The sequence below is a fragment of the Paenibacillus tepidiphilus genome (assembly GCF_008635795.1).
In the GTDB taxonomy this organism is placed as follows: Bacteria; Bacillota; Bacilli; order Paenibacillales; family Paenibacillaceae; genus Paenibacillus_AQ; species Paenibacillus_AQ tepidiphilus.
The window spans coordinates 1-115,343 of the sequence record NZ_VWRQ01000005.1; the positions used below are offsets into that span (position 1 = coordinate 1).

Sequence of the window (115,343 nt, forward strand, 5' to 3'; positions counted from 1 at the left end):
GTATAAATTAAGAAATCTACGGACGGGAAGCGACCGGAAGTCTAAATGTTTTCTTGCGTTACGGCTAATCCCAACACAAAAATCTTTAGTTCAATTTATATAGATGAAGCTGAAGCCAGTCAGAAGCAAGTAAACCTACGAAAGAATGGTGTGTAACTTGAAGATCGGATTTTTTGATTCAGGGATCGGCGGACTGACCGTACTCCACCAAGCCCTGAAATGGCTGCCGGCTGAAGATTATCTGTTCTACGCCGACAGCGCGCATGTTCCCTATGGCGAGAAACCCAAAGATGAAGTTAGACAATATATTGAAGAGGCCGTCCGTTTCATATTTGCGCAAGGCGCGGAAGCGCTGGTCATTGCCTGCAATACCGCCACCAGTATAGCCGTGCAGGAGCTCCGCCGTCAGTATCTCTTCCCGATTCTCGGTATCGAGCCCGCTGTAAAGCCTGCTGTCCTGCAGGTCGAAGGCACCCCGAAAAAGGTGCTGGTCCTGGCCACGCAGCTGACACTGCAGGAAGACAAATACCATAATCTCGTCAAGCGTCTGGATTCCCGTGATATTGTCGACAGCCTCGCCCTCCCCGGACTGGTCCGTCTGGCCGAAGCCTTCGATTTCAGCGAGGAGCGCGTACAATCCTGCCTTCAGGAACAATTCGCCGGGCTGGATCTGTGCAAATATGGTACGGTGGTCCTGGGCTGTACCCATTTTCCTTATTTCATTCCTGCACTCCGGAAGCTCTTCCCCCGCGAGACGCAGTTCATTTCCGGCAATGCCGGTACGGCCCGCAACCTGCAGCATATTCTTGAGCAGCGCTTCCCCCTTGGCCGGGGCAGCGGTAATATCGAGTACTATACTTCCGGCACACGAGTTGAGGATGCAGCCCTGCTGTCGCAATATACCGGACTGCTCCAGATGCTGGATTCGATCCAATAGCACAAGCATCAAACCGTAACTGAACTTTAATCTGTAACTGAACTTCAATCCGTAACACAAACTTCATTGCAGAATAACAGCAGAGGCAGCTCAAGATGCTACATCTTAAGCTGCCTCTGCTGTTTCAGGTGTGCTTGTTCAGCCATTCCTGGACATGCGTCAGAAATCTCCGGGTGGCCGGCGAAGCATAGCGCAGGGAATTCACCGCTATGCCCAGGGAACGGAAGCTGCGCTCTTCCAGCTCCAGCACGGCGACGCTGTGACTTTGCCGGGTAATCACAAGCTCCGGCAGGATGCTGATGCCAAGCCCGTTCTCCACCATGGCAATAATCGCTGAATCATCACCGGCGGAGAACCGGATATTCGGCTTGATGCCCGCCTTGTCCAGCACGCGGCGGGCATCATAGTCCGAACCGGCTTTCTGAATGATAAAGTCCTCGTAGGCAATCTGGGCCAGCGGCATATAAGGCGCTCCGCTGAGCGGATGGTCCCTGGCGACAACCGCCAGCATCCGGTCCTGCTTCAGCGGAATCACCTCGAAGCTGTCGCGTGTCGGCAGCGAGATGAACCCGCAGTCCACGACGCCGGCCTCTATCCACTGCTCAATTTCCAGATAGGTTCCTTCCATCAGCTTGAACTCGATATAGGGATATTCCGCCCGGAACTCCTTGATCATCCCCGGCAGCCAGTGCACCGAGACGCTGGTAAACGTGCCTATCGTAATAGTTCCTGTCTCCAGGCCGTGAATTTCCGCAACCTGCTGCTTAAGCTGCTCGTTCCAGTTCAGAATTTCCCGGATCGGCTGCAGCACCTGCTCCCCGTTGACAGTCAGCCTGACGCCGGACCGGCCCCGGATCAGCAGGGCAAATCCGAATTCCGACTCCAGCGCACTCAGGGTATGGCTGATCCCGGACTGGGTGAAGCCCAGCACCTCGGCGGCCTTGGTCAGGCTGCCCAGCTCCACGACCTTAAGAAACACCTCATATTTGTTGATGCTCAAGCCTGCCCAGCTCCTTCTTTTGCATGAGCTTAGCTCATGGTTCCTATGCTAAACATTCAGTTAACTTATGGAAACACGCATATTATACTATACTAAGCTGACAAGAAGAAGGATGATGACGACATGAAGCCGCGTAAGGCTGAATTTATGCTCCTGATCGTGACATTGTTCTGGGGCTCCTCCTATATCTTTATGAAGATGGGCCTCGGCACCCTTGGAGAATTTAATCTGATCGCCCTGCGTTTCGGACTGGCATTTGTTCTTGCCTCCCTGCTGTTTCACAGACGGCTGCGCCGCATCGACGCCCGGACACTGAAGGTGGGTGCGCTGCTGGGATTTCTGCTGCTTGGTGTATTCACCTTCATTACCTTTGGTCTCAAGACCACCACAACCTCAAATGCCGGCTTTCTCGTGGCATTGACCGTGGTGTTCGTACCCTTGCTGGACCGAATAATCTTTAAAAAAACAATCGCCGCCCCGCAAATCTTCGGCACCGTTCTGGCCATTACCGGGATCGCCCTGCTGACGCTGAACGCTTCTCTGCAGCTTGCGCCGGGCGATTTGCTGTGCATCCTGTCGGCGGTCTTCTATGCCCTGCAGATTCTGGTTACCGGCCGGGCGGTCAAGACCTGCGATTCGCTGAATCTTGGCATCCTGCAGCTCGGCTTTGCGGCAGGCTTTGCACTTGTGCTTTCCTTGATCTTCGAGAGCCCTTCCTTGCCCTCCTCGACGCCTGCATGGATCGCCATTCTTGCCCTTGGCATCCTGTGCAGCGGCTGCGGGTTCATTCTCCAGCCCATCGCCCAGAAGTACACAACGCCGACGCGCACCGGGCTGATCTTCGCACTGGAGCCTGTATTCGCCGCCTTCTTCGGCTTCTGGTTCGCCGGGGAAGAGTTATCCCTGCAGGGCTACACAGGTGCTGCACTCGTACTGCTGGGCATCGTGGCCTCCGAACTGCTCGGCAAGACGCCGCTTGCCGGTGGACACGTTAGAACACTTAAGAAACGCCGGGCTGATCTGTAGGACAGCACCGAAACCAACTTCATCAGATACCTGCCGATTACGCTGCTGGAATGGATCTGTACGGCCCGTAGCAAACGCAAAAAGAAGACGATTCTCCTGATCACAGGTCATATCGTCTTCTTAATGGTTCTTTCCGAGATTCTGTTCGTGCTGCAAGACCGTTTCCAGCTGGCCCTGGTGATCCAGGCGGTCTTTGGACCGCTGGAGCGGGTGCTGCTGTTCCGCTGACGGCAGACTATACTTACCGGGATGAAGACGCCCCGGCCGCACTAACCGGAGCCGCCTGCAGCTCCAGCCCCGTGACAGACCCGGACGAATCCAGCTTCAGCAGCAGCGTGGCCTCACCATTCGCGAAGCTGAGCACGCTGTTAATCACTGTCCCGCCTTCATTCCGTGTGCTGCTCACCGCCTTGACCCCGAAGTAATTGCCGGCCTGACCGGCAACCTTCTCCCAGCTCTGCTGGATCTGCGTAAGCGAAGGGCCCGCTCCGGGTCCCGCACTGATATAGCGTTTGCCAAGGTCCTGAACATTCCCTGCCGCGAGCAGGCCCGTAACGGCCGCCGCCAGGACATCCGGTGAATAGATTGCCGCCTGCTCGGCCTGCGGATCATAGCTTGTAATCAGGCCAAGCGCCTCGAAGAACGGCAGCGGCACATACAGGCGCCCTTGTCTGAATTCGGCGGAGCCCTTGAACGATGCCTTGTCCTTGCCGTTTAACACGATTTCCTGGGTGCCCACCTTGAATTCGTGCTTCTCCTGCACCCGGCTCAGCTGGACTGAGCCAGTGGCCGCCGTGTAAGCAGCTTTGTATTTCAGCGCCTCCGCCAGCTCCCGCAGGGGCAGCATGACCGTGCCGCCGGCCTTGTAGACATCGGAAGCAGCCAGCGTCACTGCTTGTCCGTTCACAATCACGCTTGTTGCCTTGGCCGCAGATGCCTGCGGAATAATGCCCATCCCCGCTCCTGCTGCAAATATCAGTATACTGAGGATCATGGCCGAGATTGTCTTCTTCAAGTCAATTCCACCTCTCCTGTATTTACCTTATTATGCACGCAAGCCTTAACGTATAGTCGCTTGTCCACTATCAACTATATTCGTTCTTCCATACGGGATAAACCTGTTCTTGTAAAAATACCGGACGCTCATCGTAAAATTCTATTCGACATCGAAATTGAAATAAGTACTTGGGTAAGGCTCAGCCCTCAGCGTAAAATGCCACCATTCCTTGCTGTAGTATTTGAAGCCCCGTTTCTCCATCGCATCCTTGAGCACCTTCCGGTTGGCATGCTGCTTCGCGCTGACCAGCGGCGTATTGTAATACGAAATCTCACCGAAGAAATCAAATGGACTCCCCATGTCGATGACGGCTCCCGTCTTCTTGTCGGCCAGCGTCAAATCCACCGTGCTGCCTCTGGAGTGCCCGGATTTCTTGGCGATGAACCCCAGCTTGAACAAATTGCGTTTATCCAGCTTCGGATAATACTGGGACTTCATCTTCACATCGGCGGTATCCTGCGACCAGCGCAGAAAATGATTTACCGCCTTTTGCGGACGGTAAGCATCATAAATGTGCAGAATGTACCCTTTTTGCGCCAAATCATCACTGACCTTCTTCAAGGCGGCTGCCGCCTGTCTGGAGAAAATTGCCAGCGGCGCTTTATACCCGTCAATTCTTGCCCCGACAAAATTATTGGACGTATAATAGCGGATCTCAAACTGTGCAGAAGGAATGACCTCATCCAAATAAACAAAGCCCTGCGGCAGATTGTTCTTCTTTACCGCTTTTGCCTCCTGGGCGGCTGCATTCGGCTGTTTCCCCGCACCTGCAGCGGCAAGAGCCGCCTGGCCGCCGGTAAAGAACAGCAACGATCCGAGCCCTAGGACTAGTAGAGACAACGCGGCGGCAATCACCCTGATGCCAACCTGCCTTTTATCCAGCAATCCGTTATCCTCCTCTCTGCAAGGTTGCCTTTTGCCACCAGTATACGTTTTCAGAGGACAACCGTCCAGTATTTACCGGTACTCTAGGCTCTGGAGCCGGGGGCGAGCCGGCTTGCGGCAGGAATGATATCCTTGCGGCGGTAAATCCCCATCATCAGCCCCAGCGCCGCATACTCAAACAGCACATGTCCGCCATAGCTCAGGAAAGGAAACGGCAGGCTGGCGATAATCATTTTGCCGCTTAAGACCGATAGCCCGTAGATCATCTGTGCAGCAAGCACCATGGAAAGCGCCAGAATGAGTGCCTGGCCGTATGGATCTCTGACCGCACGGTGGACAGAGCGGAGAATGGCACATAACAAGAGAACCGCACCGATGAGCGCCAGACCGCCTGTCCAACCAAAAATATGGACCATATAGGCCGGCAGCATGTCGGCGTAAGGATAAACAAGCTTGTCGGCCGCCGTGCCGAAGCCGTGGCCCCACCAGCCTGCGGATTGTATGGTTTCATGCAGCATTTTATACACAAACCCGCTGGAGTCTGGATTGATATTATAGTCTACTGCCCCAAGTATCCTTGCCCGCATCTGATCGTGGCTCCATACGTAAGGAATTCCGGCGGCAGCGGTCAGTGCCACTGCTCCTGCCGTACGCAGCCATTTCCCGGACATCCAGGCGTACAGCAGCAGTACACTGGCCAGATAAACCGCCAGCTCCGGCAGACCGCCGGCCAGCACATAGAATGGCAGCGGGATGAATATAATCCCGGCTTCCTTCAGCATATTGCGCCCGTTCCCCAATCTTCCCCCCGCCTTTTCCTCCATGAATATTCCGGCAACGGCAATAGCGAACACATACGTGCTAAGGGCAACGACGTCAACGGAGAACGAGAAAGGCAGCATGACCCAGCGGGAACGCTCTCCATTGACCATAAGTCCATAACGGCCGACAAACGCAATCCCAAACAGCGCCGCACCATACAGCCACCAGGACCCCTTCAGAAACCTGCGGTAATCAAAATAATAGCCGGCCAGCATCAGTCCCGCTCCGAGCAGAGTAAAGATGGATTGACGCTGCAGCGGCAAGAACGCATTCCCGGACGGAAATCCGCCCGCCTGCAGCGAGCCCATCCCCAGCAGGCTGATGGCGGCCAGCAGCAGCACCGCACCCAGCAGCCGCCACGGCATACGCGGCCGGTGCGCCTTGTTCAGCTCCTTGCCGACGGCACCGGGATCACCCATTTGAGCAATAGCCCGCGTCTCTGCTTCTGCCCGTGCATATCCGGCTTGCAGGTCTTCTTCAATTCTGTCCTCCATATGTGCGGCAAGCTCACTGCGGATTTCAGCATGCAGCTCCCGCGCTGCGATATGACTGCACACCTGATCTAAATAGTGGTCTACCGCCCCGCAACCGTTACCGTTACCGTTACCGTTACCGAAGGATACAGCAGCAGTCTGATCCCTGAGTTTATCCTTATTTTTAGTGACGTTTTTACGTATTATTACGTTTATGCGTCTTTTCATTCTTATCCCTCCCCCAATACCGAATCGACTGCGCCTTTAAACAGCTGCCACTCCTCTTTCTTCTCACGCAGCTTCAGCTTCCCCTCATCCAGGATGCGGTAATATTTACGGTTGCGGCCGTCGACCTCCTGCCAATAGGCTTCCACCCAGCGCTCATTCTCCATCGCGTGCAGAATAGGGTACAACGTGCCTTCCTTAAGCGTAAATACACCGCCTGAACGCAGCTCCAGCTGTTTGATCAGCTCATAACCGTACAGCGGCTTGTCCTGCAGCAAGGTCAGAATCAACGTACCCGTACTGCCTTTCAGCATTTCTTTGCTGACCTTCATTTCCACACCCCCAGTTCGCTTATGTATACCTCGTTAATCTATGTATAATATACTACAGCACTATTTCATTTGCAAAAAGAGTTTAAACAACGATGAACGATACGGGCAATGCCATCTATGTGGTCGGCGGAGATTCGGTCTGAACCGTTCAGAGACGTTCAGAACCAAGAACAAACCCATCCGATTAAGGATGGGTTTGCAGGGTGAGTCTATTTTGAACCTATAGTACTCCTGAAGAGAATTAGTGCATCGGCATCTGCGATTTATGATTGACGATAACGCGCTTCAGGAAGAAGGATACCGCCAGCCCGATCAGAGCCATAATCATTCCGAAGATAAAAGCGTTCTGCACGCCGTGCGTAAACGCGGCAATCGCATTGGCCGGATCGGCCGGATTGGCCGCCGTCTCCATATAGCTCTTGGAGCCGGAGTTCATGATGCTGACCGCCAGTGCGGTACCGATCGCACCCGCCACCTGCTGCAGCGTGTTCATGATTGCTGTGCCATCCGGGTAGAATTGCATCGGAAGCTGATTGATGCCGTTGGTCTGAGCAGGCATCATTATCATCGAGACGCCGATCATCAGGGTGCTGTGCAGCACGATGACGAAGACCACCGTAGAAGTTGCCGTAATGCCCGAGAAGAACCACAGGGTCGCGCCAACAACGATCAGGCCTGGAATAACCAGCCATTTCGGACCGTATTTATCGAACAGCCGGCCCATAATCGGAGACATCAGACCGTTGATAATGCCGCCGGGCAGAAGCAGCAGCCCCGCTTTGAAGGCGGAGTAGCCCTGGCCCTCCTGCAGATAGAGCGGCAGGATCAGCATCGAGGAGAGAATAACCATCATACAGATGAAGATCATAATTACGCCTACGGTGAACATCGGGTAACGGAACGCCCGCAGATTGATCATCGGCTGCGGCATATTCATCTGGCGGATGGCGAACAGGACCAGCGCCACAACGCCGACAGCGATGGCAATGATGACCTTCTCGCTGCCCCAGCCTCCCCCTTCACCGGCGCTGCTGAAGCCGAACACAATGCCGCCGAAGCCCAGGCTGGACAAGATAATGGACAGAATATCAATCTTCGGCTTGGTCACCTTGTTTACATTCTGCATGAACAGAATTCCGCAGATCAATGCAGCCACCAGGAACGGCAGCGACAGCCAGAAGATCCAGTGCCAGCTCAGGTTCTCGATCAGGAGACCCGCGATGGTCGGACCGACCGCAGGGGCAACCATAATTACCAGCCCGATCAGGCCCATTGCTGCGCCTCTGCGTTCAGCAGGAATGATAACGAGAATCGTATTGAACATCAGCGGCAGCAGCAGTGCAGTACCAATGGCCTGTACGACACGTGCCGTCAGCAGAAATTCAAAGCTTGGGGACATCGCCGCAAGTGCCGTTCCAACAATGGAGAAGGATACGGCAGCGATAAAGAGCTGTCTGGTCGAGAACCATTGCAGCAGCAGACCGGAAATCGGCACCAGAATGCCAAGGGTCAGCAGATAGGCTGTCGTCAGCCACTGGGCCGTCGAAGTTGTAATCTCCAGTATGGTCATAAGGTCGGAAAGTGCCACATTCAGCGCCGTTTCACTGAACATTCCGATGAAGCCTGCCAGCAGCAAGGATATCAGAATCGGCAGTGCTTTCAGCTTTCTTGGTTCGTTAGGTTGTGTATGTTCCTTGCCTTGCATTGTAGCTTCCACTCTCATATCCTCCTGAAATTAAATAATGTCTCTCTCTAATATGTTCTTTCTTAAGAACTGTCTCTCTGTAATGCTGTCATTCTTTAGCTGATCCTCTAGCCCAGTATGGCTGAGATACATTCCGCAGCCGCCAGCAGCGGCTGTTCACTGCGCTGTGTCAGCGCTTGAATCAGCGCACCTTCAAACAGCGAGATCGCTGCGGATGCCTTGGCTGCAGCTTTAAGCGGCTCCAGTCCCTCCGCCGTCAAGCGCTGCACAATGACTTCCTGCCAACCGGTAAACACCGACTGCGATGCCTCGCGCAGCTCTTCGCTGATACAGGAGGTCTCCACCGCCAGCCAGAAGCTGAAGGGCACCACGCCTTCAAAAGAGGACTCCACCGCTTCCCGCGCCATGCCCAGTATAAACTCCTGAACCCCGGCCGCGGCGCTGTCCGCCTTTTCCACCTCAGTCTTCAGCTTTTCGGCGACCACCTCACTGGTGCGCTTGATGCAGGTTACCGCCAGTTCCTCCTTCCCGTGCGGAAAATAGTAATAAAGAGACCCTTTGGGCGAATCGCTGTCTTTAATGATCTGATTCAATCCCGTAGCATGATAGCCCTGTGTAAAAAATAACCGGGATGCACTGTCCACGATCGCCTCGCGTGCATTGTGCTTGTTCGACACACCCGACACTTCCTTTACTTTTATAACAATCGGTCTACATAATAAAACCACAAATTTCGGATTTATGTCAATCCTAATATAGTAAAATTTAAATTAAACAATGTAAACTTCAAGGCCGTCAAGGAAAATGGATTGTGCCAAAAGACGCGATCAGATATAATTATATTATTCCAATCCGAAAGGTAATATAAATATGAGCGAAGCCGTACTGGCCAGAGCGATTCCCCGGCCATTGGTGAAAGCCAATCAATCGTTTATTGTGCTCTCTGTGCTGCTTACCTGGATTACAGGCTGGTATCTTATTCTGGCTCTGCCGCTTGCCGCCGGACTCTCCGGTCTCTTGCTTGGCTACAATCCCGTCATCAAGCTGGGCGCCTCATTTCTGCGCAAAGAACGCTCTGCTTATGTGCTCGAAGACTGGGAGCAGCAGCAGTTCAATCAGAGCATCGCTGTCTTCTGCCTGGCCGCGGGCCTCATCAGCTTTCTGGCAGGCTGGACTACCGCCGCTTATATCTTCACCGCATTAGTCGCCATCGCCGCCACGGTCGCGATCTTCGGATTCTGCATCGGCTGCTTTATCCATTACCAGTGGAAGATGTACACTCACCGGCGCAAAACCGCCTCCAGAACCCCCCATTAGGCCCGTCTTAGCTAAGACGGGTTTTTCTGTGGATTCGCATACGTTGTCTTGGGACCTTGCACAGTCAATTAACTTACGCTAACGCACCCCATAGAGGCTCATAGAGGAAATCCCCTCTACTAGTAGCTTGAGCAATTCAAATTCCAGGGTATAAGTGCTTTAATTCGCCTTTAATTCCCCTCTAGCTTGCTCGGTTATAAAGTGCCATTGCACCGACTTTTAAGCCTGGTTTCGTTTCACTTCCCACGCAGTCACTTCTTGCTGGAGCCGTTCTATGCAGCCAAATTGGCGATGCAAACACTAACGTTCAGGTGAAAATAGTTGGCGATTTTCCACTAACCCTGAACAAGAGCAACATGAGAACTTCAAGGTACTGTCCTGCTGTTCGTTAGGTGAGCTTGGTTTGTGGATTATGGTCGATTTTTCGCCTACGTTTGCCCTGTCTACCTTCACTGCAGCCCATTGTGGTCAGTTTTTCGACTACAATGGGTCTGTTTTCCGCAACGGCAAGACATTGTGGTCGATATTTCGCCTACGTTTGCCCTATTTACCTTCACAGAAGCCCATTATGGTCGGTTTTTCGACTACAGTAGGATTGATTAGCCGGATGGTGCTGTTTGTCGGCCTGTTCACGGGAGAGTGATGCAGGTACGGACGTCGCCTGCCTTACTCGCAAATAGCTGGTGCATATGGATTGTGATTGAAGCAAGCTTCAGGTTATTCTTTCTCTAAAAACGAAAGGCCATCCCCTGAGGATGGCCTTCTGCTGCTTCTTCCTCCGGCACACACTGCTTTAACCCTCCGCCACATCCCAGCGGTGGCTGAAGCGTTCGAGCCGGGGATGAAGCTGTTCCGGAGCTTCCGAGAGAATCAGCCGGAGCTTCACAATCCAGCCTTCGAACGAAGAGTATGACGCGAACAGATTCGCCATTTCCGGCGTCAGATACAGGAAATACGGCGCAGGATAGACCTCGCTGATATGGCGCAGCGCGGAGTCGAGCGGCGTGTATTTCTTGCGTTTGCCCTCCAGGCTCTCCACGGTTATCATCGAATTCCCCTGCTCTCTCCGCCAGTCGTGCAGACGGTCTTCCCTTTTGTAATACGCCTGCACCGGCTCCTTCGTCATCCGCCGGACCGTCTCCTCATGCAAAGGATAGAGCACCAGCTTGACGAATCTGCGCTCCACTGCGGTTCTCGCCGCCGCCTCCAGCTCCTGTTCCGAGATGTCCTCAAAAGAATCATAGAACACGAGTGTTCCCTTACGCTCCTGCTTGGGCGGCTCGTAGCCATATGGCAAATGCTGTATGTCTCGTTTCATCTGGACCCTCCTGCCGGTTCATAAAGTGCTTATAGCATAGCATGCTTCTCCGTAGCACGTAAAATTCCCGCCTGCTCAGGAACTTAAAATGTGCAAATGCACCGCATCATCTGCCCTTTCAGGCGAATGACACCGGTCATATACATAATTGTGTCTTTTGTAACAATTATGCTTATTGACGGAGGGAAGATTATGTATAAACCCATTCATAGATCCACCTGTGCTCCCTGCAGCCCCAAACTTAAGCTCTCCAAACAAATCCGTAAGCTGGAGCGCATTACAGAGCAGCAAAGCCAATCCCAAGCACAGCTGCAGGCACAATTGCAATCCCAGGCCCAGGAGCAATTGCAAGCGCAGGAACAGCTTCAGAGTCAAGCACAAACCCAGTTCCAGTCTCAAGCGCAATTACAGTCCCAGCTGCAGTCGCAAGCCCAGTCCCAGCTGCAGAATCAGCTTCAGCTGCAAGCCCAGCTGCAGGCTCTGGCACAGCTACAATTACAGGCACAGGCCCAGCTCCAGGATCAGCTGCAGAAGCAATCGGAAAGTATAACCAACATAGGCAATCCTGTCATTACAATCAATAACAGATTAAGTGATCCTGCAATTACCAAGCCCTCCGCCTTCAAAGCGGAAATTGCCACCGGCGGACAACGGGTTGACGGAGGATTTCCAAAGGTATTGTTTGATTCCGTAGAGTTTGATCTTGACAGCGAATTTGATCCGGCCACCTCAACCTTCATAGCCAAAACCGGCGGCGTCTACGTATTTAATGTCAGCATTTATTATATCGCCGTTAACAATGAAGCCTTTACACTGGGTGTTGCTATTTTCATTAACGGTGAGGCCGTCACCAGCAATGATACGGATAACGAAAACTTTGAACGCGTTCCTCCCGTAATCACTGAAGGGCTGATTGTTAAGAACACAGCCATAGTCAAGCTCAATGCGGGGGATCAGGTTGTTGCTGTAATCAATGCCAACAAGCCGGGCATCATTCTCGGCTTTAATCCAAACACCTCTTTTTCAGCAGCCAGATTCCCGTCGCCTGCATAATTTGAACTTCTATCTATTAAGGGAGGGATCATAGATGTACAGATATGTCCGCAGACCCGCTGCCTTGTCCGCCAAAAAAGGCAAGCTTGCTCTTACAATCAAACATCTGACCGAGCTTACACAGCAGCAGGCGCAGTCACAGGCACAGCTTCAGGAACAGGCTCAGTCTCAAGCCCAGGTCCAGCTGCAGAACCAGGCCCAGCTGCAAAATCAAGCCCAGGCACAGCTGCAATCTCAAATGCAGGTTCAATCACAGGTGCAAGCCCAGTCACAGGCCCAGCTCCAGCAACAAGCACAGCTCCAGGCACAGCTTCAAGCACAGCTCCAGGCACAGCTCCAGCGCCAGGCTCAGCTGCAAGAGCAATTGCAGGAGCAGACGGAAGCGCTGTCCAATATCGGCAACCCCAGTGTCACGGTGAACAATATCCTGGTTGACCCGGCCACCACAAGACCTTCCGCCTTCAAAGCGGGGATCTCGCTCTCCCAGGTTACCCTGCCTGCCGGAGCCTCTCCGCCGGTTCCGTTTGATACGGCCGAATTTGACCTTGATGGAGAGTTTGATCCGTTAACCTCTACATTCACTGCGAAAACAGCGGGTATCTATCTGTTCAATGTAAGTATTTATTATATTGCCAATGACAATATCCCCTTCAAACTCGGTGTGGGATTATTCATAAATAACGAACCTGTTGCCAGCGAGGATGCGGATAATGAGAGTTACCTGCGTGTGCCTCCGGTGAACACCTTGGGATTGATCGTGAAGAACACAGTCGTAGTGGAGCTTAACGCCGGTGACCAAGTGGTTGCCAGGATTAATACTAATGAAGCAGGAAGAATAGTCGGATTTAATAATAACACCTCATTCGCAGCAGCCAGATTTCCATCGCCAGCCTAACCATCCTAACGATAGATAAACACGGAGGGGATTTCAATGAGCAGACCAGTTCGCCATGCCAAATGTAAAACCTCGAACAACAGCAAAGTGTTGTTCAAGGTGAAAAAGCTCACTAATATAGCTCAACAGCAGGCGCAAACGCAGGCGGCACTGCAAGCACAGCTGCACTCGCAAGCAGCTGCCCTGCAGCAATTCCAGGCTGCTATTCAGAATCAGGCGCAGTCCCAGCAACAGACCGGGGCGCAATTGCTGGCTCAGCTGCAGAGCCAGACGCAAAGCCAGAAACAAAGCGAAGCCGAATTTCAGGTGCAGCTTCAGGCACAAGCACAGAGGCAGGCGCAAGCACAGGCTCAGCTCCAGGAACAGATTCAGACTCAAAAGCAGGCCATCAGTGACATCGGCAATGCCACCGTTTCGTTCAATAACAGTGCTACTGAACCGGCTGCCAGCAGGCCTTCTGCGTTCAAAGCAGGCATGTCCTTGTTCGAACTGCCTGTATCTCCCGGAGATTTTTTAAAGATACCCTTCAATCTCGTTCGCTTTGATCTGGACGGTGAGTTCGATCCTGCAGCTTCCACATTCATCGCAAAGTCCGCAGGAGTGTATTTGTTTAATATAAGTATTTACTTTATTGCCAATAACAATGACGCTTTCAGAGGAGGGGTGTCCATCTTTATCAACGGGGAGCCCACCACCAGTACGGATTCGGATACTGAGAATTATGTACAGGTTCCTCCGGTGGCCACAGCAGGGACCATAGTAAAGAACACAGTCATTGTGAAGCTTAATGCTGGTGACGAAGTCATCACTACGTTTAATAGCAACAAAGCAGGTGTGGTTGTCGGAACCAACCCTAACACCACTTTTGCAGCGACACGGTTTCCCTCTCCTGCCTAATAATGATTTGAACCGAGCAACCGGAGAATACTCTCACCGAAAATAATGATTATTCGCATAATAAGCGGCACCGAGTGTTCCCGCTCGGCCGCCGAGCTCAGCCTGGACGATCCGGCAGTGTCCGCCGGAGAGCCTCAGTGCATGTCCGCTTACCGTCTCGCGGACACTGCGCAGGAGCCGCTCTCCGGCGTCCGCCATCCCGCCGCCGATAATAATCAGCTGCGGATTGAGCAGATTAATCACATTGGCGAGGCCGAAGCCCAGCAGGGTCCCGGTCTCCTCCATCACTTCTATTGCCAAGGCGTCGCCTGCATCATAAGCCTCGGAGATCAGCTTCGCTGTAATGGCCTGATCATCTCCTTGTGTCCATTCCCGGATGATACTGCCCCTGCCTTCAGCAAGCTTCTCCTTGAAGGTAACCGTCATGCCTACGGCTGATACATACCGTCCCAGACAGCCCGAGCTGCCGCAGCGGCATGGCCGGCCGCTGCGGTACATATTCATATGTCCGATTTCACCCGCGCTGAAGGTCGTACCATACAGCACCTTACCGTTATGTATAATGCCAGAGCCCAGCCCGGTGCCAAGCGTCAGCAGGACCAGGTTGTCCGCGCCCCGTCCGGCGCCAAACTGCCACTCCCCATACATATTGACTCTTACATCATTGTCTATGTAGGCCGGAAACAGGTAGTGGCGCTTCATTTCGTTGACAACATGCACCTCTTCCCAGCCGGGAAAATTGGGCGAGAAATGCGACAGCCCCTGCTGCGGATCAAGCAGCCCGGGAATGCCGAGTCCCATACAGCGGATTTCGTGCAGACTGATACCGCTCTCTTCCAGCAGGAGTTCCACTGCCTGCCGGATACGGCCAAGAACATGCTCCGGCCCCTCCGAAGCCTCAGTCGGGATCGAGAGCTCCGCAGCCGGAGCATACTCCTCCGAATACAAGCCCGCTTTAATGTTGGTTCCGCCTAAATCAATGCCAATTGTATACAATGGAATCCCTCCTCCACCTGATTATGCATGGATTTCGGGGATATGGGAAGAACATAAACCAATATAAGTACACTAATGTCAGCACAGCAAACAGGCAGGCACCGGCCCGCCTGTTTCTCTGTATAAGTTCAGTTATAGATCTGCTACGATCCGGCACCCTTGTACCGTTTCACACCATGATTCCAGGCCAGAAGGCCAATTGCCAGAAAGACGGCGCCTACGGCCGGCGTCAGCAGCGCCATACTCCGCATCTCCTCGCGCTCCAGGAAGAGCGCCGCCGGATACACACCGACAAAGGCAAACGGGATAACCCAGGTCAGCAGGACCTGAATCGCCCGGTTATAGATGGTCACCGGATACCGGCCATAGCTCTGGATGTTATACATCAGCGGCAGAATCCCGGTTGGTGCGTCGGAATAGAAGGACAACGAGGTCAATGCCGTATAGATTCCGGTATAAATCGCCACAGCGCTTATGCTCAGCAGCAGCATCGCCGGAAGGGTCCACCACTCCAGGCTTAGCCCCAGGTTAGCTCCGCTGATCGCCATGATGACAATCCCGATTGCAGAGCCGGCCAGCGCCGGCGGGTCCACATTTTCCAGGAAAATCTGAAACAGATTATGCGCCGGCCGGGTCAGCACACGGTCCATCTCGCCCTTAACGATGTAGCGTTCGCTGAACCCCCACAGGTTAATGAAGCAGCCAAATATTCCGTAAGGGACCATGAAGAAGCCATACACGAAGATGACCTCGTTCTGGCTCCAGCCTCCCAGGCTGTCCGTATGCATAAAGATCACGAGAATAAAGATAAAGTTGACCGCCTGAAACAGCAGGTCGGAGATCATTTCCACCCAGAAATCCGCGCGGTAGGTCAGGCGGGTCTTCATATAATTTTTCAGGTATTCCGCCAGCAGTCCGAGATAATACATGCCCATCAACCCCCTTGTACGAACAGCCGCTTTCGGGCTGCGCGGTTTAGAGCAATAATCGGGACAAGCAGCAGCAGGAACCAGAAGACCTGAATCCCCAGCACATTCCAGATGCCGGTCCCTTGTACTCTGCCTGTAAATACGGAGCCGGGCAGATAGGTAATTGCCTGAAAGGGCAATACCTCCAGCACACGCGCCAGCCAGCCCGGGAACAGACTGATCGGGACGATCAGACCGGAGAACAGATCCACGATGACCCGCTTCATCCGCATTACCCCTTCATTATTCTCGACGAAGAAGGCGGACAGGCCGGTTAGCACATTAATTTGCGAATTGATCAGGAAGCTGAAGAACAGCATCGTCAGGAAGCCGGCCCAGGCTGACAGCTCCGTCGGGAGCTGAACCGGGAAGAGCAGCATGGCAATCGCCATTCCGGGGATCATCAGCATCAGAAAGCGGAAGAGGCCCTCGCCGAGACCCTGCATCATTTTGACCAGCACATAATTATAAGGACGAATGAACTGGATCGCGATGTTGCCGTCCCGGATGTCGCTTGAAATCTCGCGGTCCAGATTATTGAAGTAGAAGGCTCTCGCCATCCATGATACGGCTACGTAGGTCGTCATCTGCGCCCCCGTAAAGCCGCCGAGCGATTCGTCGCCCCCGTAAATGGCCTTCCATGTGAAATAATTGACCCCGATGTTCAGGGTATAGATCAGAATACCGGAATAGTAATTGACGCGGTAAGCGAGCATGGTCAGAAACCGGATACGGATAAAATCAAAATAAGCGCCCAGCAGCAGCCCGCGCTTCCCCTGCTTCGGGCCTCCCGCCGGCCGGCCCCCGGCTTGGGCCATCAGTGAATCAGACATGAATGGCCTCTTTCTCAGCCTGCAGCAGCCCGGCCGGCTTCTCCGCCGAACCCGACTGATAAATGCTGCGGACGATATCATCGGTGTTGGTCTCAATGATCTTGATATCGGTAATGTCCGCTTTGCCGACCACCTTGGCGAGCAGGTCGGACACATTCAGCTCACGGGGAATCCAGACCTTCGCGTTCAGTTCATTCTCGGCTGTCCAGTTCACCGGCATGTCAGCAGACCACTGCTGCAGCTGCGGCAATTTCGTCGGGGTACCGAACTGGAACTGAACCTCAACTCCCGTTCCCCAGCGCTGCTTCAGCTCCTCCAGACCGCCGTCATAGATGATCCGTCCGTCATCCAGCATGATCACCCGCGAACACAGTGCTTCAATATCCTGAAGGTCATGGGTGGTCAGCAGGATGGTCGTTCCATGCTCACGGTTCATATCGCGCAGAAACTCGCGGATTTCCGATTTCACCACAATGTCGAGCCCGATGGTAGGCTCGTCCAGGAACAGAATGGCCGGATTATGCAGCAGCGCCGCCACCAGCTCACAACGCATCCGCTGGCCCAGGCTAAGCTTGCGCACCGGCCGGTTCAGCAGATCCTGCAGCGCAAGGCGCTCTACCAGCTCATCCAGCCGCCGTTTGAAATCCTGCTCCGGAACGCGGTAGACCTTCCGCAGCAGCTGGAACGATTCAATGACCCCGATATCCCACCATAGCTGGCTGCGCTGGCCGAACACGACGCCGATCTCCTGTACGAACCGTTCCCGCTCGGCGTGCGGTACATAGCCGCCGACATTAACGATCCCCGAAGTAGGAACCAGGATACCGGTCAGCATCTTGATGGTCGTCGATTTGCCCGCGCCGTTCTCCCCGATATAACCGCAGATTTCGCCTTCCGGAATGGTGAACGAGATATCCTTTACTGCTGTGACTTCGGAATATTGCCGTTTAAACAAATCAGCGAAGGCCCCTTTGAGACCCTCGCGGTTCTTTTGGACTTTGAACGTCTTGCGCAAGTCCCGCACTTCTATCGCATTCATAACATACCTCGCTAGACTTGGAATTTGGGCTCAGTTCTCCATTATAATGCACCGTGCCCCAAAGGACTACCCATTTTCTTTGAAGGCCCTTCCGGCGCAGCAAATACCCCCGCTAGGCTCTCAGGGCGGCAACAGCCGAATAAGCTCCCTGGTTGCTTGGCGGGGGTCAGAAGACCCGTCCTTATTTATATCGCAAAAAACTCCGTACCTTTGACAGCCTCCAAATGTCCCGAACGGGCAACCTTGGTCCGCAGATACTTCTCATTAAACACCGACACATCTCCCCAGAGCGGGACCCGTGCGCCCGTGTTCATGCCAGCTGCCTTCAGCGCTTCCAGCTTCTTCGGATTGTTGGTAATCAGGGTCACCGGCTTCCCGCGCAGACTCTGCAATACCGCAATGGCGTCCGTATAGTCGCGCGAATCATCGGCAAAGCCCAGCTCCAGGTTCGCTTCCACTGTATCGTAGCCCTCTTCCTGGAGCAGATAAGCCATCGCCTTACTGAACAATCCGATGCCTCTGCCTTCGTGATTGGCCAGATAGAATAGTGCGCCCGAGCCATTCTGTACCATCATCCGCATGGACTGGCGCAGCTGGAATCCGCAATCGCAGCGCTTGCTGCCGAAGATATCTCCGGTATGGCAGATGCTGTGCATCCGCACAAGCGCGTTGTTGGCTTGCTCAAAGTCACCATATACCAGCACACTGGATTGTTGTCCGTCGGCGAGCTTCATGGAGGACAGCCGCGAGATCAGCAGCTCCGTCGCTTCGGGCGAATCGCCCTGCATCAGCTCGGCATCCTCCGTCTTCAGCCAGCTGTACCATTTAAACGTAACGGTCTCCCCGTCCAAATTCACCGGCAATGTAATCGGCCCCACCAGAATGGCTGCGGAGTTATCCGTTGTAATCCGCTTAATCTTATGCTGCAATATAGAAACAATATCTGGTCTGATCATAAGTGCACCGTCCTATCCTTTGTGTATCTAAAATTTAATCATCTCAACGTTAAGTAACTATTTGTAAGTTAGTTTATCATTGTAATATAACTTCGTCAAGTTATAATATATAGTTAAATATTTATAATTACTTATTGTAAGTTTATGATATAATGAATGCAGGGGTGATGTTATCGATGAACACTTTTGAAATGTGTCCGCGCTTTGAGAGAGCGGTTGACGTTCTGAGCAAACGGTGGGTTGCATTAATTGTTTTTGTACTGATGCAGGGTCCGCGCCGGTTCGGCGAAATCGAGGGCTGCCTGTCCAATCTGAGCGGCAAGGTGTTGTCTGACCGTCTGAAGGAAATGGAGCAGGAAGGCATCATTCAGCGTACGGTTTATCCGGAGACACCTGTGCGTATAGAGTATTCACTGACCGACAAAGGCAACGCTCTTGCCCCGATTCTTGGCGAGATTCAGGGCTGGTCGTCGGAGTGGATTGAGCTTGAGACAAGCCAGTGACTGAGATTAACAGTTGTGCGCAAAAGCGCCTCATTTGTCCCTAAGCAGGGAGGTAAATGGGGCGCTTTATTTCTGATAAATTCCATATGCAAGGTCTGAATATCCATATTTGTGACAAATATCCGTCTATTTCCGAAAAATTTTCGGCAAATCGGTTGTATCGTTCAGGAAAATATAGTAATTTTAAAGAGTCAAACTACTAAAATATGAAAGGTGGACGATCATTATGGAAAAAATGTGTATGGAAATGATGATGAACATGTGCATGGAAGACATGATGGCCAAGATGAACTGTATGAAGATGTGTATGGAGAAGATGGCCGAAATGAATATGATGGACATGGATATGGACATGATGATGAAGAAAATGCAGGACTGCGACGAAATGATGACAATGTGTATGACCATGATGCGTGAAGGAATGCAAATGTCTAAGTAATTAGGTATTCGTTAATGTGAATCCGCTAAATTCACCTTAACCTGAATTGTATACCCGCAAGTCATGGCAGAGCAGACAACTGCATGCCATTTTTTATATCATCCTATAGCTCTGGTTCATTCTAACGGATCTTGATATAACGCTCCTGAATTTGCTTGGCCAGTGTAATGCGCTCCAGCTTCAGCTCCCAAATCCGCTCTTTCCACTGTCCGCTCCCGGCAGCATCCTCTTCTTCCCGCAGCCTCCCGAACAGCTCCAGCAATGCCCGGTTCACCTGATCGAAACGAACCCACAGACTGTTCACATCTTCCCTATGCTGCTCTTCCGACACGGTACGATAAGCTTTGAGCTTCTCAATAATGTCAGCCTGCCATTCCGTATCGTTGATGGCTTTGGCATAGTTCAGCAGATCCAGATAATCATCGACCGACATGCTCACCGACTCCTTAATCCTTATATACCAAGTATTATACTAGGTTTTATTTATTTTGCAAGGGATCGCCGATTTTTTTTGCGATTAAATTATTAGGGCAGCAAAAAAGGGCAGGGCTTTCATCCCCCACCCTTATCCTTCTGCCTGACCGGTAGCCATTCAGTAGTGTATAAGTCCCTCTATTCTTCCGCCGCGCCTTCTGCGTTTGACAACAAACGGCACATGCGGAGAACTACATCCTGGATCGCCACAGGCTTGCTTAGAAAATCATTGGCCCCCGCCGCCAGACATTTCTCCCGTTCTTCCTTCATGGTCTTGGCCGATATAGCAATGATCGGAAGCTCGGGCAGCAGCAGCTCCTCGCGGATAATGGACAGCGTATCATACCCGTCCAGGTTCGGCATCATAATGTCCAGCAGAACAATATCAACATCAGGCTGCTCCCGCACGATCTGCAGGCATTCGAACCCGGTCTGTGCAGTCAGAATATTCATCCGGTAAGGCTCAAGTCCTTGCTGGATGGCAAAAATATTCCGTGGATCATCGTCTACAATTAATACCGTTCGCCCCTGCAGACACGCAGCTTCTTTCTGCAGCGATGACGTTTCTGCCTGCAGCCTCTGACCCGGCGATTCGGTCTCCTCATCTGCAGCTGAGGCAGTCTGTGCTTGCAAAGCCATCAATCCGGCTCCCGCTTCGCTCTCCTCCGTCCTGCAAGGGAGATAGAGGGTAAATGTGCTTCCAATGCCTTCACGGCTCTCCAGGGAGATATGTCCGCCCAGGAGCCTGGCAAGCTGCAGTGAAATCGACAAGCCCAGTCCGGTGCCGCCGAATTTGCGCGCAGTGGAGCCATCGGCCTGACGGAAAGCTTCAAAGATAAGCTTGCGGTTGCCCGCCGAAATGCCGATGCCCGTATCCTTCACGGCAAAGCTCAGCACCGGCCCGCTGCTTCTGTAATCCTCATCCACATAAGAAGGAAGATATCCGACTTCTACATGCACCGCGCCTTTTTCCGTAAATTTAAAAGCGTTGGACAGCAGGTTACGAAGAATCTGATGCAGGCGCAGTTCGTCGGTAAAGAAGAGATCCGGCACCTCTTCACCGATATGGATCTCAAATTCCAGCTGCCGCTGCTCCGCGGTCTTGCCAAAATATCCTTGCAGCAGGGTAGGCAGCTCTGTGAGATTGACCGCATCCATTTCCACCAGCATTTTGCCTGCTTCAACTTTGGACAGGTCCAGGATATCGTTGATCATCGCCAGCAGATCACTGCCTGCAGTATGTATTACTGATGCGTATTCCTGTTCCTCCTCGCCCAGGTTACCGTTGCGGTTCTCGGTCAGCAGTTGCGACAGAATTAGCATGCTGTTAAGCGGAGTGCGCAGTTCATGCGACATGTTGGCCAGGAATTCAGTCTTGTAACGGGAGCTTCGCTCCAGCTCTACATTGTATTTCTCCAGTTCTTTGGTGACTCTTTCAGCCGACGCCCGGCGTTCATCCAGCTCACTGTTCAGCTCCAGCAGCTCCTTGGTATGCCCCTGAAGCTCTTCGGCTTGCACCTGCAGCTCTTCGGATTGTACCTGCAGCTCCTCATTCATCACTTGTGAGTCTCCATACAGCTTCTGGATCTCCAGGCGGTTCAGCGTGGAATGCAGGGCGATAGCCATAAGTCCCAGCAGTTCCGTGAACAGCTCCATCTGGTATGTATTCCAGCGGGTGATGGATGCCGCCTCGATGACGGCTAATGTCCTGTTCTCAAATATGATGGGTGCAACCACCGCCGAACGTGGCGCGGTCCGCCCTAGTCCGGAATTGATGCTGATATAGTCCGCCGGCAAATCCTCCAGCCGGTGTATACTTTTATCCAGTACACATTGTCCGATGACCCCTTCACCCGGCTTAAAGCTCGCCAGCCCCAGCTGCATCTCCTTCTGTTCGCTTCCGGCATAAGAGTAATTGCGGTTAAAGCGTCCTGACTGGTCCACAACATAGAATGCCGCATACTGTATTTCGAGCATGGCGGCCAGCTTGTTCACAAAGGTGCGGCACAGGGCTGAAAGGTCCTGCGTTTCCTGAAGCACCATGGACATATGGGCAAGCTGCTGGCTCTGCCATTGCTCCCGCTGCACCGAATCCAGCAGTCCATTCGTCGACTCGGCGAGCTCGGCGATCTCATCCGCCGTCCGCACGGTTATCCGCTCGGCCATATTGCCGCCACCGGCGATGGCGTTAATGGCATCGATGACATTGCGCAAAGGCTTAACAATACTTCCGGCAATAATATATGTAATAATTGCTGCAAGCACAGCTACTAAAGACCACAGGATATACATTGTAATGAGAAGTCTGTCGTTACTGGCTTGGATATTGGCAATACGTTCAGCGGTCAGGTTGCGTTCGATTTCGCGGAAGCTTTCCGATTGGGCACGCACCAGATCCAGCAGGGGCTTCCCCGGATCACTATGGAAGTATGCGGCAACCGCCGCATCCTCCCCGTTGCGCTTCAAATCGATAACCGGCTGCCCCGCCTCGTTGATCCATGCTTCAATGCTGTCTTTAATATGGCCGAGATTCTGCACCTGTTCCGGATTATCCGTAATCAGCTCGCGGAGTCTGCTGTAATTGAGTTGCCATTCAACCAGTCCGGTATTAAATGGTTCCAGATAATCGGTCAGGCCTGTTAAAGCGTATCCCCTCTGCCCCGTCTCCATGTCCAGCACATTCTTCTCAAGCACATAGGACAGCTCATGGACCTGTATGTCATGAGAACTTAAGAACTTTGTCTCCTGCTCGAGATCGGTGATGCGGCCGGAGACGACGATCAGAAACAGACCGAGCATCAGCAGGATCATTACATAGCCAAGGGCAATTTTGCCCCGGATTTTGAGTCCCCAGGCTTTTGCGTTAGGCAAGGTTCAAACCTCCAATTGGATTACTGGTTCTCCGGTTACAGATAACTCTCCGTATGCTGAAGCTTATCCTTCAACTGGCGCACATTGCTTTCCAGCCGGCTGATCACTTCTTCCAGTTCTTTGGGGTCGATACCTTGTTGTACGGTTACCGGCGCTTGTACTACCGCTTTGGTCTCGGACTTCAGATCGCGCAGCTCCAGCTGCTGCTCCTGCCATTTATCCATCAGATCGGCTATGGTCGCATAGAAGCGTTCGTAATCCTTAATGACCGTATCCAAAAATGTATCAACCTCCTCCGCGTCATAGCCGCGAAGCTTCACATTAAATTCCTTCTCGTGAATCGTAAGCGCGTCCAAGTTGATGCCGAGCTGGGTGAACAGTTTTCTCTGCTTGTCCAGCCGCCGTTTCATATGTTCATCCATCAAACTAACCTCCATATTGTGCTGTATCTCCAATAGTCATTATTATAGCAGGGTGAAAGCAACCTGAAAATATCACAAAAGTTGCAGTCTCCGGGACCAAGGTCCGCTGATTTCCCGGCGTTTGAATAGGGTAAGGTTAAATTACGCAGCTATTTACTCCGTTTAGACAGAAAGGACGATGACCTCATGAACCATTTAACCGATGAACAGGTGGCAACACTTCAGAAATCCCTGGAAGAGCGCAAAGCTGAGCTTGAGTCTCATTTCACGCAAAACAACGCAGAAGACAGCCTTCTGGGCGACTCGCTCAGAGTCTCTACAGGTGAGCTGTCCTCTGCCGATAATCATCCCGCCGACGTCGGCACCGAGACCTTCGAGCGCAGCCGGGATCTGGCGATCAATGCTTCGCTGAACGATGAACTGGAAGAAATTGAAGCCGCACTGCAGCGGATAGAAGATGGCACGTACGGCATTTGTGTGATCAGCAAGGAGGAAATTCCTTACGAAAGGCTGGAAGCCATTCCGCAAACACCCTATGCCGTAAATCATGTGCCTGACCGCAATGCTGCAGGCAGCGACCGTCCGGTCGAAGAGCAGGTCATGACCCGGCCGCCATCCGGGGCAGGTGAAGGCCGCCAGGAGAACAGCGGACGCTTCGACGATGCCGGCGCCTGGGAAGCTGCCGAAGATCACGGCACAGCCAGCTCTCCGGTAACGCCTCCGGGACAGGATGCTGAAGAACAGGATGCCTGAGCTTAATAGTTATCCTTAACCGCTTTGTTTAGAATACCCAAACAGCGGTCGAGGTCGGTCTTTACCTGTTTTTTGTACAGCTTGGCCTTCTCCTCCCCCTCCGCCGTGAAATGATAGAGCACGATTTCCTGGAAATCCACCTTGGGATCGCTGCCCTTCAGCTGCTTGGTACGGTATAGAATCCCCTGCTGAACCAGTTCATGCAGCGCACGGTATATTTCGCTCTGGGGAGGAGAATAGCCATAGGCCTTGAAATCCCTCCGCAGGTCCTCCAGCATTTGATACCCATAACCTTTATGTTTCTCCACCATCGTAATCAAATACACTTTAATAAATGCTCGTTGCGCAATCATAAACGCCATCAGTATACCTCCCTCAGGCCGGCGGCCGGCCGCAGCTCAATATCATATAAACTCATCTCTAGTTAATATAAACACTATTTTCCAACTTTCACAACCTTCTTGCTTCACTAGCCATCTACTACTGCAACATTCTAATTTCATAAAAAATACTGCTGCTATCGAAATTCTACTTCTACTACCTTCTACTTTTCTTCTACCATCTGCTTCAGCAACTATCTTGCTTCTGTAAACCCGCTCCAACTTCCATCTGCCTCCTCCATATTAATCCATATATTCCGAATGAACGGTTCTCCTATGCTTAATCCGTGGTTTATGTGGATAGATACATGATTGAGTTAGGTGATCAGGAATGTGAATAGGTATGTGGTGAGGTTTTGGCTTTGTATGTATTATTGTGAATTTTTCATATGTTGAAAGTAGGTGCATAAGAACGTGGGATTAGGAATGATTGCATGTGATGATTGATAGATGAAGGTGAGTAACGATTTGATGGTTCACTGAATGTTCAGCGGGTTGAATGGTGGGTGGCCAGTAAGTGGGATGTTTTTGGTGAAGTGATGGATTTGAGGCGGAAGATACAGGATTAATTGGTTTGTAAAGCACGGTTAGAATGTTCAATACAAAGAAATAAATAAAGAATTTGATTTAGATTTGACAGCCTTGTTAGACTGATTTGTTTTAGACTGATTTGTTTGAAGCAGTGTTTTAGGGCGCAGACTTTTTTGATCTGGTCGCCATAACTATAGATTATTGTGAAAAATTTCAGCGGACTATTATGAGTTTCTATTATGAATTTTTCATATGATGATATTAGGGAATATTAATGCTTGAGTTGATATTTGAGAATCAATGCTTAAACAGTAGTAAAATCCCATCACTAACAAAGAGGCCTTGCCCAAACAGTCGCAGCATTTCAGTGGATACTCCGAATGAGGCGTTCCTGATCAATACCTATAGTTAGCAAATTATTAGCACTTCTTGCCGGTATTACACCAGCCAGTCTTGTCTGCGAAGAAGATAGTACCGAAGGTAGGCGAAGTGAAGATCGATGGTATCAAAGTAGGTGATGCGTATGTAGACGATGTGAAGATCGATGGTATCAAAGTAGGGATGCGTATGTAGACGATGTGAAGATCGATGGTATCAAAGTAGGGATGCGTATGTAGATGGTGTTAAAGTAATTGGCGCTAAAGGTCGGCGATGTGAAGATCGATGGTGTCAAAGTAGGTGATGCGAATGTAGATGGTGTTAGTGTAGATGATGTAGATGGTACACAAGGTAAACGATGAAAGGTTAGTATGGCTGTGATGATCGGACATAGACTGCTCCGCAGACACGTGGTATGGATATAGATAGAACAAGCCGTAGCAGATAGTGGTATCGACGTCGGTGGTATTTAGCTTCATTTAGCCATCATTAGGCTGCATTCCCGGTGCTAGTTGGATTTCCGCCACTTATTTCTTGCGTTTCGGGTCATTTTCCAACTCTAGTTGGATTTCCGCCATCTAATTTGACCATAATACGCCCTAATCATGGATTTCAGTCCAATTAAGTGGCGATTATCGAACTAGATCATCACAAACCGCAAAAATGAGCAATTTAAGTGGCTAAAATCAAACTAGTACTTTGACCAAGCCAAATCTAAAGATGGTATGCCTGACATCCCCCGACCATACTCGCTAGTTAGACGGTGCACAGCTGCAATTTGATGCGGTCAAGGTTTTAGCGCGGAGCGAACAGCTCCAGTAGGAAACTATCCATAATACTACGGGTTTGCAGAACACAAGAAGCAGTGCCCCGATTCTGCCAGGACACTGCTTCGATTCACAAAATTATTATGGGATGATATACCGGTCATTACAGCCGGTTACGATTGTAGAATTCCGGATCAACCGTTGGATCTACGGTTCCACGGCTGTCGATTGTGCCCGGAGCCACAGGCTGTTCAGAGGTTACAGTACCGCGGTCCACAGGTGTGGTCCCAGGGTAGAGCGTGTTATAACGGTCGCTGTTCAGGGAACCGGAGGAGCGGAAGACATCATGGATCGTCTGCCCTCTTCTGTTCTCTTCTACCAGGACCAGAATGTCGCCTCTGTCGACAAAAGTCTCGTATTCTCTGGCCTCATCTTCAGGAATACCGAGTCCGATCAGGCCGCCGACAAGTCCGCCAGCTCCGGCACCGATAGCCGCACCGGTCAGCGTAGCAACGATCGGCCCTGCAGCCAATATCGGTCCAATGCCCGGTATGGCCAGCGCACCGATGCCGGCCAGAAGCCCGGCCACCCCGCCTACTACACCGCCGGTAGCCGCACCAGTCGCTACGCCTTCCGGTGCAAGCGTCCCGGTATCCTCGGATATATTCTTTAAATCATCGCGGTCTCGTGTGATAACTGAAATGTCGTCGGTAGGAACGCCTCTGCTTTGCAGTTCTTCAATTGCTCTGGTCGCTTCTTGTTCCGTCGCAAAAACACCTACAATTTTGTTAGTCACTTGAAGCCCTCCTTCGTAATTGTGTTCGCTACTTATTACCCGATAACAGGCAGATCAAACAGCCGAATACAAGAATGGAGCAGCTTCAGGCAGCCTGCCTTCCAGCCTGCCAGCGGCGGATTCAAGCAATACAAGCGCCAAAGAAATAACAAGTTCGGCACAGGAGCTTTAGTTGCGCGGACGCACCCGGCTTGTCGGAATAGCCTCCAGCGGGTTATCCGGCCAATAATGCTTTGGATAGCGGCCCTTCAGATCCTTTTTGACTTCAAAGTACGTGCTGCGCCAAAAGCTGGCCAGATCGGAGGTTACCTGAACCGGACGTCTGGCCGGAGATAACAGATGCAGCAGTACGGGCACCTTCCCACCGCCGATCCGCGGCGTGTCGAGCGCACCGAACATCTCCTGCAGCCTGACGGCAAGCACCGGTGCCTGTGGGTCGTTATAATCCAGCGCTACCCGTGATCCGCTGGGAACGGCAATATGTGTCGGGGCCTCCTTCTCCAGCACCTGGCGAGCCGGCCAGTCGAGCATGCCTTCCAGCGCTTTGGCGAGCGGCACCCGCTGCAGATCCCGCAGGTTGCGTATGCCCTGCAAATACGGACGCAGCCAATCACCAAGCCCGGCTGTCAACGCTTCGTCAGACATATCGGGCCAATCCGTGCGCAGCCGGCCGATAAAAGCCATCCGCTGCCGCAGCTGGACCGCGCCTTTGTCCCAAGGCAGCAGCTCTAGGCCCTCGGTGGCTATTACAGACAGCAGCACCTCCTCAATCTCCTCCGCTGTCGGCCGTTCATGAGCCGTCTCCTTAAGCACCAAGGCGCCGAACCTTGTCCGCCTGCGCGCCTGTACACTACCTGCGTCCTTGTCCCAGTACACTTCTCTTTCTTCGCTCAGCGCATCCTTATGCTGCAGCAGCAAATCCTCTTCTGGCAGCTCCGCCGCCAGAAGTATCCGCCCCTGGCCGGCGGCGTCATCCACGCCGGCCGCCACAATATAGGGCGAGCGCGCCAGCGGCTGCCCTTCCCGCAAGGCCGCCCCCCGGCCGCCGGAGAGCAGAAACGCGCCATCGCCGCGTTTCTGCCCCACCCGGTCGGGGTAGGCGAAGGACAGCAGCAGCCCGGCGGCGCTGCTGTCCACCGGCGCACCGGGCGCAAGCCCCAGCTGCGCCTGGAGGGCCCGGCTCTCGCGCTCCACCGCGCGCAAGAGCCCGGGGTCCGCTCCGCCCGTGTCGGCGGCGGAGCGCTCGTACCGGAGCAGCACCTCCACGCGCCGCGTGAGGTCGCTGTCCTGGGCAGCGGGACCCTTGAAGAGGTCCCGCTCCTGCAGCAGCGCCGCCAGCCGGCAGGCAAGCGGCGCTGCGCCAAGCTCTGCCGCGCGCAGCAGCATGTGCGCGGCGCGCGGATGCGCGCCCAGCGCGGCCATGCGGCGGCCGTGCGGCGTGATCGCGCCGCCGGCGTCCAGCGCGCCGAGCTGGCGCAGCAGCGCCGTGGCCTGCGCATATGGTGCGGCCGGCGGCGGGTCAAGCCAGAGCAGCGCGCCCGGCTCGCGCACGCCCCATAGCGCCAGCTCCAGTGCCAGCTGCGCCAGGTCGGTCTCCAGCATCTCCGGCACAGTGTTGTCCGGAAGGCGGGCATGCTCCGCCTCGCTCCACAGCCGGTAGCAGACGCCCGGTGCGGTACGGCCCGCCCGGCCGCGCCGCTGGTCGGCCGAAGCCTTCGATACCGGCACGGTTGCCAGGCGCGGCATGCCGGTGCGCGGGGAGAAGACCTGCGTCCGGCGCAGCCCGGTGTCGATTACAGTACGCACACCCTCAATGGTCAAGCTGGTCTCGGCAATCGAGGTTGCCAGCACCACCTTTCGTTCGCCCGGCACGGCCGGGGCCACAGCGGCATCCTGCAGCTGCTGCGGAAGCTGCCCGTAGAGCGGGCGCAGTACCGTTCCCGGCGGCAGAGAGGCCCGGGACAGCTCGCTTTCGGTTCGGCGGATCTCCCGCTCGCCGGGCAGGAACACCAGCACATCTCCGCTTTGTTCCGCCAGCGCCCGGCGGACCCCCGCCGCTGCGGTCTGCTCCAGGATGGCGTCGCTGCGGGAAGGCACATACAGCGTCTCCACGGGATAGGTTCGTCCCGGGCAGTTCACCACCGGCGCTCCGCCGAGCAGGCCTGCGACGCGTTCCCCATCCAGCGTCGCCGACATGATCAGAATGCGCAGGTCCTCGCGCAGCACCGCCTGTGCTTCCAGCGCCAGGGCCAGCCCGAGATCGGCATGCAGACTGCGTTCATGGAATTCGTCGAAGATGACCAGACCGACATCACCAAGCGACGGGTCGCTTTGCAGCATGCGGGTGAGTACTCCCTCTGTCACCACGACAATCCGGGTATGCTTGCCGACCCGGGTATCCTGCCGCATCCGGTAACCGACGGTCTGGCCGACGCTTTCCCCCATCGCAGCAGCCATATAGGAAGCTGCCGACCTGGCGGCCAGCCGCCGCGGCTCCAGCATCAGAATCGTCTTGCCGGCCAGCCACGGCTCATCCAGCAGCGCCGGGGGCGTTCCGGTCGTCTTGCCGGCGCCGGGTTCGGCAATCAGCACCGCCGCAGGGGCGGAATGAAATATCTGTTTCAATTCAGGTAATACCTGCGTAATTGGAAGCTGCATGTTCAATAACTCTCCATTATCTATTCGGCATAATTACGGTCAACGCTTGTCCGCTTTCATTATCATGGGCGAAAAAGGCCGCAATTTCAAGCCATTCAGCCAAATTGGTCACCCTCCTGACCGGACCCAAATACAACAAGCGCTCAGGGCCAGACACCGGACTTATCTCCGATGGTCGTGCGGCACGAAGTAGCCTTGGATACATGTCCTATTGCTTCGTTGAGTTCATTTTTATGAATGCTGATTTTCTTGTTTTCACTCCTGGCTCGAAAATAGGAAATGGCTCTGCCGGATTCTCTTCTGTGTTTGCACCAAATTGATACATGAACTCTACGGGGCGCCCAAGTATTATGTACTCGTTAAATCAAAAAGGAGTTCCTCCCCTTAGGGACAAGAACTCCTCTATACACTATTTGTCATCGCTGAGCAACCGCTTGTGAATCTGCTCACCGTATTCTGCGTAAACCCCGCTGCTCTCCAGACCGCGCTCACCCAGCAGCTGCTGCAGCCTGAGCCGCTTGAGCGACAGCTTCGACTCCAGCTCCGTGCGTTCTGCGTCATTCCCGCTTCCGCTTGTGCGGCAAGCCGCCAGCAATTCCTCAAGCGTCGCGCATTCCTTGCGCAGCAGCAATTCCTCCGGTAGCAGGCCGGCATTCTTCAAAATCTTGAAGGACATCCGCAGCTCTTCAGGTACTCCAGAGAGATCATCGAGTTCCAGCGGACGGCCGGCTCCCGCCAGATCGTCAAAATCACCGCCGCGCATTGCCTCTTGAATCCGCTGTTCAGCCAGCCACGACATAATCGCCATTTCATCGCCCCCACGCAAGGTTAGTCGCTGTTCCGCTACATTGTATCACAGCCTGCGCCCTGATACATCCTTCATATGGAAGCTGGACGAAAGCTTCTGGACGGAAGCTTCGAATTCTCCTTAGCATTGCTGCCTAAGACCGTCTGTTTGTTTCTGAACCAGTCATATATCCAGTGTATCTAAGACTCGTTCCGAACCCCTCATATTTCCTGAACACCTACGTGTCGGGTCCGAACCTCTCATATTCCATGAATATACCTTCGAGCCGTTCCGAACCCCTCATATCCCATGCAGTTACCTTAGAGCCGCTTCCGAACCCTTCTATATTCCCATATAAGTCTTCAATTTGCTGTTCTCCAAGCCCCGCTTACCGCTGCTTATGATATCCGTTGTCCCCGTATGGAGCCAGCTTCTCCAGCCACTTCTCCTCCAATTCGGCCAGCGGCTTACGGTATTTCAACGTTTCGGACGCTTCGGCTACGAAATCCTCCTCCGGCTTGATTTGCTCCAGTATTTCAAAAACAACATTCCCGGAGCCGTACTCCTTCCAGTCCGCCTGCAATGCCTTATTGTCATGCAGTCCGGCATCCAGCATAAATTTATGCTTATTCCATGCCCCATCCAGATTCATGCTGCTGCCGACCAGCGATTTGCCGTTGATGCTGTTATAAATTCTGTACACCCCCATCGGGCGGTGAGTATGCGCATAGTTGTATCCCAGTTCCTTACGTTTATTCTTATCCATAGTATCCATTCTCCTGTCCGTATTCATGTTCTTGGGCGGATCTTCAGTCTGTGTCCGCACCCAGTATCTGCTCCCGTCTTCCTCGCGGGCCAGCAATCCATAGTCAATCAAATAACGCCGCAGCAGCACATAATCATCGAAGGCCTCCTCCAGAATGGCGTTGACTTCTTTCTCCGTATAATCCCGGCCTGGCATAAAGCGCTGAATTAACTGGCGCAGAATTGCGGCTCTGCGCTTATGCTTGCGGGGGAATTCCGCGAGAGGTCCGTCCGGTCCCTCTTTAAAATAGCTGCCGATAATCTCCGCATATTCTTCTTCCGTTAAAATAATCTGCTTGTCCTGCACCGCTCCGCTTCGCGGTGTGCTGAGGAGCGGTGCGGAGACCCGGGGCTTCTCCTCCGCCAGCTCCATAATAGCCAGAAAGAGCTTCGCTTGCTTCACCTTCTCCCGCAGTGTGAAGCGGTGGTTGCGTACTGTCGATGTGCTGCCGATTCCCAGCGCTTCAGCCGCTTCGTTGTCGCTTTGGCCTTGTGCGAACGACTGAATCAGTCCTTTCTGCAGATCTGTCAGCCCGGTCTGCTTCTTATCCAGGCCAAGCAGCCAGTGGAACATCGTTCCGTGTGCTTCCGCCACATGCATACCTGCGAACTTCTCCGCTTCATAAAACTGCTCACCCCGTTTATAAATAACGCCCTTCTCAAATTCCTCGCCGCACACCAGGCAGGTATAGAATAGGGAAGGCTCTCGCGTTTGGGCGACGTAACCGAGCTTCAGCTCTTTCATAGAAGCATCCCAGAAAGCATCGGTTATACCGCCGGAACCATTATTGGCAGGCAACCCCATCACCTCTCATTATTAATATAGACATATTATCATTATGTTTATTTTTTTACAATCAAAATAACAAAACGTTTATTTTTACAATCTAACCACTACCGTTGTAGCGCTGCCCCGCTATCAGATGACGCACCGCATCTTTAGCTCTGTACACAGCAAACAACCCCGGCGCCGTTAAGGTGCCGGGGTTCGAAGCCTTGTTAATGCAAATTAAGACAAGAGCGATTCAGCCCCGTCGATGACAATCTGCGCTCCTGTAATATGACTGGACTCATCCGAAGCCAGGAAAGCGACCAGATCGGCCACATTCTCAGGCTTACCCGGCCCGTCGGCCAGCGGCTGAGCCCCCTGCGGGAACTCAATCGGGATTACGATTTCTTCCATTTCCTCGCTGAATTCCGTGCTTTCGTCGATGTTGGTGGAAATCGCACCCGGACAGATTACATTGACGCGGATTTTGAATTTCGCCAGCTCCAGTGCCGCCATCTTGGCAAAAGCCACCTGTCCGGCCTTGGTCGTACTGTAAGGCGACCAGCCAAAGCTGGTGAACCGGTAATTGCCGTTGATGGAGCTTGTAATGATAATGCTGCCTTTCCCCTTTGCTTTCAAATGAGGAATGGTATATTTCAAGGTCAGGAAGGTTCCGGTCAGATTGACGTTAAGTGTCCGTTCCCAGTCACTCACGCTCAGTTCCTCAATTGGCCCCACAACCCCATTAATTCCGGCATTGGCAAAGACCACATCTACGCCGCCAAAATGCTCTACCGTCCGTTTCACTGCTTCTTCCATCCGCGCCGCATCCGAAGTATCTACATCAATAGCCAGGGCGCAGTTCTCTCTCAGCTTATTTAATTGCCGGGCCAGCACGGCGGTGCGTTCATTCACCAGGTCGAACAGGGCGACATTGGCCCCTTCACGGGCCATCTGAATGGCGGCCGCTCTGCCGATTCCCGAGCCTGCACCCGTAATAATTGCGGTTTTTCCGATAAATCGCTGTTTTTTCGCTGTATTCGGACTCATAGGTACACGCTCCTTCCACAAACTCCATAATAATGGCTCTGTTTCAAGATTACCCATTTCCCGGCCCGTTATAATCAAGCCGAGCAGAATTTGTGATCAGGCGCGGGCACTGGTATGCAGAAACCGCTAGTGGAATGCCACTCGGTCAAGTGCTTTTTGCCGGAACAAGACTTTACATGCTTAATGGAACTGTGGCTCTTGTACAGTATCAGGCGGACATTGCTTTCAAGAATGAGTTTCACCACTCAATTATCCAGCCGTCTCACATCGACCTTTACACTGAGCGTTCCCGCAACACCGCGGTACACTCCTTTAACCGGTACAATGTCCTTGTAATCCCGGCCGTGGCCCAGCTTGACATAACGCCAGTTAACCTCCATATTGTTGGTCGGATCGAAGCCCAGCCAGCCCGTACCGGGGATATGCGTTTCCACCCAGGCATGGGAAGCCTGTTCGAAATCGGCATTGCCGCCCTGCAGGTCACCGACAAAATGGTACCCGCTCACGTAACGTGACGGCAGGCCGACGCTGCGGCAGACCGCAATCATCAGATGGGCGTAGTCCTGGCAGACGCCGCGTTTGAGCTTCAGCGCTTTTTTGACCGTAGTATTGACGCTGGTGGCTTCAGGATCATAGGTGAACTGCTCATAGATCGTCGAAGAGAGCCTTCGGGTCCAATCATACATATCCTCCGCCTCATCAAAAGGATGCTGTGAAGCAAACTCCACCAGCTCCGGTGTTACCTCCGTATACCGTGTCGGCAGAATGAATTCGATGTAGCGGTTCTGGAACTTTTCGTCGCTGAGCACCTTCAACTGCTCCTCCAGCGGAAGCCGCGGCAAGTCTGCGCCCTGGGCTTTATCCAGAGTAACCACCGTGGCCTTCGTCTGGATAACCATCTCCGTATGCGGCTTATTGACCGTATAGGCATGGACGCGGTTGCCGAAGAAATCCTCGTAGGTGAGCAAATGGGCCGGCGGATTGATCTCCACTTCATGATGATAGCAGGACTGCCGGTAGTTGGTGCGCGGCGTCAGCCGGATCTCATTGACACTGTCCGTCACCGGTTCGGGATACGTATACGTGGTGGTGTGATGGATTTGAATTTTCATATGCGGACTCCTTCACGGCGAAAAAAGGCGCCCTCCATCGTTTTGCCCAGACGCTGGCAGGAGAGCATCAGGGTATTCAGCAGCTCATCCACGACTTCTCCGGACATCTCTTCCTTCTCCATATAATCCAGCTCAGCTTTAAGCTTGCCGGCCTGACGGATGACCTTCTCATGCCCCGAGCCTTTCTCGGAGGTGTCCAGCTCAAGCTTGGCCAGATGCTCTTCCAGCTTGTGGAACGAGAAGCGGATCGAACGCGGGAACGAGCTGCTCGTAATCAGGAATTCCAGTATGCACTCCGGCGACATCGCATCCGCATAGTACCGGCGGAAGGACTGGTAGCCGCTGACCGATTTCAGCACCGCCTGCAGCTGTGTATAGACCAAGTTGATTTCCTTGTCTTTGCAATATACAATAACGGCCTGCAGAATCCGCACCGTGTTCTCCGCCCGTTCCAGAAAGCGGCCGCTCTCAATGAAATGCCACTCATTCCCCCGCAGCATGACCGACTGCTCCGCGCCGAGGAACATCGCCGTCCGCTCCTTGATTTGCCGGTAGAACTGATGCGGCCCGTTCATGATATCCGCCACCGACTGTTCCCCCAGCCACAGATTGAAGCTGTTCACAATATCCCACAGTTCACTGGGCAGGTGCTGCCGCAGGGTCCGCAGGTTATTCCGCGCCTGATGCACGCAGGAGAACAGGGAATTGGCATTGCCGAGATCCAGAGTAATAAAGGATAAGACATCCTGCTCCGCAAAGCTCTCAAACTGCTGTAAATATTCGTTTCTGACGCCAAGGGCATCAATCAGACGGGACCATTTATGACCCTCCGCCTGAAAATCCTCTTCCTGCTGGATATGATAATGCACATCAATCAGCCGCGCATGATTCTCTGCCCGTTCAATATACCGTCCTATCCAAAATAGAGCCTCCGCATTGCGATTCAGCATCGTCGCCACCCCTTCGCTTCAGTCTTGTGATGCCGCTTCAATTTGCCGCTTCCGAAGTCTAGCCTGCTCCTGCGTTTACGCCATGACCCAGGTATCCTTGACGCCTCCTCCCTGCGAGGAATTCACTACCAGCGACCCTTCCTTCATCGCTACACGGGTTAATCCCCCGGGAATGACATGCGGCTTGCGGTCGGCACCCATCAGTACGAATGCACGCAGATCGATATGGCGCGGTGCCATTGATCCTTCCGACAATACCGGAGCCCGGGACAGCATCATGATCGGCTGGGCAATATACCGCTCGGGGTCGGCCAGTATTTTGAGCCGGAATTCGTCCAGCTCTTCTCGGGTCGCTTCACTGCCGATCAGCATGCCGTATCCGCCGGACAGGGAGGTCTCCTTGACGACCATCTCTTCCAGGTGATCCAGCACATACTGCCGCTCCTGCGGCCGGCCGAGCAGATAGGTCGGCACATTGTTCAGAATCGGCTCCTCATTGAGATAGTAGCGGATCATGTCCGGAACATACACATACATGGCCTTATCATCGGCTACTCCGGTGCCCGGTGCGTTCGCAATCGCAATGTTTCCGGCACGGTAAGCATTCATCAGCCCTGCCACGCCGAGCAGTGAGTTCGGCTGGAACGCCAGCGGGTCGATATAATCGTCATCCAGTCTCCGGTACAGGACATCGACCCGGCGCAGACGGTTCATTTCCTTTAAATAGATTTTGTGGTCTTGCGCAACAAGGTCGCGCCCCTCCACCAGATAAATGCCCATTTGCTGTGCCAGAAACGCATGCTCATAATAAGCGGAGTTGTACTCACCGGGCGTAAGCAGTGCGATAACCGGGTCCTTCGTCCGGGAAGGCGACAGACTGCGCAGGACAGACAAGAACCGGTTCAGGCTGTGATCCACATCCCGGATCGAACTGGCAAAGGCCAATTCAGGAAACAGCTGGTTCATCAGCGACCGGCCCTTGAACAGATACGAGAAGCCCGAAGGAGTCCGCAGGTTGTCTTCCAGCACATAGTAACTGCCGTCGCGGTGGCGGATCAGGTCGATGCCCGAGGTGTTAATGTACGCGCCTCCGGGTATCCGCAGTCCCGCCATTTCCGGCCGGAAGTAGCAGTTGGAGAGGATCATGCGCCGCGGCACAATCCCGTCTTTGACGATGTACTGTTCATGATAGATATCGTGAATGAACAGATTGAGGGCGGTAATCCGCTGCGTTATGCCGGCTTCGAGCATCTCCCATTCACTCTTCGGTATGATCCGCGGAATCATGTCAAAAGGGATCGTGCGCTCCATCGGATGATCCTGGGCCGGATTGTACAGCGTAAACGTAATCCCTTCCTCCATCATTCTGCGCTGCATCAGCCTGTGCTTGCCCTGCAGCTCTTCGGGGCTCATCCCGGAAAACATGCGGTTCACATGTTTGTAGTGCGGCCGGACACTCCGTTCATCGGCATACATTTCATCATAATAATGCTGCAGCGGATACGGAGATAAACCGGGCAAAGGATCAAGTTTGGACATGAGCCCGACTCCTTTCGGATCAAAGTGTGTTAGTTTTTCTGACTTTTATGAAAATATCATTGCAAATTTACCGCAAATTCACGGATTAACTAGTTTCATAATACGTAAATGCCGATATCTATGTCAATATATATAACAGCAAAATGGAGTTTATGAACCATCCCACATACCTGGAATCGCTTCCTTTCTACGAAAGGTATATTCGGGGGATAATCTGATTTACACATCAATTGTATGCGCGCGGGCTGACAAGCAGTACAGTTGTTATTGTGAATATTTCATATGATGATAGGCTGCCAATAAGAAGGTATGAAAAAAAGCCCGCAGCGCATCACTTCCTGATCACTGCGGGCTTGTCCGGCCGGGCCCTATCTTTAAGCCGTAGGCCTTAACTTATGATGTTTCTTGCTGGTTGTACAAAGATAGAATAGGCCACTTCCTATTCCTCTTCTTGCTCACTGCTCTCCTCGTCACTGATCATCCCGTCGAACAAGGCATGGACGAACTGCTCGGAATCGAACGGCTGCAGGTCTTCCATCTTCTCGCCGAGGCCCACCAGCTTCACCGGCAGGTTCATCTCCTGACGGATTGCCACGACGATGCCGCCCTTGGCCGTACCGTCCAGCTTGGTCAGCACGAGACCGGTAACGCCGCTCTTCTCGCCGAACAGCTTGGCCTGGGTCAGCGCGTTCTGGCCTGTCGTCGCATCCAATACCATCAGCACCTCATGCGGAGCGCTCGGAATCTCGCGCTGAATGACGCGGAAGATCTTGTTCAGCTCTTCCATCAGATTGGTCTTGTTCTGCAGGCGTCCTGCGGTATCGCAGATCAGCACATCGACGCCCCGCTGCTTGGCAGCCTGTACCGCATCGAACATCACTGCCGCCGGATCGGAGCCGGCCTGCTGCTTGATTACGTCGACACCTGCGCGTTGGCCCCAGACCTCCAGCTGCTCGATGGCTCCGGCCCGGAACGTATCGCCGGCGGCAAGCAGCACCTTCTTGCCCTGCTGCTTGTAGCGGTGCGCCAGCTTGCCGATCGTCGTCGTCTTGCCGACTCCGTTAACACCTACGAAGAGAATGACCGTAATGCCATCCGGATTCTCTTTCAGTGTATTATCATCGTCGCCGCGCAGCAGCTCCATCAGCTTGCGGGAGAGGATCGGCTGCAGCTCGGCAGCATCCTCAATCCGTTTCTGCTTCACCTCGGCACGCAGGTCCTCAACCAGCGTCATGACCGTATTCACGCCCACATCGGCACCGATCAGAATTTCTTCCAGCTCTTCATAGAACTCTTCGTCGATCTTCTTGCGGCGGATAATCAGGTCGGAGACCTTCTCCACGAATCCTTTGCGTGTCTTCTCCAGCCCTTCACGGAATTGCTTCGTTACACTTTCCGTCTTGCCGGAGATGCTTTCCTTCAATTTCTTAAAAAAGCTCATCGGGCTCCTCCTAAAATGTAATGACATCCCCTTGCGGAAATGCTTCGCTTAAATGGTGTTCCCTCATTATATTAGGATCAGGCAATTTCCGCTTCCTCGTCTTCGAGCCTCACGGAGACCAGCTTGGATACGCCGCCTTCCTCCATAGTTACCCCATACAGCACATCCGCTTCCTCCATCGTGCCCTTGCGGTGCGTGACGACGATAAACTGCGTCTGCTCGGAGAACTCGCGCAGGTATTGGGCAAAGCGGACCACATTGGCTTCATCCAGCGCAGCTTCCACTTCATCCAGTACGCAGAACGGTACAGGCTTGACCTGCAGAATGGCAAACAGCAGCGCCATCGCCGTCAAGGCGCGTTCGCCGCCGGAGAGCAGCTGCAGGTTCTGCAGCTTCTTCCCGGGCGGCTGGGCAACGATGTCGATCCCCGTATCGAGCATATGCTCCGGGTCCAGCAGCATCAGATCGGCGCGGCCGCCGCCGAACAGCTTGGTGAATACCGTGCCGAACTCCCTGCGGATCGCGTCGAAGGTCTGCTTGAATCGCTTCGACATTTCTTCTTCCATCTCGCGGATGACCTGATAGAGTGTGGTCTTCGCTTCTACCAGATCGTCCTTCTGGCTGCTCAGGAAGGTGTAACGCTCATGGACGCGCTGATATTCCTCAATCGCGCCCAGATTCACCTCGCCCAGCGCCGAGATGCTGCGCTTCAGCCGCTGCACTTCGAGCTGCGCCGCAGGAACATCCTCCGGCACCGGATAACGCTGCTTGGCCAGCTCATAGCTGAGCTCATAGTCGTCGCTCAGCTTGCGCAGAATATTGTCCAGCTCGACGTCCAGCCGCCCGACGGCGACCTCGGTCGAACGGAGCTTGTCCTCCACTGCGCGCAGTGCCTGACGCTGATCCTTGGTCTCGCCTTCCGCCAGCTCCAGCTTGCGGGTCAGTGCCGCGCGGTCCGCGCGGGCCAGATCAAGTGCGGCTGCGGTTTCGTCCTTCTTCAGCCGGTAGCTGTTCAGGCCTTCCTTCTGCTTCACGGCTTCACGCACATTTTCGGCGAGATCCTGCTCGATGGTCATCAGCAGGCTGCGGCTCTGGCGCAGCTCCTTCTCCTGCGACCCGGCATCCTGCCGCATGCGCCGCAGCTGCTCTTCCAGGGAGAAGATCTCCTGGTCCAGCTTGCCCTCGGCCACCTTCATCCCGGTCAGCTTACCCTGCAGCTCCTCCTTGGCCGATTCGCTGGCCTTACGGTCGGATTCGGCCTGCCGGATGGCCTCGTGGGCCGCCTTCTCTTCGCCTTCCAGCCGTGCCAGCTCGGCCACCGCCTGGATGCGGCTTTCTTCCAGCGCGCGCAGCTCGCTCTCGAAGCTGCTGTGCTCTGCTCCCGCGCCGTCCACCTGCTCCTGGACATGGCGCAGCTCCTGCTCCAGCTGCTTCAGGTCGCCAGAGACGCGCTGCTCTTCGAGCCGCTTCTCGTCGCCGTCATGTCGCAGCTGCTCCAGCTTCTCCGCCGCGCTGCTTTGCTCTTCGCGCAGCCGGCCGATGCCCTGCTTCAGCTTGGCAATCTGCTGCTCCGTCTCCGTAATTTCTCCCGCCAGCTGGTCGAGCTGGCGTTTGCGGCTGAGCAGGCTGTTGTTCTTTTTGTGCTGGCTACCGCCGGTCATGGAGCCGCCGGCGTTGACAATATCGCCCTCCAGCGTCACCACGCGGTAGCGGTATTGGCATTTGGCGGCAATCCGGTTGGCCTGCTCCAGGTTCTCGGCAATAATCAGGTTGCCGAGCAGGCTGCCGACGATGCTGGAATACCGCTCGTCATAGCCGACCAGCTCGGAGCCGATGCCGACGAATCCTTCAGCGCCCTCCACCATACTGCGGTCGCCCCCGCTGATCTGCCGCGGCCGGATAACATCCAGCGGCAGGAAGGTGGCACGCCCCAGCTGGCGCTGCTTCAGGAACGCAATCGCCTGTCTGGACACAGCCTCATTCTCCATGACTACATGCTGAAGCGAAGCGCCAAGCGCAGTTTCCACTGCCAGCTCCAGCTTCTCCGGTACGGCAATCAGCTCGGCGACGGCACCATGCACACCGCTGAGCTGCCCTTTGCGGGATGCCTTCAGCACCTCTTTGACGCCCAGCATGAATCCGTCGAAATCATCCTGCATTTCCTTCATCGTATCATGCCGCGATACCTGTGCCTCGCGCTTCTGCTCCCATTTGCGCAGACCTGTCTGCGTCTCCTCCAGCAACTTCTGGCGCTTGCTGGTCTGTTCGCTCTCCGAGATATACGCATTGCGCAGCGTACCGATCTCCTGGCCAAGCGCGGCAATTCGATCCTTCAGCCCCTTCTGGGCAGAGGTCAGCTCGGCCAGCCGGGCGGTCCACTTTCCGCTCTCTTCCTTGCTGCGGCTCATGCGCCGCTCCAGGTTCTCCTTCTGCTGGTCAGCGTAGCGGATCTCATTGCGCGCCTGGGCCATCAGGTTCATCAGCTCCAGGAGACCGCTCTTCAGCGACTCTTCCTTGCTCTGGCTGATCCCGCCGCTGACGCCTTCCAGCCGCTCTTCTTCGGCGGCAAGCTCACCGCGAAGCTTCTCCAGCGACTGGCGGGACAGCTCCAGCTTATGCTCCAGCTCCGCCAGCTCCCGCTGCCGTCCCTCGGAGCGTTCACCCACTGATCCCAGGGTAGCCAGCAACTGCTCGCGGTTGTTCTCCAGATTGCGTTTGCGTTCCTTCAGGACTTCTCCGAAGCCTTCGCTCTTCTCCGTAGCTTCACTGTAGCGCAGCAGCTGCTCCTGCAGCTTCTCCACCTGCTCCTCCAGTGTCCGCAGCTCTGCCCGGCCGCTCTCCAGCTTGGCGTCATGGGCAGATACAACCGTCGACAGCTCAAGCTGTTCCACCTTCAAGGTCTCCAGCCGGGCATTGCCTTCCTGCCAGGCCGTATGTATCCCTTCAATCTGGTGCACATACACGGATATTTCCAGCTGCTTCAGCTGCTCCCGCAGCTCCTTATAGCGAATCGCCTTTTCGGACTGATCCTTAAGCGGACCGACCTGGTCTTCCAGCTCACTGATCAGATCATGAATCCGCAGCAGGTTCTGCTCCGTTTCATCCAGCTTGCGGCCAGCGTCCTTTTTGCGCGATTTATATTTCACAATGCCTGAAGCCTCTTCAAAAATCCCGCGCCGGTCCTCGGACCGCGTACTCAAAATCTCTTCAATCCGGCCTTGTCCGATAATGGAATAGGCTTCGCGGCCGATGCCGGTATCCATGAACAGCTCGGTAATATCCTTCAGCCGGCAGGCCTGTTTATTAATCAGATACTCGCTGTCCCCGCTGCGGTGGACCCGGCGTGTAACCGTCACCTCACTGAAATCAAGCGGCAGTGCATGATCCTCGTTATCCAGGGTCAGCGATACTTCGCCGTAGTTGACCGCTTTGCGCGCATCGCTGCCGGCAAATATGATATCCTCCATCTTGCCGCCGCGCAGCGACTTGGCGCTTTGTTCGCCCAGTACCCAGCGGATACCGTCGGAAATGTTGCTCTTGCCGCTGCCGTTCGGGCCAACTACCGCCGTAATGCCGCGCACAAACTCCATTTCCGTCTTGTCGGCGAATGATTTAAAGCCGGCTAATTCGATCCGTTTCAAAAACATAACAGTTTAGTCACCTCTGCATCATTATACCACAGCGTCCTTACCCCTAGAATAACCCCGCAAATTCATTCATTTCAATAAGGTTGAAAAAGAGCAGCAAAGGTCTGACTGCGCCAGTTCATCCGGCGTTTCAGACCACTTGCTGCTCTCCTCCGCACGCGTTATTCTCCGGCGCCTTATGAGGCTCCGTCTTCCTTCAGCTGCAGCAGTGCCGCAGCCGCAGCCCGCTGCTCCGCTTCCTTCTTGGAACGGCCGCTGCCCTTGCCGAGCGAACGGCTTCCCATAGAGACCTCGGAGACAAATTCCCGCTCATGGGCAGGTCCCCGCTCTTCAATAATCCGGTACTCCAGGGTTCCAAGCCCGTGATGCTGAATGAGTTCCTGCAGTTCTGTCTTGAAGTCGCTGATCTGCATCTGCAGCTTGCCGTCCGTCTCCACCAGCGGGAAAATGGACTCGTCCAGAAACTTCCGCACCGTCTCCAGACCCTGATCCAGGTAAAGCGCTCCCACGAAAGACTCGAACACATCGGCCAGCAAGGCCGGGCGGGTACGTCCGCCCGTAAGCTCCTCCCCTTTGCCCAGCAGCACATATTTACCGAAGCCGAGGCTTTCCGCGAATTTGACCAGTGAGGGCTCGCACACGATGGCGGCCCGCAGCTTGGTCAATTCGCCTTCCGGTCTGTCCGGCAGCAAATTGTACAAATATTCGGACACCGTCAGCTCCAGGACCGCATCGCCGAGAAATTCCAGCCGCTCATTGTCCTGGTGCTGATTGAACCGGTGTTCGTTGACATAGGATGCATGGGTAAAGGCTTGCTTCAGAAGTGCAGGATCGTGAAATTGGATGTGAAGTTGGTTCTGTAACTGCTTCAGGTCTCCTTTCACCGCACTGTCCCCTTACTGATTGAATTTTTTGAGAATTACAGTTGCGTTGTGGCCGCCGAAACCGAACGAGTTGGACATCGCAATGTTGATGTCCGCCTGACGCGGCACATTCGGCACATAATCAAGATCGCATTCCGGGTCCTGATTGTCCAGATTAATCGTAGGCGCAATCATGCCCTTCTGCAGCGACAGCCCGCAAATAATGGCCTCCACACCGCCGGCCGCGCCGAGTAAATGCCCGGTCATCGACTTCGTGGAGCTGACAGCAACCTTATAGGCATGGTCGCCCAGCGCCTTCTTCACGGCTGCCGTTTCCGACTTGTCGCCGACAGGCGTCGATGTTCCGTGCGCGTTGATGTAGTCGATCTCTTCCGGCGCAATGCCGGCGTCGCGGATCGCCATCTTCATGCAACGGGCCGCACCGTCGGGATCGGGCTCAGTCATATGATGCGCATCCGCGCTCAGGCCATAGCCGATCACTTCGGCATAAATCCGGGCACCGCGCTGCTGCGCATGCTCCAGCGATTCCAGAATCAGAATGCCGGCGCCTTCGCCCATGACAAAGCCGTCACGGTCCGTATCAAACGGCCGACTGGCCTTCTCCGGCTCATCGTTGCGCGTCGACATCGCGCGCATCGCACAGAAGCCGGCCATCCCGGTCGGACGGATCGTCGCTTCCGAGCCGCCGCAGATCATGGCGTCGGCATCGCCGCGCTGGATCAGGCGGAACGATTCGCCGATGGAATGACTGCCAGTCGCACAGGCCGTTACCGTCGTTGTGTTCGGACCCTTCGCTCCCAGACTGATCGAAATCTGTCCGGAACCCATATTGGCGATCATCATCGGAATGAAGAACGGGCTGACACGCTTGGGGCCTTTTTCAAGCAGGAGATTATGATTGTCCTCCCAGGTCCCCAATCCGCCGATGCCTGATCCAACCGATACGCCGATCCGCTCGGCGTCAATGTTCTCCCCCAGGACGAGTCCGCTGTCCTGCAGCGCATCCTGGCCTGCGGCCAGGGCAAACTGCACGAAGCGGTCCATCTTGCGGGCTTCCTTGCGGCCGAACATTCCTTCAGGATCGAAATCTTTAACCGATGCGGCAATCTGCGTTGTATAGTCGCTGACATCAAAGGCCTCGATTGCCGATACACCGGATTTTCCGCTCATCAGGCTGTCCCAGAAGGTCTCCAGGTCCTTGCCCAGCGATGTTAATACTCCCATTCCTGTAATAACCACTCTATGACTCAAACAATATCACCTCATCTGTAGCTGTAACTGCAACGTATTATCTTATGCTTCTGGCTTGGTCGATCTATATAAACTACAGCACGCAGAGTCCTTGCCTTCGCTGCTGTTATTATTCCCTTCTTCATGGAAAGCGTACACCTTCAGGCGCTGAAAATGAGGAGAAGTCCCGCCCTAGCAGGAACGGGACCCTCAATCATAGGACACTAGGTATGAGATTGTATGTACTTCACAACTTCACCCACGGTCGTAATTTTCTCTGCATCTTCATCAGAGATTTCCATATCGAATTCATCTTCCAATTCCATAACCAATTCAACTACATCTAGCGAATCAGCACCTAAATCATCTTTGAAAGACGCTTCTAAGGTTACCTCAGCTTCATCGGCACCTAAACGGTCGATGACAATGCGCTTTACACGCTCCAATACATCGGACATCCGGTTCACCTCCTCTTTTGGTATTATACGAGATATGAAGTCAAAATACCATAGAGCGCCAAAAACGCTTTCCGGCCCGCTTCATACCTCTTCCCCCTAAGCATTGCAGGCTCTTAAATAGCCTTACATGTACATGCCGCCGTCGACATGCAGCGTTTGGCCCGTCATGTAGGCGGCCCCTTCAGAGGCCAGGAATAAAGCCGCGTTGGCAATGTCCTCCGTACGCCCGAGCCGGGCCAGGGGAATCCCCTTTTCCAGCTCGCTGCGGACATCATCGGACAGCTCGCGGGTCATATCGGTGTCTATAAAGCCCGGAGCAATGCAGTTCACGGTAATGCCGCGGGAGGCCAGCTCCCGGGCAGCCGATTTGGTCAGGCCGAAGATTCCCGCCTTGGCGGCCGAATAGTTGGCCTGCCCCGGATTACCGGTAACCCCCACCACCGAAGAGATGTTGATGATCCGGCCGTAGCGCTGCTTCATCATAGGACGGGTGGCGGCCTTCAGGCAGTTGAATACGCCCTTTAGGTTGGTCTCAATCACCTGGTCGAATTCTTCTTCCTTCATCCGCATAATCAGATTATCGCGGGTAATCCCCGCATTGTTGATCAGAATATCAATGCGGCCCCAGGTATTTAGCACTTCCTTGACCAGGGCGTCGGCGTCGGCGGAATGACCAACATTCCCCTTGAGCGCGATTCCTTCCGAGCCAAGCTCGGCAATGCGGGCAACCGTCTCCTGGGCGGCTGCTTCACCGCCGGCATAATTGACTGCAACCTTCACACCCTGCTCGGCCAGTGCCAGCGCAATACTGCGGCCGATGCCGCGGGAGCCGCCGGTGACCAGGGCCGTTTGACCTTTTAAAGCTGAGAACATGCAGCTCTCTCCTTTCGATGGTTCGCAGGGCTGCCGAGGCTGCCCGTGCTTGTTACCAGCCTGTCTGAACGCTCTCCAGACTGTTGACGGTGACCGTCTTGACCGTCTTGTCTACCTTGCGCACAAGACCGGTCAGCACTGCACCCGAGCCGATCTCCACGAAAGTGTCGACGCCGGCGGCGATCAGCCACTCCACAGTATCCTGCCAGAGCACCGGCGAATATACCTGACGGACCAGCAGCGCACGGATCTCTTCAGGATCGGTTACCGGCTCAGCGGTAACGTTGGCAATCATCGGCACGGCAGGTGCATGAAACTCCACCTTCTCCAGTTCGGCAGCCAGACGCTGCGCCGCTTCCTTCATTAAGGAGGAGTGGAACGGGCCGCTGACCTCCAGCGGTATGGCCCGCTTGGCTCCGGCTTCCTTAACCCGTTCGATCACCGCATTTACACCGGTAAGTGTACCGGACACGACAATTTGTCCCGGACAATTGACATTTGCCAGTTCCACGGAGTGGCCAATTGACGTAATGTCCTTGCATAAGGTATCGAGAGCTTCACGGTCGGCGCCGAGCACAGCCGCCATCGCCCCCTGTCCTCCGGGCACCGCTTCTTCCATGAATTGTCCGCGCAGGCGGACCAGGCGGACGGCATCCTCATAAGACAGCACGCCTGCCGCGACCAATGCGCTGTACTCGCCCAGGCTATGTCCCGCAACGTAATCGGGCTTGCCGAACTGCTCGCCGAGCGCCTGCAGATAAGCAACGCTTGCCGTAACCAGCGCTGGCTGGGTATTCACGGTCTGCTTCAGCTCGCTGTCCGGCCCCTCAAAGATCAGCCGGCTCAGCCCGAATCCCAGCGCCTCGTCCCCTTTGGCGAACACTGCGCGGCTCTCCGGAAGAGCTTCATACACATCCTTACCCATGCCGACACTCTGCGCACCCTGGCCAGGAAAAATATATGCAATTTTACCCACTTGCAGCAACTCCCTCTTCAATGCCCGGATGTCTCAGTCCTTGTCTTCACATCCGGGCTTTCTGTCTGTAAATGAAATTCTGAAGTTGTTCTTACCAGACCAGTACGGAAGCTCCCCAGGTCAGGCCGCCGCCGAACCCGACCATCAGCACGGTATCGCCTTCCTTCATCCGTCCTTCTTCCGCCGCTTCCACAAGCGCCAGCGGAATTGAGGCTGCGGAGGTGTTGGCATAACGGTCAACGTTGATGACACACTTCTCTTCCGACAGCTCCAGGCGCTGCATTGCGGACTGGATGATCCGGATATTGGCCTGATGCGGTACGAAGAGGTCGATGTCCGTCTTGTCCAGTCCGGCCTTCTCCAGCACACGCTCTGTAGCTGTGCCCATTACCCGCACCGCAAATTTAAACACCTCGCGGCCGTTCATATAAATAAAGTGCTTCTTGTCTTCCAGCGTTTGCGGCGAAGCAGGCAGACGGGAGCCGCCCGCCTCCAGCTTGAGCAGGCTGCCGCCTGCACCTTCCGCACCCAGGTCGAACGACTTGAAGCCTCTGCCCTGCGGCACCTCGCCCAGAACAACCGCTCCCGCACCGTCACCAAAGAGCACGCAGGTGTTGCGGTCGGTGTAATCGGTAATCCGCGAAAGGGTGTCTGCACCGATAATCAGTGCGTTGTTGTACATTCCGGTCTGCAGGAAGCTGGTCGCTGTAGCCAGACTGTAGACAAAGCCGGAGCACGCCGCGGACAGATCGAACGCCGCCGCGCCCTTGGCGCCCAGCTTGTCTTGCAGAATGCAGGCGGTCGACGGAAATGCGGTATCGGGCGTAATCGTCGCCACGATGATCAGCTCCAGGTCCTCGGCCTTCATACCGGCCGAAGCCAGCGCCTTGAGCGCGGCTTCATAAGCCAGATCGGAGGTCGCCTCATGCTCGGCGGCGATATGGCGTTCGCGGATGCCGGTGCGGCTGACGATCCACTCATCGTTGGTCTCCACCATTTGTTCCAAATCACTGTTGGTTAATATTCTCTCCGGCACATATTTGCCGGTTCCGATAATCCCGATGGGTCGCAGACTGTTCATTTCTTTCACTCACTTCCCGCTAATTTCCTTGGATATGCCGGTAACCAGACCCGACTGAAGCGCCAGCCGCGCCTGTCTGACCGCATTCTTGACAGCATTGCCGTCCGATGAACCATGACCTTTGACGACCAGACCGCTAAGACCGAGCAGCGGAGCCCCGCCGTGTTCCTTGTAATCCAGCTTGCCCTTCAAGGCTCTCAGCTCAGGCATCAGCATCGCTGCGCCCAGCTTCGTCTTGAACGAGCGGGAGAACTGCTCCTTCAGCAGCGAGAACATCGCCCCGGCGGTCCCTTCCAGCGTCTTCAGGAGTATATTGCCGGCGAAGCCGTCGCAGACCAGCACATCGCAGGCCCCGGTCAGCACATCGCGCGCTTCCACATTGCCCACAAAATGAATGTTCGTCATCGACTCCAGCAGCGGATAGGCTTCTTTGGTGAGTTCGTTGCCCTTGCCCGGCTCTGCCCCGACATTCAGGAGACCGACACGCGGCCTCACAATGCCATGCACCTTGTTGCGGTAAATGCTGCCCATCAGCGCATACTGCGCGAGATGCTGGGGCTTCGCATCCATGTTCGCACCAAGATCAAGCGCCAGTACACCGACATCGTCGAGTGTCGGAATCATCGGCGCCAGCGCCGGACGCTCAATGCCTTCCATCCGGCCCACCACGAGCAGCCCCGTCGTCATCAGTGCGCCGGTGTTGCCCGAGGAGATCATCGCCTCGGCCTCGCCCTCGCGCACCATGCGCCCGGCGACGACCATGGATGAATCCTTCTTGCGGCGGACGGCCTTAACCGGCTCCTCATCCCCGCCGATCACTTCGGAGGCATGCCGCACCGTCACATTGGACGGCTTGTTCGCCAGGAGCGGTGCAAGCCTCGCTTCATCTCCGACCAGCACAATCTGAGTATCCTTCCATTCCGCAGCTGCAGACAACGCGCCTTCCACATTGCTCTCCGGCGCGTGATCCCCGCCCATGGCGTCAATGGCGATCAGCACTGCGTATTCCCCCTTCGCTGTGTTCTTCGTTGCCGGACCGGTACACAATAAAATGGCCCTGAAACACCAACTCTTCCCCGACATAAGTAAATACGTCCACTTCCGCCTTGCCGCCCCGGCCGGCCAGGGAGCGCACCTGCGCCTTGGCAATGCATTTCTCTCCCAGCCGCACCATGCGCACAAAGCGGATATCAGCGGATGCGGTCAGGGCAATCTCATCGTTGATCACGGCAACGGCCAGCGAATTCGCCTGGCCGAACACATAATGTCCGCGGGCAATCCCGTTTCTGGAGAAGACATGCTCCTCCCGGATGTCGAATATGGATATCCCGCTCTTGTCCAGCTGCAGATCGACAATCTCGCCGACCACCTCATCCGCCGGCAAGGAACGGACCTGATCATACGTATGCTCCGCCATCTGCTTCATCCGTTCGCGCAATTCCGGTATCCCCAGCTCCAGGCGGTCAAGCCGGATCGTCTGGATACTCACCTTCAGCTGCCGGGTTAATTCCCGGTCGGTCACAAACGGGTTCCCGTCAATGATGTGCAGCAGCTGCTGCTGACGCTCTTTCTTGGACATCCGCTCTATGGCGGCTCACCTCCTGGCACTTGCCCACAAAGCAATCGGCCACCGGAAAATGGCCGTATTCAATAGGATTATTTTATTGTCACGTTTATTTAGAACCAGGTACTAATATGTAGTATAAATCATGCCGCCGCAAAAATAAAGCTTTGTCTTTACTTCCTCCCCAGCCGGCACCCCGCCGACCATCAGGAATGCCTTCATTGCCTGCGGCACGCTTCATTATACATTGCCGGTTAGTGAATCACAAAAAGACGGGCAGCCAGTCAGCCCCCGTCTGCGATCCGCTCGCCCACCAGCCTCCCGGACAGGGAGACCACCGGCGTCCCTCCCCCGGGGTGGGTGGTTCCGCCCACATACCACAGGCCTTTCACTTCCCGGGACTGGTTGGAGGGACGGAAGAACGTCTGCCGTACGGAATTGGAGGAGATCCCGTAAATGGCGCCCCGGTGGGCCAGCGTATCCGCAGCAATATCCTGCGGGGTGTACCGCTGCAGAACCTCCGCCTGGTCCAGTCCATCCACACCGGATGCCTCCAGCATCCGCATAACCCGCCGCCCGTATACCTCCGCCTCCTTGCGCCAGTCACAGTCATCTGTCACATACGGCGCATTGGCCAGAATAAACAGATTGCTGCCGTCCGCCGGAGCCATTTCCGGCTCCGAATATCCGGAATAGCAGATATACACAGCCGGATGCTGCGGAGAGCGTCTGTTGTCGAAGATGTCTGTAAATTCAGGCTCGTATTCCCGGGGAAAGAAGACCGTATGATGCAGCAGCCGGTCATACTTCCTTCTTATCCCGGCAAGTGTGACCAGGCCGGACAATGAGGGCTCATAGCCTGCAATCCGGCGGTCCCCCATGGTCCGGCGGCTCTCCGGCGGCAGCAGCCGGCTGACGGTGAGCACATCGCCGCCTGCAATCACTGTCCCGGCCGGATAGAAGCCGCGCGTGGTCTCCACTCCCTCCGCCGCACCATTGACTACCGAGATGCCGGTTACCTCTGTACCGGTAATGATCTCCACGCCCAGCCGTCCGCAAAGCGCCACCAGCCCCTCCACAAGCTTATACGTGCCTCCCTTAACCCCGTAAACGCCCAAAGCACTTTCCACATGCCCCAGCATGGCAAATATGGACGGCGACCGGTAGGGGGAGGAGCCCACGTATGTAGCGTAACGGCCCATCAGTGCCAGCGTATTGGGGTGCCGGAAATACCGCTTCAGCAGCGACTGCAGCGTAACCAGCGGCCGGACCCGCAGCAGATCGCCGGCAAGTCCCGGAGACAGCTTCTCCTTCCAGGAGAGCAGCAGCCGGTTCAGGAACTGCTTTTCGCTGAGCCGGTAAAGCTTCTCTGCCTCGGCCATGAACCCGGCATACCGGGCGGCATCCCGGGGGGAGTACGCAGCAATCTGTTCCCGCATAAACCCGGCATCCCGGGACAAATCAACCACATGCCCGTCGGCAAAAACATTCCGCGTCCTCGGTTCAAGCTCGTAGAGCTGTACATAGTCCTCCATCTCGGCACCGGCAAGCTCATAGAGTGAACGGAAGACATGCGGCATGGTAATCGTACTGGGCCCCCGGTCAAACGTATATCCCTGAAGTGCTACACGCTGCAGCTTGCCGCCCGGCAGAGCCTGTCTCTCCAGCACAGTGACCTTCCAGCCCTTGGCTGCCAGCGTGACTGCACAGGAGAGGCTGCCGAAGCCGGCCCCGATAATAACCGCCTGTCTGTTCATTGATAACGCCTCCCTTTCCATTCATATCCCCGGCCCGATGCGCCGCCGCGCCAGGAGCCGGCAGCGATGGCGATCAGACAAGCCATGCTTGCCGGAAGCAGCAGACAGAACCAGAACGGCTGTCTGCCCGCCGCATCTGCCGTCCGTTTCACTGCAGCGCCGCCGGCCAGAGCGGCGGCCGCCCAGAGCAGGGCCTGCATATCTCCGGTAAACACAGCCCAGAATGCGGCTATTACCGGAAAGATATACAGCAGACTGTAGAACAACAATACACCCAGTAGAAGCACAGGACTCCGGCCCAGGCCGGCATATATATTTTTGCGGTAACCGTTCCAGACTTCTCTGGCGTTATGGTACATCCGCATTTCAGTAACGCCGCTGATATCCGCAAGGGTAACAGGCTCGCCCGCACGCTTGACCGCACGCGCCAGCGCCATATCGTCCACCAGCTGATCCCGGATGCCGAGGTGCCCTCCGCAACGGGCATAGCTCTCGCGGTGAATCAGCATAAATCCGCCGTGTGCGGCCACAAACCGCGGATCACCCGAGCGCCGGACCAGCGGAACCGGCAGATGGCAGATAATTGTAAAGACCATCAAGGGGACGGCCAGCCGCTCCAGCCAGGACCCGGTCACTTGACGCGGGAAGCCGGTAATCAGGCCGCGCCCCTGGCTGCCTGCGGCGGCAAGCGCCGCACCCAGCGCCTCCGGCTTCAGCCGGATATCCGCATCCAGATACAGCAGCCATTCACCTGCCGCAGCTTCGGACAGCTGCGCGCAGGCATGGCATTTACCCGCCCAGCCTTCCGGCAGCTCCCGGCCGGCTAGCACCTGCACACGCTCTCCTCCGGCTGCGGCCGCCAGCCCGCCTGTCCCGTCTGCTGACCGGTCATCCAGCACCAGGATTTCAATGTCGTTCCCGCCTGTGCTGCAGGCAAGCACAGACGACAAGCAAGCGGCGATATTCCCGGCCTCGTCGCGGGCCGGAATAAGCACGGACAGAGCAGGCGCATCAGCTCTAAGAGGCTGCGGCATCTTTCTCCTGCGCGACTCGCCCAAGACCGGCAGCCGCGACGCATTCCACAGCGCAAACAGCAGCTGCAGCAGGATCAGCGCCGTAATTCCCTGAAGAACAGCAGTCATCGGCCTCCCCTCCTCCATGCGTCATAGCGTTCATGGATGGAGCTGCCGGACTTGATGAGCGGCTTGAAGCCTTCGGGCACATGGCCTTGATGCTCAAGCACGGTCTGCCTGTGCCGGTCCAACTGCTCCTCCAGACAGGCACCTAGCATCGCCGTGATCCTGTGCCTGTCCATGTCCTTCCAGTGATACCGGAGCGGCTCTCCAGCCATCAGCGTAGCCTCCGGCTTCGGATGGAAGAACAGCCCGTGGTACAGGGTTACGGGCACAACGGCCGTCTGCGGAGACATCCGCAGCACGACAGCGGCGCCGTCCATCAGCGTAAGCGGGCGGTGCTCCAGCGGCAGAAGCTCTCCTTCGGGATACATCCAGACGCTATCTCCGGCACGCAGCAGAGCGGCTGTATACCGCAGCGATGCGCCGACATCCGCCGGTTCACCGCGGTTGATAGAGTAAGCGCCCAACCGGCGGAAGAAGGAAAATTTGCGCAGCTGCGCCTCCTCCATCATGAAATAATGCTCACGGGCAGTTAATGCCGCCGCAGCATGATAAGCCAGCAGCCCGTCCCACCAGGAGCTGTGGTTCATCAGATAAAGTACCGGACTATTCCCTGCTGAGGCTGGCTGTAAATCACCTGATATACCGATGAAACGGAAATGCCTCCGCAGCAGATACCATGAATTATAACGGCGGAACAGCGCATTAAAGCTTTTGGATTTGGCGGCTTTGAGCATAACGCAGGCTCCCTTCAGATAGAACAATTCCTGCACAGGCGATGACCATGCAGAGCGGAAGCCCTTCCCGCAGGGCCACCAGTCCGAACAGGATCAGCACACCCTGGTAGAGTCTGGTCCCGCGCCGGACAGTCAGCTTCGTCAAGGAGACGGCAGGCAGGAACAGCGACAGTATGGAACCGGCGATCAGCCATCCGGCAAAATTACTCAGCGGCACCTGATAGAACCAGCCGCCGCCTTCCCAGGACCAGAAGCCCCTCGCATGGGCCACAGGATCCAGCACCAGATCCAGCAGTACCGTCCAGAATCCGACCTGAAGCGCCCTCAGCAGCTTAAGCCGCCAGCCGGTCTGCCCGAAATCCCTGCTCAGCAGCACAGCATTGCAGATTACCGCAATCCAGGCAAATCCCAGTGTCACCGGAACACTCAGCAGCAGCGGCCCCAGAATATCGGAATATTCATAACTACCGAATAAGTGCCCGGTGTGAACGCCGAACCACTCCACTGCCATCCCGCCAAGCCAAATCATCGCGGCGGACCAGAAGAAGTAACTCCGCTTCTGCGGCAGCGATCCCGGAACTGACTGGCCGGTCATATGCGCACGGCGGGCACTCTGTAACAGCAATTCCCCCGCATATAGCGCGTAGAATACGAGAAACAGGCCATTGGAAAATTGCAGACCCGCCGGAACGCTGAAAAAAATGAGCAGCAGCGCACCAATACAGTACCAGCTCCAAAAGGTAATCCTGATCATCCCGAGCACCGCCTATCGACCAGTCTGTCAACAAGAGTGCTAGAATAACGCTGTGCGCTTCGGCTTACACAGCGTTCCTCCTCACATGGGTGCATAATCGTCTCATTCAATAGTTTTCATCTCCTTTAGGCTGTGTACAAACATTATACATATATTCTACAAAAATTACACATACACGATGTATCCCGTAACTCTTTTTCTTTTCCGGGAATATAATGATGGCTTTGCTTTTGTGCATACACAAAAAAACACCCCATCCGAAGATGAGGTGTTTCCCTGTATAAAGACTATTGCTTGATGATCTCTCTTGCTTTGTACGTTCCGCAAACTTTGCAAACGTGGTGAGCCAATTTCAGCTCGCCGCATTGCTCGCATTTCACCATGCCTGGAACTACCAGCTTGAAGTGAGTACGACGTTTGTCGCGACGTGTCTTGGACGTTCTGCGTTGAGGTACTGCCATGTGTTAACACCTCCTGGTTTCCTTGTGAACCCGCGCTTTCTGCGGGATTGGTTCTTAGTCATCTTGCTTGGTAAAGAGTCCTTTCAACGCAGCGAATCTTGGATCGATCACTGTGTTGTCGCAACTGCAGGTGCCTTCGTTCAAATTTTGTCCGCATGTGTGACAAAGACCAAGACAGTCTGCCTTGCACAATACCGAATCCGGCAAGTGCAGTACGAAGTGTTCCTCCACGAACGGAGTGAGCTCCACAGTCTCATCCTTGATGTAGATGATATCCTCATCTTCATCTTCGGGAGGCTCGGGCTGTTTCAGCCACTGGTAAGTCTCAGCAAAAGGAATATCAAGCTTCGTCTTAACCTCTGTAAGGCAGCGTGAGCATAACATGTCCACACTTCCTGTCAGTTTCCCCACCACGTTCACCTGATCGGTATCCGCGGGCAGCGCATTAAGGTCCACTGAGAGCGGTGCAACGGCAACAATATCCTTACGCCCTTTGACAAACCCGCTTACGTCCAGCGTTTCATGGAAATGTACAGGTGCGTCGGCGTTTGCTACTTTGCGAAAGTGAATCTTCATAATCATCACTCCAAACAAACAAAATTTATTATACCTATTATTACCGGAGTTTGTCAATCATTTTCCCTTGATATTGTTTCAAGGAAGCGGACAATTTATGATAGAACTATTAAATTGTCCTGAATATGATAACCGGAGTGAAGCAACCAGTGAACACAGTCGGCATTATCGCAGAATATAATCCTCTACATAACGGGCATGTCCACCATTTCCGGGAGGCCAAGCGCTTGTCCGGCGCAGACCATGTCATCGTCGTCATGAGCGGGCCGTTCACCCAGCGCGGCGAGCCTGCCGCCGTCAGCAAGCAGGCACGGACCGAGATGGCGCTGCGCATGGGCGCCGACCTCGTCATCGAGCTGCCGGTGGCCTACGCCGTTCAGCCAGCAGAGTGGTTCGCCTTCGGCGCGGTCTCCCTGCTGGCGGCAACCGGCGTTGTCGGCAGTCTCTGCTTCGGCTCCGAAGCCGGCAGCCTGGAGCAGCTGCGGCCGCTGGCGAAATTCCTGGCCGCCGAGAACGAACAGCTCAAGGCGGACATCAGCCGCCGTATGTCGCTTGGCGCGAGCTTCCCCGCCGCATACAGCGAAGCCGCTGCTGAGGCTTGGAATGCTTCATCCCAAGGGTCTTTCCTGGGAGAAGAGGAACCGGCGGCGGTGCTGCACCTTCTCCGCCAGCCCAACAACAGCCTCGGGCTGCACTATCTCATCGCCCTTGAGCGGCTGAAGAGCGGCATAGTCCCGCTGACGGTGCCGCGCACCGGCGCCGGGTTCCATGACCCGCTGCAGCCGGGTTCAAGCATTGCCAGTGCGACCGCGGTCCGCCGTCTGCTGGCGGAAGGCGGTTCTCCGGCGCCATACCTGCCGGACTACAGCCTGTCCATTCTGGACAGAGAGCTGGCGGCGGGCCGGGGTCCGGTCACGCTGGAGGATTTCCGGCTGCCTCTGCGCCATACACTGTTAACGCGCAGCGCTGCGGAACTCCGCGGCCTGCACGACATGAACGAAGGCCTGGAGAACCGGCTGCTTCGTGTATTCAGCGAGCTGGAGCCCTTCACATTCGATGGGCTGCTGCTTGGACTGAAGAGCAAACGCTATACGCACACCCGGCTCCAGCGCCTGCTCCTTCACACCCTGCTGAACCACCGCAGGGAGGAAATGACTCCACAGCAGCTGGCCCAAGGCCCGGCGTATCTGCGGGTCCTTGGCTTCAGCGCGGCCGGAAGGCAGCTGCTGAAACGGATGAAACACTCCGCTTCCCTGCCGGTGGTCACCAGTCCGTCCCGGTTCAATCATCCAATGCTGCAGCAGGACATTGCTGCTGCGGGAGTGTATGCCACAGCCTTCGCCGCGCCGCAGCGGCAAGAGCTGCTTGCCGACTATTTGCTGCCGCCGGTTATGGTTTAACCGGCAGCTCCTTCATATAGTTCAGCGCCTCATCCAGCGTGGAGACCGGCACCAGCTTCATCCGGGTGCCGATCTGGTCGGCCCGCGCTTTTGCCTCCTCGTAATTCTTGACCGGAACAAAGAAAATCTCCGCTTCTTCACGGTCTGCGGCGACGATCTTATGCTTCACGCCGCCGATAGGCCCAACCTGGCCTTCGGCATCAATGGTCCCCGTGCCCGCTACCCGGTAGCCCTTGCTCAAATCCCCCGGGGTGAGCCGGTTATAGATTTCCATGGTAAACATCAGGCCCGCCGAAGGGCCTCCCACCTCGGTATCCACAAAGCTGATATCCCGGCCCTCTTCCTGCGGCTCTACCTTCTGAACGGCGCCGATACTGATGCCCAGTCCGGGACGGACGGCCGAGCTCTCCTTGTCTTTGATCTCAACAAGCTTCACCTGCTCGCTCAATTCCCTGCCGTCCCGCTGCAGGGTAACCTCAACCTGGTCGCCGATGGCATGGGACGACAGCAGCTTAGCCAGCGCTTCAGCATCAGTCACACCCTGTCCGGATACCGTCAGAAGCCGGTCTCCGGGACGGAATTGCTCCTTATTGCCGCTCTCCGGAACGGAGAACACATATAAATAATCGGTGACCTCTTCAAAAGGCACCTTGGCCGCCCGGTAAGCGGCCTGGACGGCGGACGACTGCGAGCTGCTCATATAATAGACCTGTTCAGCGGCGTACTCCTGCTCCGTCCGGTCGCCCAGCCTCGTCTCCTTGGCCACAATTTCCGCGTAGGAATTGAACATGGACATGACCAGCAGTGCCACATTGGCATAACTGGCGGATACCGTTGTCATCATAAATGTCCCCTGCTCCTGCGGATCGGCGTTCTCCACCTGAATCATAGGCGCAACCTCGGAGGCGCTGCCCGGACGATACACGATATACGGCGTGTTCATAAATACTACAACATATACGATAACCACAAAGGTTACCAAATAAATAAAAGCGCGGAAGCCTATCCGTCGTTTCGGTTGCTTCAAATGCTGTCCCTTCTTTCTTTCCGCCGGCGCTCTGCTGGAACACTAGAGTCTGCATGAACATGCTTCACCTCTTTCGGCAAGGCATGTCATCCGTTAGCCCAGCATAACATGATAACAGGTCAAGCCCATGTCTTATGCTATGAAGAGGTGGAACATAACATGAATCATTTGAAAATACGCCGGATCGCTTCGGGCACCGCACCGTTTCTGTCCGGTGCCCTTGCCATACTGCTCGCGGCCGCCATCGTCGCATCGCCCGAATCCGCCTTTCAGGCTTCGCTGCAGGGCCTGAAGCTATGGTGGACGCTGGTCTTTCCGGCCCTGCTGCCGTTCCTGATGCTGTCGGAGATGCTGACAGCCTCAGGGGTCGTCCACGGGCTCGGCGTCCTGCTGGAGCCGGTGATGACCCGCGTCTTCCGGCTTCCGGGTGCCGGGGGATGGCTGCTCACCCTGGGCATGAATGCGGGCTTCCCTGCGGGAGCCGCAGGTGCCGCGCAGCTGTACAAGCAAGGCAGCCTTTCAGGCCGGGAAGCCCGCAGGCTGGCTGCGCTAAGCCACTTTGCCAGCCCCGTAACGCTGCTGATTGTGGTAGGTATAGGCTTCCTGCAGCACCCGGGGGCCGGCTATGCGCTGCTAGCCATCCACTGGGGGTCGGGCCTGCTTGCCGGCTTCACCACCGCACGTGTAGCCGGAAGACTGGACGCACAAGCCGTCCCGGACCAGCCGGCGGCCAGACGCAGTTCCTGGAGCAAGCGGGCCGTTCAGGCTGCTGCAGAAGCCCGGGCAAGCGACGGCCGGAGCTTCGGCAAGCTGCTTGGCGACTCCGTCGCCTCCGCCGTTCAGCAGCTGATGATTGTCGGCGGCTACATGATTATCTTCGCCGTCGTCATTCAAATCGCCGCTCGCCTAATTCCGTGGCTTCCTGCAGTAGTGACCGCAGGGCTTCTGGAGCTGCACCTGGGCGCAAACGCCATTGCCCCCGCTGTGAATCAGTCATCCGCCCAGCCCGCCGTATGGACAGCAGGCCTGTTATCGGCAGCGCTGGCATGGAGCGGGATTTGCGGCCAGCTGCAGGCCTTGTCCGCATTGAAGCCAGCGGGAGCCCGTTATCTGCCCTACGCTGCAGCACGCCTGCTGCATGCCGTGTATGCCTTTCTGCTTACGCTGCTGCTATGGAAGCCGCTGCTCTCCGGGCAAGCTGTTGCCTTGCCCGCAGCCATCTTTCCCGCAGGCACGGCTAGTACTGGCGATGACTTTACTGCACTGCCTGTGTGGAGCACGGTTCCCCGGCTGCTCGGTGTGCAGAGCGCGGTGCTGCTCCTATTATTGGCATGCTCCGCCGTTATTTATGTCGCTGCCCGCTTTCGGCAGCCAAGGCGCTGAATTTGCTCCGAATCGCCTGCTCTACCTCCGGCGTTACAAATTCGGATACATTGCCGCCGAAATGCGCCAGCTCTTTAACAACACTGGAGCTGAGATAGGAATACTTCGGATTGGTCATCATAAAAATCGTCTCCGCATCCGGACTCAGGCTGTGGTTAATGGACGCATTTTGCAGCTCGTATTCGAAATCCGTCACCGTACGGATGCCGCGCACAATGACCTGGGCATCCTTCTGGCGCAGATAATTCACCAGCAAATCACGGAAGCTGTCGACTTCCACATTCGGAATATCGGCTGTGGCCTGACGCAGCAAATCCGCCCGTTCCTCTACCGTGAACAGCGGATTTTTGCTTAAATTGTTCAGGACGGCCACGATCAGCCTGTCAAATTGCTTGGCGGCACGCCGGATGATATCCATATGTCCCAGGGTCACCGGGTCAAAGGTCCCGGGATAAATGGCCACCCGTTCTTTTCTAATCTGCTCGCTCATCTGAGTCCTCCTCGCCACTTTCCGCCTCTTCCCCAGGAAGGGCAGACTCTACCCTGTAGATAGAAATCGTTGTTTCCCCGTAAACGGCATGCTTGGTTTGGCGGAACCCGGGGATATCCTCCGGGTATGCATACCCGGATTCATGCTCCAGTACAATGAGCGCCTCCGGGCTGAGCAGCCCTTTCTGCAGCATGGTCTGCATAAGATCAGCCCCATGCTTCAGCCGGTAGGGCGGGTCCAGAAAGACCAGATCAAATACCTTTCCCCGCTTCTCCATCGCACTGAGCGCACGTCCCGCATCATTGCGGTATACCTCAGCCTGCGCCTCCAGCTTCACCGTCTTCAGATTGGCGCGGACGGTATCAATGCTCTTCGGCTCCATGTCCACAAATACCGCGCTCTCCATCCCTCTGCTGAGCGCTTCAATTCCCAGTCCGCCCGTTCCGGCGAACAGATCCAGCACCGTGCCCCCGTCGAAATAAGGACCGATCATGCTGAACACGGCCTCCTTGACCTTGTCGGTCGTCGGCCGCGTTCCGGTGCCTGGCACGCTCTTCAGCGGTCTGCCCTTTGCACTTCCCGATACAACTCTCACCGATCATTCACCTGCTTTTTGTCTCTGCTGTTGTGTTATGCCGTTTCGGCATCGTAGCAAGCCTATAGTACCACAATTGACGGATGATTGAAAAAGCCTGTCTGTTTCTGTCGCCCAAAAAATATTCAGGTGTATGTATAAAACCAGCCCGGAGCGGACATGCTGTAATTATCGACATCACAAAATGTCGTAGACAACCGCGGAGCAGGCTTACGTTTCCCCATAAGCTCTTCGTCCGGTTTCTCCTCTCCCATGAAAGGGGCTCCCGAAAGGGAGCCCCGATTTTTGTGCAGTCATTTATCAAAAAAGCCCGGCGCCTTACAGCACCGGACTCCTTCATCTATTCATTCGCCGTAGCTGGTTATTTAATCCGTTTAAGCTGGGCTTCCTGCTCAATGGAACGGGCCGACAGCAGCTCAATAATCCGGTGCTGATTCTCCAGCAGGGATTCGATTTTGATTACACGCTCATTCGTTTCCAGTACGGCACGCTTGATTAGCTCCTGATCTTGCTTGATAATCTGCTGATCACTCTCCAACCGATCCAAACGTTCATTGACAGGTGTCAATTCTTCCCGAATGACTGACCGTAACAGCTGCGCCAAATCGTTATCCATAAGCTCCGCTCCTTCAATCAAGATATATAGGATTGTACCAGAAATGAAGCTCTCAATCTATATCAGAACAGCATTAACTATTCTCAAGGAATTATTTGCATTCATTAAAACAGACAACAAAACAGACACCCTTGACCCTGCCCAAATTGGCAGGAGTAAGGATGTCTGCAGCCAGGGTGAAACCGCAATTAGTCGGAAACCAGAATTCCGTCAAAGCTTTCCGGTCCAACGCGCACGGTTCCGAGCAGGTTGGACGTGACAAATGCAGTGTAGGTAATCTGCGGCGTAACCGGCGGCAGGTAATCGGCGGCGGAGAAGGCGATGACCTGCGGCGCCAGCAGGCTGAGGCTGAAGGTGGAGGTCGCCGAGTAGACAACGGGATCAGTCGGCAACGTGCCTCTGACGATAGTAATGGTAATCCCGACGAGAGCCAGCGGAAGCTGTACCGAAATGGTTCCTTTCAGAAGCACACGCGGGTTGGTAGTTACACCGGCCGACAGCAGGCCGATCTGCCCGAATAATTGCGGCGTGTTGATGGCCAGAATCGGAATTGCGATCGAGTTGCCTGTGCTGGCATTCTGCGAGGTTCTTGCATCAAGATAAGTTCCCATGGAAGCACCTCCTTTCTTCATGCATATCTCATTGTATTAAGAGAATAGAATCCTTGATTGGTCATAACTCCAGAACCTGCAAAATCCGCTTTTACTCTGCCGGCCAGGTACCTCCCGCACCTAAAGGCTCAGCCTCTTCCGGTAACGAGCAGGCCGGCCCGGTTCAGCACCGTCAATATCCGGTAAAAATCATAGCTGCCGCCGGTAGGGGTATCCAGCAGCCCGGCCGCGACTGCGGCATTGACGGCGGGCTCCGCCCATGCCGGCACATTCATCACCGTACGCCCTTCGAGGACGCCGACACGTTCGTTTACGCTTTTGATTGCTGTGCCCTGTTCCTGTACGCCGGTCTTCAGCGTGTCTCTGCTGACGGTAAGACCCGCCAGCAGAACACGCAATTCGCTTACTTCCGATTCCAGACTGGCCAGCTTTGCCTTATCCTCGGCCGACATCTCATCATCCTCCTCGAATTCATCGTATTGATAGAGCTTATGGTCATCCATAATGCGGATCAGCTTGTTCGCGTATTGCGGATCGGTCGCATATCCGGCAGCGGCGATTTCGCGCGCCGCGGTCCGGCCATCCACTCCAATTACTTTGCTGTACAGGTTGCGGTTCCAGGAGACACCGCCGATGATAACTGCCGAATGATCCGCAACAGATTCCCCCCAGTTATTGTAGGCCCGGAAGGCAGCAGATATCTGCACCGGCTTGCCGCCCACATATTCGGTCGTCCGCACCGCGATGCTTCCTGCCGGACCACTGCCTTTGATCCCGAACAGGTTATTCGCCTTTACCGTCAGCCCGCTGTTGCCCCAGCTCGATTCCAGCGCGGCCTGGGCGATGGTCAGCGAAGCAGGGATATGGCTGCGCTGCATGTCTGCCACCGCATACGGAATTATTCTCGCCAGAAATTCGCTCACCGTCATTTCATCACATCCTTTGTACTATTAAATGCCGTACCGCTTGCAAGGGCTTGTGCTTCTCCCCATTCCCTGTCCGTGTACTTGCCCCGCAGCCGAATATTCCGCCGAACCAAAAAACGCCGGATTCGGCTCCGGCGCTGTAAAGGTTTTGTGCTATAGTTTGGCTTAATATAAAGATAGTTTATTCTCCGATAATATTCCCCGGTTATAATGAAACTCAAAATCCCGGCAATTGCTTTTTATCCCGATGCAGCGTAGTATATAGTGTTAAAATAACTAAACTAAGGAGGGTCTTTCGACTTATGCCATCTTATTATTTTAAAGAGTTATGGACTCCCTTGAAATGGATTGGCATTCAATTCTTCCGTGACGACGAACAGCATCTTTGGATTAAATGGTGGTCCAATCCGCGCAAACGATTAAAATAACGTCCTACATACAGCTCCTGTCAGACACCCATGCCAAGCAGCCCCATTTTCCGGCCTTCCGCACCCTTACGGTGCGCCGAAATACCGGGAATGGGGCTGCTTCTTATTTAACTTGCCGCTTCAAAGGTAATACGGTTCTTCCCGCTGCGCTTGGAAATATACAGCGCCTCATCCGCGAGACGCAGAATCTCTTCAGGCTCCGGACCTTCCGGTGTCCAGATAGCCGCTCCAACACTGCAGCCGACATGGGCGGTAGCTTCGCCGATTTCAATCGGCAGATTGAGCTTGCTGATGATCCGCGCCGCGACGACTTCAGCTTCGAACGCCGGCTTGTTCGCTGTCGTATTCAGTACTACGACAAATTCATCGCCGCCGATACGCGCCACGATTTCATTCTCGCGGGTGCAGTCCACCAGACGGTCGGCCACCTTCTTGAGCAGGGCATCACCGGCTGCATGCCCGAGCGAATCATTCACTTTCTTGAAGCCGTCCAAATCCAGATACAGAAAGCTGAGTGTCGTCCGGTTCTGCTTCGCTTTGCCGACCGCATGCCCCAGAAACTCCTTCAGCGCATTGCGGTTCGGAAGCCCGGTGAGCCCGTCATGGAGCGCAATGTCCGACATATAACTAAGCTTATTCTCCGTCTTGGTGAGATTGCCTACGAGATTGCGCAGAGAGGATGCAAGTATCGCCACATCCTTAATGCGGCTCTTGACAGGAATCTCTACCTGCGCACCGCCGCTGAGCAGATCTGCGGTGTGAGCCAGCTTGTGCAGCGGGCGGGCAATCCAGCCCGCCAGAAGCCAGCCGAACAGCCCGAAGACTACGGTTGCAGCAAGTCCCGACAGCAGAATGAAGCGTTCGAGCTCATATACCGAGGCAAAAGCAATATTGGCCGGTTGCCGGACCACGACTGTCCAGCCCAGACCCGGATAATTCATATAACCGTCGCCGTAAGCGTAGCCGGTTAAATAATCCTGATCTGCTCCGTTCTTCTCCACAACCCAGGAATTCTCACCGCCGCGGGCACTCGCGATAACATCATCCGAGAGCTTCCGGCCGATCAGGGAGGGCGGTCCCAGCAGAATTGTATCATCCTTTTCGCTGACGACATAGATTTCCAGCTCACGCATCCGCTCCTTCAGCGGCGCGAGGATCGAGGCTTCCACTTCACGCGACCACTCCCAGCTCAGATGGGCGGCCAGAACGCCGCTCACCTCCCCTTGGCTGCCATAGACAGGGACGCTGACATCTACGAACTGCAGCGGTTCACCAGACGGATTCGGCAGCAGCTTGGCCAGCAGCACGGCGTCGTGGACATCACCGGTAAAAGGCCCCTTCAGCCCCTCCTGAAATACTGGCCGCTGGCTGATATTCTGGCCTTCCAGGATATGGTCTGTTGCTGATATTACATCGCCACGGGAATCGAGAAACCCCACCCAGGTGAATACCGGAAGGCTGCTCTTCAACTGATTGAGCAGTCCGCCGATCTCAGCGGAATTATAAGGCTGCTGAAACGCATTCAGCTTACTCAGCACCTCCACTTCGCCGGCGCGCGCCCACATGAAATGATCCAGCTTCTCGGCCATCTGATAGGCCTCTTCGGCCAGTGAGCCGCCGATGCTGACCTCCACTCTTTTCGTGGATTGCTCACCGATCACGAAGATCAGCAGCGCTGTAAGCATGATAATAATCAAGGCAAAAGCGCCGGCAAAAAAAGTGCGCAGATTGAGCGACATCCAAATTCTCCTCTGTAGCTGCCACGCCTGTTGCAGCTTTGAAATACTTTATATACCTCTCATGTTGATGTCGAAAGAAGTCGTTAAATATGTTATCGGCGTAAACGTTCCGGATGTTTAGCATAAGCCCCGGTGCGTAAACTCTCATGTGATCAATGGACCGGTATCGGCCCCGGTTTCCAGGTCTATTTTAAATTTTAAATATAAATATGGCACTTTAGGAGATTGTCTCGATAAAATCATTTGGATATAATAGCAAAAAACAGTCGGAGGTACACAATGGACGACTCCAGCAGAAAAGAACCGTTCCGGTATGTCATGAATCAGCCGATTACCTGCTGGCTAGAGGTTCCGGCAGGTAATGTTGGTCCGGGCGCAGGCAGATTGACAGAGGGCATGCTGCTTGACTTAAGCCGCTCCGGATGCAAGGTGCGCACTTCACTGAATCTGCGTTTCACCGCAGGCGATACGAAATTGATTATCCATTTCCAGCTCGCGGACACGATGCTGCAGTTTGAAGGCAGTGTGCGCTGGGGCTGGATGTTCGGACTGGGCCAGTTCCAATACGGCATCAGGCTGGATCTTTCCGAAGAAGAGGAAGAACGGCTGCTGCGGGAGCTGGAAATCTGGACGGGCGCAGCACGGGCTGAAAGCCTGTAATTCTGGCCGGAATATGAGCTCCCGGGTACCGGAACGGCCGGCGGCTGCTTCCCGACAGGAAAGAGCGTAAATATACAGGCGGGGCATTCCGCCCCGCCTGCATTTATGAAGCGGGACGATTAGGCCCGGTCTTCCAGTTTGTTCTTGACGAGATAGTGGATCGCCCAGAGCATCAGCCCAGCGGTTGCCAGCTCAAACAGCAGCGGCCAGATACTGGGCAGTGCGGAGGGAGCCAGATATTTTACCGGGGATGACTGTGCCGGAACATATTCCATATTCAAGATCTGATCGATCCGCAATGAATAGGGCCCGAACAACCAGTTCTCCAGATAGGCATAGCCGTTCTGCAGTCCGACGGCCATCAGTATGCCGATCCATACCTTTCCCCTCACCCGCAGCGACCCCACCACCGCAATGACAAGCATCAGCATAATCAACAGGAATCCGCATGTCCATAGCACACTGAACAGGATTACCGGTCCCATTGCCGAGACATTACTCGGGAAAAAGTCAGTTGTATAGATCTGTACATACATCGCCACATGCAGCACGGCAACCAGTTCTACAGCCAGCAACAGCATCCAGAGCAGCAGCAGCGGCGAAAGCAGCTTCCACAGTGTCCGCTCCGGCAGAAGCTGCCGGTGATAGGCCTTCAGATTATAGAGATAGATCCGGACCGCGGTGACGATCATCCCTATTCCAAGCGCCACATAGATCATGGTATTGAGTGCAAGCAGTTCATCATCCAGCTTCGCACGGGAGATCCACAGGCCAAGCTGCACCAGCAGTGCGACGGCGAACATCGCCAGTATCCGGTCACGCTCACGCCGGAAATCATATTTCAGCAGTTTCAGCATTCCGCAAACACCTCTCTGAACAGCTCGTCAATGCTTTTTCGCCGCTGGAGCCGGATATCTTCTACTTCGCCCTGCAGCACAAGCTCTCCCTCTTTAATGAACAGAACCTCATCAAAGATCCGCTCGATATCGCTCACCAGGTGAGTCGAGATTAAGAGGGTGCTGTCTTCTTCGTAGAACTCCATCAATGCATCCAGAATTCGGGTACGGGCCACCGGATCTACTCCGCCGATAGGCTCATCAAGCATATACAGCTTCGCTCTCCGGGAGAGCGCCAGGGTCAGCTGCAGACGCTCATTCATGCCTTTGGACAACGTCTTCACCTTATCCTGCTTGCGCAGCCGCATGAACTCCAGCATTCGCCGGGCTTTGGCCGGATCGAAATCCGCATAGAAATCCGCCTGGAACCGCAGCGCATCGCCAACACTCATCCAAGACTCCGTCAGAGGCCGGTCCGGCATAAAGGACACCAGCTGCCTGCTCTCTTCCCCTACCGGTACACCTCCAATGAAGATTTCGCCTGTGTCCGGACGGGACAGCCCTGCAATTAGCTTCATTAAAGTGGTCTTGCCGCTGCCATTGCTGCCGAGGAGACCGGTGATTCTGCCGGAAGACAATTCAAACGAGACCTTGCGCAGCGCAGGGCGTGAGCCATATTGTTTCGAAAGTTCTTTTACTTGCAGAATGGGTTCCACCGCCTTATTCCTCCAGCCTTCTCTTAGATATACTGTTGGCTACCGCACTCACAATCTCATCCTCCTGGAAGCCAAGCTCCTGCATCCCCCGGATGAACCGGTCGAGCACGTCCTGGGCCATCTCCTGCTTGATCGTCATAATGGTCTCTTCCTTCCCTGTAACATAACGGCCCATTCCGCGTCTGGTCTCCACAATCTCTTCACGCTCCAGCTCCTGAAAGGTTCTTTGCACCGTATTCGGATTAATCTGCAGTTCTGCCGCGAGCTCGCGCACCGAGGGGATTTTGTCGCCCGGCTTCAGCTTGCCCGTAATAATCTCGACCTTCAAGTAATTCATAATTTGCAGGTAGATCGGCTGGTTGTTATCGAATTCGATGGCCATCAAGCAACGTCCCTTCGTCTGAACACAGTAAAGGCTGCCAGGATGAACAAAATCATATACGCCGCAAGCACCAGAACAGAGAAGGTCTGTGTCATACCCGGCAGCGGCGGCTCACCGCCCTGGTACACCGAAAGGTCGAGATTGGGAAAGAGCATATATTTATAGAACTCCCGCTGAATAATGAGCTTATCGAGCATAACGGCAAACAACGACGCCCCGATAGCCACACCTGTCGAAGAAGTCAGGACACTCAGCATAAAGGTTAAAGTAACATACAGCAGCGCGTATACAGCCACATACAATACGGAACGGGCGATATCTCCGGCCCCCGCATTCCCGCCCGCTGCACCAAACCACAGCAGACCGATGATGAAAAGGGACAAGATGGCGGTGGTCAGCAGCGCCAGGGAATACAACAGCACCGTAGCATATTTGGATGCGAGTATAGCGGTCCGGCTGCGGGAGCGGATCAGGAGGAATTTGATGGTCCCCTGGCTGTGTTCCCTGGCTACAATGCCTGCCGTTCCGATCATCGCCAGCATGGCGAGAATTTGCCCGACACCCGTAGGCAGAAGCATAACCGTGGTAAAACCTGCGGCTGAATTGAATTCAGTTCCTCCGCTGAGATGTGCGACATAACCCAGTAAGACGGACACTGCGATCACGATCAGAAAAGGCACTGCGAAGCTGCGCTTCTTGGCCAGCTTCACCCACTCGTTGACAATCAGATTGCTGAATTTACGCAATTTGGTTACCTCCTGTCCATTTCAGGAATTCATCTTCCAGACTTTGCTTGTGCTCGGCTATGCGGTAAACGCCGATCCTGGCTTCACTAAGTGCAGCCACCAGCTCAGGCACTGCAAGGTCCGGCAGCGTGACATAGATTTCCGAGCGTGCTTCCTCGGCTCCAGTCAGCTTAGCGGCCTGCATGCTCTGAACGATACCCGACGCCTGCTTGACGTCGTCCACACGGATTGAAAGCTCAACCTCGCCTGTCGCCGATTCGTCCGCAGCCGAGATGGACGTAACCTTCACCAGCTTGCCGTTCTGGATGACCACCGCCCGGTGGCAGATCTGCTCGATCTCCGCCAGCATATGGCTGGAGATCAGAATCGAGATCCCTTCCACTTCGGCGATTCTCCGCATATATTCACGCATTTCGCGGATGCCCGCAGGGTCCAGGCCGTTGGTCGGCTCATCGAGAATCAGCAGCTTCGGTGAATGCAGGAGTGCCTGGGCAATACCCAGCCGCTGGCGCATCCCGAGCGAATAGGCTTTAACCTTCTTGTTCATCGCATCCTGCAGACCCACCAGCTGCACAACTTCGTCCAGCCTTGAAGCACTTATGTTATCGGTCATGCGGATATATTGCTTCAGATTATCCAGCCCGCTTAAATGCGGGTAAAACTCCGGATTCTCAATGATTGCCCCGACATACGAAATCGCCTGCAAAAAATCGCTGCGTACACTGTGCCCGTTAATCAGCACATCGCCGGCGCTCATCCGGATCAGCCCGGTCATCATCCGGATGGTCGTCGTCTTGCCGGCACCGTTGGGGCCCAGCAGTCCGACAATCTCGCCCGGACGGATATCAAACGTTAACCCGTCCACGATGGTCTTGCCTTTAATCACTTTGCTGACCTTATTCATTTGCAGAACCAGATTGCGGTTACCCTGCTCTGCTGACGTGCGCGCTTCGGTTGGCATTTGCTTCATATTGGCTCCTTCTCTCCATATGTTGTACTAATACGAATGACTCTGTATTGGTGTGTTAGTTACATAGTACACTAGAGCATTTCGCTTGTAAAGAAGATTCTGGAAATCAGGGCCGTGCTCTGCTCTGAATCTAGTCTCCCAACCACACTCCCAGCGTCGCCGCTTCATAGAATAATATGGCTGACAAGCCAAACTACCAAGCAACCGGGAGGTAAGTGTATAATGAATAAAGCGTATATCTCGCAGACCTATCCGCGGCTGACCGTGTATTCCGAAGAGAACTACCGGGGAAGAAGCCGAATCTACACCGGCAATCTCGGCATCCGCAATACGGATAATATTCTGGACGGCATCGAAAGTCTCCGCTTCTTCTCTACCAGCAGCAATGCGACGCTTGTGCTATTCAGCCGCACCCGCTTCAGAGGCAGCTTCCGCGTGCTGCGCGGCAACCGCAGCATCCGCGATCTCGATGACTACATCTCCGGCAATGATGTCGAGTCAATCATTTCCACCAACCAGCGGCTGACACTGGCCCAGATCCGCAGCATCCGCGACAGCGGGGAGCTCCCCGCAGGTTACCGGCTGATTTAAGCGCCCAGACAACAGGCAGCGTCCGCTCCTTGCAGAGAACACGCTGCCTGATCCCGTTCTGCCCGGAGCAGCAGATTGCTGCTCCTTTATGTTTTTACATTCATGCTTCGGTTTACATAGTAGTACCCGCAAATATGTCCTACCTTCTGAAAGGAACACACAGCTATGATTCTATTCATTCACCGCAAGGATTTACGGACCGCTGATCTCCCAGCCTTCGAGGCCATCCGTTCTGCCGGAGAGCGCTCGCTGCATGTGCTGATTCTGGAGCCGTTTCTGCTCCGCAATAATCGTTACCTGGAGCACAGCGGAATCAACTTTCTCGCGCATGCCGCCAGTCTGCAGCAGCAATACGCAAGGCAAGGGAAGCAGCTTCATATTCTGTATGGCGAGCCTGACGAAGTGGTCAGCAAGCTGGCCGCGCGGCAGCCAATCCGCGAAATTCGTGTCCATGCCGATTACACGCCTTACGCACTGCGAAGAGACCGGCTCCTCAGCGAAACGGCACGGGCGCTCGGCCTCCGGTTTCATGCCGCTCAGGACAGCATGCTCTGTGACCCGGACGACTTCATGGCATGGTGCGGGCGGAAAGAGCCCTTCAAGGTCTTCACACCCTTTTACCGCCGCTGGCGCAGCTTTCTGTCGGAACGCTTCCGTCCCCCTTACTCCACTGGGCTGCAGGAGCTGGAGACGGCAGATATCCATGAAGAAACCGCCCGGGAATTGCAGCTTCCGGAAGAAATCTCCGGCCAAATCACCGCCCTTTCCGGGCGTGAGAAGAAGAATGGCCCGGATGAGGCCGTCGAGCATTTTCTGCAGGAGCATCTGCAATCTTATCCCGTGAGCCGCGACCGCTATGCGCTCCCGGGGACCAGCCGGCTCAGCCGGCATCTTAACACGGGTGCGGTTTCCGTAAGGACCGTGTATCTGCGGCTAACGGAGGAGGACCGCGGCGGAGAAGAATGGCTGCGGCAGCTGGCCTGGAGAGACTTCTATCTGTACCAGGCGCAGTTTGATGCCGATTTCTTCAACTATGAGAACGTATATGATCTGTCGGCTCTCGGGACCGGACATTTCGCAGCCTGGGCTTCCGGCAGCACAGGTATTCCCGTTATCGACGCCGCCATGCGGCAGCTCAATGAGACCGGCTGGATGCCTAACCGTCTGCGGATGCTTACCGCCATGTTCCTCACCAAGAATCTGGGCTGCCCGTTTATCTACGGGGAACGCTATTTCCGGCTCAAGCTGAGCGATTACGACAATGCGCTGAACCGCGGCGGCTGGCTGTGGAGCTCCTCCCTGGGCTATGATGCCTCACCTTACTTCAGAGTGGTGAACCCGGTGACTCAATCGCAGACGCATGATCCGGACGGTAGCTTCCTCCGCTCCTGGCTGCCGGAGCTGGCAGACCTTCCGGACAAGGAGATCCATCTGCCGAGGCCCGGCGCCATTGTCGATCTGAAGGCCTCACGGGCGCTGGCCATCGAGACGTATAAGGATATATTGCGGAGCAAGAAAGGCGGCGATTAGCAACTGCCGTAGCTGACCCATATTTCCCTGTTAAAAAAAGGACGTCTGCCGGCCGCTATGCAGCCTGACTGACGTCCCTTTTGGTTAATCCGAAGCTATGATGATGTGGATGAAGAGGTTGAAGACTCCTCCGGAATCCGTTCCTTCTCCAGCACCTCTTTCAAATCATCCTGAATCCGGCGGTTCCACAGTGGAACACCGGAGCGGTAGGCCGAACGGCTGGTCAAATGAGCGGCCAGAGGTGAAGTCATAAATACGAATACAATCCCGAGCAGCAGCTTGGCGCTGATGAAATCAAGGAAAACGGCAAAGTAGAGAAACGCCCCGCTGAGTACACATAACACGCCTAAAGTTGCGCTTTTGGCTGCGGCATGCGACCTTAGATAGACATCCGGCAGCCGGATTAATCCCACAGAGCTGGCGGCACTGAGCAGAGCTCCGGTCAGAATAAGCAATGCAAACAGCAATTCAACTACCGTCTTGATCATTTCCATATTCAAGCACCACACCCCTTTCGATGTATCTGGCAAGCGCCACCGTTCCAATGAAAGAGAGAATTCCGATCAGCAGGATATATTCGATAAACGTTTGGGTTTTGAACAATACCGAGAGGACCGCCACCATTGCAAGCAGGTTGATTCCGATCGTATCCAGTGCTGCGACCCGGTCAGGAAGCGAAGGCCCCTTGACCAGCCTCCAGGCGCAAATCGCAATGGAAATGACCATAACCGATATCGACAGCATGAGTATAAAATGAATCATGTGCGGGACACCTCCATAATTGCACGCTCGAACGTATTGCGGATATTATCTCTGAATTGCTCAGCATCCCTGATATCCATGGCATGAATGTATAATGTCCGGTTATCTTTGGACACCTCCAGCACCACCGACCCTGGATTCAGGCATAATATTGTAATAAGGACAGCGACCTCCCAATCCGACTGGAGCTCTGTATGATACATCAGAATCGCCGGACGGATGTCAAGCTTGGGTCTTAGGACCGCCTTCACCACCACATAACTGGAGACGACCAGCTCCCGCAGCAGCAGCACCACCAGCTTGATAATAGCCCAGCCTCTGCCGAGATATAGACGTCCATTGAAGAACCGGCGCAAGCCGAACAGCACGGCGACCCCCAGCACATAGCCGACGATGAAGCCGGAGGCCGTCCAGTCATTGAACAGAAACATCCAGAGGAACGCTATCATGAAATTCAATAATATTTGAAAAGCCATCCGCATCTACTCCTTCATGACAGCGTTAATGTATTGGACCGGATCGGCCAGCACGGAACCGGCCTGAGCCACATAACCGTTCACCGTCTCAGCGCCGATCCCCATCAGGATGACGATGACAAACAGAACGGCCGCCGGTGCCATCATCGCTTTGTAACGCAGCGGATGAATTTCTTCTTCGCTTCTTTCACCGCCCCAGAACACTTCCCGGAACACTTTAATCAGCGAGTATAATACGGCGAAGCTGGAAGCAAGCGCAATCAGGGAAAGGGCTACCTCCTGCTCTCCGAAGCCGCTGCGGATCATCATCACTTTGCCGGCAAAGCCGCTCAGCGGCGGAACGCCGACCAGCGCCAGCGCCAGGATGAAGAACATCCATCCCGTCCACGGATACCGGCGGATCAGACCGCCCATCTGCTGCAGCTGCTCTGTTCCGGTGGCGGCAATAATCATCCCTCCCAGGATGAACAACAGCGCCTTGGCTACCATGTCATGCATTAAATAGAAGACTACCCCGTTCAAGGAATCAGCGGTAGCAACAGATACACCGAAAGCAATAAAGCCCACACTAATTACGATATTGTAGTTGAAAATACGGCTCAGATCGTTATATGCCACCGCGCCAATGGCGCCGAGAATCATCGTCGCTCCAGCCATCCAGCCGATCAGCGTATGCGTGAGCCCCAGATCATGGACAAAGATCAGCGAGAACGTGCGCGTAATGGCGTACAGCCCAACCTTGGTCAGCAGTGCTCCGAACAGGGCTCTTACTGCCACCGGAGGCGCACTGTAGGAATCCGGGAGCCAGAAGAACAGCAGCAGGCCTGCTTTGAGCGAGAACACCAGCAGCAGCACTACTGCAATTACGTTCATCACGCCTCCCTGCCCTGCCTCCGCCACACGCACCGCCAGATGCGCCATATTCAGTGTACCTGTCGCTGCGTAGAGATAGGCGATGGCCGCTACGAACAGACTGGAGGAAACGACGTTGACGAGAATATACTTCAGCGTCTCCCGCAGCTGGACCCGGGTGCCGCCCAATACGATCATGGCATAGGAAGCCACAAGCAGCACCTCGAAGCATACGAACAGGTTAAAGAGGTCCCCGGTAAGGAATGAACCGGATACCCCGGTCAGCAGGAAATGGAAAAAGGTATAGTAATAAAACCGTTCCCGCTCTTCACCGATGCTCGCAAAGGAAAAGAACAGGCAGGCCGCTCCCACTACCGCTGTGACCAGCACGAGCAGCGCCGCAAACATATCGGCCACAAAAACGATACCGTAGGGCGGTATCCAGCCGCCCATATACAGCGTTTGAATCCCATCCGTGCTGACCTGATATACTATGACCGCAGCCACAGCGATATTCAGACAAGCACTGATTGCGCTGATCATCCGCTGCAGCCCGATCCTCTCCTTCAGAAAGATCAGGATGACCGCCGTCACAGCCGGAATGAGCAGAGGCAATACAAGCAAATTGTTCATCGTCTCTCCCCCTTGCTTCCTTCCACATCATCCATTCCCCCGGAGCGGTAAGCCCGGTAGGCCAGCACGATGAAGAATGCGGATACCCCGAAGCTGATGACAATGGAAGTTAGAATCAGCGCCTGGGGCAGCGGATCAACATACGCTTCCGCTTTCTCGCCCAGCAGCGGCGAAGCGCCGGTCTTGAGTCCCGCCATGGTCAGCAGCAGCAGGTGAACACCGTGGGTAATGAGCGTCGTTCCCAGCAGGATGCGGAGCAGACCTTTGGAGAGGACCAGATACACCCCCACCGTAAACAAGACACCGATCGCCAGGGCAACAAGAAGCTCCATCAGTTATCCCTCCCGATCGTGAAGATAATATTCATGGTAACACCGATAACCGACAAGTATACACCGAGATCGAACAGCATCGCCGTAGTCAGCTCCGTCTTGCCCATCACCGGCAGGTCGAAATAGCCGAAGGCCTGGCTCAGGAACGGAACATCGAATACGAAGGAGCCTATCCCGGTGAAAAAGGCCATTAAAATGCCGACTGCAATCAATTTGCGGTAATCAATCGGCAGCACCTTCTCCACAAATTCCGGACCGAAGGCAATCGAGAGCAGCACCAGCGCCGCAGCAGCCATCAGCGCACCGATGAAGCCGCCTCCCGGCTGGTTATGCCCGGCAAAGAACAGGTACAGCGAGAAGGTAATGATGATGACGAAGGCCACCTTGGCTACCGACTGCAGCAGTACATCATTGCTGCGGGCATAACGCGGTTTGCCTCCGTCCAGCAGATTCTTCGGCAGAAGCGGCTCCATGTCCGGTTCAAGCTTCAGCTTGATCATGGCATAGATAGCCAGCGAAGCGAGTCCCAGCACCGTGATCTCGAACATCGTATCGAAGCCGCGGAAATCCACCAGCAGGACGTTGACGACATTTTTGCCGCCGCCCAGCTCGTAGCTGTTCTCTGTATAGTAGCTTGAAATGGATTCGAACGGGCTGCTGCCGAGAGCGGCCAGGGCAACCAGGGTCATTGTGACTCCGAATCCGAGAGAAATAATCAGCTTCGGCAGCTTCACACGGAATTTGACCTTATCGCGCGAGAGTCTTGGCAAATGCCGGAAGCACAGCAGGAACAGCGTGACCGACACCACTTCGACAATCATCTGCGTAAGCGCCAGGTCGGGTGCACGGAACAGAATGAAGAGCAGCGTAACCATATAACCTACCATACCGGTCAACAGAATCGCCGCGATTCTGGACTTGGCGAACGGAATGGCCAGTGCGCCGGTCAGCAGGACCAGGACGGCTACCACTTCAAAGAAGGAGATCGGGGCATATTCCCCCTGCCCGAACACCAGCCCATCCGTATACAGCATCGTCCCGCCCACCAGAGCAATGAACAGAACAAAGATGTACATCAGATAATGCCGCATGGAGCCCGTCATATAGAGGTTCGTTAGCGCCCGGGATGTGCGTTCCACCAGCCGGATGCTGCCATCATAGGCCTGATTCAGGCTGTAGCCTCTGCCGCCCCATTCCCTGTCGACAATGCTCAGACGGGTATACAGGCGGTAAACAATAATCCCAGCAGCAATTACACCAAGCGTCATCCAGACTTCCGTGGTAAAGCCATGCCAGAAATAAATATTGACATAAAAAGGGGAGCTTGCCGCAAGCTGCGGATGAATGGCATTCATTCCCGGAACAATCAGCGTCTTGGACAGCAGATTGGGGAAGAAGCCGGTCACGACGGCCAGCAGAGCCAGCAGGATGGGCGGAAGCAGCAGGCCAAAGGGGGCCTCATGCGGTTTCTTATCGAGCTTCTCCGGCTGGAATTTGCCGAAGAAGGTCTGGAAGACCATGATCATGCTGTAAGCAAAGGTGAAAATGCTGGCAATCCAGGCCAGAACCGGAAAGAGGGTAAAGAACGACTGCGGGCTGAAAATATCCAGCTCCCGGATATTCAGCACCGCCGTGAAGAACATCTCCTTGCTCAGGAAGCCGGCAAAAGGCGGAAGACCCGCCATCGAAAAGCTGCCGATCAGCGCTACTGTAAAGGTCACCGGCATCAGCGACACCAGCCCTCCCAGCTTACGGAGATCACGGGTATTCGTCTCATGGTCGACAATCCCGACCACCATGAACAGCGAGCCCTTAAATATTGCGTGATTAATCAAATGGAAGAGGGCTGCTGTGGTTGCCGCCGTAAAGTAAACGGCCTCTTCTCCGGTGTAGAAAGCCGCCGCCGATCCCATTCCGAGTAGTCCCATGATCAGTCCGAGCTGACTGATCGTTGAATAAGCCAATAGAGCCTTCAGGTCCGTCTGCTTCATCGCCTGGATCGATCCATAGATCAAGGTGATCAGGCCGACACCCGACACTATCCAAAACCACTCATGTTGGCCCGCGAATACCGGACTGAAACGCGCGACTAAATACAAACCCGCCTTTACCATGGTTGCCGAGTGCAGATAGGCACTGACCGGAGTCGGCGCTTCCATCGCATCCGGCAGCCAGATATGAAACGGGAACTGGGCCGACTTGGTAAAGGCGCCCAGCAGAATCAGCAGCATGGACGGGATGAACAGCGATTGTCCGCTGATATCGCCCACCTGGCTCCAGATTTCACGGATACTGAAAGTACCTGTCATGACATAGAGCATCAGGAAGCCGGCAAACATCGCCAAGCCGCCGAAGACGGTAATCAGCATCGACTTCAAGGCACCGTAACGGGATTTCTGCCGCCGGTGCCAGAATGCAATCAAGAGAAACGACGATACGCTCGTCAGCTCCCAGAAGCCATAAAGTACCATCAGATTATCGGACAGCACTACGCCCAGCATGGCTCCCATAAAGAGCAGGAGATACACATAGAACGGAGTAAGTTCTTCGCGTTTCTCCAAATAATAGATTGAATAGATGACGACAAGCGTTCCCATGCCCGTAATTAACAAGGCGAACAGCAAACTTAATCCATCCAGATGGAACACCAGATCAATGCCAAGGGATGGAATCCAGGATATCGTCTCATACCCGGACTCCCCTCCCTTGATAACCGGAATCCGGGTTAAGAAGTAAATGAACAACAGCAGCGGTCCGGCAAGGATAAGCCATCCCCGGTGGAGCTTGGGGAGGGTCCTGCGTAGAAGCGCTATCATTAGGGCCAGCAGAAACGGGACAAGAACGGTTACATGAAGCAAAGGCAAGCCTCCTTTTCCATTGGTCATATGAGTTTGTGAACACTGGTACTTGTATCCCGAAGAAGAAACCGGCTATAAAGGGTCGGTCAATACCCCTTCGCAGATATGCAAATATCTCGCTTTACCATCTTGCTCAAATCTGAACAAGCCATTCTCGAATTCCGTGTGCAGCTCGTGGAAATATTTACCCTTAATGGAATCAGGGCCATTTGGCTCATCGCTGAGCTGGTAAGTATCCCCGGTCTTCACCAGATAGGAAATAACGCCTTCTTCATGCGTTTCTTCCAGACCGGCCCGCATGCGCTGGACAGCGACCACATGCAGATCCATCATCTTCATCTTGCTGATCAGCTCATTGACAAAATTGCGCTTGGTCAATTCCTGCCACAGCGTCTGAGCCGATTGGCCGATAATGATCTGGGTCACTTCCTTTTCTTCTGCGGCTTCAACAATCACATCGGTTGTCTTGCGCCCGCGGCGCTTGCGGACCATGAATTCCGCTCCAGCCTCTTCGGCCAGGCGCTTCCAGACCGTCATGAACATTTCTTTGCTCTGGTTGTATTCATCACTATCCGAGCTTTCGACATTGAGCACGTAAAGCGGTGCCCCGATCAGCTCAGACAGCTGGATACCGCGCCGGATCAGCCGCTCCCCGTGCGGACCATAATGAACGCATACCATAATCTTTTCCTTGTGTATGACCTTCACCCTCCTGTGAACTTGGGTAAGAAATACAAAAGGAGCCTACTGGCGTTAGGCCCCTTTCTGTTGTTCTCAACCCTTGGATGTTATATATAAATTATAACGATTCTAATCCTAGTTGTAAAGTTTACGGACAGTGTGAAAATCTCTCCACAGAACTTCCATTATCTGTGCGGTGCTCACCGCCAGCTGTCCCAAGTCCGCTGCGAGCAGCCGGACCTGTTCCCGCAGTACCTGCGGCTCATCCGTTCCTTCGAGGTAGCGGCTGGTAAAATGCAGAAACACATCGATCTTCCGCAGCAGCATCAGCACGGGTATCGCTTCTATTTCCGCAGCGGATAACTGAATCCGCCGGCTGAAGCCATCCCAGAATTCGCGGACCGCAGCTTCCTGCTCTGCATGGCCCACCCATCCCGACAGGATCACGGCAGGCTCCATCGCCCGCAGATCACGTGTGCAGAATTCAAAATCAAGCAGCGCGGCCACCTTGCGGTGATTACCGCCATCTACCAGCAGGTTGGAGGCGTTCAAATCGCCGTGCACCAGCTGATGCGGCAGCTCCGCCAGACCGGGGAGTGATTCTGCTATATCAGTATAGGCGCTGTAGAGGGTCTCCAGTTCCGGAGACAAATCGGCCAGCTCCGCCGGCGGGTTCAGGCAGATTTCCCGGACCGCCGCATTTGTACATAACGGATAGGCCGTCCGCAGTTCATAATAAGGCCGGTAGACAGGGGGCAGCTCCGGCTCAATCTCAGCCAATACTTCAGATAGTATTCCTGCCGATGTGCCAAATGATGCATAATATCCGCTGCCCTCCTCAAGGGGCGTCACTCCCTCGATATAACGGAAGAGACAAGCGTATTTACCGCTCTCCTCCAGCTCCACCATAGTCTCACCCCCGGCTGCGGTCAGGGGAAGCGGTGTGCTGAACGGCAAGGGTAGCTTATCAAGCTGCTGCAGCACCGTATGCTCGAATTCGATTTTATTGCGGTCGCGGTGTGTATTATAGATCCGCAGAACGGCACGGCCGCGGGCGCTGTCTACCATGTAAGTGGTATTGTTCCAGCCTCCGCTCCGCTCTTTCAAAGTACCGCTCCATTCCGGCCAATGCCGGTTTACAATAGCATCCGTAGGCTTATGCCCCTTTCAACTTTTTTGTAACGAAATGTCTCTTATGGTGTCTTATCCAGGTAAGGTGGTGAACATGTGGCTGATGTAGAGCATATCTACGAGCAATATTTTCAGGAGGTATATTTATTTGCGTTATCGCTCAGCCGAAATCAGCAGATCGCCGAAGAGATTACGCAGGATACGTTCGTCAAAGCAGTGAAGAATATCAACCAGTTCAAAGGCAATTGTAAAATCAGTGTCTGGCTCTGTCAAATCGCCAAAAACTCCTACTTCACCTATATGGGGAAGCAGAAGCGCTGCGGAACGCTGGAGCCGGACAGCCAGACGGCTGACGGCGGCTGGATGCTTGAACAAACGCTGGTGGACAAATCGGAAGCACTTAGAGTCCACAAGCTGCTGCACAGTCTGAAGGAGCCGTATAAGGAAGTGTTTACACTGAGGGTATTCGGGGAGTTATCCTTTGCCCATATCGGCGAAGTGTTCGGCAAGACCGAAAGCTGGGCCAGAGTTACCTATCACCGTGCAAGAGGCATGATACAAGACTTATTAATGGAGGAACGCCGATGACTAATACCCTGTCCTGTGAGATCGTGGAGGATTTGCTGCCTTTGTACCATGATGAGGTGTGCAGTATAGCCACCAGAGAGGCCGTTGCTTCCCATCTCGCCACCTGCAGTCATTGCGCCGCTGCCCTGGACAAGCTGCGGGAGAGCAGCCGGCTGCCGTTTGAGGTCATGGAGAAGAATAGACGGGAAGGCGAAGGCCTGTCCAGCTTCAAAAAATACTGGCACCGCACCCGGGTGCACTCCTTCGTCAAAGGCCTGCTTATTGCCACCGCCGTCTGCGGCCTGGCCGTTCTCGGGTACGCCGGATTGTTCCGTTGGAATATCATAGAGGTACCTTCCAGTGTAATCCGGATCAGCGAGATAAGCCGGCTGAGCAATGGAAAGATTGCCTACCGTGTCAACATTACGGACGGCTACATCGTTAACCAAATTAACGGCAGACTTGACGATGACGGCAACTACTACTATACTCCTGTCCGGCCTGTGATCAAGTCCAGCAAATTTGCCGAGCTTGGGCTTGGCAACGGGTATCATTTCTTTGATCTTGAGATGCTGAATGCCAACCGGACCGATCCTTCCATCCCCATAAAGGCGATCTATTACGGCCCGAAGGATGGAAATCCCGTCCTGATCTGGCAGCAGGGCATGGAACTGCCGCCGGCTGCCGCTGCCGTAGAAGCCCAATTTCATTTCGCCGATTAGCTTATTACGGAGCCTCCTGCGAAATACCGGTTTTTCCGCTATAATAAGTCTCATATTGATAGAGCAAAGGATGGGATCAACCATGGAGGCTACTGTATCCAAACGCTGGCTGCTGGCCAGACTCTATGAACCGGAGCAGACGATTGTCGACTGCCGGTTCACACTCGGCAAGCCGCAGGCCGGCCGTGAAAGCTATGAGCAGGAGCATATTCCCGGCGCGGTCTATCTTGATCTGGAGCTGGATCTGTCCGCTCCGGTCGCGGAGCACGGCGGACGGCATCCGCTGCCTGACCCTCAGGTGCTGGCGGCACGCCTTGCGAAGCTGGGAATCGGCAACGATACGCGCATCGTTGCCTATGACGACGAGAGCGGCATGAATGCCGCCCGGCTGTGGTGGCTGCTGCGCTACCTCGGCCACGAGCAGGTATATGTGCTGGAAGGCGGCTTCAGCGCCTGGAAAGCGGAGAAATATCCGGTGACGGACCACCAGCCGATCCGGGTGCCGAGTAGCTTTGTGGCCAATGTGCAGCCGCAGATGCTGGCGGGTGCCCGGGAAGTGCGGGAGCTGTCAGGGAAGCTGCTTAACACCGGCGGTGAAGACAGAGTTGAAATTGGTGCCGACAGTAGGGCTGGCGCCGGGGCTAACTCTGGGGCTGACTCGGAGACAGGTTCTTGGGCTGGCTCTGGAGGCGATCCTTCCGCATCATCCCCTGCTCTCCCGGTCCTGATCGATTCCCGCGCGCATGACCGCTATCTGGGGCAGAACGAGACCCTGGACCCCGTCGGCGGCCATATACCCGGTGCGGTGAACTACTTCTGGAAAGACACGCAGAATGCCGACGGCAGCTACAAGAGCGCCGAGCAGCTTAGCGAGCATTTCGCCGGACTGGATAAGGACCGCGAGATCGTCGTCTACTGCGGCTCCGGCGTCACCGCCTGCCCGAACGTCCTGGCGCTGGAACGCGCCGGATTCAAGAATGTGCGGCTGTATGCCGGGAGCTGGAGTGACTGGATCAGCTATGAGGGGAATCCAGTGGCCACTGGGGAAGAGTAGCGTAAAGAGCCCGCGTCGGACGCGGGCTCTTTACATTACTCTTTGTATTACTCTTTGTTTTACACTCTATTCTACTGCTCTATCCTATTAGAGGTGAATTAACCTTCGCAGTAGAACATTGTGGTCGCTTTTTCATACACATTCGGCTCGTTTGCCCATACAACAACACATTGTGGTCGTTTTTTCATACACATTTGGCCAATTAACCCATACAGCGGCACATTGTGGTCACTTTTTCATACACATTTGCCCCGTTTGCCCATGAAGCGGCTCATTGTGGTCGCTTTTTCATACACATTCGGCTCATACCCCCTTACAGTGGCACATTGTGGTCGCTTTTTCATACACGTTCGGCTCATATCCCCTTAAAGTGGCAAATTGTGGTGGCTTTTTCATACACATTTGGCCCTTCTACCCACGCAGATGCACATTGCATACTGTAGTCGTTTTTTCGTACACATTTGCCCCCGGTTACCCGTCCTCACACCAGATCCGGACTTTGGAGCGTGCCTATATACTCGTAATAAACAATTCGCTGAGATAAGCCTCTTGCCACTGGGCGGAATTTCCGCTTCTCCACCAGCATGCGGCAGTATTTTATGACCGTCATATTGTGCAGCTCCAGCTCCCTCGCAGCCTCACTTGGACGAAGGACACGATGGTGACGGATCGCTGACCGCATGAGGTCACGTTCGATTTTGGAATAGGCTCGTTCAGCACTTCTATTCCCGGAATCTTCCGCCGACAAATAAGGATTCAGGCTGCTCCGCAGTGCGGAGAGGATAAAAGACGGATTCTCTTTCAGCTCATCCAGTGAAATATAGAATATCGTGCAGTCCTGTGACTGTAGAAACAACCCCCGGTTCAGATCCATCCGGTATTTACTCCGGTCCGTGCCGTGCGAGCCAAAGTCCATGATCTCAAATGCAATACGCGAGGACCCAACCTGCCATAATAGATCCACAAAATAGGGTCTGCCCCGCCAATCCCTCACTTCATATTCCGGGTGTAATCCTTGAAAATGTCCGGCAAGCGGCCACCACACCTGCTCGACAAACAAGCGGTTTCCGTAGCCATGACCGCGTCTCAGCGCATCAAGCCGTTCTCCTTCCCTTCGTTTGAGATGATCGCCCAACCATTGATTATGTTCGCTCGTAAAACCCATTTCCCGTCCCCTCGCTTTACAATAATATTTGTTTCTAAACACACAAAGCCCCGCCTCCTTCCGGATGGAAGAGGAGACGGGGCATTCTTTGCCGCGTATGCTTATATCTGTACCCATTGTGCCACTTTCGGGCGGCTAACACAATACGTAATTTAGTCCGGTAAGCCCTTCACATCGAAAGCACGCTTCCCATCGGTTTCCGTCTCATTGTGGACAATTCATATGGCTGAATATTGGCGTATTCGGATGCTCGCTCAACGCTTGTACAAACATGACGGGAAACAGGAAAGGAAGCGGGAACTGATCAACAGCGATTGGTCCACAGCAGTATTACCCCCACCATAATCTAGCATGCAATGTAAGGTTCATAGAACATTTTGATACACTGACCAAAAATAATTGATTGGTAAATTCATGTTAGGTTATATAAAATGATTAAAATTCAAATCATATCCGTACTGCCGGTATTTTATCATCTATTTAAGGAGTGTTTGCCCTAGTGTCCAGCGTTCTTTCCGTTACTTCAGAAGCTACCGTCATAGCAGAGCAGTATGTTCAGAAAATTTACAGCGAAGTCCAATCCCGCGACCCGCAGGAGCTCGAATTTCATCAGGCCGTCAGAGAATTCCTGGATTCTCTCGTACCCGTTCTGGCCCGTCATCCGCAGTATATGGAGCAAGGCATCCTCGAACGGCTGGTCGAACCCGAGCGCAGCATTTCCTTCCGCGTGCCATGGGTGGACGATTCCGGCAAAACAAGGGTTAACCGCGGCTTTCGCGTGCAATTCAACAGTGCAATCGGTCCCTACAAGGGCGGGCTCCGCTTCCATCCTTCCGTTTATCTGGGAATCATCAAGTTCCTGGGCTTTGAGCAAATCTTCAAGAATTCACTGACCGGCCTGCCAATGGGCGGCGCCAAAGGCGGCAGTGATTTCGATCCCAAAGACAAGTCCGATCAGGAAGTGATGCGGTTCACGCAAAGCTTCATGACTGAGCTGTACCGGCACATTGGAGCGGACACGGACATTCCTGCCGGAGATATCGGCGTAGGCGCACGTGAAATCGGCTTTATGTTCGGGCAATACAAACGGATTCATGGAGGCCATACGGCAGGAGTGCTTACCGGAAAAGGCCTTCTGTACGGCGGCAGCCTGGCACGCAAGGAAGCGACCGGATACGGATGTGTGTATTTTGTGCAGGAAATGCTCGCGGCGCAGAGTACCAGCTTCCAGGATAAACGGGTCGTCGTCTCCGGCTCGGGCAATGTCTCCATTTACGCTATAGAGAAAGCCCAGCAGCTCGGAGCACTGGTTATCGCCTGCAGCGACTCCAACGGTTACATCCATGATCCCCTGGGAATCAATCTGGCCACTGTCAAAAGACTCAAGGAAACCGAACGCCTGCGCATCAGCGAATACGTGAAGGAACACCCCCATGCCGAATACAAGGAGGGCTGCAGCGGAATCTGGAACCTGCCCTGCGATATCGCCCTGCCTTGCGCCACCCAGAATGAGCTGGATAAGGCCTCTGCCCAGCAGCTGATTCTGAACGGCGTCCAGGCCATCGGGGAAGGTGCAAATATGCCTACCACGATTGCTGCGGTTGAGCTGTTTCTGGAGAATGATGTGCTGTTTGCTCCGGCCAAGGCCGCCAATGCCGGCGGTGTGGCCGTCTCGGGACTGGAGATGAGCCAGAACAGCATGCGGCTCGCCTGGAGCTTTGAAGAGGTCGATGAGAAGCTGCAGCAGATTATGAAGAATATTTACCGCAGAACCGTCCAGGCTGCGGAGGAATACGGCGTGTCCGGAAACCTGGTTGCCGGGGCTAACATTGCCGGTTTCCTTAAGGTGGCCGATACAATGCTAGCTCAGGGCGTCGTGTAGACCTGACTGAAGCACAAGGAACCTCCGTTTACGCCGGAAGCCGGCTTGGGGGCTGTGACAGAATGCCGGAAGGCAGGCTGCTCGCAGCCCTTTTTGAGTTATTCTGATGACAATCTGCACCAAATAATTGGACCCCTTTTTGAACCTTATGGGAACCGTTTGCCGTAATAGTGGGTAGACAAGCGTATTCTACCGAGGGGAGAAGCGATTTCTATGGGTATAGCCTCCAAGTTGATACATAATTTCAAAGACCGCGATAACAACAAAATGCTGAACATCTGCCGGGACAAAACGAAGCGCATCAGAGAGCGGAATCTGGAGGCATGGGACGATGGCAGGCTTCAAGCGGAATCCTTCCGCCTGCAGCAAGAGGCACAATCGGGTACGCCACTGGATGAGCTGCTTGTCGATGCTTATGCGCTGGTCTGCGAGGCAGCGAAGAGAACGCTGGGATTACAGCCTTACGATGTCCAGATCATGGCTGCCATCGCTCTGCACGAGAGGTATTTAATCGAGCAGCATACCGGAGAAGGAAAGACGCTCTCGGCAGTTATGCCTGCTTATCTGAATGCGCTGGCCGGTAAAGGCGTTCATGTATTAACGTTCAACGATTATTTAGCAAACCGGGATGCGGAGTGGATGGGCCCGGTCTATCGTTTCCTCGGGTTAACGGTAAGTCCGGTTCAAGCGGGCATGAGCTTCTCCAGGAAGCGGGAAGCGTACGCTGCGGATATAACCTATGTCACGGCAAAAGAAGCGGGATTCGATTATTTGCGCGACACCATCGCACTTGATGTAGCCGATACCGTGCACCGCCCTTTCCACTACGTCATCGTCGACGAAGCCGACTCCTTGCTGCTCGACGAAGCGCGGGTGCCGCTGGTCATCAGCGGTGATGCGGACTCTGCCATGAGCGACGGGATTCGTTTTGCAGAAGTGGTCCGGCAGCTCAATCAGGCAGAGCATTACGACTTCGACCAGTTCCAGCGGAACGTTTACTTGAATGAAGCTGGCGCTGCGCTGGCGGAGTCGCTGCTGGGATGCGGCAATTTGTACGATGTTCATAACAGTCATTTGCTGACGAACCTGAATTGCGCGCTGCATGTTGAAACGTTGTTAAGAAAAGACGTCGATTATATCGTCCGAAGCGGTAACATCAAGCTGATTGAAGAACATACCGGCCGCGTGGCGGAGAACAGGTATTTGCCGGAGGGACTGCAAGCCGCGCTTGCAGCCAAAGAAGGGCTGCACACCTTTGCCGGAGGGAGAATTCTCGGAACGATCACCATGCAGCATTTCATTAGCCTGTATCCGGAGATTTGCGGAATGACGGCTACGGCCCATGCTTCGGCGTCGGATTTCGCAGATATTTACGCGCTTCAGGTCGTGCGGATTCCGCCGAACCGGACGAATATACGAATCGACCACCCGCACCGGATTTACACCCATAAAGAAGCTAAACTTAAGGCGCTTGTACAAGAAATCTCGTCCGTTCATAGGACGGGACGCCCGATTCTGATTGGTACGTCAAGCGTCGAGGAGTCGGACAGGCTGGCGGAGGCACTGGTGGTTGCCGGGGTGCCCTGCCATGTGCTGAATGCGAAGCACGACGCTGAGGAGGCCGGGATCATCTCTAAAGCGGGAGAAATCGGCGCCGTGACGGTATCGACGAATATGGCGGGACGCGGCGTCGACATTCGGCTCGGCGGCGGCAACGCCGCGCAGGCAGAAGTGGTATTCAAGCTGGGCGGGTTATACGTGATCGGTACACATGTGAACGAAAGCGTGCGGATCGACGACCAGCTGCGCGGGCGTTCCGGCCGCCAAGGCGATCCGGGCGCCTCCGTATTTTACGTGAGCCTGGAGGATGAACTGCTGCTTCGGTTCGGTATATCTAACGCGGTTAGGGCTCCCAGGCAGGATGAGGCTCTGGAAGAGCCGGCACTCCGCAGTAAGATCATGCGTATCCAGCGAATCGTTATGGGCCAAAATTTCGATATCCATCAGGAACTGAACGGTTATTCGGATATGGTGGAGGATCAGAGGCGGATTGTATACGCAGAGCGGCTCCGAATCCTGAATGGCGAGCAGCCGCTGAGCCCCGCTGAGCAGCGGGTACGGCTTTTTTATATCGACGAGTTCTGGGCTGACCATCTGGCATACGTTTCTTACATTCGCGAGGGCATCCACTTGGAGAGCATTACCAGCCGTAATCCGATCGACGAATTTCATATGCAAATCACGCAAGCCTACGAGCAAATTCCGGCTAAAATCAATAGCGCATCGGAGACTATGCTCGCACGGCTCGGAGGCTCGAATGACCCTGCGGAGTGGGAAAAGCTCGGTCTGAAGAGCCCTGCTTCCACCCGGACCTATATAATTAACGATCAGTACATCCAGAATAAGCGCAGCTCATGGACCACAACGACCGTAATAGCTTATTATCTCAGTAGGATATTAAAGCCCGTACTCAGGCTGTAATTCAGGGTGATTAAATACGATCCGGTATAGCACCAGAACGAACAACAGCTGACTTTGCAACAAAAAATACATCGCCGGTGCGTAATAGCAACTTGGCGATGTATTCTCTTCGAGCGGATATTTAATTTTGAACGGAATACGGCTCTGCTTCATCATAAGCTACGAACAGCAATCTGCGCTGCATATCCATAAGCCCGCGAATCGCAACATTTCCGATCAAGCCTACGACGACCCCTGCTACAACATAAGCAATATATTGCTCCGTTTGTGTCCAGTCGATATGGAACAGGGCAAATACACTGTTCTCCAGAATATTCAGATCCATCGTTTGCAGAAAAATCTGATGAAGCACAGGCAGTGCAATCAGACCCAGTGAAGCGGCTACCAGCGTAAGGGTCAGGGAAAAGAAAACGATGCTGGTTACGAACCGGCCAAGGATCAGCATAGCGTTACGTACAAACTGCTCAGCCTGAAAGCCCAGCTTCATCCGTTGCCAGAAGCCTGCTCCCTCCACCTGTGTATAGACTCTGTACTCTTCAGGGCGCCCCGGGATATCGAGGAGTGATCTTACCAGGTCTTGCTCAAACCGTACGATGTAATCCATTCCCTTAGCTACGGCAAAAAACAGCGGAATGCCAATGAACACCGGGGTTAATCCAATGGACAGCGTCAGCCCTGCAACCATGAACACGAAATAAATGATCGTGACCGGCAAAGAAATGATAAAATACAAAAGGCTGCGGTACATCTTGGGACTGGTTCGGCGTTTGCGCGGTTTGGACTGTGATTCTGCAGAATTCCGCAAGGAATCCGGCACTCCAATCGGCATGGCATACATTTCCTTATTCATATGAATGAACCTTCCTCTCACTTTTTTCAATTAATCAACATTATACGTGGCTGAGAGAAGGCTCAAAACCGTCTTGCGACCGGAGTCTACCCAGACCAAAGGCCAGCATTCATTAGGAAGGGCAAACCCCTTACGGGACCTTTTACTTCACTTAAGACAACATGGAGGATTGTTTTATGGCAAAATCGTTCTTCCCGCGGCTGCAGGGAAACAGCCGCGGCTGCCTGGCCTTTGAGCCCTTTTTCCTGATTCCGTTCAGCATGTTCTCCACCTATGCCACTCTGTACATGTACGAGCTCGGTCTGACGGAGGTGAACATCGGCTGGATCACCACCATTGGTCTGATTGTGCAGGTGGTCTCATCCTTGCTCAGCGGATATTTAACCGACCGGCTGGGACGCAAGCGGGCCATTTTATTCTTCGACCTGCTGAGCTGGAGCCTGGCCACCTTACTGTGGGCCTTCTCACAGAACCTGTGGTTCTTCGTGGCGGCCGCGATAATCAACGGCTTCCAGCGTGTCCCGCATGTCGCTTTCTACTGCCTGATTGTTGAAGACACCCGGCCCAATGACCGGACATATGTATTCACATTGCTGCAGATCATCAGTGTCATCGGCGGATTATTCGCACCGCTGGGCGGCCTGCTGGTGAGTCATTATGGAATGGTCCAGGGCATGAGGATCATGTATGTCCTCGCCTTTCTGTTCATGACCTTCCAGTTCGTAGGCCGACATCTAACGACCCGCGAGACCGAAGCAGGAATCAAGAAACGTCAGGAGACACGTGAGCTGGGCCTCAAGCAAATTACGGTCGAATATGGCGGTGCTTTCCGTGACCTGTGGGCGGACAGCAATCTGCTGCTGATCTTTGCCGTATACATCCTGTTCAACTTTCAGGCTACGCTGAAGACAACCTATCTGTCGCTATATCTGGCGGATTACCTGCATCTGGACAGCGGTATCATCTCCCTGTTCCCGGCCGTCTCTTCCGTAATCATGCTGCTGACGCTTTGGCTGCTGATGCCCAAGATTTCCGAGCAGAGTGCCAACCGCTCCATGATGGCGGGCTTCGCACTCTCCGCTTTGTCTAATGTAATGCTGGTTGTGTACCCATCAAGCAGCCTTCTCTGGATCGGGCTCAGCACGATTCTGGCAGCGGTGGGACTAATGATCAGCTCGCCGTATCTGGAAGCTGCCGTGCAGAATGCCATCGACGATGATAAACGGGCCAAGGTATTCTCCATGCTGTCTGTGCTGATTCTGCTGTTCACAGCTCCTGCGGGCATTATCGGAGGCTGGGCGTACAAGCTGGACCCGCGGATTCCCCTATGGCTGGTAACAGCAGCATTCGCCGTCTCTTATCTGCTGCTTCATCTTTACCGCAGACGCAGTAACAGGAAGGGGAGCATCCCGCGACAACCTGAGCGCGGGATAGAGCAAGACTCTTAGGAGTCATGTGAAGCTTCAGAGATACAATTGGGGCTGTCCCAAAATCCATGAAATGGCTGCTTGGGACAGCCTTGTTCATTTAGTAAGTATCAACGTTATCGCTTAGGTGGACGCTCCGCAAACGGACCGTTGTTCCAATCGCTGTTGTGCCCAGATTTTTTTCATTCCCCTAAGCGGTGAAAATCCGGGCACAAAGGCGACCGCTGACGCTTTTCCACAATCGTTCCGTCCGCTCCGCTGTTTAAGCGGGATTTGTCACTTCCATCTAAAAAACAAACACAGAAATCGCCCGTTTTGGGAAAATGGTGGTACCGCCCAGCCATTCCCAAAGGAGCCATTTCTTTGTACAGCCCACTTAAAGAACGGTGCACAAAGACAGCTGGAGACCGGGAAATTATCGTGAGCTTAGAACGATTGCGGTTCCAGATACAAGCCAGGGAACTCCTGCAGAGCGAGGAAGGGTAAATCTTGGCAGTGCGACGCATGACGGAGCCTGAAAGTGTATTCGGACAAATGAAAAACAACCGGGGCTTCCGGCGGTTTCTGTTTCGAGGGATAGGGAAAGTCACCTTAGAAGTCGGATGTCTTTCCCTTGCCCACAATCTTATAAAACAAACTGCAGTAGAGCCATTTTTTCTTAATGAGCTGTCTTAGGTAGAATGAAGGCTCTTTTGGGACAGCCCCTTTTCCCCATCTAGTGCGTTCCTCCGGGTTCATACCATTGGCTGCTAGAGCAAACGGTAGCCCGCAGGCAGTCTGCCGCTGCGCTGAATGGCTAGGACCTGCACGGGAGTCAGCCGCTGGTTGGTGGCAATCAGCGATTCCACATCGCCTCTGCGCAGAATGTCGTCCAGTTCACGGATACTGCGGTTACCCCGCAAAATTACGAAGCGATCGCGGAAGCCGGAACGGTCGAACAATACCAGTGTTGCGTTTGGATTGGTTGAGAAAAAGCGCAGGCTTTCGATGCCTGTAAGCACGGCATCCACATCGGCGATGCCCAGATTCCCGCGGAACGTTCTGCGGAGCCCGCGGAAATTCTCCTCGCTAAACACTCTTAATCGGGGATACAATACCGTCGTTTTTTGTTTTACAACCATCGTTAACCCCTCCATATTGGATTGACTCATCGTTTAGGGCAACCCGTCTTTTATAGCATATGCTGCCAAGGATTATGTGCTAGGATTGCAGTCTATGAGGGAAAGATTAATTTGGGGATGGACTTGTCCATTTCCTGCGCATCCCCTACAATGATATTGATTATCATTATTAAATGACGGGTGGAATAGGACAATGCCAGAGACGATGCCCAAGCAACTACATACATATGGCCACAGCCGTTATATGCAGACCGCAGACGGGCGCAGGCTCCATTATATGGAGCAAGGCGCCGGTACCCTAACCGTTGTGTTCGAATCGGGCATGGGCGCGTCCCGCTCCGTATGGGGGCTGGTGCAGCCGCATGTCGCCGAACATACGCGGGCCGTTGTCTACGACCGGGCCGGCATGGGCCGCAGCGAGCCGGACCGGGAGCCGCGAACACTGGCCAGAATCGCCGGCGATCTGTCGCAGCTGCTGGATCATCTGGGGCCAGGCCCCTTCGTCCTCGTCGGCCATAGCTGGGGCGGGCCGATTATCCGTACGGCCGCGGCCATGAATACCGGACGTCTACGCGGGCTGGTGCTGGTCGATCCGACAGACGAGCATTGCGGAATGTATTTCGAGGAGTCCTCCGCCAAACATTACGGCAGGATGGATACTATCCTTCCGCTCATGACCCGGACCGGCCTGTACAGGCTGCTGGGCAGCAGGCCGGGGAAGGTCCAGCCTGCGGATGTATATAAGGAGCACCGCCGTGAGGACTTCACGATGCAATCCGCCAGAACCATGCTGGCCGAAGGACAGGCTTTTGTCGAGGATTTAAGAACGCTTCGCGGCAGTCCCCTCAACCTGGGAGACACTGAGGTGTGCATCGTCTCCGGAACGTTAATGTCCGGATCAGAAAAGAACTACCGCCCGGCGCTTCACGCTGCCCACCGGCAATCGGCAGCTCTTCTGGAGACCAGCCGCCTGGTGGAAGCCCCGAAATCCGGGCATATGATTATGTATTCGGAGCCTCAACTAATCGTTAACGAAATTATCCGGATGCTGGTCTAAAGCCGGCTGCAGAAATAACAAGGAGCTGTTCCAGCCTGCCAGTAATGGCTCTTGGAACAGCTCCTTATATGGTTAACCTTCTGCCTCCAAGAATTGGACCTGAATGGACACAATTTCAGCCCGGGACCCGATCCGGATAGGCGGACCCCAGAAGCCATACCCGGAAGAAACGACAGAATGCAGCCGTCCCTTCTGCAGGTATCCCCAGTCATTCTCGAACAGCCTGTCCGTGATCAGATTGCCGGGGGCGATCTGCCCGCGGTGGGTGTGGCCCGAGACCATCAGGTCAACGCCCTGCTGCTCGGCAATCTCAAATTCCACCGGCTGATGCTCCAGCATAATGACCGGTCCTGAGCGGTCAACGCCTTCCATCAGATCCGCCAGCGCCGCCCGGTCCGGGTCGCTGTAATCTTTTCGCCCAATCAGCGTCAGTCCGTCTCCAAGCTCAAGCGTCTCGTCATAGAGAACCTGGAGTCCGCTTTCTTCCAGCAGCCCGATCAGCTCCTCTGTCTCCCCCTTGAAGCGGTCATGATTGCCCAGAGAGGCGAACACACCCATGGGAGCTTTAATCTCCGAGAGGATTTCGCCGATACCCTTGTCTTGGTAGGGGATGATATCATCATCTACGATATCGCCGGGAAGCAGCACAATATCCGGCTTCAGCGCGTTGATCTCCTCAACCATCCGCTTCGCATGGGCTTTGCCTGACAAATAGGCAAAATGCATATCGGACGCCATCACAATATGCAGCTCCCCCGCCTCGGGACCCGCCTTGTTCATCTGGATGTCGTAGGAGCGGACCACCGGGCTATAGGCATTGAAGCTCCCGTATCCGAGCAGACCAAGCAGCAGAGTCAATGTAATCCAGCCCGAAGCCTTCTGGACGGCACGGCGCGGCAGCCTGGTCAGCTTGGTTAACCACAACATAAGATGGACAACCGGAAGCAGCAGGGCCAGTAAGCCGAACAAGGCCAGCCAATAGCTCCCGATAACGCTTAGAATCGTTGAACCTGCAACAACTCTGGAGAGAATAAGCGAGCTTGCCAGGAAGATGAGTGTAATCACATAGACAATGCGGAATCGATCCGATACCGCCGGCCTGATCCATCTCCAGCCGCTCCAGCCGATGTAGAACACAATCAAGCCGTAAACCATGATAAATACGAGTCCGAGGATGATGTACATATGATTCTCCTTATTTAATCTAACCTCAAGTATACCTCATCCAGCAGCTCAAATCGATTCCGCTCAAATCGGATCAGCCCTTCCTGCTCCGGACGATTCATATCCACGTGGAGCCGCTGCCTGTCCCGGATTGGGAAGGCTTGTTCTACTCCGCCGGGTTCAAAGAAGGCGGATAACGCCACCGGTAAAATGTCGCTGACGAGCATCGCCGAAATGATCCGCGATGAAGGTGTTACAAGTGCCTTGCGCATTCTTAGAAATGCGCTCAAGAAGCAAGAAGTAATAACAAACATGCCCCTCGCCCCTTGCATCAGCAAAGGGCGAGGGGCATTTCCGTCACGCGCCGTTTATTCGCTTATTGCCGGGCCAAGGCGTTGGTACCCCGCCAGCGCAGCTTATACAGCTCCGGCAGGGCTACGCCGAGCAGCACCAGTACTACACCGGCCCACTGCAAGCCGCTCACCTGCTCATGAAGCACAAAGGAGGACAGCAGCACGGCTACCGGCAGCTCGGCGGCTCCAAGAATCCCGGCCATGGCACCGCCGATATGCGGTACACCGATGGCGAACAGCAGCGGCGGGATGAACGCGCCGAACAAGCCCAGCAGGAATCCGTACAGCAGCAGCTGTCCCCACAGCAAGCCGTTAAACAGGAAATACGGCGGAAAAAGAATGCACAGCAGCAGCAGACCGCCTGTAACCATCCAGGCGCTCCGGTAAGCCGGATGGGCCGCAGGTACCGCTTTGCCGCTGAAGATAATGAACAGGGAATAGCTTACTGCGGATAACAGGCCCAGGCTAAGCCCCAGCAGATCGAACCCGGCAGTCTCCTGGTTCAGAATGCCGGCTGCCAGGAGGGTTCCTCCGAATAGGAGCAGCAAAGTCAGTACCGTGATCTTGTCGGGCCGCTGGCGTTTGCTTACGGCCTGAATCAGTACGCTGATCCAGGTGAACTGGAACAGTAGAATAATGGCCAATGAAGCCGGGATATAACGCAGCGACTGGTAATACAGCAGACCGGTAACCACCGTCGGTGCTCCGGCCAGCATCAGCAGGAGCCGTTGCTTCCAGGTTAATCGGACAGGGGCCAGCTTTGGAGCGGCGGTCTGTTTAACAGCGTTCTGCTCCTTGCGGCTTGCCTTCCACTTAGTATACAAGGCCAGCAGCCAGGCAAGAATACAGCCGGTCAGCAGCTGTGTCCCGACTACCTCCCCCAGCTGGTAGCCTTCCCCGTAAGCCAGTACAACGATTGTCGATAAGATACCGTAGCTCATTGCTCCTACAAGCACGGATATTAAATACTTCATGTCTTTCATGTCTAAGATGCCTCCTGAATCTTCTGTTTCGGCCGCAACACGCAAATAAACCTAACTCCGGGACAGGGACACTGACAGCGGTCCTTGTCTTCGTAGTTAGGAAGTATAGGCTTCCTGTAGAAACCCTCGCCCTATGATACCTGATGGCTGCGAGGTTATACGAGAACGGTATGTATTTATCGGTTGACGACTGTTCATATGTTACATGCCAAGTGAGCTGCCGTCAACCCTTATTTCTTTAAATTTGTAATTTCACTGCTTCTTCTCCACCGCTGCAGACGGATAATTGTAACAACAAAAAGTGAGCCAATAATTCGGCTCACTTCCCTGCAGTATATCCCTTATGGAGATTATTTGCCTGTATACAGTTTCGTCTTCATCAAAGCCTCAAGGAACGAGAACTTGCTGAATGCCGTGCCGCCTTGAGCAATCGGATCAACCAGATTTACGTATACATTACCGCTCTTGACCGCCTTCAGGCTCTTCCAGATCGCATTCTTCTGCAGCTCTTCCATCGCCTTCGGGTTATCCTTGTTCTCATCCGCCGAGAACTGTACGAACAGGTAGTCCGGATTGATTGCGGCAAAAGCCTCCAGCGAAACGAGCTGCTGCGCTTTCACCTGGGAAATTTCCTGCGGAACAGCCGCACCGAGATCGGCGTACAGGGAACGGTTGAAGAAGACATCCTTCGGATACAGGTACAGGTTACCGGAGCGGACGCGGACCGCTACGACCTTCTTATCCTTGAACTTAGGCGTCAGCTTCACTTTAGCTTCCTTCAGCTCACTCTGGTATTTCAGAATGGCGGCGGTCGATTCCTTCTGCTTGCCGGTCAGCGCCGCGAGCAGCTTCAGGTTGTCCATCCAGTCGGTAGCAATATGCGATACCGGAATGGTCGTGGCGATCTTCGCCAGCTTCGCATTGGTTTCATCCGGGAACTTCGTGCTGCTGAGAATCACAGCCGGCTTCAGCTTCAGAATGGCTTCCAGATTCGGTTCGGTCTTCTCGCCGATTGGCTGGACGCCTTTCGTAATCTTGGCGAACATATCAGGGAAATCACCGCCGACGGTCAATGCACCCTTCGGTTTGAAGTTCAGCACCAGCGCGTCCTCCAGCGCCTCGATGGCACCGGCGATGACAATATTGTCGGTCTTGGCCGGAACGGTGTAGACCTTGCCTTTATAAGTAATTTTCTGCGTCTTTTGCGCAGCCTGCGCAGCTTTGGCGACACTAGCCGGTGCGGCGTTAACGCTTGCGACTGAACCGATATTGAGTGCCATTACACCGGCCAGCACGAGACCCATTAATTTTTTCTTCATGACCCACTACCACTCTCCAACCCCAGTATTTTTTTAGTGATAATGATTATCACTATCACAATTATCATAGTCCATCTTCCCGCCGGTGAACATGGACTATATCCATAATATAACTGGACGATTTGCGGATTATGGCAGCAGAACTTCCGGTTCCTGTAAACCTAATACAACCGTTCCTCACCAGTAATCGGATTGGTAAATGCCTGCTCGACATCACTGCGGGTCAGTTCATCTGCAAATTCAGTCTCTCTCTTGCCGGAGCGGTCCTTTGTGTCCAGCTTCTTAGCCGCCGCTGTGCTGTTATCTTTCGCTTGGTTGGGCTGTTTGTCCATTAATGTGCACTCTCCTCCATTGTATATGCCCTCATAGGGTACGGCCGTTCTCTTGTTTTTATACGGCTTATGAGAACACAAAGAAGCCTGCAACCCAGGAGTTGCAAGCTTCTTTGTTTGTAGTGAGGGACGGCTGGGAATAAGTTTAGAACGACAAAATACCGGAGGTGTGCAGCAGCACCAGGAAAACAAGTACAGGTGCAACATACCGCAGCATGAACAGCCAGATCTTGAACCAGCGGGCCTGCAGACCGGCTGCTTCCGCTGCCCCTTTCCAGACATATCCGGCAAAAATCGTGATCAGCAGCCCGCCAAGCGGCAGCATAATGTTGGAGGTGACAAAGTCCACCCAGTCGAACAGCGCTTTCCCGCCGAAGGTAAGCTCCGGGAACATGCCAAGCGACATCGCCGAAGGTACACCAACCAGGAAGCAGAGTAAGGACAAGATCCAGACCGCGCGCGTACGGCTGATGCTCCAGCGTTCCATCGCATAGGATACTGGTACTTCCAGCAGTGATACTGCCGAAGTCAAAGCGGCAATGGCCAGCAGAATGAAGAACAAGCCGCCGAACAATGCGCCGAAGGGCATAGCCGAGAATGCCGCCGGCAGAGCGATGAAGATCAGGGAAGGCCCCTGATCGGGAGCGATGCCGAAGGAGAAGGTTGTCGGGAAGATAATCAATCCGGCAATGAACGCGTAAATCAGATCCCCGGCGCCAATCGCCATGGTGGCGGTACCCAGTGATTGCTTTTTATCCACATAAGAGCCGTAGGTCAGCAGAATCCCCATTCCGAGCGACAGCGAGAAGAATGCATGTCCCAGGGCAACGAGGGCCGATTCCGCCGTGAGCACCGAAAAGTCAGGCTTCAGGAAAAAGGACACACCCGCTGAAGATCCAGGTAAGGTTAAGGCCCGGATCATGAGGACAATAAGCAGAATGACCAGCCCGGGAATCAGTACTTTATTGAATTTCTCGATTCCGCCTGCTACTCCGAGGACAACCACGCCTGCCGTAATCAGCATGGCTACCCCCTGCCAGACAATCGGCAGTATTCCTGAGCTGAAGGAGCTGAATGCCCCGGCGTAATCGGTGGTGCTGAACAGATCGCCATTGAAGGCAATTACCGCATAATGCAGCGTCCAGCCTGCTACAATCACATAAAAGGAAAGAATCAGAAAAGGTGCCAGCACCTGCAAAATTCCTGCAGCCTTCCAGCCCTTCCCGCCACCCGCGCGGATAAACGAGGTTGCTGCACTGCCCCGTCCGCTGCGTCCGATAGCCAATTCGGCCAACAGCACCGGCAAGCCGATCAGCACCAGACAGACAATGAAGAGCAGAAAGAAAGCAGCTCCTCCGTTCTCTCCGGTAATATACGGAAACTTCCACATGTTCCCCAGGCCTACCGAGCTGCCGATGGCTGCCAGAATAAAGCCGCTGGATGAAAAGCGCTCCTTCTTCTCCGTAAGCAGATTTGTTCCCTTGTTCGTTTGATTCATGGACTGACCCCATTCTCTTTTTTAGACATCATTATAACCTAACTAATCGCGTGAGATATATAGGGAAATAAAATTATTTAATTGGATGTTAATTCCAATTGTCACACCTGATCATTGGGGATGATATTTCGCAAGCAGGCGTGCAAAAGACAGGAACCACAGCCCGAAGACGGTGGTTCCTGTCCAGACGAAACAATATTTAATGTCAGGCGTAACGGAATCGAATACCGGGCGGCCGGAACTCCACTAGCAATCACCCCGCCGCTATATCATTCCAGCCAGCGTCAAACGCAGAGCATATGCCCATTTTCCGAAACCAGGCTATATCCTTCTCCAGTCGTTCCATATCCACCGGCTGATCCTGTTTCTTCATCTTGGAGATTGCTTTACGGACCAGCTCCGGCTGATTGGCTTTGATCATGCAATACAGCTCCTCCACCAGCAATCTTGGTTCTTCGCCGGAAGCCTGCGACAAATAATTGCCCCACTCCAGCCACCCCGCTTCATCCAGATCCTCCAGATTTTCAATCGGAGCATAGGAAGAGAACGAGGTATAACAGTTCTCCAGCTTGAAGCCGAGACTCTCGGCCAGAGCCCTGGACCCGCTATTCGTGGATACACACATCCACTCCACGGTGTGGTACCCCTTGGCCAGACAAGCCTCAAGGACCGCAGAAGCGGCCTGCTTGGCAAGCCCCTTACGGCGGTGGGCGGGAGCGGTATGTATACCGATGGCGACCCTGCCCCGGGCTGCGCAGTCACTTAAGGACCAGCTGGCGATGTAATCATTCAGCCGGACAAAATAACCGCATCCCTTGGCGGCAAAGAGATCCGGATCTCCCCAGCCTTCCGCCCAATCCAGGACGCGGCCGGCATTGGTGAACCCGGTCTGCCGGAGTTCCTCCGGATTGACCGGCTCCAGCACATAACCGTCCGGAAGCGGGCGTTCCACGGGTCTATAGCTGTCCCGGGTCAAGCTGTATTTGCACCGGGTATACGGCCGTATATAACGGTTTGGGTGAACCTGCTGAATTTTACCGGCCCATTCCTCTCGATCAGGCGTTACACTCTCCCAGAAATCCAGCAATCCCCCGATGGCCCGGTTAAATTCACCGTTCTCCGGGTTTCCTGCGAGCAGCACGGTTTCACAGGTTCTGATCAGCACCGATTCCGGCTGATCGGCAGAGTCTGCCCAGATTTCACCGGGCAGTTCTCCATCCAGCACAGCGAATACCGAAAGTTCATTATGGCATTGAATGAGCGGTGTTACCTTGTGATAATCTTCTTTGGTCAATTGAATCATTGCCGATTCCTCCCGCGATGTTTTTCTTTTATTGTCGTGTCGGGAACCGGCTGCAGCAAGGATTGAAATGGATATATTTGTTTTATACGGACAAGCCGTTAATCTTCATGCAGCCAGCTTGCCAGCTTCTGCTCGAACCGCTCCGGTTCTTCGAACATCGGATTGTGGCCGCTGCGCTCAAAGACCACTTTGGTCACGAGGGAATTCGGGGCCTTATCCAGAGCATCCCATAGCGCTAAAGGCCCGACCAGATAATCATACCGTCCAAGCCCCAGAAACACCGGTTTGGCGCAGGCATGGAGCTCTGTGAGCAGGTCGATCTCCGCAAATACTTCGCCCCATAGATAGTCAATGACCGGCATATTCATCTGTACCCCATCCCACAGAGCAGTGGAATCATAAGTGTAATCGTAGAAGCTTTGGGCTCCCATCCGGCAGCACATATGCGCAAAACGCCGCTCCGGCTCTCTCCGGATATCCTCCTCCAGCAGCGCCATTTGCCGGGTGAACCAGCTTCTGCGCTCCGGGTCGGCCTGGCGTTCAAAGTACTCCGCACTTTCCCGCTGCCGCCCGGCACTGTTGGATGGAGCTGTATTCAGCAGGACCAGCCTGCGCACATGCTGCGGATACCGCTTCGCATATGCCATTGCCATAAAGGCATGGCCGGAATGGCCCAAAATGGTAAACTCAACGAGTCCCAATTGTTGCCTGGCATACTCGATATCCTCAATGATCGGAGCCAGACCCTTCAGCTGGAGCGCCTCCGCCCGGAGCGGGAAGCCGAATCCCCTGTGGTCCAGAAAAATCAGCTCGCTCCCAGCAAACCGGTCCGGCGGAAACAGCCTTGAATAATAAAGGCTGCTGCCAATCACCAGTACGGCAGGTCCGGTACCCCGTCTCTCATAATGTAAAATGTATCCGTCACATTGAATAATTCCGTTAGAGTAGTTATCCATATTTATATTCCCCGCTTTCGGTTTGTTGTGGCCCCACCTCCTTTCGCTGCGGATTCCATGATATTCTCCATGGAGCGTTCCAGCATATCATGTTCCCCCCTTTCACATTGTCTCCCGTAAGGTTTCGCCGAAGCGGACGGTAATCCCTGTCTTTGGTGAACGTATTCGCGAGTTCCAGTTCCAGTGTTTGTCCACAGCCGCTTTGGAGGTAATGAAGGAAAAAAGGAGGGATTGCATGTGTCCGATCCATTCTTCCGCCGGCATCTATCCAGAACGCCTGTGATTCTTCTCGCCCTTCTCATTCTGCTCGCCTTCCCGGGCATGTCCGTCCAAGCCGCCGGATTCAGCGATTCCTGGCCTTATAAAGCCGAGCAAATGGAGGCCCGCCAAGTAGTTGTTGTCGAAGCCGCGGAGCGTTCCTCGCAAAGCGGTGTGCTCTCGCTGCGCGAGAAGCGCGGCGGGCAGTGGGTTGCCCTATTATCCGGCATACCCGTATCGCTTGGTAAAGGGGGGCTGGGTAAGACCAAAGAAGGCGACGGACGTACGCCCTCCGGCGTCTTTCGGCTCGGCCATGCCTTTGGCTTCGCCGCGCAGCCGGCAGGTCTGCGCCTTCCCTACACCCGCACCTCCCCGACCGATTTCTGGGTGGATGATCCCGCTTCCCCGGACTACAATACCTGGATCTCCTACAGCGGCAATCCGCAGCAGCGCTGGAGCTCCTATGAAGCACTGCAGCATCCGCTTTATAAATACGCCGTGACTGTAAGCTATAATACCAATCCGGTCATTCCCGGCAAGGGCAGTGCCATCTTCCTGCATCTGTGGCGGGGGCCCGGCCAGCCGACCGCCGGCTGCATTGCCATGTCTGAACCCGATCTGCTGCGGCTGATGCAGGCGCTTGATCCCGGCTTGTCTCCGGCTATCGCCATCGGTATCGCGGATTAAGGATGTGTAACATGATATGTTAGCGGGTATTAAAGGACAGGAGCAAACCGCCATCCTTGGAAAAGTCGGCAACCACGAAGCCAAGAATGAATCCCTGACAGCGAGAGGAGAGACTAAACTTGGATACATGGATCTATTTGGCGATTACATTAATGTACATCGGGCTATTCGGATATGGAATTTCGTTGTACCTGCAGGATGCTTCGCGGTCGGCCTGCTACAGCCTGCTGGCCGTAACCGCAGCGCTGATATGGGATAACGGGGTCATGGCAGCCGGCCGGACCCTTGGGGAAGGCGATCTGCTGGAGTCGCTGAATATGGCCCGCTACTGGCTGCACGCCTTTTGCACACCGCTGCTGGCACTGGTCAGCTACGATCTGATCCGGCGCTCGGGCAGTCCCTGGGCCGCCGGAACGGCGGCCAAGTCCATTGCCTGGCTGTTCACGGCCGGTCTGATCATCATGGAACTGGCGACTCATACCTTCTCCCTTCAGATCAAGCCTGTTCAGGAGTACGGTGCACTGCGCTATGTACCTGTGGAGGAGACCTCCGGGCCGTCGTTGATGGTCATCCTGATTTTGATTCCTCTGCTCACAGCCGGCATTGTCCTCTGGAAACGGAAAGTGACTTCCGCGCTCTTCTGGGGAACTCTGCTGATGCTGGCCGGGAGTGCTATACCGATCCCTCTGGATAGTGCGGCGGCGACCAATGTGTTTGAACTGATCCTGATCGCTTCGCTGTGGTTTTCAATTCGTGCCCAGCAGCGGCAGAATCCGCAATAACGCGCATTGACTGAAATCACTCCATGCATTTATCACTATGCAACCTTTACGGACATATGCAAACAAGCCTGCGCCGATGCGCAGGCTTGTTGACGTTAATAGCAATTTCAAATTTCCCGGGCAAGGATCTTATAGCCGCCAAAGCGTGGCACAGGAGGTAATCCCCGCCCCTACCGACCACAGGAAGAAACGGTCGCCGGAAACCAGCGTACCGTCTTTGACCGCATGATGCAGTGTAATGAACGGACTGCTTGTCCCTGTATAGCCATAGAGATCGCCGATGTAAGGAAACTTGGCGATATCCTCGCCCAGCTGAGAAGCGATATCTTTGATGACACTGAGGTTCAGCTGACTCAGAATATAGTGCTTCACTTGCTCTTTGGCAAGCCCGTGCTCCTCCAGCAGCTGCTCGATATTGGCAACCGCCATCGGAAAAGCGACATTGACATTATATTCGGGATGAAGATAGATCTTCTTCTCCTCCATGGGAATGTCCGCATTGAAGATCCGGGTCATGCCCCCCGCCGGGTACAGCATGTCTTCGGCCTTCTGTGAATTCGTATAGTACAAGGAATCGATGAACCCCGACCCATCCTCCTCCACATGCTCCAGCAATACTGCACAGGCGGCGTCGCCGCACAGACCTTTGGAAGCCAGGTCACTATCCTTGTAGAAGCGGGCAATCTGTTCCGAGCCGACTACAAGTGCGTATTTCACGCGGCGGTTCGTCATCATGGAACGCGCCGCCTGTTCGGCTGCGACTACCATGCCCACACAATTGGCATTACTGTCATAGACGATGCAGCTGTCTTTGCCCTCCAGCGCCTGATGCAGCAGGGCGGCGTCGGTCGGCGCGGAGTAATCATGGGTTCCCGAGGAAAAGACGATCATATCCAGGTCGCTGCCCTGCAGCCCGCTGACAGACAGGAGCGCTTTGGCGGCCTGGATGGCCATAAAGAGCGTGCTTTCTTCGTAATCGGCGGCATAATAACGGTTCTTGCGGCCAAAATACTCCCAAATCCCGATAAGCTTATCGGCATTCTCCCCGGCCAGTTCCGCCAGCTCCTCGTTGCTGACTGCAAGTGCCGGATGGTACACTTCAGTACCGATTATTTTAACATTCGCCATTAAGCCCACCCTTTATCTGCATAATAGTAGTCATTCGCTGCGTAGCATCTAGCCTTTAACGATAGCCCAAGCCTCTTCCACTGTATCCACGAAATGCCCCTGAAAATCGGCCTTTGGCGCAACACGCTGCAATTGCGATTTAGCCACGACCTTCTGCGGATTCACAAGCACGCAATGCTTAAAGCTGTTATACATCACATAACACCGTTCCAGAACCGGCAGAATTTCCGGCTTGAAGGCCGCCATATCGTGGCAATCGATAATAAGCGACATTTCCTTAAGCGGCAGCGACGGCATCGAGGCTTCGAAGATATCCACTTCCTTGATCGTTTCCTCCAGTTCGGCGAATCCGTGCAGGCTGATAAAAATCGTATTGCTTTCCGGGTACATTTTCGTTTCTGCGATCATTGATGATAACACTCCTGTTTTGGGTTATATTTTTTCAGAGCTATTCATATTTTTTCATAAAAAGACAAAGTCCGGCCCGCCTTCCGCTGCCCGGCACCGCCTTTGTAAATATCCGGCGGCTATGTTTCAGATGAATGCCGTATGCTTCGCCTGAGCTTAAGGTTCAAGATTTCCCGCATGGTTGTAATCTCCCTTGTTGTATTTAGACAACAAAAAACCAAACTACATGAGTAACCCCGCTGTCATGCCGTCCTTTGCAGGTGCGGTTTAGACCGGTGGCTTTGCGTCTTCCGCCTTTCGGCGGAGTTGCCTTTGTTCATCAGCTGGCGCTTCAGAAAACAAACATATTTTGGTATATTATTATCTATTAAGTTATAATTTCGACAGGGAACGTCATAATCCTCTTTTTAAAGATTTAAATTTTCATAGATAATGTAATTAGTAATTGAAGCTGCAACAAGCTCATTTTTCCCGGTTGAACTCCCCTGCGGTTTGTAGTAACATAATCCCTATATTTGGAACAACGCTGAAAAAGGGTAAGTAGCCAGATGTGGCAGGACTTGCAGAGAGCCGGTGGTCGCTGTGAACCGGTGTCCGGCATTTGTGTGAATGGACTTTGGAGTTGCTTCTTCGAACCGGCCCATGGCTCAAGTAGAAGAATGCCGGGCATCCCGCCGTTATCAAGGGAACGGTATCGAGACCGATGATGATCTCCGCACCGTTATAATGCAGGACCGCAGCATCCCTCCAGGGTGAGGGTGGCGGTTGTTTAAGGTGGCATAGCGAAGCTAACTTCGTCCTTAAGGGGACGGAGTTTTTTTGTTGTTATGAAAGGGGGTGATGGCCATGGAGGATGGCTGGTGGCGATGGTTAGGTACAGTTCAATTGCAGGCAATGCCTGTGAACCCATTATTTATTTTGAGGAGGACATTTAATAATGAAAGAACGTGTATTAACGGGAGACCGTGTTACCGGCAAGCTGCACCTTGGCCATTACGCCGGCAGCTTGCAGAACCGGGTCCAATTGCAGGACCAGTATGAATCCTTTGTGTTTCTGGCCGATGTGCAGGCGCTGACCACACATTTTGACCGGCCGGAGATGGTCCGCAGTCATGCGCGGGACATTGTACTTGATTATTTAGCTGCAGGCATTGACCCGGACAAGACGACGATATATGTCCAGTCGCTGATCCCGGAGATTGCCGAGCTGACGCTGTATTTCTCCATGTTTGTGACTGTCAATATGCTGCGCCATAACCCGACCGTCAAGGCGGAGTCCAGGAACAGCAGTCTCGATGAGCTGTATTACGGCTTCCTCGGATATCCGGTGAGCCAGGCGGCTGACATTGCTTTCTGCAAGGCTACGCTGGTGCCGGTCGGTGAAGACCAGCTGCCGCATCTGGAGCTGGCGCGCAAAATCGTCCGCCGGTTCAATGAGCTGTACCGACCGGTGCTGGTAGAGCCGAAGGCGCTGGTCAGCGAGACGCCCCGTCTCGTCGGCACCGACGGCAGCAGCAAAATGAGCAAAAGCCTGGGCAACACGATCACACTTGATGCCAGTACCAAGGAAATTGCCTATAAGATACAGAAGGCGAAAACCGACCCCGCACGCGTCCGTAAGCATGATCCCGGCCATCCGGAGATCTGCCCGATCTATGCCTATCACCGGGCGTTTCTCCCCGCTTCATCTCCGGAAATCCGTGAAGGCTGCGAACGCGGAGCCATGGGCTGCACCGCCTGCAAGGAGCGGATTACGGCTGCGCTGGAGCTGCTGATCGCGCCGATGCGGGAGCGACGTGCTTATTATGCAGAGCGTCCGCGGCTGGTGGACGGTATTGTTATGGACGGAACCCAGCGCACCCGTGCTCTCGCCCGTGACACCATGCAGGAGGTGCGGGATGCCATGAGCCTGAATGCTTTTGGCTAAGTGCTGAATGCCGATATCGCAAAAAGGGCTGGATCTGCACAGTGCAGATCCAACCCTTCTTTAATTCTTGCGGCCGATCTTTTATTGACCGACCATTCCTCCGTCGACAGTGTACAGCGAGGCTGTAACGAACGAGGCCTCTTCCGAGAGCAGGAAGTTCATCACGGCAGCAACCTCTTCCGGTTCTCCGTAGCGGCCCATCGGGGTCGCTGCTTCATTCGCTTTCTTGTACTCGGCTGCATCGCCGAAATTATTCTCGATCTTGCGCATCATCTGTGTGTTAATCGTGCCGGGAAGGACAGCGTTGACACGGATGCCCAGCGGCGCCAATTCATTGGCTGCTACGCGGGTCAGGCCGATAACGGCATGCTTGGACATAATATACGGGGACATGCCGGGTGCTCCCATCAGTCCGGCCAGCGAGGAGGTGTTGAGAATAGCGCCGGATTTCTGCTTTTTCATCACCGGGATTACATAATGCAGGCCGAGGAATACGCCGCGCACGTTAACGTTGTATACCTGGTCCAGCGCTTTGACTGCCATCTCGTCAATCGTGGCGGTTGGTCCTTCAATGCCGGCATTATTGGCGAAATAATCGATCGTACCGAATTTCTCTACGGCCTGGTTCACGTAGTTCTGTACATCCTCTTCCTTCGAGACGTCGGCGGCAACCGCCAGTGCGTTCGAATCATCCAGTCCAAGCTCGGCGATAACCTTCAGGACGGCTTCCTTATTCAAGTCCACCAGAACCAGATTCAGTTTGCGTTCGGCCAGACGGCGGGCCAGCTCTTTGCCGATGCCTCCGGCGGCGCCTGTAATTACTGCTGTTTTGACTTGGGTCTGACTCATGTCTATCTCTCCCTTAGTATATAATGTAGGTATAAGTATGTTGCTTACTTTCGAATAGCTTCTTTACATAAACTAGCTTACACCTGTATACTTGTTGTGACAATAATCAGCTTACCAGGAAACGTTGACTAACCGACACCACGACGCCTGCTGTTGCTTGTTTGTGTTTATTTTGCACATTCCGGGCGAAAATGTTGATTTTATTTTGCAGTAATATTTGTCACAGACGCAGGTGATTATTTCGTATTTCAAGCCAGTCTGGGGTTAGACTATATCAAATCAGGATACGGGGAGAGAATGGCAGTGACGAATGAGCAGTCAGACCGCAGGACCCGCCGAACCCGGCTGGCTTTAAAGACAGCTTTTATCGAGCTTATTCTTGAAAAAGGCTATGACGCGGTTACAATCCTGGATGTCACAGGCCGGGCGGATTACAACCGGGGAACGTTTTACAAGCATTTTATCGACAAGGAGGATCTGCTGCGGGAAATTCACGACGATTTACTGACCGATCTGGCGGAAGCGCTGGTTCGTCCTTATGAGGGTCTACGGCAGGTGAATGCGGACATGATCTCACCTTCGATTCTGCAGCTGTTTCGGCATATTGAGTCCCATAAGCATGATTTCCTGGCTCTGCTGACGGTCAGCCGCGAGAAGCTGCGCGCCGACCTGCTTCAGACCTTTCGCCATTCCATGCAGGAGGATATGCATATTGAAATGAAGCCGGGCGCTCCGCAGTTGGATTACGATATCCTGCTCAGCTACCAGACCTCCGCCACCGTAGGCGTCATTATGCACTGGGCGGAGACCCGGTTCAGGTATTCGGCGGAATACATGACTGAGCAGCTTATCGCATTGGTGAATACGCCGATTGATCATATTGTTTTTAAACGCAGGACATAATTATTGGATACTGCCAACCCCTTTAGTCTAGACACACCGAACAGACCCGGACCGCAAGATGCGGAACCCGGGTCTGTTGTACATACTTCTGCAGAAGCAGATTACATGTAAATATCTATGGTCAGAAGCTCTGCTGTACGCAGGCGGTCGATGTCGGTCCGCGCGATCTGCAGTCCGCCCATGCGGTAGGGATTGCTGAGCCGCTGCGCCGGGGGTTCTTCCCCGTTCACCTTCACGGTGCGGAGATGGTCTCCGCCGGCATGATAGATGAACACAACCGGCAAGCCTCCGTATTCGAAATGGAACTGCACGCCGTCCATCTCTTCCGGCAGCACCGGATCAAGGATCAGGTCCCCGCCGGCTTCACGGATGCCCAGCACATTCGAGATCAGCTGGTTCATATAGATCCCTGGACCGCTGGAGTAGATTCTCCAGCCGCCCTTGACCGGCACCTTGCCTTCGCGCAGCTCGCCGAAGCGGCGGTCCGCTTCATAGCGCGTGGCGAATTTGCCGTCCGAGCTGCTGAAATAAGCGTTGCTCTGCCGCAGCTCGGCATTCGGCACGGCCTCGCGGATGCCGATCGGATTGATCGTCAAGAGGCCGTTCCAGACCTGCTCCCGCTTGCCGGTCTTGGCCATCGCCTCCACGAAGCGGATATGGGCATGCACATATTGCAGCCCGATTTCCCGGCCGAAGTTAGCCGCCTGCTCGGCACGCTTGAAGTGCATGCTGACACCGCCGGCATACTGCGCCGGATGGTTCATCAGCCGGACGCCGTCAGGGCAGAGGAACTGCTCCTGAATCAGCCGATAATGCGCCTCCATCTGCTGCGGTGTTAGCAGCTCAGCGATCATGCTGCGTGTCATCGGCAGCAGCCGGTACTGGATACCGGTCTCTTCATCCTCGGGATGCAACATCAGCCGCGGCTGGGCCGGGTCTTCAAAGTACAGGAAGCCGGGAATTACGTCAGTACCCAGGAGATAGCGGTTAAAGTCGGAGCGGATGCCCTCCGCGATTCCGTTAAGCTCCTCCGCCCAGGCGGCGTCGGCCTCATGAAGCTCATGCCCCAGTCCAAGCACGGCCTGGTAAGTCAATGCCACCGTCCAGCTGCTGACCATATACTGCTTCAGTTGGCTGTTGGCGGGCTGCAGCGTGTCATCCCAGTCGCCGTCGCCGTAGGAGGACAGGAAGGTGCCGTGCAGAAAATGCGTGCGGATATATTCCAGCTCCTTGCGCGCATGCTCCCGTACCGTCGCTTCTTCCTCAGTAAACCCGAAGCCATGTTTGCGGGTATACGGCACCCGCTCGTCCAGGATGGCGTAGTCACCCGTGGCTCTCAGATAGTCACCCAGCACCTTCAGCGGCCAGACAATGATGTCCCCGTGGCTTTCTTCCTGCTGGATGGCTGCATACTTGTCGAACATGAACCATTGCGGCCAGCTTCCGTCCTCCTCATATTGATGGGCGAACACGGTCAGCAGAATCTCCCGCACCTGTGCGTATTTATGGGTGGCGAGGAAATATTCCACCGGTCCCTGGCACACATCGCGCGTGCCCCAGGCTGCCCCGCCGTACTGCTCCAGCCCGTGCGGCACGGAATAGTGCACCAGCATGTTATGGGTGTACCACCATGCCAGCGCGTTCACCTTGAACAGCTCCGCTTCCTCTCCGCCCGCGCGGGTCAGCTTGAAGCCATTCATTACGCCGGCCAGAAACTCGCGGTAACGGGCGGCCTCCTGCTCGAAGGAAGCATCGCCCGCCGCGCGCGGCCGGCCGTCCAGCATGCCCTGGAAGGTGAGGCTCCAGGCGCTGGCAGGCGCAAGCTCCAGCACGGTAAGCGCGGCGCTTCCCGGAAGCGCTCCCTCTGCCAGCAGCGACTCGTCTCCGAGCCGGTACTCCGCGCCTTCCAGCAGGAGCCGGTAGGCCAGGTCAGGGTAGACACCGGCGCTGATCCCGCTGCCATCCGCACGGAAGACAAGGGCACCGTCAGACTCCTGAATGAGCTGATACGGCAGCTCATATTCGGCCACATTCATCGTAATCTGCTGGCTGACCAGGAAGCGGTAGGCCAGTCCCCGCGCCGAGCGCACCTCCAGCCTGATCTCTGGAGCAGCATTGCGGGTATAATTGGTGATGACCAATGTATCTTCGGCTGTCTTATAATACCAGCGGGTATAATTGAGGCCCATCTCAAACAGTGAAGGCATAGCCAGCAAGCGGTAACGGCCGTCTATCTCGACATAGATCCGCTGTCCTGAAGTCTTGAAGACGTTCAGTGCATTGCGGCTGTTGGAGATCATCTTGTTGAAGTTGGTGTTCCCCACGACGACCTGGGAATTGAATATTCCGTACATATAAGATGTTGTGGTCATCACTTCCGGGTTAAGGCGGGCATTGTCCCCGCTCATCAGAATATGGCCATGCGGACGCTCGACCAGCAGCTCCTTCTCCTTGAGCACGACATGCTCATAGGTGTCCGTGAAGAAAGACAGCAGCCTGCCGTCCTCCCGTTCCTCCTGGCGCTTGACCGGATACAGCGCCGTCAGTTCTTCTTCCGTCAGCGGCAGCGTCCGGAGCGGTTCTCCCAGCTTCGGTGAATGCTTCACCGGGAGCTGCCAGACCGTCTCCGCCTGTACTTCGTTACCGTCTGCCGCTGCCTGCTCCCGTGCTTGGTGCAGGATATCGGCGAATTCCAGCCCGGTTACGGCTGCCGGATGATCCTCCCGGAACAGTCCGTAGAAGGTGTACTGCCATTCTCCGCGCAGCTGTGTCACCGGTGATTGCAGGGCAACATAAGCGAATTCATATTGATAGATTTCGCCGGCCAGACGTTCACGGTACAGCGCCTCAGGCTGATCGGTTTCCTTATAGCTCAGTCCGAAGAACTGAAAGCCGTCGGTGGAGTAAGCTGCTGCGCCCTCAAGCGCCCCCTGCTGCAAATAAGGGAATTTTCCGCTCTGCGGCTGATTCTGCCGTGAGCAGACGGTATACCCGGTATCTTCATTCCCGAATACGCTATGGTCAATATACTGCGACAGATAAGCTTCATTGCTCGTAACGGCACCCGGCGCTGCAATCCCGACATCCTGGGCATACATAAGATCGACCCGGGCAGCGTTGCCCTTAAGCCGCACATCCCAGAACCACACATGCTGATCCGTTAAAGTAAATAACACTTGATATTGAATGGGCTCTGCCAGTCCCGGCACAGCAGCGGCGGGAATCGCCCCTTCCCAGATCAGCTGGTCCCCAGCCCGCCCGAAGCGGCTGCGCGACTTCACACCGAGCAGCGGGAAGGGATAGATGCCTCCCGGTGTATGCACCCGGGCGTAGATGTTCCCGGCGGCGCCGTCAACGGCGTTCGCGAGCAATTGGTTGATCATTGTCTGCCCCGAGACCGCCTGAACCAGGTCTCCGCTTGGCAGAAACGTAAAAGCGGTAGCTTGGCGTCGAAGTGACAGCATGGATTCGGATACAGTTGTCATTCTTCTCACTTCCTTATCGGGAGCGGGTGATTTCCCGCATTATTTATAGTTCTCGCATATTGAACATAAGGCCGGCGTTACACCAGACGGAACTCTGCTTCCAATGCATCTCTGCTGTTGCCGCCGACATAGAGCCGGAAGGCTCCCGGATCGCTGCTGACGCTCAAGTCACTGTGATGGTAACGAAGCTGCATTTCAGTCAGCGTGAACTCTACTTCACGGCTCTCGCCCGGAGCAAGGGTGACTTGGCGGAACGCCTTCAGCTCCCTGACCGGCCGGACGACCTCGCCGGCCACATCGCGCACATACAGCTGAAGCGTCTCGGTCCCGGCCATAGCGCCGGTATTCGTTACCTTCACCTTCACTTTCAGCTCCCCGTCTGCTGTAAGCTGCTGCGCCGAGAGCTGCAATCCTTCATACGCATAGCTTGTATAACTGAGGCCGAAGCCAAACGGCAGCAGCGGATCATTCGGAATGTCCAGATATTGCGAAATGTAACGGTTGCCCTTCTCCTGCTCTTCGGCCGAGAACGGCCGCCCGGTACTATAATGGTTATAATAGACAGGGACCTGGCCCACAGTATATGGGAAGGACATGCTTAGCCTTCCGGACGGATTGGCCGCGCCGTACAGCAGATTCGCCAAGGCTGCGCCGCCTTCGCTGCCCGGATACCAGGCCTCCAGCACGGCATCTGCGGTGTCATAGACGCCATGCAGATCGAGCGGCCGCCCGTTGAACAGTACTACCGCCAGCGGCTTCCCCAGCTCTTTCATGAGCCGGATCAGCTCCAGCTGCGCTTCCGGCAGCCGGATATCGCTGCGGGAGCCGGCTTCACCGCTCATATGCGAGGCTTCGCCCAGCGCGAGCACGATCACATCCGCGCCCTCTGCCGCCTGCAGCGCCGCAGCCTTCTGGGCATCGGTGATGCTCTCGATGCCGCAGCCTTCGGCGATCCGGACATCCGCAGGCTCTGCCGCAAGCTGCTGCATCGCCGTTCCCAGCTTCACCGCGGTCTCCGTCTCGCCCAGCCAGGACCACCAGCCGAGAATATCGCCGCTGTCCGCGAACGGGCCGACCAGCGCGATCTTCTGCCCCTGCCGCAGCGGCAGCAAGCCGCCGTTCTTCAGCAGGACGGCGGACTGCTCCGCCAGCTGCCGGGAGACCTCGCGGTGCTCCGCACAGCGCATAATTTCCGCTTCGGCCGCAGGATCGGCGCCGCGCAGCGGGTTCTCGAACAGGCCGAGCTTCTCCTTCAGCTTCAGGATGCGCAGCACCGCTTCATCCAGCATCCGCTGCTCAATTGCACCTTCACGCACCAATTCCGGCAAATGCTGAATATAACTGGTGGTCATCATGTCGATATCCACGCCGGCAAGCATCGCCTTAAGCGCCGCTTCCCGCTCGTCCCCGGCCGCTCCGTGGGCTACAATCTCCTTGATCGCCGCCCAGTCGGAGATGACCACGCCCTCGAAGCCCCATTCTTCCCGCAGCAGGCTGCGCAGCAGCTTGCGGTTCCCCGTGGCCGGAATGCCGTCCACGGTGTTGAAGGAGGTCATTACCATCTCGCAGCCCGCATCCACTGCCGCTTTGTACGCCGGCAGATAATATTCGCGCAGCTGGCGTTCGGACAGATCGACCGTGTTATAATCCCGGCCGCCTTCCGACAGTCCGTAAGCGGCGAAATGCTTCACACAAGCTGCTACGCGCTTTACGTCGCCGCTCAGATCTTCGCCCTGGAAGCCTTCGACGAAGGCTCTGGCGAACACGGCATTCAAATAAGGGTCTTCGCCCGTGGATTCCATGACCCGCCCCCAGCGGGGGTCACGGACGAGATCGACCATCGGGGCGAAGGTCACATGAAGGCCGGAGACTGCGGCTTCATAGGCCGCGACCTGCGCACTGCGCTCTGCCAGCTCCGGGTTCCAGGAGCAGCCGATGGCCAGCGGAATCGGGAAGATTGTCTTGAACCCGTGTACGATATCCGCCATGAACAGCAGCGGAATGCCTAGCCGGTTCTGCTCCATATGCGCTTGCTGCACGGCGATCATCTTCTCCGCGCCGGAAATGCCGAGGACCGATCCGGCATTCTGCACGGTAGCGGCGTCGATGCCCAGCTCCTCCATCGGTCCGGTAACTTCGGAATGGTCGCCGGGCTTATCATAAAAAGGGGCCGCCAGCTGAAGCAGCTGGGCCGCTTTCTCTTCCAGGGTCATTAGCTTGATATATTTCCGGTACAGCGGTTCGTTCTCCAGAGCTGCAGAATGACTCATATGATCGGCTCCTCTCCTATTCGAAACGTTTCTATTTAATATATTCTTATTAATAAAGGTTTTAATTTGATATATAAACTATTAATTCATAAACGTTTCTACGATTACGTACAGGTATACTCTACAAATCCAACTATGCCCGCTACGATCACTTGCTTACGATGTTCATTAGTCTCCTTGGCTCACAATCTTGCTACATTAGCCTACCGGTGCCGGGTGAAGTGTAATGCTTTTCCTGCAAACCATACGTGATCCGGCCCGGCAAAGAGTGAATACCGGGGCCCTTTCCGCCGCAGGGCTGGTTCGCGGCCAGCCCCCGGCCCATCTCCCCGTCAGATCCGGGAAAGGACCGATTTGCGGTCCATCAGCTCGATTTTGAGTTTATAGATATCATCGACACTATCCCCGTTAAGCATCTGGAACAGCAGATGCCCGGCCAGTGAACCGGATTCGTACATTGGCTGACGGATAGTCGTCAGTGCAGGCTGGATATACTCCGCCAGCTGAATATCGTCGAAACCGATGACCGACACCTCTCCCGGAACAGACACTCCCGCCTCTTCAAGCGCCTTCAGTCCGCCGATAGCCATCTCATCGTTGCCATAGAATATGGCCGAGGGCAGTTCCCCCTGCATTAGCATCATTTTGGTCGCTTTATGGCCGCCGTCGCGGACAAAACCGCCGCTCAGCTTCCACTTCGGCTTCTCCTCCAGCCCGGCTTCCTGCATGGCCCGCAGAAATCCCTGGTAGCGCAAAGCATTATCATACGAGTTCGCCGGACCGCTGATGTAGGCAATGGAACGATGACCCTTCTCTATCAGATGCCGGGTCGCGGTATAGCCGCCTTGCTCGCCGTCCACAACGACGCTGGTAAGTCCGGACCCGGCGAGCAGCCGGTCCATCACCACAATCGGGAAGCGGCTGCCCGCCGATGCCTGGAGAATTTCATCCGTAATATTCTGGGCCAGCACAATGGCCCCGTCCACCCGCTTCTCCAGCATGAACCGGACCGCCGTCGATTCCTTGCCGCCCATGGAGCTGCAGGCGATCAGGTCATAATTGTTGGACAGCGCGACATCCTGTATGCTGCGGATCAGCTCCGAATAATAAGGACCGGACAGATCGGTCAGAATCAGGGCAATCGTATTGGTGCGGCTGCGCTTCAGATCCATGGCGAAGCCGTTCTTTTGATAATTGAGCGTCCGGGCTGCCTCCAGCACCTTGGCCCTCGTCTTGGCGCTGACCTTGCTGTCGCCGTTCATTGCATAGGAGGCCGTCGAGAGCGCAACTCCCGCCAGCTTTGCTACATCTTTTATCGTTGCCATGCCCTTCAACCTTTCGTATAAGACCTTCGCAGGATGCATCCCTATATTATTTCATGCCGGAGATGGTATATCCTTCTATGATATGCTTCTGGAAGAAGATAAATATGATAATGATCGGCACTACCATGAATGCGGCTCCGGCCATCTGCAGACCGTATTCCGTGCCGTACTGCCCCTTGAGCAGCGACAAGCCTACCGACAGCGTATACAGCTTCTCGTCATTGGCGATAATGAGCGGCCACAGGAAGCTGTTCCAGGCACCGATAAAAGCCAGAATCCCCTGCACGGCGAACACCGGCTTCACCACCGGAACCATTAATTGAAAGAAGATCCGCAGCTCGCCGGCGCCGTCCAGCCGGGCCGCCTCCAGCAGGTCATAAGGAATCGTCGACATGAACTGCCTGAACAGGAAGATCCCGAAGGCCCCGACAAGACCGGGCAGTACAATCCCTGCCATCGTATTCACCAGACCCAGTTTATTGATGATCAGGTAGGTCGGAATCATCGTGACCTGACCGGGAATCATCATCGTTGCGAGAATCAGAAAGAAGAACTTATTTTTGCCCGGAAACTCAAACTTGGCAAACGCATAGCCGGCCATTGCATTAAGAAACATGCCGACAAAGGAGAAGACGACGATAATCAGCGTATTTTTTAAATATACCAAAAAGTCCATCTTCGTAAACAGATCTCTATAATTGTCGAGCGTCGGATGCTGCGGAAATAACGCCGGCGGAATTACGGTAAATTCATTCTCCGGCTTGAACGAGGAACCGATCATCCAGATAAAAGGCACCATCATCAAGAGGCCTCCGAAGATCAGCAGCGCCATCATCAGCCATTTTTCCATTGATTTGACCCGAAAAGCCATTCTAGTTCCCTCCTTCGTGCGTGAAACGCCGGCTGTGCCGGATCAGTATTCCACTTCTTTCTTTTTGACCGCGAATTGAATTACTGTCGCAATGATTATGATGACGAACAGTACGAATGAACCGGAAGCCGCATAACCGAATTTGCTGAGCTGGAACCCGTTATTGTAAATAAAGAGCGCCATGGACATCGTCGCGTTGAGCGGACCGCCCTTGGTCATGACCAAAGGTTCTTCGAAGAACTGTATCCAGCCGATCAAGGTCGTAATGGTCACAAAGAAAGTAGCGAACCCGAGCAGAGGCACCGTGATATACCGCAGCTTCTTCCAACCCGTGGCCCCGTCAATCTCCGCCGCTTCATAATACGTCCGGGGAATTCCCTGCAGCGCCGCCAGAAAAATAATCATATTCAGTCCGATCGCCTTCCAGAATGCCATCAGGATCAGCGAGAATTTGGCCAGTGACGGGTCCTGAAGCCACTGCTGCGCAGGCAGCCCGAACCAGGAGAGCATGTGGTTGAACAGACCGTAGCTGCCGTTATACAGATAGCCCCACACAACCGCTACAGCCACGATGTTGGTGATGGACGGCATATAGTAGATGACGCGGAAGCTCTTGAAGAGCCAGCCTGTCCCGTAATTCAGGAGCAAAGCGACGCCCATCGAAGCCACAACGACCATCGGCACACCGATCACTACATAAATTACAGTGTTGTACATGGATTTCAGAAATACGGGATCTTTGAAAATATCCACATAATTCGCAAAGCCGACGCCGCCGATATTGGAGTAATCCGCCAGTCCGACCAGATCCATATCCGTGAAGCTGATCACCAGTGCGATAAAGATCGGTACGATTGAAAATAAAGTCAGCAGAATGACTGCCGGCGCGATAAACAGATACGGCATTTTATGCTTATTCCACTGCTTCAGCAATGAATTCACTTTCCTCACATCCCTTCACATTCCTTCTGCACTTCTGCCTTGACCCGGCAGGGAATAACCGGAGCAGGCCGGAACCCCAAAAACGGTTGGAAGATTCCGGCCTTGTCCGTTGCCCGTGCTTACTTGTTGCCGAGCAGCCTGTTACTTTTTGCAGAGCAGGCCCCTTACTTATTGCGGAGCCGACCCTTACTTGTTGCCGAGCAGCCCGTTACTTATTGCGGAGCCGACCCTTACTTGTTGCCGAGCAGCCCGTTTGCCTTCTCGTTCAGCTTGTCCAGTTCGGTTTGGATATCCGCACCGCCGACTGTAATCTGCTCGAAGCTGGCCATAGCCGCCTGGGCGATTTCTTCATATTCCTTAACCATCGGCGCCGGACGCGTGGTCTCCAGCTGCTTGCCGAAGGCTGCGATCATCGGATCGGTCAGGGCTTCATTGTCCCAGGCTGCCTTGAGGGCAGGCATGGAGTTGGAGGTCTCATAGTATTTCAGCTGCGCTTCCTGACTGGCCATAAACGCGAGGAATTTCGCTGCTTCATCTGCATTCTTCGTATAGCTGAAGATCGACATATTAGAGCCGCCGATGGACGAAACATTCGTTTCTTTGGCCGGCAGGGTGGTTACCGCCCATTTGCCGTCGATTTCCGGTGCTTTGTCTTTCACGGTCTGAATCATCCATGGACCGCTGATGAACATGGCCATGGTGCCGTCTTTGAATGCCGATACCGTATCGAGGTCGGTGCCGAGCGGCGACAGCCCTTCGTCATAGAAGCTCTTCAGGTATTCCACCATCTCGACATAGGCCGGCTGGTTGTATTGCGGCTGACGGTTCTCGTCGATCAACTCGCTGCCGTTCTGCCAGGCGAAGATAGCGGGGAATATCGAATCCTTGCCCTCGACCGGCAGCGCGTAATGCCCGGCGCCGCCCTTCTCGACCAGCTTCCGGCTGGCATCCTTCAGCTCATCCCAGGTCTTGGGCCCTTCCGGATAGCCGACATCGGCCAGCAGATCCGTACGGTAGAACATCGCCCGCGTCTCTACGTAGAACGGAATGCCTACGGTCTTGCCTTCATATTGTGTTGTCTGAACGGCTCCCTCAAAGAAGTTGTCCGGCTGAAGCTCCGGATATTGTTCAATGTACGGCGCCAAATCCGTCAGTGCGCCTGCAGCCGCAAATTCGGGAATCCAGGTGGTGCCCATTTGCACGACATCCGGGCCGTCCTTGGAGGCTACCGCAGTCAGCAGCTTATCATGTGCAGAATCCCATGGAATCGCTTGAACGTCTACCTTGATTCCCGGATTTTCCTTCTCATACATCTCGGCGATCGGATCAACGGTATCGGATGTTCCCATGAACCAGACCTTCAGTGTCTTGCTGTCGCCGTCCGCCGCTTCATTAGAATTGCCGCAGCCCGCCATAATCACAGAGAAGCCCAGCAGCGTGCTCAGTACAGTTATTCCGGTTTTTGTCTTCATTGTGTTTTCACCCCTGTTTTAGTGTGAGCCATTCGTTGGAAAATCATAAATAAAGCCCTTACATCGAAACGTTTCGATTTTGTTTCAAAAAAAATTCTCTGTTTCTCCTGAAGATTATCGCCTATTTAGAGACTCCACG

At 54.6% G+C, this 115,343-nt stretch carries 108 protein-coding genes, 1 pseudogene and 1 riboswitch; of the genes and pseudogenes, 27 read left to right on the top strand and 82 right to left on the bottom strand.

Going from position 1 to position 115,343, the window contains the following annotated elements; genetic code table 11:
* Nucleotides 1-157 precede the first annotated feature (157 nt).
* Nucleotides 158-937 carry a glutamate racemase gene (murI, locus tag F1379_RS07685; protein WP_150268149.1) on the top strand — a complete coding sequence of 260 codons (780 nt, stop codon included), beginning with the start codon at nucleotides 158-160 and terminating at the stop codon, nucleotides 935-937.
* A gap of 124 nt (nucleotides 938-1,061) precedes the next feature.
* Here the strand turns inward: murI and F1379_RS07690 are convergent, their stop codons facing one another.
* Nucleotides 1,062-1,937, bottom strand: a complete 876-nt coding sequence (locus tag F1379_RS07690; RefSeq protein WP_150268150.1) for a LysR family transcriptional regulator — start codon at nucleotides 1,935-1,937, stop codon at nucleotides 1,062-1,064.
* Between the two features lie 123 nt (nucleotides 1,938-2,060).
* Here F1379_RS07690 and F1379_RS07695 point away from each other — a divergent pair, with 123 nt between their 5' ends.
* Nucleotides 2,061-2,963 (top strand): DMT family transporter, encoded by a 903-nt coding sequence (locus F1379_RS07695; protein ID WP_150268152.1) that lies wholly within the window; start codon nucleotides 2,061-2,063, stop codon nucleotides 2,961-2,963.
* Nucleotides 2,964-3,204: 241 nt separating this feature from the next.
* Here the strand turns inward: F1379_RS07695 and F1379_RS07700 are convergent, their stop codons facing one another.
* The 6 genes from F1379_RS07700 to F1379_RS07725 form a co-directional block, all read right to left on the bottom strand.
* Complete coding sequence (locus F1379_RS07700; RefSeq protein WP_150268154.1) at nucleotides 3,205-3,978, bottom strand: copper amine oxidase N-terminal domain-containing protein; 774 nt, start codon at nucleotides 3,976-3,978, stop codon at nucleotides 3,205-3,207.
* 141 nt (nucleotides 3,979-4,119) lie between these two features.
* The gene (locus F1379_RS07705; RefSeq protein WP_203457061.1) at nucleotides 4,120-4,905 is read right to left on the bottom strand and encodes a M15 family metallopeptidase; all 786 of its coding nucleotides are present in this window, start codon (nucleotides 4,903-4,905) and stop codon (nucleotides 4,120-4,122) included.
* Nucleotides 4,906-4,988: 83 nt separating this feature from the next.
* Nucleotides 4,989-6,428, bottom strand: coding sequence for an FtsW/RodA/SpoVE family cell cycle protein (locus F1379_RS07710; protein ID WP_150268156.1), 1,440 nt, complete (start codon nucleotides 6,426-6,428; stop codon nucleotides 4,989-4,991).
* Nucleotides 6,429-6,430: 2 nt separating this feature from the next.
* Complete coding sequence (locus F1379_RS07715; RefSeq protein WP_150268159.1) at nucleotides 6,431-6,757, bottom strand: PadR family transcriptional regulator; 327 nt, start codon at nucleotides 6,755-6,757, stop codon at nucleotides 6,431-6,433.
* Nucleotides 6,758-6,998: 241 nt separating this feature from the next.
* Nucleotides 6,999-8,462 (bottom strand): DHA2 family efflux MFS transporter permease subunit, encoded by a 1,464-nt coding sequence (locus F1379_RS07720; protein WP_150268762.1) that lies wholly within the window; start codon nucleotides 8,460-8,462, stop codon nucleotides 6,999-7,001.
* Nucleotides 8,463-8,569: 107 nt separating this feature from the next.
* Nucleotides 8,570-9,139, bottom strand: a complete 570-nt coding sequence (locus F1379_RS07725; protein WP_150268162.1) for a TetR/AcrR family transcriptional regulator — start codon at nucleotides 9,137-9,139, stop codon at nucleotides 8,570-8,572.
* 193 nt (nucleotides 9,140-9,332) lie between these two features.
* On the opposite strand from F1379_RS07725, the gene F1379_RS07730 reads away from it, so the two are divergent.
* A complete protein-coding gene (locus F1379_RS07730; RefSeq protein ID WP_150268164.1) occupies nucleotides 9,333-9,779 on the top strand; it encodes a DUF4395 domain-containing protein in 447 nt (148 codons plus the stop codon).
* A 403-nt stretch (nucleotides 9,780-10,182) separates the two neighbouring features.
* The gene (locus F1379_RS07735; RefSeq protein WP_150268166.1) at nucleotides 10,183-10,422 is read left to right on the top strand and encodes a hypothetical protein; all 240 of its coding nucleotides are present in this window, start codon (nucleotides 10,183-10,185) and stop codon (nucleotides 10,420-10,422) included.
* A 150-nt stretch (nucleotides 10,423-10,572) separates the two neighbouring features.
* Here F1379_RS07735 and F1379_RS07740 read toward each other — a convergent pair whose 3' ends face one another.
* Complete coding sequence (locus F1379_RS07740) at nucleotides 10,573-11,097, bottom strand: hypothetical protein (protein WP_150268168.1); 525 nt, start codon at nucleotides 11,095-11,097, stop codon at nucleotides 10,573-10,575.
* Between the two features lie 192 nt (nucleotides 11,098-11,289).
* On the opposite strand from F1379_RS07740, the gene F1379_RS07745 reads away from it, so the two are divergent.
* The 3 genes from F1379_RS07745 to F1379_RS30520 are packed head-to-tail and all read left to right on the top strand — an operon-like array spanning nucleotide 11,290 to nucleotide 13,942.
* Nucleotides 11,290-12,150 (top strand): C1q-like domain-containing protein, encoded by an 861-nt coding sequence (locus F1379_RS07745; RefSeq protein ID WP_150268171.1) that lies wholly within the window; start codon nucleotides 11,290-11,292, stop codon nucleotides 12,148-12,150.
* Between the two features lie 34 nt (nucleotides 12,151-12,184).
* The gene (locus F1379_RS07750; RefSeq protein ID WP_150268173.1) at nucleotides 12,185-13,045 is read left to right on the top strand and encodes a C1q-like domain-containing protein; all 861 of its coding nucleotides are present in this window, start codon (nucleotides 12,185-12,187) and stop codon (nucleotides 13,043-13,045) included.
* Between the two features lie 36 nt (nucleotides 13,046-13,081).
* Nucleotides 13,082-13,942, top strand: a complete 861-nt coding sequence (locus F1379_RS30520) for a C1q-like domain-containing protein (RefSeq protein ID WP_162551098.1) — start codon at nucleotides 13,082-13,084, stop codon at nucleotides 13,940-13,942.
* Between the two features lie 33 nt (nucleotides 13,943-13,975).
* On the opposite strand, the gene F1379_RS07760 is transcribed toward F1379_RS30520, so the two are convergent.
* The 5 genes from F1379_RS07760 to F1379_RS07780 form a co-directional block, all read right to left on the bottom strand.
* Nucleotides 13,976-14,938, bottom strand: a complete 963-nt coding sequence (locus F1379_RS07760) for an ROK family protein (protein WP_239004592.1) — start codon at nucleotides 14,936-14,938, stop codon at nucleotides 13,976-13,978.
* A gap of 143 nt (nucleotides 14,939-15,081) precedes the next feature.
* On the bottom strand, nucleotides 15,082-15,867 hold the full coding sequence (locus tag F1379_RS07765) for an ABC transporter permease (protein ID WP_150268179.1): 786 nt from the start codon (nucleotides 15,865-15,867) through the stop codon (nucleotides 15,082-15,084).
* A 5-nt stretch (nucleotides 15,868-15,872) separates the two neighbouring features.
* On the bottom strand, nucleotides 15,873-16,667 hold the full coding sequence (locus F1379_RS07770) for an ABC transporter permease (protein ID WP_150268764.1): 795 nt from the start codon (nucleotides 16,665-16,667) through the stop codon (nucleotides 15,873-15,875).
* A 64-nt stretch (nucleotides 16,668-16,731) separates the two neighbouring features.
* A complete protein-coding gene (locus F1379_RS07775) occupies nucleotides 16,732-17,778 on the bottom strand; it encodes an ABC transporter ATP-binding protein (protein WP_150268181.1) in 1,047 nt (348 codons plus the stop codon).
* A gap of 185 nt (nucleotides 17,779-17,963) precedes the next feature.
* Complete coding sequence (locus F1379_RS07780; protein WP_150268183.1) at nucleotides 17,964-18,734, bottom strand: GTP cyclohydrolase II; 771 nt, start codon at nucleotides 18,732-18,734, stop codon at nucleotides 17,964-17,966.
* Between the two features lie 176 nt (nucleotides 18,735-18,910).
* Between F1379_RS07780 and F1379_RS07785 the strand changes: the two genes are divergently transcribed.
* Both F1379_RS07785 and F1379_RS07790 read left to right on the top strand, forming a co-directional pair.
* Entirely contained in the window at nucleotides 18,911-19,237 is a 327-nt protein-coding gene (locus F1379_RS07785; RefSeq protein ID WP_150268185.1) for a winged helix-turn-helix transcriptional regulator, read from the top strand.
* A 226-nt stretch (nucleotides 19,238-19,463) separates the two neighbouring features.
* The gene (locus tag F1379_RS07790) at nucleotides 19,464-19,676 is read left to right on the top strand and encodes a hypothetical protein (RefSeq protein ID WP_150268187.1); all 213 of its coding nucleotides are present in this window, start codon (nucleotides 19,464-19,466) and stop codon (nucleotides 19,674-19,676) included.
* A 121-nt stretch (nucleotides 19,677-19,797) separates the two neighbouring features.
* Here the strand turns inward: F1379_RS07790 and F1379_RS07795 are convergent, their stop codons facing one another.
* From F1379_RS07795 to F1379_RS07805, 3 genes are all read right to left on the bottom strand, one after another.
* The gene (locus F1379_RS07795; RefSeq protein ID WP_150268189.1) at nucleotides 19,798-20,109 is read right to left on the bottom strand and encodes a hypothetical protein; all 312 of its coding nucleotides are present in this window, start codon (nucleotides 20,107-20,109) and stop codon (nucleotides 19,798-19,800) included.
* 179 nt (nucleotides 20,110-20,288) lie between these two features.
* The gene (locus tag F1379_RS07800) at nucleotides 20,289-23,021 is read right to left on the bottom strand and encodes a CHASE3 domain-containing protein (RefSeq protein ID WP_150268191.1); all 2,733 of its coding nucleotides are present in this window, start codon (nucleotides 23,019-23,021) and stop codon (nucleotides 20,289-20,291) included.
* A 35-nt stretch (nucleotides 23,022-23,056) separates the two neighbouring features.
* Nucleotides 23,057-23,443, bottom strand: coding sequence for a DivIVA domain-containing protein (locus tag F1379_RS07805; RefSeq protein WP_150268194.1), 387 nt, complete (start codon nucleotides 23,441-23,443; stop codon nucleotides 23,057-23,059).
* A gap of 186 nt (nucleotides 23,444-23,629) precedes the next feature.
* Here F1379_RS07805 and F1379_RS07810 point away from each other — a divergent pair, with 186 nt between their 5' ends.
* Complete coding sequence (locus F1379_RS07810; RefSeq protein WP_150268196.1) at nucleotides 23,630-24,196, top strand: TraR/DksA C4-type zinc finger protein; 567 nt, start codon at nucleotides 23,630-23,632, stop codon at nucleotides 24,194-24,196.
* Between the two features lie 2 nt (nucleotides 24,197-24,198).
* On the opposite strand, the gene F1379_RS07815 is transcribed toward F1379_RS07810, so the two are convergent.
* The 26 genes from F1379_RS07815 to F1379_RS07940 all read right to left on the bottom strand — a co-directional run bounded on the left by F1379_RS07815 (nucleotide 24,199) and on the right by F1379_RS07940 (nucleotide 54,292).
* A complete protein-coding gene (locus F1379_RS07815; protein ID WP_150268198.1) occupies nucleotides 24,199-24,558 on the bottom strand; it encodes a replication termination protein in 360 nt (119 codons plus the stop codon).
* A gap of 42 nt (nucleotides 24,559-24,600) precedes the next feature.
* Nucleotides 24,601-24,798, bottom strand: a complete 198-nt coding sequence (locus tag F1379_RS07820) for a hypothetical protein (RefSeq protein WP_150268201.1) — start codon at nucleotides 24,796-24,798, stop codon at nucleotides 24,601-24,603.
* A 1,617-nt stretch (nucleotides 24,799-26,415) separates the two neighbouring features.
* Nucleotides 26,416-27,048, bottom strand: coding sequence for a general stress protein (locus tag F1379_RS07825; protein ID WP_150268203.1), 633 nt, complete (start codon nucleotides 27,046-27,048; stop codon nucleotides 26,416-26,418).
* A gap of 168 nt (nucleotides 27,049-27,216) precedes the next feature.
* Complete coding sequence (hrpB, locus tag F1379_RS07830) at nucleotides 27,217-29,706, bottom strand: ATP-dependent helicase HrpB (protein WP_150268205.1); 2,490 nt, start codon at nucleotides 29,704-29,706, stop codon at nucleotides 27,217-27,219.
* A gap of 409 nt (nucleotides 29,707-30,115) precedes the next feature.
* A complete protein-coding gene (locus F1379_RS07835) occupies nucleotides 30,116-30,514 on the bottom strand; it encodes a DnaJ family domain-containing protein (RefSeq protein WP_150268207.1) in 399 nt (132 codons plus the stop codon).
* A gap of 367 nt (nucleotides 30,515-30,881) precedes the next feature.
* Nucleotides 30,882-32,042 (bottom strand): DUF2087 domain-containing protein, encoded by a 1,161-nt coding sequence (locus F1379_RS07840; protein WP_239004593.1) that lies wholly within the window; start codon nucleotides 32,040-32,042, stop codon nucleotides 30,882-30,884.
* 264 nt (nucleotides 32,043-32,306) lie between these two features.
* Nucleotides 32,307-33,116, bottom strand: coding sequence for an SDR family oxidoreductase (locus F1379_RS07845; RefSeq protein ID WP_150268211.1), 810 nt, complete (start codon nucleotides 33,114-33,116; stop codon nucleotides 32,307-32,309).
* 245 nt (nucleotides 33,117-33,361) lie between these two features.
* Nucleotides 33,362-34,228 (bottom strand): transglutaminase family protein, encoded by an 867-nt coding sequence (locus F1379_RS07850; RefSeq protein WP_150268213.1) that lies wholly within the window; start codon nucleotides 34,226-34,228, stop codon nucleotides 33,362-33,364.
* Complete coding sequence (locus tag F1379_RS07855) at nucleotides 34,225-35,178, bottom strand: alpha-E domain-containing protein (protein ID WP_150268215.1); 954 nt, start codon at nucleotides 35,176-35,178, stop codon at nucleotides 34,225-34,227. Before F1379_RS07855 ends, F1379_RS07850 begins: the two co-directional genes overlap by 4 nt.
* A 75-nt stretch (nucleotides 35,179-35,253) precedes the next feature.
* A complete protein-coding gene (locus F1379_RS07860) occupies nucleotides 35,254-36,717 on the bottom strand; it encodes a circularly permuted type 2 ATP-grasp protein (RefSeq protein WP_150268217.1) in 1,464 nt (487 codons plus the stop codon).
* 439 nt (nucleotides 36,718-37,156) lie between these two features.
* The gene (gene ftsY / locus F1379_RS07865) at nucleotides 37,157-38,158 is read right to left on the bottom strand and encodes a signal recognition particle-docking protein FtsY (protein WP_150268219.1); all 1,002 of its coding nucleotides are present in this window, start codon (nucleotides 38,156-38,158) and stop codon (nucleotides 37,157-37,159) included.
* A gap of 77 nt (nucleotides 38,159-38,235) precedes the next feature.
* Nucleotides 38,236-41,805: a chromosome segregation protein SMC gene (smc, locus tag F1379_RS07870; RefSeq protein ID WP_150268222.1), complete on the bottom strand. Its 3,570-nt coding sequence runs from the start codon at nucleotides 41,803-41,805 to the stop codon at nucleotides 38,236-38,238.
* A gap of 176 nt (nucleotides 41,806-41,981) precedes the next feature.
* Nucleotides 41,982-42,689 carry a ribonuclease III gene (gene rnc, locus F1379_RS07875; RefSeq protein ID WP_150268226.1) on the bottom strand — a complete coding sequence of 236 codons (708 nt, stop codon included), beginning with the start codon at nucleotides 42,687-42,689 and terminating at the stop codon, nucleotides 41,982-41,984.
* Between the two features lie 12 nt (nucleotides 42,690-42,701).
* Nucleotides 42,702-43,940: a beta-ketoacyl-ACP synthase II gene (fabF, locus tag F1379_RS07880; protein WP_150268228.1), complete on the bottom strand. Its 1,239-nt coding sequence runs from the start codon at nucleotides 43,938-43,940 to the stop codon at nucleotides 42,702-42,704.
* A 203-nt stretch (nucleotides 43,941-44,143) separates the two neighbouring features.
* Nucleotides 44,144-44,377, bottom strand: a complete 234-nt coding sequence (locus F1379_RS07885; protein WP_019911228.1) for an acyl carrier protein — start codon at nucleotides 44,375-44,377, stop codon at nucleotides 44,144-44,146.
* A 123-nt stretch (nucleotides 44,378-44,500) separates the two neighbouring features.
* On the bottom strand, nucleotides 44,501-45,250 hold the full coding sequence (fabG, locus tag F1379_RS07890) for a 3-oxoacyl-[acyl-carrier-protein] reductase (RefSeq protein WP_150268230.1): 750 nt from the start codon (nucleotides 45,248-45,250) through the stop codon (nucleotides 44,501-44,503).
* 52 nt (nucleotides 45,251-45,302) lie between these two features.
* On the bottom strand, nucleotides 45,303-46,226 hold the full coding sequence (fabD, locus tag F1379_RS07895) for an ACP S-malonyltransferase (protein ID WP_150268232.1): 924 nt from the start codon (nucleotides 46,224-46,226) through the stop codon (nucleotides 45,303-45,305).
* Between the two features lie 91 nt (nucleotides 46,227-46,317).
* Nucleotides 46,318-47,307, bottom strand: a complete 990-nt coding sequence (locus F1379_RS07900; RefSeq protein WP_150268234.1) for a beta-ketoacyl-ACP synthase III — start codon at nucleotides 47,305-47,307, stop codon at nucleotides 46,318-46,320.
* Nucleotides 47,308-47,316: 9 nt separating this feature from the next.
* Nucleotides 47,317-48,306 (bottom strand): phosphate acyltransferase PlsX, encoded by a 990-nt coding sequence (gene plsX / locus F1379_RS07905; protein WP_150268236.1) that lies wholly within the window; start codon nucleotides 48,304-48,306, stop codon nucleotides 47,317-47,319.
* Entirely contained in the window at nucleotides 48,290-48,886 is a 597-nt protein-coding gene (fapR, locus tag F1379_RS07910; RefSeq protein ID WP_150268238.1) for a transcription factor FapR, read from the bottom strand. The genes plsX and fapR overlap by 17 nt, the downstream gene beginning before the upstream one ends.
* Nucleotides 48,887-49,155: 269 nt before the next feature.
* The gene (locus tag F1379_RS07915; RefSeq protein WP_150268240.1) at nucleotides 49,156-50,628 is read right to left on the bottom strand and encodes a phytoene desaturase family protein; all 1,473 of its coding nucleotides are present in this window, start codon (nucleotides 50,626-50,628) and stop codon (nucleotides 49,156-49,158) included.
* Entirely contained in the window at nucleotides 50,625-51,770 is a 1,146-nt protein-coding gene (locus F1379_RS07920) for a glycosyltransferase family 2 protein (RefSeq protein WP_150268242.1), read from the bottom strand. The genes F1379_RS07915 and F1379_RS07920 overlap by 4 nt, the downstream gene beginning before the upstream one ends.
* The gene (locus F1379_RS07925; RefSeq protein ID WP_150268244.1) at nucleotides 51,767-52,501 is read right to left on the bottom strand and encodes a lysophospholipid acyltransferase family protein; all 735 of its coding nucleotides are present in this window, start codon (nucleotides 52,499-52,501) and stop codon (nucleotides 51,767-51,769) included. The genes F1379_RS07920 and F1379_RS07925 overlap by 4 nt, the downstream gene beginning before the upstream one ends.
* Nucleotides 52,470-53,255, bottom strand: coding sequence for a carotenoid biosynthesis protein (locus F1379_RS07930; protein ID WP_150268246.1), 786 nt, complete (start codon nucleotides 53,253-53,255; stop codon nucleotides 52,470-52,472). The genes F1379_RS07925 and F1379_RS07930 overlap by 32 nt, the downstream gene beginning before the upstream one ends.
* Before the next feature lie 287 nt (nucleotides 53,256-53,542).
* Nucleotides 53,543-53,716 (bottom strand): 50S ribosomal protein L32, encoded by a 174-nt coding sequence (gene rpmF, locus F1379_RS07935; RefSeq protein WP_019911234.1) that lies wholly within the window; start codon nucleotides 53,714-53,716, stop codon nucleotides 53,543-53,545.
* 54 nt (nucleotides 53,717-53,770) lie between these two features.
* Nucleotides 53,771-54,292, bottom strand: coding sequence for a YceD family protein (locus F1379_RS07940; protein WP_150268248.1), 522 nt, complete (start codon nucleotides 54,290-54,292; stop codon nucleotides 53,771-53,773).
* Nucleotides 54,293-54,441: 149 nt separating this feature from the next.
* On the opposite strand from F1379_RS07940, the gene F1379_RS07945 reads away from it, so the two are divergent.
* The gene (locus F1379_RS07945) at nucleotides 54,442-55,692 is read left to right on the top strand and encodes a nucleotidyltransferase (protein WP_150268250.1); all 1,251 of its coding nucleotides are present in this window, start codon (nucleotides 54,442-54,444) and stop codon (nucleotides 55,690-55,692) included.
* Here F1379_RS07945 and F1379_RS07950 read toward each other — a convergent pair.
* Nucleotides 55,682-56,719 carry a SepM family pheromone-processing serine protease gene (locus F1379_RS07950; protein WP_150268253.1) on the bottom strand — a complete coding sequence of 346 codons (1,038 nt, stop codon included), beginning with the start codon at nucleotides 56,717-56,719 and terminating at the stop codon, nucleotides 55,682-55,684. The genes F1379_RS07945 and F1379_RS07950 overlap by 11 nt on opposite strands.
* A 159-nt stretch (nucleotides 56,720-56,878) precedes the next feature.
* Here F1379_RS07950 and F1379_RS07955 point away from each other — a divergent pair, with 159 nt between their 5' ends.
* The gene (locus F1379_RS07955) at nucleotides 56,879-58,102 is read left to right on the top strand and encodes a nucleoside recognition domain-containing protein (protein ID WP_150268255.1); all 1,224 of its coding nucleotides are present in this window, start codon (nucleotides 56,879-56,881) and stop codon (nucleotides 58,100-58,102) included.
* On the opposite strand, the gene coaD is transcribed toward F1379_RS07955, so the two are convergent.
* The 6 genes from coaD to F1379_RS07985 form a co-directional block, all read right to left on the bottom strand.
* Entirely contained in the window at nucleotides 58,062-58,592 is a 531-nt protein-coding gene (gene coaD, locus F1379_RS07960) for a pantetheine-phosphate adenylyltransferase (RefSeq protein WP_150268257.1), read from the bottom strand. The two genes, F1379_RS07955 and coaD, sit on opposite strands and share 41 nt — an antisense overlap.
* Nucleotides 58,576-59,187 carry a 16S rRNA (guanine(966)-N(2))-methyltransferase RsmD gene (gene rsmD / locus F1379_RS07965; RefSeq protein ID WP_150268259.1) on the bottom strand — a complete coding sequence of 204 codons (612 nt, stop codon included), beginning with the start codon at nucleotides 59,185-59,187 and terminating at the stop codon, nucleotides 58,576-58,578. Before rsmD ends, coaD begins: the two co-directional genes overlap by 17 nt.
* Nucleotides 59,188-59,548: 361 nt before the next feature.
* Entirely contained in the window at nucleotides 59,549-59,803 is a 255-nt protein-coding gene (locus tag F1379_RS07970; protein WP_150268261.1) for a hypothetical protein, read from the bottom strand.
* Between the two features lie 188 nt (nucleotides 59,804-59,991).
* Nucleotides 59,992-60,414, bottom strand: a complete 423-nt coding sequence (locus F1379_RS07975) for a hypothetical protein (protein ID WP_150268263.1) — start codon at nucleotides 60,412-60,414, stop codon at nucleotides 59,992-59,994.
* A 128-nt stretch (nucleotides 60,415-60,542) separates the two neighbouring features.
* Nucleotides 60,543-61,343, bottom strand: coding sequence for a glycoside hydrolase family 73 protein (locus tag F1379_RS07980; RefSeq protein ID WP_150268265.1), 801 nt, complete (start codon nucleotides 61,341-61,343; stop codon nucleotides 60,543-60,545).
* Nucleotides 61,344-61,875: 532 nt separating this feature from the next.
* Nucleotides 61,876-63,507 carry a sensor domain-containing diguanylate cyclase gene (locus F1379_RS07985; protein WP_150268267.1) on the bottom strand — a complete coding sequence of 544 codons (1,632 nt, stop codon included), beginning with the start codon at nucleotides 63,505-63,507 and terminating at the stop codon, nucleotides 61,876-61,878.
* Nucleotides 63,508-63,786: 279 nt separating this feature from the next.
* On the opposite strand from F1379_RS07985, the gene F1379_RS07990 reads away from it, so the two are divergent.
* Nucleotides 63,787-64,167 (top strand): PilZ domain-containing protein, encoded by a 381-nt coding sequence (locus tag F1379_RS07990; protein ID WP_150268269.1) that lies wholly within the window; start codon nucleotides 63,787-63,789, stop codon nucleotides 64,165-64,167.
* 119 nt (nucleotides 64,168-64,286) lie between these two features.
* Here F1379_RS07990 and F1379_RS07995 read toward each other — a convergent pair whose 3' ends face one another.
* From F1379_RS07995 to F1379_RS08015, 5 genes are read right to left on the bottom strand one after another with little or no spacing between them, the layout of a single operon-like run.
* Complete coding sequence (locus F1379_RS07995) at nucleotides 64,287-65,024, bottom strand: hypothetical protein (protein ID WP_150268273.1); 738 nt, start codon at nucleotides 65,022-65,024, stop codon at nucleotides 64,287-64,289.
* Nucleotides 65,018-65,719 (bottom strand): ABC transporter ATP-binding protein, encoded by a 702-nt coding sequence (locus F1379_RS08000; RefSeq protein WP_150268276.1) that lies wholly within the window; start codon nucleotides 65,717-65,719, stop codon nucleotides 65,018-65,020. The genes F1379_RS07995 and F1379_RS08000 overlap by 7 nt, the downstream gene beginning before the upstream one ends.
* Before the next feature lie 4 nt (nucleotides 65,720-65,723).
* A complete protein-coding gene (locus tag F1379_RS08005) occupies nucleotides 65,724-66,101 on the bottom strand; it encodes a GntR family transcriptional regulator (RefSeq protein ID WP_150268278.1) in 378 nt (125 codons plus the stop codon).
* Nucleotides 66,101-66,847 carry an ABC transporter permease gene (locus F1379_RS08010; RefSeq protein ID WP_150268281.1) on the bottom strand — a complete coding sequence of 249 codons (747 nt, stop codon included), beginning with the start codon at nucleotides 66,845-66,847 and terminating at the stop codon, nucleotides 66,101-66,103. The genes F1379_RS08005 and F1379_RS08010 overlap by 1 nt, the downstream gene beginning before the upstream one ends.
* Nucleotides 66,840-67,817, bottom strand: a complete 978-nt coding sequence (locus tag F1379_RS08015) for an ABC transporter ATP-binding protein (protein ID WP_239004594.1) — start codon at nucleotides 67,815-67,817, stop codon at nucleotides 66,840-66,842. Before F1379_RS08015 ends, F1379_RS08010 begins: the two co-directional genes overlap by 8 nt.
* Before the next feature lie 219 nt (nucleotides 67,818-68,036).
* On the opposite strand from F1379_RS08015, the gene F1379_RS08020 reads away from it, so the two are divergent.
* Both F1379_RS08020 and F1379_RS08025 read left to right on the top strand, forming a co-directional pair.
* On the top strand, nucleotides 68,037-68,408 hold the full coding sequence (locus F1379_RS08020; protein ID WP_150268769.1) for a hypothetical protein: 372 nt from the start codon (nucleotides 68,037-68,039) through the stop codon (nucleotides 68,406-68,408).
* A 165-nt stretch (nucleotides 68,409-68,573) separates the two neighbouring features.
* On the top strand, nucleotides 68,574-69,938 hold the full coding sequence (locus F1379_RS08025) for a cryptochrome/photolyase family protein (RefSeq protein WP_150268283.1): 1,365 nt from the start codon (nucleotides 68,574-68,576) through the stop codon (nucleotides 69,936-69,938).
* Nucleotides 69,939-70,033: 95 nt separating this feature from the next.
* Here F1379_RS08025 and mnhG read toward each other — a convergent pair whose 3' ends face one another.
* The 8 genes from mnhG to F1379_RS08065 form a co-directional block, all read right to left on the bottom strand.
* Nucleotides 70,034-70,432: a monovalent cation/H(+) antiporter subunit G gene (gene mnhG / locus F1379_RS08030; protein ID WP_150268772.1), complete on the bottom strand. Its 399-nt coding sequence runs from the start codon at nucleotides 70,430-70,432 to the stop codon at nucleotides 70,034-70,036.
* Nucleotides 70,407-70,700: a Na(+)/H(+) antiporter subunit F1 gene (locus F1379_RS08035; protein WP_150268286.1), complete on the bottom strand. Its 294-nt coding sequence runs from the start codon at nucleotides 70,698-70,700 to the stop codon at nucleotides 70,407-70,409. The genes mnhG and F1379_RS08035 overlap by 26 nt, the downstream gene beginning before the upstream one ends.
* Nucleotides 70,697-71,176, bottom strand: coding sequence for a Na+/H+ antiporter subunit E (locus F1379_RS08040; protein WP_150268287.1), 480 nt, complete (start codon nucleotides 71,174-71,176; stop codon nucleotides 70,697-70,699). The genes F1379_RS08035 and F1379_RS08040 overlap by 4 nt, the downstream gene beginning before the upstream one ends.
* A gap of 6 nt (nucleotides 71,177-71,182) precedes the next feature.
* Nucleotides 71,183-72,661 carry a Na+/H+ antiporter subunit D gene (locus F1379_RS08045; RefSeq protein ID WP_150268289.1) on the bottom strand — a complete coding sequence of 493 codons (1,479 nt, stop codon included), beginning with the start codon at nucleotides 72,659-72,661 and terminating at the stop codon, nucleotides 71,183-71,185.
* Nucleotides 72,658-72,993, bottom strand: a complete 336-nt coding sequence (locus F1379_RS08050) for a Na(+)/H(+) antiporter subunit C (RefSeq protein ID WP_150268290.1) — start codon at nucleotides 72,991-72,993, stop codon at nucleotides 72,658-72,660. Before F1379_RS08050 ends, F1379_RS08045 begins: the two co-directional genes overlap by 4 nt.
* On the bottom strand, nucleotides 72,993-75,857 hold the full coding sequence (locus F1379_RS08055; protein WP_150268292.1) for a Na+/H+ antiporter subunit A: 2,865 nt from the start codon (nucleotides 75,855-75,857) through the stop codon (nucleotides 72,993-72,995). Before F1379_RS08055 ends, F1379_RS08050 begins: the two co-directional genes overlap by 1 nt.
* Nucleotides 75,858-75,923: 66 nt before the next feature.
* Nucleotides 75,924-76,559 carry a universal stress protein gene (locus F1379_RS08060; RefSeq protein WP_239004595.1) on the bottom strand — a complete coding sequence of 212 codons (636 nt, stop codon included), beginning with the start codon at nucleotides 76,557-76,559 and terminating at the stop codon, nucleotides 75,924-75,926.
* A gap of 108 nt (nucleotides 76,560-76,667) precedes the next feature.
* Nucleotides 76,668-77,639 carry a phosphotransferase enzyme family protein gene (locus F1379_RS08065; protein ID WP_239004596.1) on the bottom strand — a complete coding sequence of 324 codons (972 nt, stop codon included), beginning with the start codon at nucleotides 77,637-77,639 and terminating at the stop codon, nucleotides 76,668-76,670.
* A gap of 120 nt (nucleotides 77,640-77,759) precedes the next feature.
* On the opposite strand from F1379_RS08065, the gene F1379_RS08070 reads away from it, so the two are divergent.
* The 3 genes from F1379_RS08070 to F1379_RS08080 all read left to right on the top strand — a co-directional run bounded on the left by F1379_RS08070 (nucleotide 77,760) and on the right by F1379_RS08080 (nucleotide 80,006).
* Nucleotides 77,760-78,251, top strand: a complete 492-nt coding sequence (locus F1379_RS08070; RefSeq protein WP_150268294.1) for an RNA polymerase sigma factor — start codon at nucleotides 77,760-77,762, stop codon at nucleotides 78,249-78,251.
* On the top strand, nucleotides 78,248-78,952 hold the full coding sequence (locus F1379_RS08075; RefSeq protein ID WP_150268296.1) for a zf-HC2 domain-containing protein: 705 nt from the start codon (nucleotides 78,248-78,250) through the stop codon (nucleotides 78,950-78,952). Before F1379_RS08070 ends, F1379_RS08075 begins: the two co-directional genes overlap by 4 nt.
* An 82-nt stretch (nucleotides 78,953-79,034) precedes the next feature.
* Entirely contained in the window at nucleotides 79,035-80,006 is a 972-nt protein-coding gene (locus F1379_RS08080; RefSeq protein WP_150268298.1) for a sulfurtransferase, read from the top strand.
* 481 nt (nucleotides 80,007-80,487) lie between these two features.
* Here F1379_RS08080 and F1379_RS08085 read toward each other — a convergent pair whose 3' ends face one another.
* Nucleotides 80,488-81,171, bottom strand: a complete 684-nt coding sequence (locus F1379_RS08085) for a hypothetical protein (protein WP_150268300.1) — start codon at nucleotides 81,169-81,171, stop codon at nucleotides 80,488-80,490.
* Nucleotides 81,172-81,670: 499 nt separating this feature from the next.
* Here F1379_RS08085 and gdhA point away from each other — a divergent pair, with 499 nt between their 5' ends.
* Both gdhA and F1379_RS08095 read left to right on the top strand, forming a co-directional pair.
* Complete coding sequence (gene gdhA, locus F1379_RS08090) at nucleotides 81,671-83,053, top strand: NADP-specific glutamate dehydrogenase (protein WP_150268302.1); 1,383 nt, start codon at nucleotides 81,671-81,673, stop codon at nucleotides 83,051-83,053.
* Nucleotides 83,054-83,266: 213 nt separating this feature from the next.
* Nucleotides 83,267-85,534, top strand: a complete 2,268-nt coding sequence (locus tag F1379_RS08095; RefSeq protein ID WP_150268304.1) for a preprotein translocase subunit SecA — start codon at nucleotides 83,267-83,269, stop codon at nucleotides 85,532-85,534.
* A gap of 121 nt (nucleotides 85,535-85,655) precedes the next feature.
* Here the strand turns inward: F1379_RS08095 and F1379_RS08100 are convergent, their stop codons facing one another.
* Nucleotides 85,656-86,384, bottom strand: a complete 729-nt coding sequence (locus F1379_RS08100) for a sensor domain-containing protein (protein WP_150268306.1) — start codon at nucleotides 86,382-86,384, stop codon at nucleotides 85,656-85,658.
* A 176-nt stretch (nucleotides 86,385-86,560) separates the two neighbouring features.
* On the opposite strand from F1379_RS08100, the gene F1379_RS08105 reads away from it, so the two are divergent.
* The gene (locus F1379_RS08105; protein ID WP_150268308.1) at nucleotides 86,561-87,832 is read left to right on the top strand and encodes an MFS transporter; all 1,272 of its coding nucleotides are present in this window, start codon (nucleotides 86,561-86,563) and stop codon (nucleotides 87,830-87,832) included.
* Nucleotides 87,833-88,183: 351 nt separating this feature from the next.
* Nucleotides 88,184-88,486, top strand: a pseudogene (locus F1379_RS30685) (transposase); the annotation flags it as partial.
* 74 nt (nucleotides 88,487-88,560) lie between these two features.
* Here F1379_RS30685 and F1379_RS08115 read toward each other — a convergent pair.
* Nucleotides 88,561-88,932 carry a hypothetical protein gene (locus tag F1379_RS08115; RefSeq protein ID WP_150268310.1) on the bottom strand — a complete coding sequence of 124 codons (372 nt, stop codon included), beginning with the start codon at nucleotides 88,930-88,932 and terminating at the stop codon, nucleotides 88,561-88,563.
* A gap of 193 nt (nucleotides 88,933-89,125) precedes the next feature.
* Between F1379_RS08115 and F1379_RS08120 the strand changes: the two genes are divergently transcribed.
* Entirely contained in the window at nucleotides 89,126-89,989 is an 864-nt protein-coding gene (locus F1379_RS08120) for an alpha/beta fold hydrolase (protein WP_239004597.1), read from the top strand.
* Nucleotides 89,990-90,061: 72 nt separating this feature from the next.
* Here F1379_RS08120 and F1379_RS08125 read toward each other — a convergent pair whose 3' ends face one another.
* The 8 genes from F1379_RS08125 to F1379_RS08155 all read right to left on the bottom strand — a co-directional run bounded on the left by F1379_RS08125 (nucleotide 90,062) and on the right by F1379_RS08155 (nucleotide 97,897).
* Nucleotides 90,062-91,174, bottom strand: a complete 1,113-nt coding sequence (locus F1379_RS08125) for a metallophosphoesterase (protein WP_150268312.1) — start codon at nucleotides 91,172-91,174, stop codon at nucleotides 90,062-90,064.
* A 14-nt stretch (nucleotides 91,175-91,188) separates the two neighbouring features.
* Complete coding sequence (locus tag F1379_RS08130; RefSeq protein WP_150268314.1) at nucleotides 91,189-91,467, bottom strand: hypothetical protein; 279 nt, start codon at nucleotides 91,465-91,467, stop codon at nucleotides 91,189-91,191.
* Between the two features lie 62 nt (nucleotides 91,468-91,529).
* A complete protein-coding gene (locus F1379_RS08135) occupies nucleotides 91,530-92,480 on the bottom strand; it encodes an EamA family transporter (protein WP_150268784.1) in 951 nt (316 codons plus the stop codon).
* Nucleotides 92,481-92,839: 359 nt separating this feature from the next.
* Nucleotides 92,840-93,808: an ABC transporter substrate-binding protein gene (locus F1379_RS08140; protein WP_150268316.1), complete on the bottom strand. Its 969-nt coding sequence runs from the start codon at nucleotides 93,806-93,808 to the stop codon at nucleotides 92,840-92,842.
* A gap of 161 nt (nucleotides 93,809-93,969) precedes the next feature.
* Entirely contained in the window at nucleotides 93,970-94,140 is a 171-nt protein-coding gene (locus tag F1379_RS29720) for a hypothetical protein (RefSeq protein ID WP_162551099.1), read from the bottom strand.
* Between the two features lie 145 nt (nucleotides 94,141-94,285).
* Entirely contained in the window at nucleotides 94,286-95,638 is a 1,353-nt protein-coding gene (locus tag F1379_RS08145) for a sodium-dependent transporter (RefSeq protein ID WP_150268318.1), read from the bottom strand.
* A gap of 253 nt (nucleotides 95,639-95,891) precedes the next feature.
* Complete coding sequence (locus F1379_RS08150) at nucleotides 95,892-96,941, bottom strand: GNAT family N-acetyltransferase (protein ID WP_150268320.1); 1,050 nt, start codon at nucleotides 96,939-96,941, stop codon at nucleotides 95,892-95,894.
* Between the two features lie 98 nt (nucleotides 96,942-97,039).
* The gene (locus tag F1379_RS08155; RefSeq protein ID WP_150268322.1) at nucleotides 97,040-97,897 is read right to left on the bottom strand and encodes an alpha/beta fold hydrolase; all 858 of its coding nucleotides are present in this window, start codon (nucleotides 97,895-97,897) and stop codon (nucleotides 97,040-97,042) included.
* A gap of 237 nt (nucleotides 97,898-98,134) precedes the next feature.
* On the opposite strand from F1379_RS08155, the gene F1379_RS08160 reads away from it, so the two are divergent.
* The gene (locus F1379_RS08160; RefSeq protein WP_239004598.1) at nucleotides 98,135-98,842 is read left to right on the top strand and encodes a L,D-transpeptidase family protein; all 708 of its coding nucleotides are present in this window, start codon (nucleotides 98,135-98,137) and stop codon (nucleotides 98,840-98,842) included.
* A gap of 119 nt (nucleotides 98,843-98,961) precedes the next feature.
* Entirely contained in the window at nucleotides 98,962-99,624 is a 663-nt protein-coding gene (locus F1379_RS08165; protein WP_150268323.1) for a hypothetical protein, read from the top strand.
* 129 nt (nucleotides 99,625-99,753) lie between these two features.
* Here the strand turns inward: F1379_RS08165 and F1379_RS08170 are convergent, their stop codons facing one another.
* Entirely contained in the window at nucleotides 99,754-100,752 is a 999-nt protein-coding gene (locus F1379_RS08170; RefSeq protein WP_150268324.1) for a ketoacyl-ACP synthase III, read from the bottom strand.
* 48 nt (nucleotides 100,753-100,800) lie between these two features.
* A complete protein-coding gene (locus tag F1379_RS08175) occupies nucleotides 100,801-101,160 on the bottom strand; it encodes a hypothetical protein (protein WP_150268325.1) in 360 nt (119 codons plus the stop codon).
* A 226-nt stretch (nucleotides 101,161-101,386) separates the two neighbouring features.
* Nucleotides 101,387-101,481, bottom strand: a riboswitch (cyclic di-GMP riboswitch).
* 616 nt (nucleotides 101,482-102,097) lie between these two features.
* On the opposite strand from F1379_RS08175, the gene trpS reads away from it, so the two are divergent.
* On the top strand, nucleotides 102,098-103,087 hold the full coding sequence (trpS, locus tag F1379_RS08180; protein ID WP_150268327.1) for a tryptophan--tRNA ligase: 990 nt from the start codon (nucleotides 102,098-102,100) through the stop codon (nucleotides 103,085-103,087).
* An 81-nt stretch (nucleotides 103,088-103,168) separates the two neighbouring features.
* Here trpS and F1379_RS08185 read toward each other — a convergent pair whose 3' ends face one another.
* A complete protein-coding gene (locus tag F1379_RS08185) occupies nucleotides 103,169-103,936 on the bottom strand; it encodes an SDR family NAD(P)-dependent oxidoreductase (protein ID WP_150268329.1) in 768 nt (255 codons plus the stop codon).
* Nucleotides 103,937-104,239: 303 nt separating this feature from the next.
* Here F1379_RS08185 and F1379_RS08190 point away from each other — a divergent pair, with 303 nt between their 5' ends.
* Nucleotides 104,240-104,839, top strand: coding sequence for a TetR/AcrR family transcriptional regulator (locus F1379_RS08190; RefSeq protein ID WP_162551100.1), 600 nt, complete (start codon nucleotides 104,240-104,242; stop codon nucleotides 104,837-104,839).
* 101 nt (nucleotides 104,840-104,940) lie between these two features.
* Here the strand turns inward: F1379_RS08190 and F1379_RS08195 are convergent, their stop codons facing one another.
* The 6 genes from F1379_RS08195 to F1379_RS08220 form a co-directional block, all read right to left on the bottom strand.
* Nucleotides 104,941-108,324 (bottom strand): GH36-type glycosyl hydrolase domain-containing protein, encoded by a 3,384-nt coding sequence (locus F1379_RS08195; protein ID WP_150268333.1) that lies wholly within the window; start codon nucleotides 108,322-108,324, stop codon nucleotides 104,941-104,943.
* A gap of 77 nt (nucleotides 108,325-108,401) precedes the next feature.
* Nucleotides 108,402-110,594 (bottom strand): glycoside hydrolase family 3 N-terminal domain-containing protein, encoded by a 2,193-nt coding sequence (locus F1379_RS08200; RefSeq protein WP_150268335.1) that lies wholly within the window; start codon nucleotides 110,592-110,594, stop codon nucleotides 108,402-108,404.
* Nucleotides 110,595-110,926: 332 nt separating this feature from the next.
* A complete protein-coding gene (locus F1379_RS08205; RefSeq protein WP_150268337.1) occupies nucleotides 110,927-111,919 on the bottom strand; it encodes a LacI family DNA-binding transcriptional regulator in 993 nt (330 codons plus the stop codon).
* A 46-nt stretch (nucleotides 111,920-111,965) separates the two neighbouring features.
* Nucleotides 111,966-112,790: a carbohydrate ABC transporter permease gene (locus F1379_RS08210; RefSeq protein ID WP_150268341.1), complete on the bottom strand. Its 825-nt coding sequence runs from the start codon at nucleotides 112,788-112,790 to the stop codon at nucleotides 111,966-111,968.
* Between the two features lie 42 nt (nucleotides 112,791-112,832).
* On the bottom strand, nucleotides 112,833-113,696 hold the full coding sequence (locus F1379_RS08215; protein WP_203457069.1) for a carbohydrate ABC transporter permease: 864 nt from the start codon (nucleotides 113,694-113,696) through the stop codon (nucleotides 112,833-112,835).
* Nucleotides 113,697-113,962: 266 nt separating this feature from the next.
* Complete coding sequence (locus tag F1379_RS08220; RefSeq protein ID WP_150268345.1) at nucleotides 113,963-115,204, bottom strand: sugar ABC transporter substrate-binding protein; 1,242 nt, start codon at nucleotides 115,202-115,204, stop codon at nucleotides 113,963-113,965.
* Nucleotides 115,205-115,343 lie beyond the last annotated feature (139 nt).

Excerpts from the sequence above, each read along its gene's own strand:
- F1379_RS07695 (WP_150268152.1), top strand. The coding sequence starts at position 2,061 with ATGAAGCCGCGTAAGGCTGAATTTATGCTCCTGATCGTGACATTGTTC.
- F1379_RS07710 (WP_150268156.1), bottom strand. The coding sequence starts at position 6,428 with ATGAAAAGACGCATAAACGTAATAATACGTAAAAACGTCACTAAAAAT.
- F1379_RS07715 (WP_150268159.1), bottom strand. The coding sequence starts at position 6,757 with ATGAAGGTCAGCAAAGAAATGCTGAAAGGCAGTACGGGTACGTTGATT.
- F1379_RS07720 (WP_150268762.1), bottom strand. The coding sequence starts at position 8,462 with ATGCAAGGCAAGGAACATACACAACCTAACGAACCAAGAAAGCTGAAA.
- F1379_RS07730 (WP_150268164.1), top strand. The coding sequence starts at position 9,333 with ATGAGCGAAGCCGTACTGGCCAGAGCGATTCCCCGGCCATTGGTGAAA.
- F1379_RS07740 (WP_150268168.1), bottom strand. The coding sequence starts at position 11,097 with ATGAAACGAGACATACAGCATTTGCCATATGGCTACGAGCCGCCCAAG.
- F1379_RS07745 (WP_150268171.1), top strand. The coding sequence starts at position 11,290 with ATGTATAAACCCATTCATAGATCCACCTGTGCTCCCTGCAGCCCCAAA.
- F1379_RS07750 (WP_150268173.1), top strand. The coding sequence starts at position 12,185 with ATGTACAGATATGTCCGCAGACCCGCTGCCTTGTCCGCCAAAAAAGGC.
- F1379_RS30520 (WP_162551098.1), top strand. The coding sequence starts at position 13,082 with ATGAGCAGACCAGTTCGCCATGCCAAATGTAAAACCTCGAACAACAGC.
- F1379_RS07765 (WP_150268179.1), bottom strand. The coding sequence starts at position 15,867 with ATGTATTATCTCGGACTGCTGGCGGAATACCTGAAAAATTATATGAAG.
- F1379_RS07775 (WP_150268181.1), bottom strand. The coding sequence starts at position 17,778 with ATGAATGCGATAGAAGTGCGGGACTTGCGCAAGACGTTCAAAGTCCAA.
- F1379_RS07780 (WP_150268183.1), bottom strand. The coding sequence starts at position 18,734 with ATGATCAGACCAGATATTGTTTCTATATTGCAGCATAAGATTAAGCGG.
- F1379_RS07785 (WP_150268185.1), top strand. The coding sequence starts at position 18,911 with ATGAACACTTTTGAAATGTGTCCGCGCTTTGAGAGAGCGGTTGACGTT.
- F1379_RS07790 (WP_150268187.1), top strand. The coding sequence starts at position 19,464 with ATGGAAAAAATGTGTATGGAAATGATGATGAACATGTGCATGGAAGAC.
- F1379_RS07795 (WP_150268189.1), bottom strand. The coding sequence starts at position 20,109 with ATGTCGGTCGATGATTATCTGGATCTGCTGAACTATGCCAAAGCCATC.
- F1379_RS07805 (WP_150268194.1), bottom strand. The coding sequence starts at position 23,443 with ATGGATGAACATATGAAACGGCGGCTGGACAAGCAGAGAAAACTGTTC.
- F1379_RS07810 (WP_150268196.1), top strand. The coding sequence starts at position 23,630 with ATGAACCATTTAACCGATGAACAGGTGGCAACACTTCAGAAATCCCTG.
- F1379_RS07815 (WP_150268198.1), bottom strand. The coding sequence starts at position 24,558 with ATGGCGTTTATGATTGCGCAACGAGCATTTATTAAAGTGTATTTGATT.
- hrpB (WP_150268205.1), bottom strand. The coding sequence starts at position 29,706 with ATGCAGCTTCCAATTACGCAGGTATTACCTGAATTGAAACAGATATTT.
- F1379_RS07835 (WP_150268207.1), bottom strand. The coding sequence starts at position 30,514 with ATGGCGATTATGTCGTGGCTGGCTGAACAGCGGATTCAAGAGGCAATG.
- F1379_RS07840 (WP_239004593.1), bottom strand. The coding sequence starts at position 32,042 with ATGAAAGAGCTGAAGCTCGGTTACGTCGCCCAAACGCGAGAGCCTTCC.
- F1379_RS07845 (WP_150268211.1), bottom strand. The coding sequence starts at position 33,116 with ATGAGTCCGAATACAGCGAAAAAACAGCGATTTATCGGAAAAACCGCA.
- F1379_RS07850 (WP_150268213.1), bottom strand. The coding sequence starts at position 34,228 with ATGAAAATTCAAATCCATCACACCACCACGTATACGTATCCCGAACCG.
- F1379_RS07855 (WP_150268215.1), bottom strand. The coding sequence starts at position 35,178 with ATGCTGAATCGCAATGCGGAGGCTCTATTTTGGATAGGACGGTATATT.
- F1379_RS07860 (WP_150268217.1), bottom strand. The coding sequence starts at position 36,717 with ATGTCCAAACTTGATCCTTTGCCCGGTTTATCTCCGTATCCGCTGCAG.
- ftsY (WP_150268219.1), bottom strand. The coding sequence starts at position 38,158 with ATGAGCTTTTTTAAGAAATTGAAGGAAAGCATCTCCGGCAAGACGGAA.
- smc (WP_150268222.1), bottom strand. The coding sequence starts at position 41,805 with ATGTTTTTGAAACGGATCGAATTAGCCGGCTTTAAATCATTCGCCGAC.
- F1379_RS07885 (WP_019911228.1), bottom strand. The coding sequence starts at position 44,377 with ATGTCCGATGTATTGGAGCGTGTAAAGCGCATTGTCATCGACCGTTTA.
- fabG (WP_150268230.1), bottom strand. The coding sequence starts at position 45,250 with ATGTTCTCAGCTTTAAAAGGTCAAACGGCCCTGGTCACCGGCGGCTCC.
- F1379_RS07900 (WP_150268234.1), bottom strand. The coding sequence starts at position 47,307 with ATGAACAGTCTGCGACCCATCGGGATTATCGGAACCGGCAAATATGTG.
- fapR (WP_150268238.1), bottom strand. The coding sequence starts at position 48,886 with ATGTCCAAGAAAGAGCGTCAGCAGCAGCTGCTGCACATCATTGACGGG.
- F1379_RS07915 (WP_150268240.1), bottom strand. The coding sequence starts at position 50,628 with ATGAACAGACAGGCGGTTATTATCGGGGCCGGCTTCGGCAGCCTCTCC.
- F1379_RS07920 (WP_150268242.1), bottom strand. The coding sequence starts at position 51,770 with ATGACTGCTGTTCTTCAGGGAATTACGGCGCTGATCCTGCTGCAGCTG.
- F1379_RS07925 (WP_150268244.1), bottom strand. The coding sequence starts at position 52,501 with ATGCTCAAAGCCGCCAAATCCAAAAGCTTTAATGCGCTGTTCCGCCGT.
- F1379_RS07930 (WP_150268246.1), bottom strand. The coding sequence starts at position 53,255 with ATGATCAGGATTACCTTTTGGAGCTGGTACTGTATTGGTGCGCTGCTG.
- rpmF (WP_019911234.1), bottom strand. The coding sequence starts at position 53,716 with ATGGCAGTACCTCAACGCAGAACGTCCAAGACACGTCGCGACAAACGT.
- F1379_RS07940 (WP_150268248.1), bottom strand. The coding sequence starts at position 54,292 with ATGAAGATTCACTTTCGCAAAGTAGCAAACGCCGACGCACCTGTACAT.
- F1379_RS07955 (WP_150268255.1), top strand. The coding sequence starts at position 56,879 with ATGAATCATTTGAAAATACGCCGGATCGCTTCGGGCACCGCACCGTTT.
- coaD (WP_150268257.1), bottom strand. The coding sequence starts at position 58,592 with ATGAGCGAGCAGATTAGAAAAGAACGGGTGGCCATTTATCCCGGGACC.
- F1379_RS07970 (WP_150268261.1), bottom strand. The coding sequence starts at position 59,803 with ATGGATAACGATTTGGCGCAGCTGTTACGGTCAGTCATTCGGGAAGAA.
- F1379_RS07975 (WP_150268263.1), bottom strand. The coding sequence starts at position 60,414 with ATGGGAACTTATCTTGATGCAAGAACCTCGCAGAATGCCAGCACAGGC.
- F1379_RS07980 (WP_150268265.1), bottom strand. The coding sequence starts at position 61,343 with ATGACGGTGAGCGAATTTCTGGCGAGAATAATTCCGTATGCGGTGGCA.
- F1379_RS07985 (WP_150268267.1), bottom strand. The coding sequence starts at position 63,507 with ATGTCGCTCAATCTGCGCACTTTTTTTGCCGGCGCTTTTGCCTTGATT.
- F1379_RS07990 (WP_150268269.1), top strand. The coding sequence starts at position 63,787 with ATGGACGACTCCAGCAGAAAAGAACCGTTCCGGTATGTCATGAATCAG.
- F1379_RS07995 (WP_150268273.1), bottom strand. The coding sequence starts at position 65,024 with ATGCTGAAACTGCTGAAATATGATTTCCGGCGTGAGCGTGACCGGATA.
- F1379_RS08005 (WP_150268278.1), bottom strand. The coding sequence starts at position 66,101 with ATGGCCATCGAATTCGATAACAACCAGCCGATCTACCTGCAAATTATG.
- F1379_RS08015 (WP_239004594.1), bottom strand. The coding sequence starts at position 67,817 with ATGAAGCAAATGCCAACCGAAGCGCGCACGTCAGCAGAGCAGGGTAAC.
- F1379_RS08025 (WP_150268283.1), top strand. The coding sequence starts at position 68,574 with ATGATTCTATTCATTCACCGCAAGGATTTACGGACCGCTGATCTCCCA.
- mnhG (WP_150268772.1), bottom strand. The coding sequence starts at position 70,432 with ATGGAAATGATCAAGACGGTAGTTGAATTGCTGTTTGCATTGCTTATT.
- F1379_RS08035 (WP_150268286.1), bottom strand. The coding sequence starts at position 70,700 with ATGATTCATTTTATACTCATGCTGTCGATATCGGTTATGGTCATTTCC.
- F1379_RS08040 (WP_150268287.1), bottom strand. The coding sequence starts at position 71,176 with ATGGCTTTTCAAATATTATTGAATTTCATGATAGCGTTCCTCTGGATG.
- F1379_RS08045 (WP_150268289.1), bottom strand. The coding sequence starts at position 72,661 with ATGAACAATTTGCTTGTATTGCCTCTGCTCATTCCGGCTGTGACGGCG.
- F1379_RS08050 (WP_150268290.1), bottom strand. The coding sequence starts at position 72,993 with ATGGAGCTTCTTGTTGCCCTGGCGATCGGTGTCTTGTTTACGGTGGGG.
- F1379_RS08075 (WP_150268296.1), top strand. The coding sequence starts at position 78,248 with ATGACTAATACCCTGTCCTGTGAGATCGTGGAGGATTTGCTGCCTTTG.
- F1379_RS08080 (WP_150268298.1), top strand. The coding sequence starts at position 79,035 with ATGGAGGCTACTGTATCCAAACGCTGGCTGCTGGCCAGACTCTATGAA.
- F1379_RS08085 (WP_150268300.1), bottom strand. The coding sequence starts at position 81,171 with ATGGGTTTTACGAGCGAACATAATCAATGGTTGGGCGATCATCTCAAA.
- F1379_RS08095 (WP_150268304.1), top strand. The coding sequence starts at position 83,267 with ATGGGTATAGCCTCCAAGTTGATACATAATTTCAAAGACCGCGATAAC.
- F1379_RS08100 (WP_150268306.1), bottom strand. The coding sequence starts at position 86,384 with ATGAATAAGGAAATGTATGCCATGCCGATTGGAGTGCCGGATTCCTTG.
- F1379_RS08105 (WP_150268308.1), top strand. The coding sequence starts at position 86,561 with ATGGCAAAATCGTTCTTCCCGCGGCTGCAGGGAAACAGCCGCGGCTGC.
- F1379_RS08115 (WP_150268310.1), bottom strand. The coding sequence starts at position 88,932 with ATGGTTGTAAAACAAAAAACGACGGTATTGTATCCCCGATTAAGAGTG.
- F1379_RS08120 (WP_239004597.1), top strand. The coding sequence starts at position 89,126 with ATGCCAGAGACGATGCCCAAGCAACTACATACATATGGCCACAGCCGT.
- F1379_RS08125 (WP_150268312.1), bottom strand. The coding sequence starts at position 91,174 with ATGTACATCATCCTCGGACTCGTATTTATCATGGTTTACGGCTTGATT.
- F1379_RS08130 (WP_150268314.1), bottom strand. The coding sequence starts at position 91,467 with ATGTTTGTTATTACTTCTTGCTTCTTGAGCGCATTTCTAAGAATGCGC.
- F1379_RS08135 (WP_150268784.1), bottom strand. The coding sequence starts at position 92,480 with ATGAAGTATTTAATATCCGTGCTTGTAGGAGCAATGAGCTACGGTATC.
- F1379_RS08140 (WP_150268316.1), bottom strand. The coding sequence starts at position 93,808 with ATGAAGAAAAAATTAATGGGTCTCGTGCTGGCCGGTGTAATGGCACTC.
- F1379_RS29720 (WP_162551099.1), bottom strand. The coding sequence starts at position 94,140 with ATGGACAAACAGCCCAACCAAGCGAAAGATAACAGCACAGCGGCGGCT.
- F1379_RS08145 (WP_150268318.1), bottom strand. The coding sequence starts at position 95,638 with ATGAATCAAACGAACAAGGGAACAAATCTGCTTACGGAGAAGAAGGAG.
- F1379_RS08150 (WP_150268320.1), bottom strand. The coding sequence starts at position 96,941 with ATGATTCAATTGACCAAAGAAGATTATCACAAGGTAACACCGCTCATT.
- F1379_RS08155 (WP_150268322.1), bottom strand. The coding sequence starts at position 97,897 with ATGGATAACTACTCTAACGGAATTATTCAATGTGACGGATACATTTTA.
- F1379_RS08170 (WP_150268324.1), bottom strand. The coding sequence starts at position 100,752 with ATGGCGAATGTTAAAATAATCGGTACTGAAGTGTACCATCCGGCACTT.
- F1379_RS08175 (WP_150268325.1), bottom strand. The coding sequence starts at position 101,160 with ATGATCGCAGAAACGAAAATGTACCCGGAAAGCAATACGATTTTTATC.
- trpS (WP_150268327.1), top strand. The coding sequence starts at position 102,098 with ATGAAAGAACGTGTATTAACGGGAGACCGTGTTACCGGCAAGCTGCAC.
- F1379_RS08185 (WP_150268329.1), bottom strand. The coding sequence starts at position 103,936 with ATGAGTCAGACCCAAGTCAAAACAGCAGTAATTACAGGCGCCGCCGGA.
- F1379_RS08195 (WP_150268333.1), bottom strand. The coding sequence starts at position 108,324 with ATGACAACTGTATCCGAATCCATGCTGTCACTTCGACGCCAAGCTACC.
- F1379_RS08200 (WP_150268335.1), bottom strand. The coding sequence starts at position 110,594 with ATGAGTCATTCTGCAGCTCTGGAGAACGAACCGCTGTACCGGAAATAT.
- F1379_RS08205 (WP_150268337.1), bottom strand. The coding sequence starts at position 111,919 with ATGGCAACGATAAAAGATGTAGCAAAGCTGGCGGGAGTTGCGCTCTCG.
- F1379_RS08210 (WP_150268341.1), bottom strand. The coding sequence starts at position 112,790 with ATGGCTTTTCGGGTCAAATCAATGGAAAAATGGCTGATGATGGCGCTG.
- F1379_RS08215 (WP_203457069.1), bottom strand. The coding sequence starts at position 113,696 with ATGCCGTATCTGTTTATCGCGCCGGCAGTCATTCTGCTGACTTTATTT.
- F1379_RS08220 (WP_150268345.1), bottom strand. The coding sequence starts at position 115,204 with ATGAAGACAAAAACCGGAATAACTGTACTGAGCACGCTGCTGGGCTTC.